Below are 115343 nucleotides of genomic sequence, written 5' to 3' on the forward strand. Positions count from 1 at the left end.
GCACTCTGCACTCCACTGAGGAATTCATTGTCCCAAGATCGACCCGTGGCAGTGCATCAGCTTCTAAATGATAAAAGCCGAAGAGCCGGATTGCGTCGCCTAAATTCCCTCCAGCAGACATGAATGTTTCAATTTTATGTTTGCGGTCCTGAAAACTTGAATCACTTATATTTTTCCAGATTTGATCATCCAGCCTTAAAAGATTTTTGGTGGTAGCCGATTTCATCCAATGGTCAAACTGTTTTATTGAATCCGAATGCAGCCAATCATAGCTCCCGAATATTTCATCGCTGCCTGTTCCTGTAATAACAGTCTTCAGGCCCCTTTTTTCTGCCGCTTCGCCCAAGGCATAGTAGGCGACTATCGTCGGATCCATCGATAATCCGTCTTGGTTGGCTAACGCTTGGGGCAACAAGTCAATAAAATCTTGTTCCTTTAGAATCACTTCATGCAAAGGAACATTCAAAAATCCGCAGACATACTTACTAAAGGGCACTTCGGAATAAGAAAATGCACCTGTTTTTTCATATCTTAAAGTAATTGCCTCGACATTGGCTCCTTGCGATACCAATTCTGATAAAACGGTACTGGAATCGACACCTCCTGAAAGAAACATCCCCATTTTCTGTTTCGGTTCAATTACACTTGTAATGGCTTTGGTAAAAAGCCTTTCTAAATCCATGGGCTCTTTTTTTTCATAAACATTTGACACCTTACTTGAAATGACCCCTTTATCCAGACTTAATTCGAGGATTTCCCCCGGTGAGACCTTTTTTATGGAATCGATCAGAGTATTGGGCTCAAGCAGTGTATCCCGGTACATGAGATATTCATACACTTGGTCTTTCGTCATTTCACAATCTTCATTCAAGGCTTTCAATGTATTAAGGAGAGCAGGGAATTCCGAAGCATAGATATATGCGCCTGTTTTCGTTTTCATCCAATATAGCGGCTTGATCCCCGGAAAATCCCGTGCTAAGAAAAGTTTGTCCGTATGCGTGTCGAAAGCGGCAATGGCATACATCCCTTTTAATTTTTGCAGCCCTTCTTTCCCGAACGCTTCAAAAAGCTCTGCCAAAACTTCTGTATCGCATTCCGTTGCCCAACAACGCTTCAACTCATGTCGCAGTTGTTGAAAATTATTTATTTCCCCGTTGAAGGTGATGATCCACCGTCCAGATGAACTTACGAATGGCTGATTGGCTTTTTCACTTGAATCCCTAATGGACAATCTAACTGTTCCCATGGCGATTTCATCAAATTCCGCAATGCTGCAATCATCAGGTCCCCGGTGCTTCATTTCATTTAAACAAGACTTCACATATAGAGGTTTATTATCGTCCCTTCCAAAAAATCCCGATATCCCGCACATGTTATACCTCCAAATTGTAATAAGCAAAATGCATACATGGATATGATATGACGCACCAACATAATAAATTTACATACTAGTTTTCATACTTTTTAATTATCTACACGCGGTCCAAGCAGCTGACCTAATACGGCATCCGTCAAGCCACCGTTCGGATTGGCTTCAAGAAAACCAGGAGCAACAAGTTCTTGCAATTCATTCAATGAAAGTTCTTTATTATCTTTATTAAGTCCAGGATTCTTCTTTGTATCTTCCATATGATCCTCGCCTCCTTTTGAATTAGTTGTCCGTACGTGGTCCAAGCAACTGGCCTAGCACGGCATCCGTTAAGCCGCCATTCGGGTTCGCTTCAAGAAAACCGGGAGCAACAAGCTCTTGCAGCTCATTTAAGGAAAGTTCTTTTTTTTCAGCTTGTACATCTTGGTTTTTGATTGATTTATCCATATATATTCCTCCCTCCTCACTATGTAGTAACATTTATTATTGAATTGGTGCGCCATATCATATCCATGTACGAAATAATTGATCGCTAGCGTTTATGGGTAATCAGCTGTTCTTCTATATCCATTGGGTTCGAGCAGAGTATTCTGAGTGTTAATGCGGAAGCTATTATATTCCGTTCAGAATCAGTAAGATCATCCGTTGCATGACCTTCCTCAAAAGAAGTTAAAAGATGATAGTAATCCGAATTTATTCTATAGGTCTTATTCAATGGCGAAACGATATAAAAAGATTCGTATGGTAATAGTCCATGAAAGTCGCCACTACCCTCAATTACACTTAAAACATCATAATTCGTGTTCATGATTGTCGCTGAAGTATTCTTATAGAGCATCCCATCCATTGAGGAAGTATTTTTGCTAGGCAATTTATAAGAAGCTTTGAATATGGCATACTCCAATTCAAAAAGCTCCATAAGTTTTACCGGAAGCATTTCCTTGTAAGATCTAAGAAAATAAATGAAAGCAGTCGCTTTTTCTATTCCTTTTCCATAACCCAGTGGGTGGGGAATGCTGAATTCGATGTTCCATAAAAAAGGAGATGAAAAGAATTCGTTGAATGCGCTTGTTTCCATCAATTCATTATCACTGGAAATGCTTAATTCTTCCTTTAACAATGGAATGCCCATGGAAAACATCGGTGTCAGCTGGGCTAAAATTTGTAACCATCTTCCTTTTCTTTCTGAATGGAATGCACTTATATTTATTTGAAGAAGTTCTTCCATGTTCATTTTTTTTACTGTTTGTTGGAATTTCCCATTCTTGAGATCCGGGCCCCACTTTGGATCGATGCTCATTTTCACAAGCAAATCCTGTAGCGCCATCTCATGCTTAACCGATGTACTCATGTTTTAGGCACAGCTCCCTTTACATTCATTAGTTTTCTTACATCCGAGGTGATTTGCACTTCACTGGACAGTCTGTCGGTCATTAAGATCAGTGAGGCATCATCCCCTAACAATAGATCAAGCATTTCCCATATTTGATCATCGACACTCTCACAAGCACACGGGATGAAAGCATCTCCAGCTTTCCTGACAGCGCTTAACCAAAACATTGATATGGAAGGGTTACTCAGCAGCAAAGCAATCATTTCTTTTTTATATGCCGGCCCCCAATTTTTACAATCTGACAATACCAAGCCTAAATCGATTGATAAGGGAACCTGTAAGTCACTCAACTCAGTGATGACCTTTTCATAAAAGGATGGGGGATGCAATGATAATTGCCGAATTGGATGTAAATAAATCGGAATGTCATATTTTTTTTTGAAATCTGAAATCCATGATTGTAAATCTTCGATTGACTTTTGATTTTGATGCTGGAATCCACCAGGATCCATGAAGGAATGATTGATCCCCCAGCTACCAAACTTCAGGACTACTTGATCGATATTCAATTCCGTTATCAAGCTTACATAATCGTTTAATAAAATCGAATCTTTCCCTGTATACGGCATTGCTAAAGTAGTTTTGATACCATACCGGGAATAAATCATTTTCGAAGCATTCATCGTCCTATCAGACATCATGTTACTGAATATCACAGAGTCAATGGGGAATTCTCCTATAAGCTCCCCCTGATCCAGCGCAACACCCGAATCTTCAATATGCACGATTTTTTTAATTATTTCCCTCACCTCGTTTTCGGAAAATTGACTTTTCATATACATGATATTATTACAAACATTTGTCAAAATCTACATATTTATGGAAAATGAGGAATTTGGAGTGTTACGATGAAAATATAAAAAAAGATGAGGAATATCGTAACCAATGGGATTGCTGGCTATATACATAGAGATGCTTGAGGGCAAATGAGATGGACATCGATCTGTTATTAGGTTCGTTTTTAACAAAAAAAGATGACCCGGTTAAAGGTCATCTTCTCCATATCTTATTGCTGATAAGCTGACTGGCCTCGCCTTAGCGAATGCCTTTCATGAAGCCTTGAATTTTTGGTGATAGAGCCAGAAGGGCCAGTCCAAGGATGATTGAAGCTGCACCAATCACGCCAAAGTAGGCCATTTCGGTTTGCGGCGTGTAGAATCTGACGATTTGCGCGTTCAATGCTTGCGCTGCTGCACTTGCCAGGAACCACAGGCTCATCGTTTGTGCCGAGAAGGCAGCCGGAGCCAATTTCGTCGTGGCAGAAAGTCCGACCGGCGATAAACAAAGCTCGCCAAGCACGACCAGGAAGTAGCTAAGTACAAGCCATAATGGATTAACTAATGACTGTGAACCCCCAAAGTAAACGGGAAGCAGGATCACCAGGAACGATAAACCGGCAAACAGCAAGCCTAAAGAGAATTTTTGCGGGATGGTCGGCTGACGCTTGCCTAGCTTAATCCATAACCAGGCGAATACTGGTGCAAGGGTAATGATGAACAACGGATTCAATGATTGGAACCAGGCCGGTTTTATTTCAATTCCGGCAAAGTTCAACTGTGTCCGTTTGTCTGCATAGTTTGCCAAGATGGTAGCTCCTTGCTCTTGAATCGCCCAGAACATGACTGCTGCGATGAACAAAGGAATATAGGCGATCAAGCGGGAACGCTCGACGGAAGTCGTTTTCGGGCTGCGATACATGAATATGAAATAAAGCGTCGGGATGACGATCCCTAGAATACCTACAAGATTAATAAAGGTCTTGATTGTCAAGATACCTGTAACGGCACTGATGACGATGATGACAGCTACAATCAGTGCAGCGATTCCAATTTTAGTGAGTGTCGCTTTCCTTTCATCTTGTGATAAAGGATTGGCCGGAATCGTTCCAGCAAGTCCAAGGTACTTTTTCTTTGTGGCAACAAAAACGATTAGACCAATTAACATACCAACTGCAGCTAAACCAAAACCAAGATGGAAGCTATAGCCCGTAACTGAACCAACAACCAGCGGTGCAATAAATGCCCCTGCGTTGATACCCATATAGAATATGCTGAAACCGGAATCCCGGCGTTCGTCATTTTCCGCGTATATTTCTCCGACGATGCTGGAGACGTTTGGTTTTAAGAGACCTGTACCCAGAACGATGAGTACCATGGAAACAAAGAACATGGAGAGACTACCTGGCATGGCAAGGACGATATGTCCGAGCATGATCAAGATTCCCCCGTAGAATACGGCCTTCGAAGTCCCGAAAATCCTATCGGCGAGCCAGCCGCCAATGATTCCGGACATGTAAACCAAAGATCCATAAATGGATACTAAGGCAAGGGCCGTCGTTTCATCAAGGCCTAATCCCCCTTTTGAAACTTCATAATACATATAGTAAACAAGAATGGCCCTCATGCCATAATAGGAGAATCGCTCCCAGAACTCAGTAAAGAAAAGTGTGAATAATCCTTTAGGATTACCAAAAAAACCTTTTTGAGGTACACTATCCACAATTTTCTGTTTATTAATCGTTGCCATACCTAGCCCCCCTTATATTATTGTATAATAACTTTATTTTTCATCTTTGTAAACAAATATTTAGTATATTTAAATAATTAATTTCAAACTAATTATGTAGTGCCTTTCCTTTACATTCAAACTTCCTAAAAAATGTAAACCTTTTCAATAAAGGCACTTCTCCCATTAATGATATATTGCCCTAACTTCCCCCCTCTATTACCATATATATATCTGTTTATAGTTACTGCAATAAAAAAATGAAATGGCCTGTTCAAAAAAAATCTGAACCAAAATCGGTAGTTACCCCGTATAATGGTAGTAATCAAAACAAGGAGGCAAAAAAATGACCGGGACCATATCCGTTGTGATGATCTTTTCCATTCCCATAATCGCCATCATTACAAGCCACTTCCAAAAACAAACCCAAATGAAGCAATCTATGCTCAAGGACCAATTGGAGCTCGAAAAACTTAAACATGAAAACTTCCTTTTGGAGACGGAAAAGATGAGGCTGGAACTGGATCAGATGAACTTAACCTCAAAAAAAGACGAGCCAAGGTTACTGTAGTCAGGTAACGTTGGTTCGTCTTTTTTTGAGTATAGTAACATTCAGCTCGGTCTAATGAATGTATTGATCACCGACAAGCAGTCCTGATATGACCTTGGTCGGAATGATGAACTCGACCGCCCCCATATATCCTGGGGCAACATCAAAGCTATCGAAAGCGATGACAAGCTTGCCGTCCTTGTTTATATAGAAGCTTTGCTTTTCATCAATGCCTTTGAAGACCGGAATATCATCTCCTTCTTCAATCCAATAGATCTTATCCGGATCGGCTGCCATTTGCTGCTTCATCTGTTCCTTGAGGTTATCACTTATAACCTGAAGATAGCGATCGTCCTTGAATAAGCTGTTCAACGTCAACAGCACCTCGTTTTTCTTATCCACTGTATCGAATCGACTTTCCGTAGAGCTGGAAGCGGAGATTGTATCGATATATCGCTCTACGGATAAGATCGTTTCATTATTGGTCAAAATTTCATATCCGCTTTCAACGGAAAGATTTCCTTTTTCCCCTTCTTTCAGCTTTGCCATGGAATCGGTGAACTCCTTGTAGAGCTGCTTGCTTTCGGATAAGTACTTATCATTCAAGCTTTGTTCAAGCCGTTTATTCTCCAGACCGGAAATGGCTGGCGTCCTGATGATGGCCGAGGAATTATTGATTTGTTCCTTCCATTCGACGAATGTAATCACTTTGATGATTTTTTCCATATACGGAATATCACTCATCGCTTTCGCCACTGCCGGACTTATATTCACGGATGCCGTCACAATCAGAAGGGCAGCTGCCGCTGAGAGCAAGATGTTCCTGCCAACCTTCGGCTTCTTCCTTGGCTTTTCATTAAGGGCAGCTTGAACGACATCTTTCAATTCCTTGGGTATAGGTGTCTGAAGGTACTCGTCACGCAGTTCCTTTAATTCTTTTTCCATCTTTTCGTTTCCCCCTGTTCAGTCATGTTGGCCCGCAATAGCTGCAGTGCTTTATACAGCCTTGTTTTAACCGTGCTTACGTTCTCTTCCAGAACCTCCGCTATTTCCTCCAATTTCAGGTCTTCGAAAAAACGAAGGATGATAATCGTTCGATACTTGAGCGAAAGCCCTTCGAGCGCCCTTTGCAAATCAAGATCAGGGTAGTGATCTTCCTCGCCGCTGCGCAAGTATTCGATTGTTTCATCATCTGTGACGGTCAGCTTCTTTTTTTTCCGTATAACATCAAGTGACGTCCTGACGATGATTTTGTAAAGCCAACTATCTATGGATGCTGCATCTTTGATTTTATTGCTTGAGGTCAGGGCCTTCCTGATTGATTCCTGGACGATATCGAGGGCATCCTCCTGGTTCTTGATATAGTAAAAGGCAAGTCTGTACAAATTATCTTGCCGTTCGGTTATTCTAGCTGCTAGTAATTGATTCATATCTAGATTCTTCATTGCTAAAAAGAGCTCCTTACCTTTAAATTACGTATCCTAGGTACAAAGGATAGACGCATGAAAAGCAGGAAAAGTTTGAAATTTCATAAGGAAATATTTTCATATGGATTAATGAAATTTTTTACAAACTTTTAAGGCTTTTGGCGCGTCTATATAGTAGAATGATAAACGAGGTGGAGTGCATCATGAGGAGATTAAATTATAAAAAAGTCTTTATTTTTCTATTTTGTCTAATAGCGGCAGCAGGTACGATGGGGTTAGCCTTCAAAAGCCTTGCTTTCAATAAGAAGGAAACCGTTTCGGCGTATACCAACGATAAAAATTACCCGGAAGCCGATATCCAAACGTATGTAAAGGACGATACTAAAGGTGGATATTCCGTAAGCAGGCCCGTTATTCATGTGGATAATATTGACAAAGAACTAGAAGCTTACATTAAGAAAGAAATAAAGGACTATGAAATGAAATGGAAGTCCTCCGACGCTAAGGCATCCGAGCTTAACCTCACTTATACGATCCTCCATTTCAGTAAGCAAACCTTTACCGTTTCCTTCGATAAATATGAACAGGTAGAAGGAAAGGAGCTTAGCGAATCGCGAATCTTCACTTATGATATCCCCTCCGGGCAGAAACTCTCCATAGAAGACATTTTTGCCAAGGATAGTGATTATTTATCCGTGCTATCCGAAATTGTTTTTGAAGAGTTAACCGCCAGGGAAAAAAATGAAAATTCACAGGGTCTCACTAAAAAGGAAAACCAACTGACGGCAGCCAACTTTGATTCTTTTTCAATTTTGAAAGATACGCTCGTTTTCTATGTTAAGACAGACGATTCAACTAAGGTTCATACGATTGCCATCAATAAGGGGCTTTTTAAAGATAGTTTGCTAGATTCCTATCAAAGTAAGGAATTGAATGAGGATCGTGTAAAGGAATGGCAGCCGAAGAATATCGTCGCCAAGCTGCCTGTGAAAAACGAATGGATCGACCCGGCCAAGAAGGTCATTGCCTTAACCTTCGATGACGGCCCGCACCCCAGTCATACCATGTCCATCTTAAATGATTTGGACAAATATGATGCACATGCAACCTTTTTCGTGCTGGGAAACCGTGTACAGCATTATCCAGAGGTTCTGCAAAAGATGCTCGAACAAGGTAACGAAATCGGCAACCATTCCTGGGATCACCCACAGCTGACCCGCTTGGACAAGGGGAAGATCAAGGATCAAATCAAAAGCACCCAGGAAGCTGTGGATAAAGCCACTGGCATGGAGCCAAGCTTGATCCGCCCGCCATATGGAGCGATTAACGCCAACGTACGTGAATATATGGATGATTTGAAGGTCGTACTATGGGATGTCGATCCAGAGGATTGGAAATACCGCGATGAAAAGAAAATCGTGAACAATGTAATGAACAAAGCCAAAGATGGCAGGGTCATTTTGATGCATGATATTTACCAAACCAGCGCTGAGGCTGCCGGAAAAATCATTAAGCAGCTTCATGACAAAGGCTATCAAATGGTCACCATTTCGGAGTTGGAGAAGGTACAGAAGGACCGTGAGCTTTCCGGAATCGTCATAGATGAATAAAAGTAAAGAGCCTGTCCATTCGGAACAGGCTCTTTGCTTGCAGGCAAATGGGGCAAACCTTTGATCATATGCATGGGTTTGCCCTTTTTTTTTCATTAACCAAGATCGACATTGTGATAAACTTGTTGAACATCTTCCAAATCTTCCAATGCATCGATCATTTTTTCGAATTGAGCTTGTGCATCCTCCGGAAGCGCTAGATCATTTTGTGCAAGCATCGTCAGCTCCGCCACTGTAAAATCGATGATGCCGTTTTCCTTGAATGCTTGTTGCACAGCATGGAATTGTTCAGGCTCGGCATAAACGATGACCGCTTCTTCTTCTTCGATGATATCGCGCACATCAACATCCGCCTCCATCAATAGCTCCAGGACATCATCAGCCGTTTTCCCTTCAACGCCAATTACGGCCGTTGCATCGAACATATAAGCGACAGATCCGCTGACACCCATATTCCCGCCGTTTTTCCCGAATGCGGCACGTACATCGGATGCCGTCCGGTTCACGTTATTTGTCAATGCGTCCACGATGACCATCGATCCATTTGGACCGAAGCCTTCATAACGAAGTTCATCATAGCTCTCTTCCGAACCGCCTTTTGCCTTTTCGATTGCACGGTCGATGATCGCCCTCGGTACATTGTATGTTTTGGCACGCTCAAGCACGACCCTCAATGCCTGATTGGATTCCGGATCAGGTTCCCCTTGTTTAGCCACTACATAAATTTCCCGACCGAATTTAGCATAAATCCTGCTTGTATTTGCATCTTTTGACGCCTTTTTTTCTTTAATATTATTCCATTTACGACCCATTATATTTCACTCTCTTTCATCATTGAATAGATACGAATAGCTTATGATGATATCTGGCCTACTAGGGAATCCCCATGAGCATTCCGTTCGAGGTCGACCATACATTTACTAGATTATATTATACATCAATTGTATAAATTTGAAAAAGTCCTGGCTGACATCCCTTTTTATAAAATACTATGGAAAACATCAAGAGTGGTATAGTATGAAGTGATTGGAAAGGAGAAATATTCATGTTGGAAAACAAAATCATCATCGGGATTCCAGGAAAATGGAAGAACCGGACAGAATTGATTCAAACGGTCGCTGCAAAAAGCGAAGGATACCTGTTAGCCGGGAATATTTTTCATAACAAAGAAAAGAACATGACATTCCAGGCCGAGATCCAGGATCATGAGCCAACTTTGAAAGAGACCTTTTCCTACGCAAGTAAAGGAAATTTCCCCGAGAGCCTGCTGGAGGAAATCAACAAGCATACCTTTACCGTTTATATACTAGCCGATATATCCGAGACCGGAACTGTTGCGGATTTGATCGATGCCGGAGCTGCCATCCTGAGGGCAGGCGGAATGGCCGTGAAAATCGAAACAACAGGCCTTGCCCATTCGAAGGAAGATTGGCTAAAACTTCACCAAAGCCCGGACATTCTCTCGGTTTATGCCCATTTCGTCACCATCATCGGTGAAGAAGATTATTACTGTTCATTCGGAATGAAATCCTTTGGACTTCCTGATGCCGTCACACTCAACACAATGAGTCCGAAAGAAGCCGCCGCCCTGCTCAACACATTCAATTACTACCATGTCGGCGAACGGCCCATCTTCACGAACGGTGAAACCTTCAGCATCCAACAGGATGCACCGGACTTCACCTTAACGAGCCTTCAGGATTTCAGGTACGAAGAGGATCACCCCTTCTACAACCCATTCGGATTATGGAATTTGGGTGCCAGTAAATAGCTGCGCTGCAAAATGTGGTCAAACTCGAAAACGGCTGAGTTTGACCACATTTTTTTAAGACTATGCTGTGGATGGAAGCAACTTCGGCGGAATTTCAAAACAGGATTGATCGAGATTGAAACACTGTATTGGCTAGGCTGCTCGGATCCCCCGCAGGCGCATACTTCTGCGGGAAAAGCGTGTCAAGTGAGACCATTATTCATTCGGTTGGACGGATTATTACCGGGTTGGACGGATTATCCTCTGGATGGGACGGATTATCACCGGGTTGGACGGATTATCCTCTGGGTGGGACGAATTATTACCGGGTTGGACGGATTATCCTCTAGATTGGTCGGATTATCACCGGGATGGACGGATTATCCTCTAGATTGGTCGGATTATTACCGGGATGGACGGATTATCCTCTGGATGGGACGGATTATTACTGGGTTGGACGGATTATCACCGGGTTGGACGGATTATCACCGGGATGGACGAATTATCCTCTGGGTTGGTCGGATTATCACCGGGATGGGACGAATTATCACCGGGATGGACGGATTATCCTCTAGGTTGGTCGGATTATTACCGGGTTGGACGAATTATCCTCTGGGTTGGACGGATTATCCTCTAGGTGGGACGGATTATCCTCTAGGTGGGACGGATTATCCTCTAGGTGGGACGGATTATCCTCTAGATTGGTCAGATTATTACCGGGTTGGACGGATTATCACCGGGTTGGATAATAAAAAGCTAAAAAAAACGGGTCGATCACTCAATTCGCGAGTAAAACAGCCAGATTGGCGAGTAAAGTGCCCAAATTCGCGAGTAAACCTCTCAAACTCTCGAGCAACCCCACTTGCAATGCAATAATGGAACGGTCGTAGTACTGAATCAAAACGATGGAGTGATAGATTTCGTTTTCGTTCTATAGAGGACAACGGAAGTCCGATTTTCAATTCACTCAACTGCCCTTTTCTTCTTCATCACTTCGATTTCCTTTGAAAATGTCTCTTCGATTTCTTTTTTATTTCCATATAAAAACAGATTATCGCCCAATTTAACTTTATACTCACATAGCTCTTTTCTGAGCTTGACATCTCCACTTTCAATAAATAAGACGTTGATATCTGCATCTTCCGATAAAATATCAGTCACTTTAACATCGATGAACTCAGATTTTTCATAAATATCGATTTCGATGACCACATCATCTTCTTCTAAAAATAGGATTTCCTCTATCGGGTGCTCCCACAATTCATAATGATTGAACATTTCACCTTTCATTTTCGCGGAAATTCTTTTATTCATGAACGGGGACTTGATGAGAACAGTCAAAACGACCAATATTCCAATGATGATCGTCAACTCCGTCAAGCGCAGATCATCACTAAGTAATGTACTGATTGATGAAATAATCACCGCAAGGGAGAAAACACCAAATAAAATCAAAAACATGCTTATTTTCCTTCGCACAGGGTGATCGATGATCGATTTCGATTCGTCGGTTGTGAACCCAGTGCCTGTCAGCATGGAAATCACCTGGAATCTGGCTACATTTGACTTTAATCCAGTCAATTTCAGCAGCGTAACCGATATTTCAATAACCAGAGCAATAATGATTATATATAGCAGCATGAACAATATATTCGTCAAAATAATCACTTCCTCTCCTTTGGTTTACCCTAACCAAGCTAAAAGAAATCACCTGCGTTTTTTGATATTCCCCATCAATATATTCGTTTGTTGCCAACAACTTTACTCAACACAAAAAAACACAGTTTAAGTCATACTGTGTTTTCTTGCGGTCTTTCGATCAAATGGTCTTCAGTAATAATTTTTTCAGCAGCGGTGTAAATTGTTCGGGCAGCTCAGCTACGCTAGGGACCATCAGCCGCTCTTTGCCGTAGATGTTTTTCATCGTTTTTTCTTCACTTTCTTCAATCATTCCATCAGCTAAAAACAGGCCAATGACCTCTATTCCTTTTTTTCTGGCTTCAGAAACGGCAAGATGTGTATCGACAATTCCATTTTGGTCATAATCGCTCGCCGCTGGCTCACCATCGGAAAACACGAGCAGAAATCGGTTTTTTTCTCGTCTTTTTTCCAATTCCATTGCCGCAACCCGGATACTGTATCCATCACGGTTGTCTTCCTCCGGTTCAAGCTGCATGATCTTGGCTCCCGAGTTTAGATACAAGGAATCGGAATGAGACTGGATCACGTGGAAGTAATTCGGCTGATATCCTTCCCTCACCTCATTTGCATCTTCCCAAAACCCCACGATCGAGTGGGGGATCCTGAGCTTTTTCAGCACTTCATGAAACAAGGCGACGCCCCGTTTCGTTTCATCCATTTTGTTGTGCATCGAAGCCGAGCAATCGATAAGTAATGTAAATACGGCATCCAATTCATTCGAATCCTGGTTCTTTTTATAAAAGACCCTTGGATTTTCATCGAGTACAAGCGGCAGTAATTTCTGCGATAACCGGCCAAAAAGCAAATCTTTTCTAGGTGCATTCTTTTTATTTTCCAGCGTCTTTTCAATCGTGCTCGACAGTTTTCGCTTGAATGGCTCAATTTCCGCGACAAACTCACGATACCGTTTTTCTTCGGCAGGGGTAGGCACTTTTGCTTCTTTGATGACTTGAACGACGTCTTTATTGTCTTCACCAAATGGGTGCTCACCGCTTTTTCCGATGTTCGTTTGCTTCTTCTCCAGCGTTTCCTGCTGATTGTACTCCTTTTGCTGACTTTCCCCGGACGAACCTTGGATCGATGCCAATGCTTGATCGGCATCTTCCGCTTCACGGGCACCTCCGCCCATCAGGCTTGTTTTCGTTCCTTGCTCCAATTCAAATTGCAGGAAGGTCGAGTTACTTTCTCCATTCTTATTTTCCCGATGCCATGTCGAGAACTTTTCATCAATGAACTCGCTCTTCTCTTCATCCACATCTTCCGCATCATCATTGAGCAATTCATCATTCCTGGTCAATTCGTCAAATAGCGTATTGCCTTTGTACTTATGGACATTAGCGATTGGGAAGATGAAGTATTCATTCATCGTATCCTGATAATCATCGTTCATCCGAAAAATGATTTGCTCACAAATTTTAGTGATATCATCCGTTTTCCTCGCTTCAAATACGGAATGGATGTACGGTTTGATTTTCTCCAGCTCTTCCAGCTGACGTGTGTTGGCTCTAGGAAAAATCGGATCTGGCCGGTCTGATTGAAGCAGTAAGTAGATGAGGCAGTATAATTCATCCAGGGCAAAGCTTCTTGTGACATTCGTGGCCAATTGGCTTTCGAAATACTGTTTAAGGTAAGCGCCTCTTACCGAAAACCAGTTTTTCGTGCCTGGTCTTTCTTTCTTCACCAGCTCTTCCAACCGCATATCTTCCAATAAGGCGAACAATTGGGCAGCAAACTTCGGAAGCGAGGTTTCTGCCATGATGTCCTGATATTCCTTCATGCTTTTGATTGCTGAATAGTGCAGCGTACCAATCGTTCTAAGCAGCACGTCCGTTTTCAGGCCGGCTTCCTTCACTTCCTTATTGCCATTTTCCCAAAAATGGCTGGCTGTGACCTTATTCTCGATCAAGTCGATGAAGGAGCCATAATTGTATTCGAATTCCAGATCAGGAATACCGGATAAGACAGTCGAAAGATCCTGCAGCTGCAAAAAAAGAGCCGTATCAATTATTGAATCATTGAACCGGATATACTTCATGAGGCATTCTCCTAGTTAGAATAATGTGTCAGCCAGATTCTTCACAAACTCCCGCTCCCGCTCCTCGTCCAATTTATCGACAATCGAACGAAGAATCGCCCGTTTCGGCGGGACCAGGACACTCAGATCACATGCATCAAGCAAGGCCCTGATCGACGCGGCATCTTCGGCAACCTTTCCTTGATTGACAGCGTTAATCAAATCACCCGACAGCTTAACGAACAAGCCGATATTTTTTGAATCCTTCAACTTTGTATTGGTCTCGATCAATTGCTTTAGCTGCTCCCCTTCAATATAGGGCACCTCTATGACGACAAACCTGTTTTTCAGCGCTTCATTCAACGGCACCGTGCCAACATATCCTTCATTGATCGCGGCAATCACATTAAAACCAGCTTTTGCCGTGATGACTTCGTTCGTGAACGGGTTCGTTATTGTCCTTCTATAATCGAGTACCCCATTGATCAGCGGCAGTGTTTCAGGTTTAGCCATGTTAATTTCATCTATGTATAAGAAATGACCGTAATTCATGGAATTGATCACAGGTCCAGGCACGAATTCAATCACCTGTTTTTCCTCTTTGTAAGATAATGTCTTGAAGCCCAATAAGCTTTCAGCATCCAAATCGACCGAGCAATTGACACTGAACATCGGCTGGTTGAATAGATGTGATAATGTCTCGGCAAACTTGGTTTTCCCAGCTCCCGTTGGCCCCTTCAAGAGAATGTTCTTCCCCATGCTCAAGGCAGAGATGGCATCCACCATCAAGTCCATCTCCGGAGGCAGATAACCGCCCGGACGAATCATTTCCTCAAATTGAACAGGATCTTTCTTGGTTGATTGTAATATAGTTGCGATTTCTTTTGGTAATTCATTGATCATTATGTCCCTACACCCCTTTTTGTACATTTTAAGGCTCTTTCCCACTAAAGACAAACGCGAAGAAAAAGAGCAGTCACACTAAGCTCATAAAAGTAAAAAAACCGATTCTCCACATGCTATGGAAATCGGTTTTAGTTCTTTTACTAACGCTGGTAACTCCTATTGCCGTGCAATGATTGGCAATCATTCAGGCATCCTTAAATTTTCCTCAACGCAGCAGAAATCGCAGTATCCCCTGCAACCAAGTCAAAAGAGCGCCTGTAGGTATTTTCTTCGGCCAAGGCAGCCAGAATCGTCCGGGCGACATCTTCCCGTGAAATCGAACCGCGATCCACCCCTTCAGCCGCGGTCACTTTGCCCGTTCCCGGTTCGTTCACAAGGCCGCCCGGACGAATGATCGTATATAATAAATCGCTTTGCAGCAAGGCTCTATCCGCATAATGCTTCGCCACATAATACGGTTTGATGGCTTCATTCCAATTATCCCGATTATTCGCCTGAAAAGCACTTACCATGATGAATCGGTCGATGCCCAGATTTTCTGCCGCCTCTATCGTTTTAACGGCACCATCCAGATCGATCAGCAGCGTTTGATCTGCGCCTGTGCGTCCACCGGACCCTGCTGTAAAGACGATGGCATCACAGCCTTTTGCCGCATTCGCAATCTCTTCCACCGATCCGGTCAAACTGACCACGACCGATTCAATTCCATTTTTCTCAAAGTGCTGTCTTTGTTCTTCCTTCCGGATCATTGCCCGGACACGATGTTCCTGGCTATCATTCAACAGGTCCACCAAGTGTTTACCGATCTGCCCATTTGCCCCAACTACGAATACCTTCATTGAAAGTCAGCTCCCATAATGGTTAGTTTGGTTTCATACAAATTATTTCATGGACGAAGCCCATTATCAAACAATCAGCCCATTACACAATGGAAAAAGTTTGGCAATAATCTATATCTACCTTATAATAATGACAACAAAACAACGAGGAGGTGTAAAGATTGGCAATACGTACCTTAATGCCACCTTCTGCAACATCTCATGCAAAGCCTAGTATTGGAGGCGATACTTTGCATGGGGTTCAATCTTTTTAAATTAAATCGCCCAACCTATCATTTCCGATATTTGGCTTTGCACCTTATTTCATTCTTAAAAAAGAATAAGGGGCTGGCAGAAATGAAATATGTAAAAGCAACGGCCGTTTTGCCGGAAAGGCTGCTCGTTGAAATACAAAAGTACGTACAAGGGGAAACCTTATATATACCCAAACCTGAAAAGACTCATCGCAAATGGGGAACGTGTTCGGGCTCAAGGGAGCTGATCGATGACCGAAATGCAGCCATAAGATCTGCATTCAAAGGCGGCCGTACCATCCTTCAATTGGCTGAAGAACATTTTCTCTCCGTGGAGACCATTAAGAAAATCGTTTATTCCAAATAAGAACACAAGCTAGCACTGATGATGATATCAGTGCTTTTTCATATGCATAGTATATTTCTTAGCCGTTTTCCCCCTTTTAATGCGATTGCGATTTCTGTAAAGTAAAAACAGGAGAGTGAAAACAATGGAACCTTTTATCAGAAGCGAGCAATATAACTTCATTAAATTACAAACACAGATTCTCATAAATGGCCACGCCACTGCAAACGACAGAGATGTGATCAATACCCTGAAAACTGTTTCCAAAGAACGTGTACTACAGTTGTTCAGCGACCTGAATGAAGATCAAAAACAGCTTTTGGACCCGGTTGACACGATTAAAGATCCCGCACAGGCCGAGAACTTTCTCTTGCAGATCAAGCCATATGTCATACCGTTTAAGGAAATAACCGAAAAAACGATAAAGAAGCTATTTCCAAAGGCAAAGAAATTAAAGGCACCATCGCTGGAAACCGTCGATTTAAGGGAAATATCATACTTGGGCTGGGATGATCACGGATCAGGAAGGAAATTCATTATCGCACCTCATCATGATACCTTCACTGGCCTGCACGGCACGATTAAACCGGCCAACAAAAAAGGGATCTGCGCCATCTGCAGCCGCTTTGAAGAAATAGGGATGTTCATGTCCGAAACAAAGGGAAAGGTTCAAGGAACATTCATAAAAAAAGGCAACTACATTTGTCTAGACAGCATGAAATGCAACCAAAACATCACCACTTTAGAAAAAATGACCGATCTCATCGAGAGGCTGAAATAAAATGAAAAAGCAATCCTTCAGCACCGAAGGATTGCTTGCTGTGCAAAAATTTGCGCCCCCAACAAAGTTCAAGACGCCATGACATTTTCAAAATTTACCGTTGCGATAATCATCAAAGGCCTGAATGATTTCTGCCTCCGTATTCATGACAAAAGGCCCTCTCGCCACCACAGGCTCCCCGATTGGTTCACCTGCATACAACATGACGCGCATCCTGCTGTGTGCTTCAATTTTCATCTCGCTCACCTCAGCATCCTGTGCCCCAGCCATCCAGAGAACCTGCCCTTGCCTTCCAGCGATTTGATTGGCGCCAAACTCGCCTTCTCCTTCCAATATATACAAAAAACCATTATATGATCCCGGAAGCTTAGGACTGACCACTGCGCCCTCCTCCATATTTATCTCCAACATCGTGATCGGCGCTACATTTTTCGTTTCAGCGGTTTTGTTTCCGTAAGATCCTGAAAATAATCGGATGTGAGCACCTTCGCCTTCGAAGGTCAACATATCTTTTTTCCGTAAGTCTTGATATCGCGAAGGCATCATTTTTGATTTTGCCGGTAGATTCACCCACAATTGCAGCAGGCTGACCATTTCCCCTTCTGCCGCATCCTCATTATGTTGGACACCTTGACCTGCCGTCATCCATTGAGCGTCCCCAGGATAAAGTACCCCCTCTCCATGTTTACTGTCATAATGATTAAGGTGGCCATCTATTAGGAAGGTGACCGTTTCAATTCCCCGATGAGGGTGAATGCCGAAAACACCGCTGCGCATATGATCGTGAGCCATAAGCAAAAAGGGATCATGCTCTTTCCAATCACCAGGCTCAACCACCCAAGCCATCGTGTGAATATCACTATTTTTTTGAAACCCTAGGGTCCGAACATTTTTTATATCACGGCTAAAAACACCTTTTTTGTCCATTTTGCATTCCTCCTTGAAATTACTATCCATGAGCTCATTATGTGCCTTTACCCGGCATAAATGAAGTAGGCACTTAATAGAGACATAGTTTCCTTGAAGAAACCTTTAACTCATGCATGCGTTTTGCAGTTTTTCGGTCAATCGAGTTAAAAAAGACATGAACAAGAAGCGCATAAAGTGCTCGAAAAACCGTATAATTGTAAAGTTGTCACAACGATGGATAAGATTGTAGGTAAGTGAAAAATCGCCATTTTACTCAATTTGCTTCATAATGGAACAATGAGATTCAATGAACTTCAAAAATGATGTCAGGTGTCACTAAAAAAGTGCTCACCTCACATTTTCGGGAAATGGAGGAAGAAGGGGTGACCTACCCGCAAGTCCCATTCTCCATGAACGAATACGGCAAAAAACTCCAAACCGAGGGGTGCTTCCCTTATTGCCCAAAAGCAGCAAATCGACATCAGAAAGAAGGAATGAATTTTGACACATAAAAAGAACCTTCATGTTCTATATCCTTATAACGATATGGAAAAGTATATCGAACAAGTTTTGAAGTATATCCAAGACGGTATCGCGGCTGGAGAGTACACCATCATTGTCGAAAATGACCGCCTATACCCCCTTATTCATAAAGAGCTGTGCAAACGATTGACGGACGATCAGCTCAAATTCATTCACTTTGTGAACAACTTCGATTTCTATTGTTCAAGCGGGAGTTATCATCCTCCTGCAATCGAACAATACTTTAATAAAATGGTCCAGCCTTATGTCGAAAACAAGATTTCTTTCCGATCATGGGCACATGTCGAGTGGGCCACCATCGATGAGCCCCTGGACATCATAGAAGAATTTGAGAGAATAGTGGACGAAGCCGTAAACCAGCTTCCATTTCCATTAATTTGCGCATACGCAGCACACAAAATGCCACCCTACCTCGAGAAAATCTTGCTCGAAACACATCCATATATTCTTATTGAAGATGATATCATCATCTCTGATCGATACACGCCTGCTCCAAGCATAAAATAGACAACACGCCTAGGAAAACTCCTAGGCGTATTTTTCTCTTGTTTCTCCTCGCATTCAGTGTGCTACTCGCCAATTCTGATTTCAGCCTGAAAATGGTGATTTTTCGCGCGAGTTTCTGCTATTTTTTCAGTTCCATTTTCGATTTCTCCTCGCATTTTGTGCGTTACTCGCCAGTTTGGGCACTTTACTCGCCAATTTGGCGCTTTTACTCGCCAATTTGAGCACTTTACTCGCCAATTCTGATTTCAGCCTGAAAATGGTGATTTTTCGCGCGAGTTTCTGCTATTTTTCAGCTCAATTTTCGATTTCTCCTCGCATTTTGTGCGTTACTCGCCAATTTGAGCGGTTTTACTCGCCAGTTTGGCGCTTTTACTCGCCTATTCTGATTTCAGCTTGAAAATGGTGATTTTTCGCGGGAGTTTCTGCTATTTTTTCAGCTCAATATTCGATTTCTCCTCGCATTTTGTGCGTTACTCGCCAATTTGGCGCTTTTACTCGCCAATTTGAGCACTTTACTCGCCTATTCTGATTTCAGCTTGAAAATGGTGATTTTTCGCGCGAGTTTCTGCTATTTTTTCAGTTCCATTTTCGATTTCTCCTCGCATTTAGCGCTTTTACTCGCCAGTTTCAGCACTTTACTCGCGAATTCCGAAAAAGCAAAAGAAGCACCATACGATTATGGCGCTTCCTTTTACTGTCAGGGCAGGACGGATGCGCCCATCAAGTAGCGGTCGACTTCACGTGCTGCTTCACGGCCTTCATTGATTGCCCAAACGATGAGGCTTTGGCCCCTTCTTGCGTCTCCGGCAGCGAAGACTCCTTCGACATTCGTTTTGTAGTCGCCGTAGACGGCGTCGATTTTTTGATTGACCGTTTCTACGCCGAATTGGTTCAGTAGTGGCTGTTCCGTTCCTTCGAATCCGATTGCGATGAAAACGAATTGTGCCGGCCATACTTTTTCCGTTCCCGGGATTTCCTTGAAGATGTAGATGCCATTTTCGTCTTTGATTTTTTCCATGGAGATTGTATGGAGTTCCTTAACGTTTCCATTTTCATCGGCTACGATTTTCGTTGTTTGGATTGAATATTGACGCGGATCTGCTCCAAATTTCGCTTCTGCTTCTTCATAAGCATATTCAAGCGAAAAGACATTTGGATATGCCGGCCACATATTATCGGTGGTACGATTTGCCGGCAAGATCGGATGCTTCCCGAACTGGACGACACTTCTGCATTCCTGGCGAAGGGCCGTTGCAACACAGTCAGCTCCAGTATCCCCTCCGCCGATGACGATAACATCCTTCCCCTTTGTATCCAAAAATTGACCGTCTTCTAAATTGGAGTCGAGCAAGCTTTTGGTCGACGTCGTCAAATAATCCATTGCGAGGTGGATGCCGGCTGCCCCGCGGCCTTCGATTTCCAGATCTCGTTGTTTTTGGGCACCTGTGCAGAGGATGACTGCATCGTATTGCTCCTGCAGTTCCTCGGCCGAAATGTCTTTTCCGATTTCTGTGTTCGTAACGAAATCGATGCCTTCCTGAGTCAATAATTTGATTCTGCGGGCTACGACATCCTTTTCCAGCTTCATGTTCGGGATGCCGTATGTCAAAAGGCCGCCTGCCCGGTCAGCACGTTCATAAACCGTGACGGAATGACCGGCTTGATTCAACTGATCGGCGCTTGCCAATCCTGCTGGGCCCGAACCGATGATGGCAATTTTCTTGCCGGTCCTGCTTTCAGGGATGCGAGGCGTGATCCAGCCATTTTCAAATCCTTTATCGATGATCGTCCGTTCAATGTTTTTGATTGAAACCGCAGGATCACTGATCGCCACCGTACAAGAACCTTCACAGGGGGCAGGGCATACGCGCCCGGTGAATTCAGGGAAATTATTCGTTTTCGTTAAACGGTCCAGCGCTTCTTTCCATCTGCCGCGGTATACCAAATCATTCCATTCAGGGATCAGATTATTGATCGGGCAGCCTGTCGTGACCCGGTTCAATTCCATGCCCATATGGCAAAATGGGGTAGCGCAGTCCATACACCGCGCTCCCTGTATGCTTAATTTTTCATCAGAGAAAGGAGTTGAATATTCTCTCCAATCGCTTAAACGAGTGAGAGGATTCCGGTCTTTTGGTTTTTCTCGCGGATAATCCATAAATCCTGTTGCTTTTCCCATCTTTCTCTCCCCTTTCTTACAGCATCACTGCTTGTTTTGTGTTTTTTTTATCTTGAACGGCATTGGCTTGAAAGGCGCTCATCGCCGCTTCCTCATCCGTTAAGCCTGCTTGCTTCTGCTCTTCGATGCTTCTCATCATCCGTTTGTAATCCTTTGGTATGACCTTCACGAATTTCTTGGAAAAATCATCCCAGTTCTCCAGTACATAAGAAGCTTTGGCACTTTTCGTATAATGAAGGTGACTGTGAATCATCTTTTTAACCTCGCTTGCATCTTCGTCAAGCGTCTCGAACTCTATCATTTCAGGGTTGCACAATGCCTTGAATTCTTCCGCATCATCAGCGAGGACGTACGCGATGCCGCCTGACATGCCCGCCGCAAAGTTTTTGCCGACATTGCCGAGAATCACCACGCGACCGCCAGTCATATACTCACAACCATGGTCCCCGATTCCTTCAACGACGACATTGACTCCACTGTTCCGTACCGCGAATCGTTCTCCGGCACGTCCATTAATGTATGCCTCGCCGCTTGTTGCACCGTATAAGGCGATATTCCCGGCAATGACATTGTCCCCGGCATCGATTCTATTGCCCGCTGGTGCCGAAACAACGATTTTACCGCCGGATAAACCTTTCCCGACATAATCATTGGCATCACCCGTCAAATACAGAGACATCCCGTTTGGAATGAAGGCACCGAAGCTCTGGCCCGCAGATCCGGTAAAACGTAGTGTGATCGTATCTTCAGGCAGGCCGATTTCTCCATAACGCTTGGATACTTCACTGCCGACAATCGTACCGACAACACGGTTCACGTTTGTAATCGGGAAGCAGACATCGACCGGAGCTTGATCATTCAATGCAGGCTGAATCATTGGTAAAATTTTTCGGATATCCAATGCTTCTTCAATTTTATGGTTTTGAGGGAGTTGATACGTACGGATTCCCTCCGGTTGGTAAAGCAGTGTCGTCAAGTCGAGGTGCTTCGCTTTCCAATGGTTTTGTGCCCGCTCGCTCACTTGCAAAACATCCGTGCGGCCGACCATCTCCTCCAGCGTTCTAAATCCTAGCTCCGCCATCGTTTCCCGCACTTCCTCAGCGATGAAGCGCATGAAATTCACGACGTGATCAGGATCGCCAGTGAACTTGCTGCGAAGCTCAGGGTTTTGGGTAGCTACCCCTACCGGGCATGTATCCAGATGACAGGCACGCATCATGACACACCCAAGGACTACAAGCGGGGCCGTAGCAAATCCGAACTCCTCCGCGCCGAGGATTGCCGCCATGACTACATCGCGCCCCGTCATCAGCTTTCCGTCCGTTTCAAGGACCACCCTGCTGCGCAGTCCATTCAGCATCAAGGTTTGGTGCGCTTCAGCAAGGCCCAGCTCCCAAGGAAGCCCAGTATGCTTTATGCTTGTTTTAGGCGATGCGCCCGTACCGCCATCATAGCCACTGATGACGATGACATCTGCGGCACCTTTCGCAACACCGGCTGCAATCGTCCCCACACCTGCTTTTGACACAAGCTTGACGCTGATCCTTGCATCACGATTCGCGTTTTTCAAATCGTGTATCAGCTGTGCCAAATCTTCAATCGAATAGATATCGTGATGCGGAGGCGGTGAAATCAAGCCTACACCAGGTGTGGAACCACGCACCTCTGCGACCCACGGATATACTTTGTTTCCGGGAAGCTGCCCGCCTTCTCCCGGCTTTGCTCCTTGTGCCATCTTGATTTGGAGCTCATCAGCATTGATGAGGTAATGACTTTTCACCCCAAAACGCCCTGAGGCAATTTGCTTGATCCCACTGCGGCGATTATCACCGTTTTGATCCAAATGGTAACGGCTTGGATGTTCCCCGCCTTCACCGCTATTGCTTTTTCCGCCGAGACGGTTCATCGCAATCGCTAATGTTTCATGTGCTTCCTGGCTCAAAGAACCGAATGACATTGCGCCCGTTTTAAAACGGGTGACAATCGATTCGACGGATTCGACTTCATCGATGGAAATGCTTTGGCGAGTTTGATCGAACGAGAATAAATTACGTAAAAACCCGAGTCTTTCTTCATTCGCCAAGTTTGAATATTGTTTAAATAATTGATAATCGCCTTTGCGGCAGGCCCATTGCAAGGTATGGATCGTTTTGGGATTGAAGGCATGATGTTCGCCCGTTTTTCTCCATTGAAAATCGCTTCCGCTTTCAAGCGACTGGTCATAGGACCCAGCAGCGGCTTTTCTATGGCGTATCAACGCTTCATTCGCGATCGTTTCCAAATCGATCCCGCTAAGCTGCGAGGCAGTACCGCTGAAATAACGTTCGATGACATCCGCGCCGATTCCGACCGCTTCGAAGATTTGTGCGCCGCGATAGCTTTGGATCGTGGAAATCCCCATCTTCGACATCACTTTTACGATGCCCTCCGTCACCGAGCGTACATATTTCCTTACCGTTTCTTCGTAGCTGACGGCCAAACTTCCTTCCAATACAGCCTGTTTATACGTTTCATAGGCAAGATACGGGTGAATCGCATCCACTCCATACCCGATCAGTGATGCAAAATGATGGACCTCCCTTGCTTCCCCCGATTCAACGATGATGCTCACCTTCGTCCGATTCCCATGGCGGATAAGCTCCTGATGAAGGGCACTCGCAGCCAAAAGGGAAGGAATGGCAGCATTTTTTTCGGTCAAACCGTGATCGGATAAGATCAATACGCTGATGCCTTCGGAAATAGCCTGCTCCGCTTCACGGCAGATGCGGTCGAGCTCGCTCTCCAAATCTTCTGAAAATAAAGTCTGGATCACCCTGCTTCTGAATTCCGGAAACGTATTCTCTTTTATTTGCTGCACCTGACCTGGCGTCAATACAGGTGTATCCAATTGAATGCGGCGGCTGTTCGTTTTATCCGGTTTCAGCAAATCCCCTTCCGCACCAAGGAATGTCATCGTGGACGTGACGATTTGTTCACGCAGCGAATCGATTGGCGGATTGGTCACCTGGGCGAAGGATTGCTTGAAATAGTTGAATAGTGATTGGGGGCGATCCGATAAGACAGCCAACGGAATATCATTCCCCATGCTTCCAAGTGGATCCTTCCCCTCGTTGATGACTGGCAATAAATATTTTTGAACATCTTCATATGTGTATCCGAACGCTTTTTGCCTGAAGAGCAAGTCAACGATCGGTTCCCCTTGTGGCGGTTCTTCGTCGCTTAATTGAACAAGCTGTTCGTCCAGCCATTGCTGATAAGGATTTTCCTGAGCCATTTCCGTCTTGATTTCTTCATCGGAGACGATGCGGCCTTCCTCTAAATCTATCAACAGCATTCTTCCTGGGCTTAAACGATCTTTATATAGTACATTTTCAGGCTCTACATCGATAACGCCGACCTCAGAGGAAAAAATGATATAATCATCTTTTGTCACATAATACCGTGCCGGCCTAAGACCATTACGATCCAGGATGGCCCCGATTTGCTTGCCGTTCGTAAAGGAAATGGCGGTCGGTCCATCCCAAGGCTCCATTAGCATGCTATGATATTCGTAAAATGCCTTCTTTTCTTTCGTCATATGCGGATTCTCCGTCCACGGCTCAGGAATGAGCATCATGGCCGCATGAGCCGGTTTACGTCCGGCCAGCACGAAGAATTCAAGTGCATTATCAAGTATCGAGGAATCACTTCCGTCTATATCCAAAATTGGCAGCACCTTTTTCAGGTCCTCTCCGAATGCTTCCGACACAAACTGCTGTTCACGCGCCTTCATCCAATTCACATTACCTCTAAGCGTATTGATTTCGCCATTATGAATCAGATAACGGTTCGGATGCGCCCTCTCCCAACTCGGAAAGGTATTCGTACTGAAGCGGGAATGTACTAAAGCAAAAGCCGAAACAAAATCTTCCTGTTGAAGGTCAAGATAAAAGGCATCCACCTGCTCCGGAGTCAACAATCCTTTGTAAACGATCGTCGCACTTGAAAGACTGGCAAAATAAAAACGGTTTCCACGTTCACGGGCCCATTTTTCCGCTTGCTTCCTTATAATGAACAATTTACGCTCAAACGCTAAATCATCGGATATCGTTTCACTGGCCCCGATGAAAACTTGGCGGATCGTCGGACATGTCTCCTTGCCGACCTCCCCGATTTTCCCTGCATCCACAGGAACCGTTCTCCAGCCTAATAGCGTTTGGCCCTCTTGCTCGATAAATGCATTCAAGCGAGCTTCGATTTCATTCCGTTCATCATCATCGTTTGAGAAAAAGAGCATACCTACACCATAGCGCCCTTTTGCTGGCAAATTCATTTCCGGGCATGCCAGCCTAAAATAGTTATCAGGGATTTGCACCATCAGTCCTGCGCCATCTCCCGTCAGGGGATCACTGCCTTGTCCGCCGCGATGATCCAATTGGCACAGCATCTTCAGTCCTTGTTTGACGATGTCATGTGTAGCAAGCCCTTTTAAATGAGCGTATAAACCGATCCCACATGCATCATGTTCAAATTCAGGATGGTAGAGCCCTTGTGCTTTTGGTATTTGATTGTATGTCATAATAATCGCCCCCATCGTATTCTTACACCGTTATGTCACTTACATTTTATTCTAGGTTTTCAAATCGATATAAACAATATATAATTCTTGTATAAACTATCTCATTTTGAGATGAATGGTCGGAGGATGAATAAATGGAACTACGTCAATTACGTTATTTTGTTGAAGTGGCCGAAAGAGAACATGTCTCTGAGGCCGCAGAGCACCTGCATATCGCCCAATCAGCCATCAGCCGGCAAATCTCCAGACTGGAGGATGAGCTGGGCGTTCATTTATTTGAAAAAATCGGCCGAAATATTCAGTTAACCCCAATTGGTAAAATATTTCTGATTCATGCAAAAACGGCAATAGCCGCGATTGAATACGCCAAAGATCAAATCGAAGAATTTTTGGACCCTGAACACGGAACCATTAAGATCGGGTTCCCATCCAGCCTCTCGACCCATTTGCTGCCTACCGTCATTTCGGCCTTTAAGGATGAGCAGCCCAATATCGCGTTCCATTTAAGGCAGGGCTCTTATTCCTCATTAAAGGAAGCAGTCAAAAACCGTGAAATCGGCTTAGCCTTTCTTGGCCCAATCCCGACGAACGATCCCGATATCGAAGGTCATATCTTATTCACCGAAAATATTTCCGCATTACTGCCAATCACACACCCACTCGCTGAACGGAAAACCCTGCGTCTGAGTGATTTAAGAAATGATCCATTCGTCTTATACCCAAAAGGATACATCCTTCATAGCATCGCGATCGAAGCATGCAAGGCCGCTGGTTTCACACCGAACATTGCCTCGGAAGGTGAAGACATGGATTCGATTAAAGGACTTGTTTCAGCCGGGATTGGGGTCAGCTTGCTGCCTGACAGCACCTTTTATGAAGTCATCCCACGACTGACCGTCAAGATTCCCATCGATACACCCGAGGTCAAACGGACTGTCGGCATCATCACGCCCAAAAACCGGGAATTGGCCCCTTCCGAAAAGGTTTTTTACCAATTTGCCAAGAAATTCTTCTCTGTTCTCGAGCAATATCAATGATCACGTCCATTAGCAATATTGCCCCCCTAAGCCGGGATGGCGCTAAATCGGGATGAGCTACGTTTATACGGGATAACTCGCCAATTTTTCCCCACGTAATTGGCGCCGTTTTTCTCGATTTCCTTGCGTTACTCGCCAATTCAGCACTTTTACTCGCCAATTCGGCACTTTTACTCGCCAATTCAGCACTTTTACTCGCCAATTTCGTGCTTTTACTCGCGAGTTTCAAGCTTTGCATCATATTTGAGGCGCATTCTCCTGCAGTGGAATGGAGCGTCCATCAGAAAAACCATAGGTCGCTGCCTTCTAATCCTATTGATAATGTTATAATATATAAGAATTGGATTTAATTAGGATGATAGTCTTCGGAGGTGAACAACATTAAGAAAATCCTTTTATCGCTCGCCTTATGCCTAGTCTCCTTAACTCTCGTTGCATGCAAGGAGGACCAGCCAAAAGCGGACAATGCTCTTTCCGTCCCTAAGCTGACAGCAAGGGAGCAGGCCATACTCGCCAATACGAGTGAAAACGCCATGCTTATCGATTTCAATGTGGATGATACATACAAGGAATTGTCTGTCTGGGTCGAAAAATATGAAGCTGGTAACCTTGTCGAAGCTGAAAAAGGCCGTATGAAGGCAGAGATCAAAAAGAATGGGACAATCATTTTTACGACATCAAAAACGGATGACGATCAGAAGCTTTCTATGTTCAATGTCACCATTCAAAATGACGGCGGCACGACTACAGCCACTTACCCTGAAAAAATGGACAAGAAGGATCCCAGCGTATCGGGCAGTCCAGATAAAATCGATTTAAAAAAGACTAACAAGCCCGTATTGTGGAGCATTTGTTATTCGAGCAGTCAAGAAGGCATACGTTCTCTTTCCGCTGATTTTTATCATGATATGGATAGTCATATCGACGAATTAAAGTCATATGATGTCGTCTACCTGCTGAGAAGTGAGTTTACAAAATAAGCTATCAATGATAGTCCAGACCATAAACTGAAAACTACAGCATATTGGAGGATATCCTAAAAAGCAGCCATCGCACGAATGGCTGCTTTTCCTCAATAATGGCACCAACTGGAAGGGTTTAAAAATCCTTCACTTCTAAATTGATACCCTCCACTTGATCTTCATAGATAAAGAATGAAAGTAAAATATCCTGATCACGATCAACGTATTCAATTAATTTGTCCGTTTGATCACTCGAACGTTCTCTATAATTTTTTCCATAAATACGGATTAAATCTGTTACAGATGTACCTATTGATACATTTCGAGAAGTTTTGGAGCTAGAATCAAAAGCTTCGATTCTATGTATCGTTCTATTTTTTGTCTTATCAACAGTGATGCGTTTATTGATATTTTCATCAATATTGTAGATTTCATAGCCTGGGTGGCTAACATCCTTAGAGATTGAAAAAGAATGACCCTTTCGATACTTCTCCAAACTGTCCAATAAATATATATGATTAATATTTTCATTGGATAAATCTGTCGTTTTCGTTTGATATTCATAAATTGTACATCCTATAAAAATCATGATCGCTACCACTAATATGATTATCGTAAATTTTAATTTCAAGTCTTAAAACCCCTCAGCATTATCATTTTTTACCTTTAATCAATCTACCCATTATACGTGCTCATCCGTACAATTTCGACGGGTCTTTATTTTTAAAATTAATCTGGCATGATGAAGATGTATAGTTGATGCTTTAAGATGGAAGCGGGCCAATTGGCGGAGTAAGTGTTCGTTTTAATGAAGTAGCGGCCATCACTTTTGCAGGTACATTAAATAGATGAAGAAATCATTTTATTTTGCTTCTGAAAAAATAAAGGAGATACTACTATTGTTGTAGTATCCCCTTTTAAAGTTCAAATTCAGCCCAGCCCTCATTACTTATTTATTTCACGCCATTCGTTTTCTAAAATACCCATTTCAATCAAGTTCCAGTATTCATCACCATTTTTACGAGCATCCCTTAAAAATCCTTCTCTAACAAATCCAGCGTTTTCATAACAACGAATTGCAGAAGCATTAAAATCAAATACACCTAAGGTTACCTTGTGTAGTTTCAGTTCTTCAAAAGCAATTGTCAGAACAGCTTTCATCATTTCAGAACCAATCCCTTTGCCTCTTACTTCCGATGAGCCGACTAACACCTTCCCTACTCTCGCTGATTTATGCACACGGTCTACTCTCCCTAAAGAAATGTGTCCAATCACTTTTTGCGATTCCTGGTCTATTACTTTGTAAATATATGTATCAGAATCTTCTTTGTTCGCTTCTTCAAGGTATTTTTCAAGTTGTTCTGACGTTAACGGGTATTGGAATGCAGGACCGCCCCATTGCAATGTAAATTCAGCTGAAGGTATCCAGTTTATTAATTGTTCTATATTAGAACGCTCAAAATATTGTAGTTCAATCATCATTCTTCCTCCTTTATTTTTATATTTCGCCCTTTAGTTGAATGAAAATCCTTACCTTTATTGTACATGTATTGGAAATAGTCAGCACTCTATTTAAAATCGTATCGACCTTCACACTTAAAGAGCTTATGAATCGTGAACAACTGAAACGCATTAAGGGACCCAATTAGGGTCCCTTATATTATGATTGGCTTTCGATCATTCCTGCTCTTTCACCTCCAATATCAAATCACCTTCATTGGATATAAATTCATCTTTTCCTGTCTTATCGATATAGACGTTATAGCCCTTTTTCAGGTTAAGCACGATTGGCTTTTTCACTTTTTCACCGATTTCCCATTGAATCGTCTGCAAGCTTTCGGTTTGCGTTTCATCTTTTATATCGACAAACACTCGGACCGTATCGGTTGTCCTTGATAGTACATAATTCCCCGCTGGAATTTCTGTACCGACCACATAATATCCAGGATCTTTCATGATGAGTTTTTGATTTTTTTTCACGACTTTTTTAAATTCAGATGGCTTGAATTCAAATTCGCCTTTAATTGAAAATTTTTCATTCATATATGAGGGATCTGCATGCAGTACAGCATTTTTGTGCATTTTTTCACCGGCAAATACCGCTTCATTATCAAGGGCTTTCACATCATAATAACCCTGATCAATATCCTTCCCGACAACGATGTTTTGTGATTCCAACACCATATAGGAAGCTGCATTATTTTCTGTATTTCTTTTAGCGGCACTCATCTCTGATGGAACAAAGAATACTTTATAAATAAGATAGCCACCTATTAATAATAGTAAAGTTAATGCGGCTATGGTTTTATTTAGAGTCAAGGACGATTCCTCCATTATCCATCTTAATATATATATCGGCCAATGCTTCCAGGTCTTGTTTATGATGGCTTGTCAACAGAATGACATCAAGCGGGTTATCGTATCGGATATTCAAGAGATTATATACCGAACCGCTTTGAATATAAATGTCATTCCCAACCTCGGTAAACAAGTTATCCTTTTCAATCAGGGTGTTGTTCATGGTCAAAGGCACGGTTGTGTAGTCATTATTAACGTTCCCGTTATTATGAGACCCGCGTATGCCAATACCAGCTTGGATGAAGCTATCTTCTGATTTTTCTATATGATGAATGTTGTTTCTTTGAATTTTTGTGAATTTGTTGGAGCTAAGAAACACAATCCCGTTGTTGAAACTGTTTTCAATCGTGTTGTCCTCAAGGGTCGCATTTTTTGTCACATGAATGCTAATGCCCCCGCGGGTCTCGACAACGGCTTTGACATTGCTTACATAATTGTCCTTGATCACGACCGTTTCCAGGAATCCCATTTCCCTTTTTGTCAGATCCATAAATTGTGCTCCGGTAACGGCGATGCCTCGTTCTGTAATCGTGTCAGTCTTTTCTATATCATAAACAGCATAATCATCTTGGATGTCCACTCTTTGGCTGTTAATCCGATTCCCTGAAATCATAATGTCTCGAGGCGGATAAGCAGACACTTTCCCCGCATCATACTCCATTCCTCCAACTACTATCGGAAAACGTGTATTTAAAATGACATTGTTCGTGAAGGATACGTTATGTCCCGAGTGGGTGTCGATTCCCTCCCATGTCGGATTGTTGGCAACCACGTTCTGATCGACCACAATGTTGGCGCTTGGCGGGAACTTGGCTTGTGCATCGGTATCCGTAGTATTGATTTTCCGGTGGCTAAAGGCAATGCCGTAGCTTTGTTGGGAACTTCCCACAGTTTCTCCCGGCCAAAGATCACTCACGGTCGTATGTTTTACTGTCACATTATTAGCTGAAGAGCCGCCGATGCCCGCATAGCCAATATCCGTAATGTTCATGCTTTTTTTATGAACGGTATCGGATCCTTTGATGGTCACCCCATCCACATGCTCTAAATAGATGCCATTCCCTTCATAGCCGGTAATTTGAACATCTTCAATCGTGATATGTTTCAGTCTTTTCGCGTCACCTTCTTTATCATTTGTCGGGTACGTACTGACTAGATCATCCGTTGATTTCGTTTGATCGATAGCGGTAACCTGGATGCCTCTATGACGCGAAACATGATACTTCCTTGGTTCCCCTGTTACCATATCTTCGGTTTTTCGTTTTCCATCCAGAATGACATTTTTAATTCCTGCATAACTTTCCATTATTTTTATGGTAACAGGGTCACTTTTTGATTCGGTACAGATTGTCGTGACCGGCTTTCCATTCTTCATGGTTCCTTCCAATGTAACTCCAGATCTCATCAAAATAAAGGCACTCGCCGTGAAATTACCTTCTGATAAGAGAACGGTCCCTCGTTTTCCAGTTGCTCCATCCTTCGAAAATTTTGAAACGCTAAGAATGGCACTATTCATTGTAGATCTAACAGATGACGTTGTAGAGTCAGGTGCTAATGTTGTCGTTTCAATAAGGGTATTGTTGTTGTCAAGTAGTTGAATTGTCGTTCCTGTTGTTGGTTCACAAACCGGATTGGCTGCCGATGTCATGGATGGGAGCGAAAAGAAAACGGCCGTAAACAGAATGAATAATACGATACTTCCCCACATTTTCATCTACACACACCTAATTTCCATATTTTTCTATTACATAACGATGAAGACTTGCCCATAAGGCAAGTGAAATATATTTTCCTCGTTCATATTAGCTCGTGAATATGTTGATTTTTAATTAAATAGGAAACACACCAATGTCATTCCCTATAAAAATCGTTGTCGTTTCATGTTCGTTCTCCTCTCTACTTTTTTAAATCAAATTTAATATTACAAGATAGGAGGGTACGTGAAGTCCCAATATTAAAACAGGAAATACCATATTTGAAATACTGCATGGAAAATGCTTCATCACTCTTTTTCCAATCCATTCTCAACGCACACTTTTTTCCACAATAAAAAGGCCGTTTAACTGTTATGTTAAACGGCCTTTTCGTTTTGCTATTTGGATTTTTTCACGGTTGCTTTTGTTGCTTTTCCTGTATTGCCCGCTTTGTCTTTTGCTGAGACATATAAGGTGGATCCTGCTTTTTGCTTGCTGATTTTGACGGAGTAGTTCCCCTTCTTATCAGCGGTTGCCGTGCCGATGTTTTTATTGTTGTGCTTCACCGTAACGGTTGATCCCGCTTCGGCTTTGCCGGTTACTTTTGTTGCTTTGTCGTTCACTTCATTCACTTTTGGTGCGGATGGTGCGGTTTTATCTTTAACCGTTGCTTTTGTTGCTTTTCCTATATTGCCCGCTTTGTCTTTTGCTGAGACATATAAGGCGGATCCTGCTTTTTGCTTGCTGATTTTAATGGAATAGTTCCCTTTAGTATCAGCGGTTGCCGTGCCGATGTTTTTATTGTTGTACTTCACCGTAACGGTTGAGCTCGCTTCCGCCTTACCGGTTACTTTGGTGGCACTGTCGCTTACTTCATTTACCTTAGGTGCATCCGGGGCTGTTTTATCTAGAACCGTCACGGTAGTTGCCTTGCTTTCCCGTTTTGCTAGATCAGTTGCTGTGACGGACAGCTTGGAGCCAGCCTTTTGTTTACTGATTTTCACGTTGAAATTCCCTTTGCTGTCCGTGTTTGCTGAACCGATCACTTTTTTCGCACTGTTTTTGACCGTGACTTTCACCTCGGCTTGCGATTGCCCCGCAACATACACGTCCTTGTCACTGACAGACTTAACGGTTGGGTTTTTAGGGGTTGCACCCTTGTTCACGAATACTTTAATTGAAGATACTGCTAGTTTGGCAGAATCGGAGATATGCACAGTCAGCATCTGCTCCGCCTTTTGGGCTGGAATCTTGATTGTGAACGTTCCATTAGCTGCCGCCGTTGCTTTACCTAACGATTTATTTCCGCTTTTCACTTCTATTGCCGAACCTTTTTTAGCCGTTCCAGTCAAGGTTGTTTTGTTATCGAATACAGGATTGACTTTCGCTTGTAGATCCACTGCACTTAGTGCACTGTACGCATTCAATCTTCCATATCCTGATACTAAATCTTTGCCTACAGGCAGTTCTTCTTGAGGTATGATGATTTCTCCATCCTCAGGTTCATAGCCCTCATAAGGGTCTACATTATCTTCTTCTTCAAATTTCACATATTCAGATGTATCATGAAGGATTTTCCTTACATCATTGATTTTCAACCCAGGGTTTGCGGATAGTAACAGAGCTGTAGCTGCCGCAACATGGGGTGCTGCCATGGATGTACCATCCATGTACGTAACATTTCCATTAGGCACAAGGCTCGGAATGGCTGTCCCAGGGGCGACCATGTCCAATTGGAAGCCATAATTGGAATAATCCGATACTAAATCCAGGGCATTGGTTGCACCGACGGAAATCGCATATTTGGATGATGCCGGATAAGATAGAGCTTCCATCCCATCATTCCCGCTCGCCACGATAACCATTACATTCTTCGCCGCTGCATCCTTCAAGGCATATTCGATCGTCCTGCTGTACTCTCCGCCCAGGCTAAGGTTTATTACCTTGGCACCCTTATCGACGGCATATTTAATGCCTAGTGCAATTTTCTCGTTATCGCCATAGCCTGAAGAATCAAGGACCTTAACAGGCATGATTTTCGCTAATGGATTGATTCCTTGCATCGAATATCCATTATCCGCTTTGGCAGCGATGATTCCGGATACATGTGTTCCATGGCCATTGTCATCGATGGCATTACCTTTTTTATCGATGAAATTCTTGCCTAAGTCCATGCGGACACGATCTTGCAAATCAGCCAGTGAATCATCGACACCCGTGTCGACGACCGCGACTAATGTTTCCTTCAGATTACGTTTTTTAATCAAGGCTTGCAGTTTTTCGTTATCGATGTCTGCGCCCTTGATCCCTTCGTCTCCACCGGCATTATTCAATGACCATTGATATGGTGACTGAATATCGGCTGAAAGAGCTTTATATGTTTTGACCGGCTCGATATATTCCACTTCTGAATATTTTCCGATGGCCGATAGAGCTGACGTGCTCATCTTGGCTTGGTTCGTTAACTCGACAACATACATATCATCATACATGGGCTCTTGCTTCTGAGATGTCGACAATTTTCCAAATCCATTTCCGTTAACCTTGGCTTGGAAGGAGCTTAATGACTTACCAGGTTTAAGTTTGACGATGTATTTGTTTTTTGTATTTTTTGAAGCAGGAAGCTCGATTCCGGCTTTGCTGGCGATATCGACTACCTTCTCACCTGCAAGCTTATCCAGATTGATTTTGCTTGCAAAGCCGTTCATATCCTTCTTCAATAATGCTGGAGCGACTTCTTCCGACTTGGTGAATAATGCTTTGATTGCGACTTGCTGTTGGTTGCTAATGACTGCGGTGCTGCTTGCACCATTTTCATTAAGATCATCAATCAGCGGTTTAATGACGACTAAATGATCATAAACGGCTTCCCTGGCTTTTTTATTGCTAGCCAGATGGTAAGCAAGGAATGGGGAGGCCTTATAGTATAAAGAGGACAGGCTGCGCCCCTCAGACGACTTCGTGAGAACTTCATCCCTGAATACACGGAGTGATTTCAACAAGGCTTCACCCGTTTTCTTGTCGTTCGCGCTCACTTCGACCGGACATTCTTCAAGTCCCATCCCTTCATCACCAGCGGATGGCGGCAATGTCACCGAATGGGCATTGATGGAGTATTCAGCTTCGTTTTTGGCATCTGGGATGGGCTTTCCTTCATCATCCGTTTCGCCAAAATATTCAACTTTTACATAATACGTTCCTTCCCAAGCATAGGGGAAATCAATGACGGCATTTTCATCAGGATTGGAAGAATACCAATAATCGCTCTCATCCTTTTCGGCTTTTTCCTTATTTTGATAGACGGATACATTCAAGATTTTATCCGATTTGACCTCGAACTCGACATGGGAGAATTTCTGGATTTCTTCTGCTGTCGGATCGATTTGGTACCATTGAACATCAGGTTTATCGAACTTCCCGTCCAATGTGTCGCCATTTTTGATCGTTTTCACATTTTCAATGGATGCAGATGCAGCCTGTGAATTTTGCGGGATCATCAAACTGAAAATCAAGGCAAAAATAAGTACAAACGCTGTCAATCTGCTAACTTGGTTAAGTTTCACGCTTTTACCTCCAGTATTTGGTTAAAAAAATATAGTACTATACCAAATTATCACACTATAAGATTTTATCAACCAATTTTTTCCCTTTTCTTTGGAAAATGCCGAAATAAGTGAACATCTCAATGAAAAATGATTCCCATGTACCAAGCAAGCAAAGAAATTGGAAACTGTTGGATAACTCCTGATGATTTCACCTGAAACCGGACGATACCAAACAAGACTTTAGACCTGTTTCGTCCACGCAAAAAGCTGCCCCGGCATGAATTCATGCGGGGCAGCTTTGCTTCAGTTATTTTAATTCGCAACGATATTAACTAATTTGCCTGGCACGGCAATGACTTTACGAATCGTTTTGCCATCGATTTGTTCTTTGATGGAATCATCGCCCATCGCGATTTCTTCCAGTTTTTCTTTCGTGGTGTCAGTCGGAACCATTAGTTTCGTTTTGACTTTCCCGTTGATCTGGATGACGATTTCGACTTCATTATCGACTAGCTTCGCTTCATCGAAGGCAGGCCATGTTCCGTATGTGATGCTCTCGGAGTGACCCAGTTTGGACCAAAGCTCTTCGGCAATATGCGGTGCAACCGGTGCAAGCAGTTTGACGAAGCCCTCTACATATACGTTAGGAAGCGAATCCGCTTTATACGCGTCATTGATGAATACCATCAATTGTGAAATCGCCGTATTGAATTTCAATTCTTCATAGTTCTCGGTCACCTTTTTAACCGTTTGATGATAGACCTTCTCAAGCTTGCCCGTGTCATCCGCTTCAGTCAGCTTATCCGTCAATGTTCCATCCTCGTTGACCAATAACCGCCAAATACGGTCGAGGAACCTGCGCGAGCCATCCAGCCCGTTTGTCGACCAGGCAATCGATGCATCCAATGGGCCCATGAACATTTCATACATACGAAGTGTATCGGCACCGTGGCTTTCAACGATATCATCCGGGTTCACGACATTCCCTTTTGATTTACTCATTTTTTCATTATTCTCGCCAAGGATCATACCTTGGTTAAATAAGTTTTGGAATGGCTCCTTCGTCGGTACGACACCGATATCATACAAGAATTTATGCCAGAAGCGCGCGTATAGCAAGTGAAGCACCGCATGCTCGGCACCGCCAATATAAATGTCGACCGGCATCCATTCTTTCAATTTTTCCGGATCTGCCAGAGCCTGCTTGTTATGCGGATCGATATAGCGTAGGAAATACCAGCTGCTGCCTGCCCATTGCGGCATCGTGTTGGTCTCGCGGCGCCCTTTCCGTCCGTTTTCATCGGTTACGTTCACCCAATCCGCAATATTTGCAAGCGGAGATTCCCCCGTACCTGAAGGCTTGATGTCAGTCGCTGTCGGTAAAATTAGCGGAAGCTCATCTTCCTTCAATGCTGACATCGTCCCATCTTCCCAATGGATGATCGGAATCGGTTCACCCCAGTAGCGTTGACGGCTGAATAACCAATCGCGAAGGCGGTAGGTAATTTTCTTCGTACCGATTTCTTTTTCCTCCAGCCATTTGATCATCGTTGAAATGCCATCTTCTTTATTCATTCCATCAAGGAATTCCGAATTCACATGAAGGCCATCGCCTGTATACGCCTCACTTGTCACATCTCCGCCAGCGACGACTTCCTTGATCGGCAAGTCGAACTTGACGGCAAACTCATAATCACGCTCATCATGGGCAGGGACCGCCATGATCGCTCCCGTTCCGTAACTGATCAGCACGTAGTCGGCAATCCAAATCGGCATTTTTTCGCCGTTTACCGGGTTAATCGCATAAGCCCCCGTGAACACGCCCGATTTATCCTTTGCCAAGTCGGTTCTTTCCAAATCGCTTTTATGCTTCACTTCATCCAAATAGGCGTCAACTGCATCTCTTTGTTCGGCTGTCGTGATTTTATCGACAAAGTGATGTTCAGGAGCCAATACGGCATAAGTCGCTCCGAATAATGTATCAGGGCGGGTCGTGAACACCGTGAAGGTATCTTGGTGACCATCGATATGGAAAGTAACCTCAGCCCCCTCGGAACGGCCAATCCAGTTACGCTGCATATCCTTGATGTTTTCCGGCCAATCCACATCATTCAAATCGTCGATCAAGCGGTCTGCATAAGCTGTGATCCGAAGCATCCATTGCTTCATCGGACGGCGCTCGACCGGATGGCCTCCGCGCTCACTTTTTCCATCGATGACTTCTTCGTTCGCCAGGACCGTTCCAAGTGCCGGACACCAGTTAACGGCCACTTCATCAATATAAGCCAATCCTTTTTCATACAACTTCAAGAAAATCCATTGTGTCCATTTGTAATAATCAGGATCCGTCGTATTGATTTCACGATCCCAGTCATAAGAAAAACCAAGCGCCTTGATTTGGCGACGGAACGTGTTGATGTTGTGCTCGGTGAATTCAGCCGGATCATTTCCCGTATCGATCGCATATTGCTCTGCCGGAAGTCCAAAAGCATCCCAGCCGATCGGATGCAAGACATTATATCCTTGTGCCCGCTTCATCCTTGCCAAAATATCGCTAGCCGTGTAGCCTTCCGGGTGTCCTACGTGAAGACCTGCCCCTGATGGATATGGAAACATATCAAGTGCGTAGAATTTACGCTTGCCGCTTTCTTCACCCGTCTTGAACGTCTTGTTGCCTTCCCAATACTTTTGCCATTTCGTTTCTATGCTTCTATGGTCAAAACTCATTTGATTTCCTCCTAATTTCCGTATGAAAAACAATAAAAAACCCCTCATCCCAAAATAGGGACGAGAGGATTATGTATATCTTCCCGCGGTACCACCCACATTGGCGATAGCTAAAATCCGCCCAGCTTAAATCATCCGTAACGCGGATTCGTTCGTCAGGCATTACTTTTACCCTTCACACCTGAAACTCCAAGGCGAGTTCACGATCATTCCAGGTTGACTTGCACCACCCGTCAACTCTCTTTACAGGAATAAAATCGCTACTGTTCCTCATCATAGTCTTTATGAGAATATTGGATTTTATTTCATTCTAGTCAATTTCACCGATAATTGCAATAGCCGGATATAAACATTATCGACAGGTTTTTCATTATATATGCGAATTCCAGAAAAATCGTGCAGAAAGGGAGCCATGAAACCACGGCCCCCATGCACCCTTAATGTCGAAGTACGATCATTTCATTCTTCAATTCGTTCAGCTGCTGCTTCATCCGCGAAAGCATTTCCCGTTGCTGGTCATTCGAACTGGCATACAATCGTTCCATATCCGTCAATGCCTCTTCGATATACCTTTGTGAGTTTTGAAATTGTTCATCATCATAATGCTCTTGCCGTGAAGCCTCATTATACTCATACTCTGCAAAATGGAGAGCTCCTTCACATTGCTCTAAAAAATGATCGACGGATTGTCTGGTTGCCATTTCAAACCCTCTCCTTCGCGTATCATTTGGATGATTTCTAATCATCCTGATTAGTTTGAGCAAATAACGAGAGGATTATCATCATTTTTTTGGATCATCGCTTATCCCAAAACTTCTCCCCTTGATCGGATATGAAACGCCCGATCCATTCGGCGAAGCCCATATTCAGTTTTTCGCCTTCTTCAAAATCATCGAGATGACCTTTCACCATGATATACTCGCTATCGCCCTTGGCGACGGCATCCCCATCGATGACGATATTATCTTGATATATGCAAGCAACCTTAAAGCGTCCTTCAAAAGGAATTTCATAGGTGTAATTCATGATATCATCCAGGCTGTATAAATCATTTTCCCCGCCTGACTCGCATGTTTCGAATAGCTTGCAGCCATTCGTTATTTTCAAAAACTCTTTATAATCCTCGGGCAGATGCAATCCGGTTTTCTTTTCAAAGGAATCAATTTCCTCATCCGAAGCAGGTGAATTGAAGGTACAAGTCGCTTGGTATATAAATCCATCTTCCTTTGCTTCGAATATGTGATTATTTTCGGCTAATCGTTTTTTCATATGATTAATCGCTTCTTCAACTTGACCGGTCATGTCCATCAGCTCCCGATTGGATATAGTCTTTCACTAGATATTGTTGAATTAGCAGCCAAAAGTTCAGCCCTCAAGTATACATTATACGCCTGTTCTTCAAAAAAAGACCTAGCTTCCAGAATGTTGTATAATATATGGTGCGCTTTATTTATACCAAGGAGGTTGCTGATTTGAATCAAGCAAACCCGTTTATATACGCAACGGATAACAAACGATACCACACATGGAATTACCACCTGAGAAATCATTTTGGACATAAGGTTTTTAAAGTTGCCCTGGATGGCGGCTTTGACTGCCCGAACCGTGACGGCACCGTCGCACATGGAGGCTGTACCTTCTGCAGTGCCTCTGGCTCGGGTGACTTTGCCGGGAGCCGGGTGGAGCCGCTCGACATCCAGTTCAAAAAAATCAGTGAAAAGATGCATCATAAATGGAAAGATGGAAAGTATATGGCCTATTTCCAGGCATTCACGAATACGCATGCGCCCGTGGCAGAGCTTCGCGAGAAATACGAGAGTGTTCTGACCCAAGAGGGTGTCGTCGGGCTCTCGATCGCGACACGCCCTGACTGTCTGCCCGATGATGTGGTGGAGTATTTGGCAGAATTGAACGAACGCACATACCTATGGGTCGAGCTCGGTCTTCAGACGGTTCACGAAAAAACCGCGACGATGATCAATCGCGCCCATGACTTCGACTGTTATAAAGAAGGCGTCGATAAACTGCGTAAACATGGCATCCGTGTCTGCTCCCATATCATCAACGGTCTTCCAGAGGAGGATTACGGGATGATGATGGAAACGGCCAGGGAAGTCGCCCAGCTCGATGTGCAGGGGATAAAAATCCATCTACTTCACCTTTTGAAAGGGACGCCGATGGTCAAGCAATATGAAAAAGGCCTGCTTGAATTTCTTGACCGTGATGAATACGTCAGCCTCGTATGCGATCAGCTGGAAATCATCCCTCCTGAAATGATCGTTCATCGAATAACCGGTGACGGTCCGATCGATTTAATGATCGGTCCGATGTGGAGCGTCAATAAATGGGATGTCTTGAATGCCATTGATGCCGAATTGAAGCGACGCAACAGCTGGCAAGGGAAAAAATATCAACTGGAGGAACAAACAGATGAAGCTTGACCGCATCTTGCCCTTCGCAAGAATTTTGCTTGAAAAAACGGTGCAACCCGGAGATATAGCCGTTGACGGCACGATGGGGAACGGCTTTGATACGGCCTTTCTTGCCGGACTTACAGGTGAAACGGGACATGTCTATAGTTTTGATATTCAAAACGAAGCCATCCAGAACACAAGGGCTAAACTGGAAAACGAGGGCCTGCACAATCGATGCACGCTCATCCATGATGGGCATGAACAATTGAATAAATACCTCAGAAAAGAACATGCCGGAAAAATTACTGGAGCCATATTCAACTTGGGCTACCTTCCGGGCGGGGATAAATCGATCATCACCCAAGCCGATACGACGAAAGCCGCCATTGAACAACTGTTCGAGCTGCTGGCTCCTGAAGGCATCATCATACTCGTCATCTACCATGGCCATCCCGGCGGCTCGCAGGAACGGGATGCACTGATGGATTATGTGCAAAACTTTCCGCAGCAAAGAGCCCATATCCTGAAATACGGCTTCATCAACCAAGCCAACAATCCTCCCTTCATCGTCGCCATTGAAAAAAAGTGAAATCACCCCTGACAGCCGGATTCGGAGGATTTTTTCCGATGATGGACGGATTATCAACGGATTTGGACGATTTCTTCCGACGATGGACGGATTATCGCTGGATTTGGACGAATTATTTCGACGTCGGACGGATTATCGACGGATTTGGACGAATTATTTCGACGTCGGACGGATTTTCGATGGATTTGAACCATTTTTCCGACGTCGGACGGATTATCGACGGATTTGGACGAATTATTTCGACGTCGGACGGATTTTCGATGGATTTGAACCATTTTTCCGACGACGGACGGATTATCACTGGATTTGGACGATTTTTTTCGATGACGGACGGATTATCGACGGATTTGGACGAATTATTCCGATGTCGGACGGATTATCACTGGATTTGGACGAATTTTTCCGACGTCGGACTGATTATTAACGGTTCAGGACGAATTATCCCGACGATGAACGATTTTTCACCGGATCAGGAAAATTTTTTCCGATGTCGGACGGATTATCACTGGATTTGGACGAATTTTTCCGACGTCGGACTGATTATTAACGGTTCAGGACGAATTATCCCGACGATGAACGATTTTCACCGGATCAGGAAAATTTTTTCCGATGACGGACGGATTATCACTGGATTTGGACGATTTCTTCCGACGATGGACGAATTATCACCGCCACAGGACGATTTATCCCGACGTTGGACGATTTTTCACCGCCACAGGACGATTTATCACCGCCACAGGACGATTTTTTCCGACGACGGACGATTTTTCACCGGATTAGGACGAATAATCACTCAATTTGGACGAATAAGTTGTATCTTCAACCTATTCGCGAATATTCCATCCCATTAAGAAATAAAAAGCTGCCGATCAACTTAATTCGGCAGCTTTTTCACGTATTCGGCACAGCAGTATTTCCCGTTCAAATGACATATCCTAATATTTTCAAGCGATTTTCAACAAAGCTGAGCGCATATTGGAATACATCATCACGTTCAGGCTCGTTGAAGATCTCATGATACAGCTTTGGCCATTCTTTGTATTGCTTCTCACTAGCCAAGTTATAGTTAAACCACTCACGAACTGCCTTCTTATTCACGATCCGGTCGTCTCCGCCCTGCATGACCAAAAGCGGGACATCCTGGAAGTCGGGAATCTCTTCAAAAGCATCCTTCATGGCCTGGGAGAGCTCCCGATACCAGCGAACGGAAACCTTCGTGATATATAATGTATCATTCCTGTCACATTCACGGACCTCGGAACTCCTCGTTGCCATTTCGGGAGTTAATCCAGAGTCGACCCTGAACTGGGGCATCACGAGATTCAAGCCATGTGAGATGCTTGCCAGGAATTTCGGAGGCTTTGTTACGAGCCCTAAACAAGGTGAAGATAAAATCACGCCTGCGATATCCCATTCCTCTTCTTGAAGAAGGCGTATCGAAATCAGGCCGCCCATGCTATGCCCAAGCAAAAAGACCGGCAGCGAGTATTCGTATGCTTCCTCTATCCAGCTTTTCACTTCATCCAAATATTCATCAAAGGAATCGATATGTCCCCGGTAGGCACGAGTCGTCATGCCCTGCCCAGGAAGGTCGCCCATGACGACATGGTATCCGGCTGAAAGCCACATTTGTGTAACCCATTTATAACGGCCGTGATGTTCCATTGCCCCATGAATGATGACAATGACGCCTTTGGCGTCCCCATCTGTCTCCCATTTCCACATTCGAAATCCCCCTTTCACTTTTCACTTGTTGTATACGATCCATGATAGTTAAAATATATATATAAATTATAACCATATTCGCGTTTTTCGACAAAAAAGAAAACTAACAAGTTGTACCTTCGTATTATAAATAGCCAACGGTATTTGCATACGGTATATTAAAATAATACATAAAAACATTCACTTCGGAAAGGAAATGATTGAAAATGATTATTTATCCGTTCAAGGGCAAGGAACCGGAAATTGCCGAAAGTGCTTATATTGCGGAGAATGCAGTCGTGACAGGCGATGTGAAAATTGGTGACCAATCATCCATCTGGTTCAATTCCGTCATCCGCGGTGATGTAGCCCCAACCATCATAGGAAAAAAAGTAAGTATCCAAGATAATAGCGTCCTTCACCAAAGCCCCAATAATCCATTGATCATTGAAGATGAAGTGACCATTGGCCATCAGGTCATTTTACATAGCTGCAAAATCCGTAAAGGTGCCCTGATCGGCATGGGATCGATCATACTTGACGCAGCCGAAATCGGCGAAGGGGCTTTCATCGGTGCCGGCAGTCTCGTTCCCCAGGGCAAGGTCATCCCGCCCAATATGCTCGCCTTCGGACGTCCAGCCAAAGTGATTCGGGAAATCAATGAGGAAGACCGTCAAGACATGGAACGAATCGTACGCGAATATGCCGAAAAAGGACAATACTACAAAAGCGCAGACCGCATAAAATAAATTAGGTTAACCGCGGCATTTCAAGTCTTGAACCAAACCGAAGCCTCTTTTTAGCTCGAAATATACCACTCAGCGGGTTTATTGAATTATTCCCTCTGCAGGCAAAATTAATCCTACAAAAAAGGTGCGCCGCAATTAGCGGCGCACCTTTTCCATATGGATCATGCTTGTGCTTTTAGTGTTTCTGCTTTATCTGTACGTTCCCATGGAAGATCGACATCGGTACGGCCAAAGTGTCCGTATGCAGCTGTCTGTTTGTAGATTGGGCGACGAAGATCAAGCATTTTGATGATGCCTGCCGGGCGAAGGTCGAAGTTAGCGCGAACCAGGTCAACAAGGACGTCTTCGCTAACTGTGCCGGTTCCGAATGTATCAACCGAGATCGATACAGGCTCTGCCACACCGATTGCATATGCCAATTGGACTTCGGCTTTGTCAGCCAGGCCGGCTGCCACGATGTTTTTGGCAACGTAACGAGCAGCGTATGCCGCAGAACGGTCAACTTTCGTAGCATCCTTACCAGAGAATGCACCGCCGCCGTGACGAGCGTATCCGCCGTACGTATCAACGATGATTTTACGGCCAGTAAGACCTGCATCCCCTTGAGGTCCGCCGATTACGAAACGGCCAGTCGGGTTGATGAAGTATTTAGTTTCGGCATCGATCAATTCAGCAGGAACGACCGCTTTGATCACATGCTCTTTTAAATCGGCTTGAATTTGCTCAAGCGTGACCTCTGCATCATGCTGTGTCGAGATGACGATTGTATCTACACGTACAGGACGGTTATTTTCATCATACTCCACAGTTACCTGTGTTTTACCATCTGGGCGAAGGTAAGCAAGTGTTTCATCTTTACGAACTTGAGTCAAGCGGAATGAAAGCTTGTGTGCCAATGAGATCGGAAGCGGCATAAGCTCTTCTGTTTCATTACAAGCAAATCCGAACATAAGACCTTGGTCCCCTGCACCGATTGCATCGATTTCTTCTTCTGACATGCTACCTTCACGTGCTTCCAAAGCTTTATCGACGCCAGCTGCGATATCGGCAGACTGCTCATCGATCGAGCTCAATACAGCACACGTTTCAGCATCAAAGCCGTATTTCGCGCGAGTATAGCCAATTCCTGCAATCGTATCACGAACGATACGCGGAATATCCACGTAAGCGGATGTTGTAATTTCACCAGCAACAAGCACAAGACCTGTCGTAACACTTGTTTCACACGCAACACGCGCATTTGCATCCTTAGCAAGGATAGCATCTAAAATGGAATCTGAAATCTGATCACAAATCTTGTCCGGATGGCCCTCTGTAACAGATTCAGAAGTAAATAGACGTTTCTTTGACATCATATTTCCTCCTTGGAAGTTAGTATGTGGTAGGCATTAGCCTGATTTTTTTTACGGAACTCGTTTCCCTTATTAGCTTCAACTATAGACACAGAATTACTTAAAAAACACAAAAACCTTCCCTGGAAAATGAGGAAAGGTTTAACATTCTGTCTTCTATCCTTTCACTCTTATCGTTCAAGGGTTTTTTACCTTGCTCAGGTTAGCACCATCACCACTTTTCCTTGAAGAACATCGCTTTATTTTCGGCGATTACTCTTGGAGTCAAGTTCAATATGGCAGGTTGCTGGGTTTCAAAGGGCCTGTCCCTCCACCAACTCGGGATAAGAGAATCCGTACAATTTAAGATATTATCGTATTGGGTCGGAATTTGTCAATGTTTTTCTATCAAGAACATTTATCATCCGAGGCCAACATGGATACAATAAACTCCGATTCCCCGTCATGGAAGGGATTCCGGATGCCTAACGATCAAAACACCATTTTTAACCAATGATGAAAAAGCTTAATCACTTCCTATTAAAATAAAGGAGAGCGACTTACATTAAAGCATATGCAGGAATCTTCACATGGTTCCTGCCCACTTAAAATGAGGAATTCAACCAATTGAAAATTATCACAAATCAGACGGAATAGTATAGACTATTTAAATAAATGTGTTATACTAATTGTAATATAAAACTTAAACAAAGGAAGGTACCTCATATATGAATTCTGTAGACGTTTCTAATGAGTTACACCAATTATTAACAGGACACAACGTGCAAACTCAGCTTTCGGTTCCCAAATTGGTCGAAAAGGTATTAAGCAGGAATGAAGGCGTTTTAACATCAACTGGCGCAGTCAAGGCCGAAACAGGCAAATACACGGGTCGTTCACCTAAAGATAAATATATCGTCGAGGAAGCATCCGTTAAAGATAAAGTCGATTGGGGCCCAGTGAACCAGCCAATTTCCGAAGATGTGTTCAATAAGCTATATAATAAAGTAATTGACTACTTAAAAGCAAAAGAAGAGATTTTCGTTTTCAAAGGTTTCGCTGGTGCAGAAGAATCATCACGCCTTCCTATCCGTGTCGTTAATGAATATGCTTGGCATAATCTTTTCGCCCATACTTTATTCATCCGTCCGAACGAAGAGGAGCTGAGAGGCCACGAAGCAGAATTCACGATCCTTTCAGCACCCAACTTCAAAGCTGATCCTGCAGTGGACGGAACGAAATCCGAAACGTTCATCATCGTTTCGTTTGAACGCCGTACCATCCTGATCGGCGGAACGGAATATGCAGGTGAAATGAAAAAATCGATCTTCTCGATCATGAACTACTTACTTCCAGAGGCTGGAATCCTTCCTATGCATTGCTCTGCTAACGTAGGACGTGAAGGGGACGTCGCTTTATTCTTCGGACTGTCCGGTACAGGCAAAACCACTTTATCTGCTGACACGAATCGCAAACTGATCGGTGATGATGAGCATGGCTGGGCTTCTAACGGTGTTTTCAACATTGAGGGCGGCTGTTATGCGAAAACGATCAACCTATCACGCGAAAAAGAACCACAAATCTTCGATGCCATCCGTTTTGGAGCCGTCCTGGAAAATGTAGTTGTCGATCCGGATACTCGCGAAGCGGATTATGATGATAGTTCATTGACTGAAAATACCCGTGCTGCATACCAAATGCAAGCGATCGATAACATCGTGAACCCAAGTATTGCCGGGCACCCAAATACGATCATTTTCCTGACTGCTGATGCTTCAGGCGTACTGCCTCCAATCAGCAAGCTGTCCAAGGAACAAGCCATGTTCCATTTCCTAAGTGGATACACGAGCAAGTTAGCTGGAACGGAAAGAGGCGTAACTTCACCAGAAGCGACATTCTCCACTTGCTTCGGTTCACCATTCTTACCGTTACCTGCTACACGCTATGCTGAAATGCTTGGTGATAAAATTGACGAGCACAACGCAAAAGTATACCTTGTCAACACGGGATGGACAGGCGGAGCGTACGGAACTGGAAGCCGCATGAAACTTGCTTACACCCGTGCCATGGTCCAGGCTGCACTCGAAGGGGAATTGGCAAACATCGAAACGGTCAAGGATGAAATCTTCGGCTTGAACATTCCGCTACATGTTCCAGGTGTACCGGATGAAGTGCTTCAGCCAATCAAGACTTGGGCAGATCCTGAAGCTTATAAACAATCCGCAACAGACCTTGCCGCTCAATTCCGGGCAAACTTCAAGAAATTCGGAAGCGTTCCAAACGAAATCGAAGATCTTGGCGGACCGATCGCTTAAAAAGCATATACACAAAGGGACCAGGCTCCATGCTTGGTCCCTTTTTCCATCTATAAATTGATTGCGGCTAGGATACACGAGTCTTTCTTCCAATAGCCCAAAAAACGGCACTGACACATAGTCAGCACCGTTATCCGTCCACTATCATTCCCAATGTTTGTTTTAGCTGATCGCTTTATTTCTGGCTTTTTCCCTTGACACCTTTTTATATTGATAGATATTGCCCAAGTTCGCGACCGAAACTCCGGTCTTCGTTACATCAATGCAATTACGCGTATCGAGGATCATTTTATTGGCCATCAGCTTGGAGAGATCATCATAATCCATCACCTTGAATTCATCATGGTCCGTCAAGACAAGAATCAGGTCGGCATCGTTGACGGCATCTTCCACTGAAACGATGGGCAGCATGCCAGACTGGACATGCGGGTCATGCAGGGCTACCTCCATCTGCTCCATTCCCATCAAAATATTGACGACATCGATGGCAGGACTTTCACGGATGTCATCGACATTCCCTTTGTATGAAAGCCCGAAGACCGCCACCTTTGGCCGCTCGATGCCCTCAAGCATCATCCTCACGCAATTGACAATATGATAAGGCATCGATACGTTGGTATCACGGGCGAGCTTAATGATCCTTGCAGTCTCTGGGGACTTTGCGACGACGAAATAGGGATCGACCGCTAAGCAATGACCACCGACTCCCGGCCCTGGCTGGTGAAGGTTGACACGCGGGTGCTTGTTTGCCATCGATATGACATCCAAGACATTGATGTCCAGCTCGAAGCAAACCTTTGCCAGCTCATTTGCCAGGGCGATATTCACATCCCGGAAGGTGTTTTCCATCAGCTTGGACATTTCCGCCGTTTTCGCATCCGTTTGGATGATCTCCCCTTTAACGAAGGTTTGATAAACCAGGCTCCCTTTATATGAGCATGTCTCCGTGATTCCGCCGACGATACGGTTGTTATGAACCAACTCTTCCAAAATCCTTCCAGGTAAAACACGTTCTGGACAATGAACTAGAAAAATGTCTTTTCCGATGGTAAGTCCCGTCATCTCAATCATCGGTCTGATATGATCATCCATGCTCCTCGGAGCGATCGTCGATTCGATGATGATGATATTCCCTTTGCGGATGAAAGGGAGGATGCTTGCGGTAGCTTCAGCCACATGGGTCAAATCACAGGATTTTTGCATGTCATTATTATTCGGCGTAGGAACTGCGACAATGAAGACATCTGCATACTCCGGTCTTAATGACGCTTGGAATTTTCCGGAATCCAGCACTTCATGCAATACCTCTTCCAGTCCAGGTTCCTCGAGATGGAGCCTGCCAAGATTCAGATTGGAAATGATGTTTGGATGGATATCCACTCCGACGACGTCGACACCGTGTTTCGCAAACATTAAAGAAGTTGGAAGTCCTATATAACCTAGTCCTAATGTACAAATTTTCATATAAACCACTCCTATTCATTATTATCTGCGATCCTTGCCAGCTCAGGCAGTTTGATATATCTCGATAAAGATATCCTTCTCTTGCTTCCAATTATATGTTTGGCGTGCATTCAGGCAATTCCGGCTCATTTCCGCCCTTTTTTCAGGATGCTTCAATAAGTAATTGACTCCGTCGGCAATGGCTTTAGGATCATGTGAATCGACACAAACACCGATTTGTTCCGCATCGACCACCTTTTGGATTTCTGGAAAGCTGCAGGCAACGACTGGCACACCGCTCATCATGTATTCGAACAATTTATTAGAAGAAGCGGAATAGTGATTAAAGCAAACATTATTCAACACTTGAAAACCTAAGTAGGCATTTTTCGTATAGTGAAGCAATTCGTCGACCGGGACTTTCGGCAAAAACTTCACCCGATGCTCCAAATCCATTTCCTTCACCTTCTCCATTAATGCCGCCTTGATTTTCCCATCTCCGATAAATACCACCGTCCCTGTCTCGATCAGCGGTACGGCATCGACCAATTGCTCCAAACCTCTGCCCATCTGGACGCCGCCTTGATACAACAATATCCGTTCATCCGGCGGCAAATTCAGCAGCTCATGCAAATTCACGGACGTGCTTTCCTCCGGGTTTGTCGGGATCGGATAGTTATGGACAACTTTTGGATAGAGACCATATAAGTCTTCATTATATTTAGCTCTCGTATGATTTTCGGCAATCATTTCATCGACGAACATTAATAGGAATTTCTCCATCCTCCCGTAGAGTGGGCTATTATATCCCGTTCTGCTCGTTTGCACTTCATGCGAGTCATAAATCAGCTTCTTCCTTCTGAACCATTTACTGCTGATCGCCCCCTGCATGAGTGTATTCAAGTCATTCGAATGGTAAAAATCATAATTCCGTTTCCGCCCATGATAGATCATTTGACCAAAAATGTAGCTCCTGGTTAATAACGTCGGGAGCTTCGTTTTAGTGATTAAAAGGGTGCCCATCGCAAGAAGCGCAAGGGAACCGAACAGTATACCCGATCCCACCCAACCGTTGATCAAATTCAAATTCCATAACGTATTCCAGACCAATATGGCCAATAGTACGATTTCAAACTTCTTCTTCTTCACCTTGCCTGCCATTCTGAGAATTCGATGAAGCGCCTCCCATCGATTGTTGACCCTTGTGACAGTGAAGCCGTTTTGATGCTGCTCCCTTTTGGGCAAATCCTTGATCTTCCAGTTATGAATGGCAATTAAATCCACTTCATATCCCACTTCAGTAAGTGCTGTACATTCTCTCAGAACCCTTGCATCGTTCGTAAAGTGATTCCACACAAACATGCATACCTTCTTGGTCATGTTGTCCTCCACTTCCGGATTTTTTCTTCCCTACGCTTCCAAAACATTGATGAGACCCTCAATATTTTTCGACCATTGAAAATTCCGCTTCGCATATACATAACCGTTTTCCCCGAGCTCTTCACGCAGGGCTTGATCGCTGGCCATGGTCAAAATAAGCCGACTGATTTCAGCAACACCCCGGCTATCTGCCACCAACCCGCATTTTGCCTCTTCAATGACCTTTTTGGCCCTTCCCGCCACATCACCGACAATCGGCTTTCCGACACACATATAATCGATGATTTTTCCAGGCAGCACCTTATCGAATACCTCTTTCTCCACCAAGCTTACATATGCAATATGGGAGGATGAGACTTCATGAAGGGTCACCCTCCTATTCATCGCATTGATGACCTTTATATTTGCCAGTCCTTTCGCGCTGATCTCCCTCTCCACTTCCCCTACCCGATAGCCATATCCGATCATCGTGAACTCGATTTGCTTATGTTCCCTTAACCTTTCAGCTATCGCGATCAATTTCTTTAGGTCTTGGGCAAGTCCGATATTTCCTGTATAAACGACCTTGATCTTCTCATCGGCGATGGGAGTAAATACATTCTTTAACGCCAGCTCGTCTCCAGTAAGTGAGTTGGGGATGAAGTGAATCATTTCCCCCTTGACTCCCTTGGACATGATATAATCCCTGAATCCAGGGCTATTGATGATAATATGATCTGAATGCCGATACAGCTCCTTCTCCAGGAAGTATGCGAACTTCAAAATCCACTTATTTGCAAATACCCCCACTCCTATCAAGGATTCTGGCCATAAGTCCCTGACATCGGTAATGAGTTTAGCCTTCATTTTCCTCTTGGCAATCAAGGCCGCCATTGTCGGGAAAATAGGCGGCGTCGTAACAAATACATAATCATATGTTTTTTCGAGACGGATGATCGTATAAACGAAAAGCCACATCGCTTCAAGATAATGCAGCAAGCGTCTTCCCATATTGCTTGTATACCGCTTCACTTTATTCGGTTTTATCCTGATGACATCTTCCTCAATGTTTTCCTCATCCCAAAACCTTGTATCTTGATACAAGCTTTGATTAGGATAACTCGGTTTCAACGTGATGACCGTCACTTCATATCCGCTTCTTTTCAAATGAAGATACACATTTTTCATTCGGTTACCTGCACTTCCGATTTCCGGATAAAAGTTTTGCACGATCATCAGGACGCTTTTCATATTCACCTATCACCTCTATTCTTGGGTCGGTCATGCTTCCTGCTTTATATTGTAATGGGCCGTTATTAATGGAAGGTTAAGGGAATATAAAGTCCTCATTAATATTGTAAATATTCCGTTAATTATTATTGCGTTTGCATTTTTCCTATGAATCTCTCGCTATAATGGGGGAGACAGATAGCAGAAGGAGGAATGGAGCATGCCTAAACAACGTTTGAAGGTCATGACCGTCTTTGGCACACGACCTGAGGCAATTAAAATGGCACCAGTCGTTTTGGAACTGAAAAAACATCAGGAAGAAATAGAAACCATCGTGGTGGTCACTGCCCAGCATCGGGAAATGCTCGATCAAGTTTTGCATTGTTTTCAAATAAAGGCCGATCACGATTTGGATATGATGAGAGACAGACAGACGTTAGAGGATATCACATCGAGGGGTATCGAGGGACTAAGTTCGCTCATGAAGCAAATAAAACCGGATATCGTCCTTGTTCACGGGGATACAACGACCACATTCATTGCCAGCTTGGCTGCTTTTTATAATAAAGTTCAGATTGGTCACGTTGAAGCAGGCCTACGCACCTGGAATAAGCATTCACCATTCCCTGAGGAGATGAACCGGCAATTGACCGGCGTACTGGCTGACATCCATTTCGCCCCGACCAAGCAGGCCGCTGAAAACCTATTATTGGAAAATAAGCGGGCCGACAGCATCCACATCACTGGAAATACGGTGATTGATGCCTTGAAAACAACGATACATAAGGACTTTTCGCATCCGATCCTCTCAGGCTTGAATGGCGATAGGATGCTGCTGATGACCGTACATCGTCGGGAAAATATCGGAAAACCGATGCAAGGGATATTCCGTTCGGTGAAACGGCTACTTGATGAACATGGAGATATCCAGGTTGTTTTCCCGATTCATAAAAATCCAGTCGTTCGGGAAATCGCCCACGAGGTTTTCCATGAAACAAAGAAGCTACATATCATCGAGCCCCTGGAAGTGATTGACTTCCATAACTTCGCGGCGCGATCTTATTTAATCCTGACAGATTCCGGAGGGGTGCAGGAGGAAGCCCCATCACTTGGCGTCCCGGTTGTCGTGTTGCGGGATACGACGGAACGGCCGGAAGGAATCAAGGCTGGTACACTTTTATTGGCGGGAATTGAAGAAGACCGCATTTACGAGGCAACCAATAACCTGCTTACGAACGAAGGGGCTTATGAAAAAATGGCAACAGCCTCCAATCCATATGGAGATGGCTTTGCTGCGAAACGGATTGTCGAAATTCTCATGAAGCATTGTAAAGTGAGCTTCGCCCTTCCATCGTGAAAAAACTGCATTCGAAAAAGCCTGCCGCCTCGCATGGGCGGTCAGGCTTTTTTCCATTCTCATTCTGTTAAAATTTAAACCGGCTCACTTCCATTTTCAAGGTCTCAGCCAAGGCTGCCAGTGCTTGGGCGCCTTCAGAAATCTGTTCCGTCACGGTGTGCTGTTCTTCGGTAGCCGCACTTGTCTCATTTGCCCTTGCCGCCGAGATGACCGCTATTTCCTTAATGGAATGCGCGCCGGCAGTAACATCCCCGGTCATCACTTGAAGATCATCGACGGCCGATGAAGCAGAAGCGATTTGCTCACTCACCTCTCCCACCGCTGATTTAATGTTATTGAATACTTGAAGTGAGCTTGCCGAAGCCGCAAGTCCATCTTCCGCTTTCTTACTTCCACTATTAATCGACTCAACTCCTTTTCCGGTGGCTTCTTGAATGACCCGAACCATTTTTTCAATTTCCGCTGCAGATATTTTCGACTGCTCGGCAAGCTTCCGGACTTCATCAGCCACCACTGCGAACCCTTTCCCATGTTCTCCGGCTCGTGCCGCTTCAATCGCGGCATTTAATGCCAATAAATTCGTTTGTTCGGAAATGTTAGTAATGAATGTCGTCACCCGCTGGATTTCATTGGAGTGATCCGACATGATTTCCATAATATCCGCTGACTCGCGAATCGTCGCATTTATATTTTTCATCTGTGCCGTGACATCATTCATGCTCTCGGACCCTTGCTGCACAAGTCCATTGACGGTTTCTGCCGAATGAAGCATTTCGACGTTGCTCAGCGTGATCCGTTTGATGGCAGCAGCTATTTCAATCATCGAATCGACTGATTTTTCCACAATATCAACCTGAAGGGAGGTGCCTTTCCTATTTTCCTCTGCAGTCGCAGAGACCATCTCCGAGGAGGCCAGGCTTTCCTCTGAACTTGCCGACATCTGTTCAGCTTGAACAGCAAGCTGTGACGCGGAATCCCTCATATTCAGGACAATCGATTTAAGCCCTCCTACCATTGAATTGAAGGCCGCCGCCATTTCCCCAATTTCATCTTTGTTCCTGATTTGAATTTCTTCAATATGTAAATCACCGGCAGCGACCTGCCCGAGCGCTTCCGTCAGCTTGCGGACCGGACGGGAAATGCTGCGGCTGAGGATGATTGGTAACATGATACTGAGGATGAATCCGCCGATGATCAGCAAAACGATGAATTCCTTCATATCACCTACCTTGTCATTCAATTCCTTCCTTGTCTCCTGCATATAGGCATTCTGTCTGTCACCAAGTTTCTCTGCATTACCCATGATCGCTTTATCCAACTCAATCGCATTATCAGCTATTTCCATCGCTCTCTTACTATTTCCTTGCTGCATGCTTTCAGTTATCTCTTCAGCCATTCCCATATATTCATTCTGCGTGCGATGAATCTCTTCAAGCAATTCACGGTCTTCCTTGGATGTCATGCTTTTCTCGAGACTGCCGTACGCTTTCTCGAATTGATCTTGGGCCGCCTCCCTATTTTCCAGATAAATGGAATCTTTATAGATGATATATCCGCGAACATCATTAGAAATCCCTTGCTGCCTGTTGATCATCTCTTCAACAAGGCTGATTTTTTTCACACGATCATCCAATAAAAACGTATATTTGCCATTTAAATCGATGATGATCCATAAATACAGAACTCCTATGGCCACCAAAAATAAAAGGATGGACAAAAAACTTGCCCATAATTTTTTTGATACGGATAATTTCAAGATTAACAGCCCCCATATGTTCAAAATTTCAAATTTTCAATCTCTATCGGTAATATCGGCTGAATAGTACTTTTTTTCCAGTACAATATACACATATCAAAAAAATTCGAAAGAAGCACGGACGGCTACGACCAGCCAATCACCATTAAACCGCTCATGCTTGCGAGTGAACTGCTCATTATAAATAGAACTGTTTATCTCCCATCCCCCCCCAAAAAAAGACCACCAACTGGTGATCTTTCCGGTTAACCATCAATTTCTTTTTTCCCAAGCTCAAACCCTTCCCGCTTCAAGTAAAGCAGGATGGTCAGGAATATGACCACCTCGGATAAAGGAATGGCCATCCACGCTGCATTCGTCCCAAATATGAACGGCAATGTAAGCAGGAAAATCAGCATGAAAATGAATTCACGGCCAACAGTGATCCAAGCTGCCATTTTCACTTGCCCGATCGATTGGAAATAGGTCATCATGACGAAGTTGACCCCCATCAGGATGTAGCCGCTAAAGAAAATCCTGATTCCGATTGTCGCAAGCTCCTTAACCTCGCTTGAGAAATTCCCGAATAAATTGACGATGAATGGCGCCGCGACCTGTCCTAGGAGCGTAATCGCTATTCCTGCGCCCACTGCGGTAAAAATGGCAATGCGAACCGTCTCGCGCTTCCGCTTTACATCCTGTGCACCATGATAATAGCTTACTAGTGGCTGTATTGCCGAACCTATGCCAAGAAACATCAAGAGCATGACACTATGGGCATAATTCACAATGGAAAACGCAGCTAGACCGTCGGTGCCTGCCAGGCGGGAGAATGCATTATTATGGGCAATCGTAAAGACGGATACCCCGATTTCCGCTAAGAAGCTCGGAAAGCCGATCATCATCGTCATCACGAAGAGGGGCTTTTCAAACCGGAATTTAACGAGACGAAGGGTGTTCTTCTTCGTGAAGAAGTGCATGCTGAGAACCAGGATGCCCAGCGCGGCCGCAATGATCGTTCCATAGGCGGTTTCACGTACTCCTAACTCAAGGACATAAAGGATGATGAAGTTCAAGACGAAGTTGGAAATGGCCGTAACGATCAGGGAGATCATGGCCAAATTCGGATTGCCGTTGTTCCTGACGAATATGCTTAGAGTATTCTCAAGCGTGAAGACAAAACCAAGCATCAAGAATACATTCATGTAGTCCGTTGCAAAAGGAGCGGTAGCCTCATTGGCTCCTAATGCATATACAAGCTGATTATGGAAAGCATAGGCTACCACACCTATGATTACGGTGAATATCGTGATCAAAATGATCGAATGGGTGAAAATGAAGCGGGCCCGATCAAAATCCCTAGCGCCCATGCTTTGCGAATATAGCGTTGCTCCTCCTACCCCGATCCAAATGGACATCGCTACAAAGATCGTATAAATGGGACCGGCGATATTGACGCCTGCCAGGGCAACAGATCCAAGCTTATTGCCGACCATCACTCCATCGACGACAAAGTTCAAGGCCATCAATACCATTCCGATCATCGAAGGAATCAAATAGCGCAAAAAGACCCTTCCCGTCGATTCCAGCTCCAGTAGATTTTGTTGTTGCTGTTCCCTTAATGACATTCATATCCTCTCCTGCTGTGTGACCTTACCAAAACCGGCCATGATGCCGGTATGAATCTCGCATCTCTTCAAGAACAGTTTCTGCATACCGTCCTTAACCATGTAAGAAATTCTGATAGAACCATCATAACTTAACGAACGTTCGTCAGGCAAGTAAAATCAACAAAAACCTGTCTCCTCTTATTTCCAGGAAGAAGGATGATGAGGATTCAATTGAAACAGGCTACCCCTTATTTAATGTTCGATAGACAGGCAAAGGAAGCATTGGCATTTTATGAAGATGTATTCCGAGCGGAAATTACTGACCTGCAAACATACGGAGAAGCGAATGATCTTGTTTTGCATGCAAAAATCAAAAAAGGCAATCTGTTACTCATGGTTTCCGATACGTTTCCAGGAAATCCGCTTGAAGCCGAAAATCCGGCGTTTATATGATTCCTTGTGTGCAAAGGGTTGAATTATCGGTGTGTTAGGACGAATTATTGGTGTGTTGGGTCGAATTATCGACCTGTTAGGACGAATTATCAACCTGTTGGGTCGAATTATCGACCTGTTAGGACGAATTATCGACCTGTTGTGTCGAATTACCAGCGTGGGAAGTCGGCTAAGATGATGCGGCAGGTCAAATCAGGAACCATTTAGTCAAAACCAATCAAAAAAAAACGCCTGCAGCGAAAAAACATTCGGCAAGCGCTTCCCTTTCGTTTAGTTAGTGGAGTTCAAGGATAGTAATTCGTATGTGATGATGGTTTTTTCACTGGTCCATTCGACTTTTTGGATAACGGCGGTTCCGCTTGTATCGGATTGTATCGTTTTGCGTACATCGATTGGAATATCGATCGGGTATAGACGGTAGCCATCTTTAGCGAGCCGAAAAATATTTTCTTCTTCGCGGGTTTCATTTCCCTTTGTAACGATCATCGTGTTAAGTTCGATAGGCATGCCCATGTGTATCTCTCCTTTTGCCAATATGCTTGGATTATACCTTCATTCTATCATTTTTCCGTTGTGTTTTTCATCCAAGATGTTAAATCCTCCACTACTTTGCGGTTGACGGCAGGCGGGAAGTAATGTGTGAATTGAGGGAAGTACCAGCTTTCGACCGGTTTGTCATGGATCTTCAATCTCTTCTCCAGCCGGTACGCGTGTTCAATGGCGACATTGTGATCTTTTTCACCATGAATGATCAGGACGGGAACATTCAAATCCTCAATCGCAAACAATGGTGTACGGTATTCATATTGATCGGGGCATTTTGTCGGCGTGCCTCCGATGACCCGCTTCATCATCCGACGCATATCGACTCGTTCGACATATGTTAAGAACATGTCCGACACGCCTCCCCATGTGACGATCGACGCCGCATTCCGGCAGTGGATCCCAGTCCAAAGCGCCATGATGCCGCCGCGTGAAAATCCGAGGATATGGATATGATCCTTGTTTACCCGAGGATGCCGTTCAAGAAGCTTGAATCCCGATATGGCATCGAACCGATCTTCTCCTGCAAAATCCTCGTCGCCCTCACCGCCCTGGTTACCACGGTAAAAAGGGGCAAATACGATGAAGCCCTCTGCGGCATATTGAACAATCCTTGCAGGCCTCACCTTTCCGACATTTTTTATCCCGCCACGTAAATATAAGAAGGCATCATGAACTTGGCCATCGACCGGTTCAGCAAGCAACCCCTTTACCTTCAACCCCTGTGATATGTAAGTAACTGAATAAAGATGGATGTGTGGGTGCGGTGAAGGAAACCGCCGTTTTGAAATGATCGTTCCGTTTTCCAAGCTCCCCCTCCTTTCTCGTTACTCTTATTGTAAAACATCCGCTTGTTTTTATCCCCTGATAGGCATTCACATTTTTCACTGCCCTTCATACGATACTGTAGGCAAAATACCTATTTATCAAGGAGGAAGCTATTTTGAAAAAATGGTGTAAAGCAGGTGTCATATGTTTGCTTCTGTGCATGCTGATCATCCCGCTCGGGGCGTGTGGCAAAAAAGACAAGGTCAGGGTGGCCGAAGTGACCCGCTCCCTTTTCTATACACCACAATACGTAGCGATGGAAAAGGGATTTTTTGAGGATGAGGGGTTAAGCATTGATTTGAAAACGACGGCCGGCGGCGACAAAACCATGACCGCGCTCCTGACCAACGGGGCGGACATCGCTCTCGTCGGCTCGGAAACATCGATCTATGTGCAGTCACAAGAACCGAAAGACCCCGTCATCAACTTCGCTCACCCAATTTTCAACAAAATGCCGGAAATTCACATGTCTATGCTCAAGCTTAAGACGGCTTTTCCTCCCCGCCTTCCCCTTCTGCAGCCAGCATCTCCAGATAAACCTTCAAGAAATGTTCCAATGCTTGTTTTGAAGGCTTGGTATCACCTAAACATTCGATCGTGACCTTTTGTTCTTTTTGCATCATGTTGCATCCCTCCTTGTATAGAGAGACTGTATGCAAATTGGACAGAAGGACTGCCTATCGAATTAGCGTGGATGCGGATGCACCAAAGGGACACGCATTACAATATGACTTAGACACATAAGTGATCTTCCATTGTTGAAAAGGACGATTTAAAAATATAACACTAATTAGATGCCTTTATGTATCCCCTCTGTTACTATTTGGGAAGCTATAGCTACTGTTCCGCTTTTTTTCTAAGCGAACAAGGGTGAACGGCCATCATTAAGATTCACTGAAATCGAATGGTCCATTGCCTTTTCCTAATCTTCACTTGAATTTTATAAAGGACTCAAACTGTTACAGGAGGTATTTAAAAAATGGAAAGTCGCGCTACAATGTTTTGCGTTTTGAATTCACTGGATATTAATAGGGGCGGTATGACAAAGGCCGCACTTTTGCAGGCAAATTTATTTGCAAATTCAGGTTATGAAACCTTTATCATCACCTTCAATTTCGATCCCCGTTATAACACGATTATTCAACAATTGATAAAAGAGGGGAAGATCGACAAACGGATCAAGCTTTTAAACATGTTTGAATCACTGAGTCACACAAACAGAAGCTCCTTAAAGCATAAGGAAAATGAAACGCTCCAACGAATTGAAGAGTGTAAGGCAGTCTTGGATAAACGAGCCGGGCACAATGCGTATCGAGCATATGAAAATGGTTTATATACAACTTATATCAATTATGACAAAGGTAATAAATTAAGCTTCCTTGATTACTTCAATGAACAGCGTTACCGGACGAAACGCGAAGAATATGACGAATTTGGCTATCTGAGGAAAGTTGCCTACATGGATTTTGAATTGAATAAAGCGAGACAAATCATCTATTATGATGACAATGGCCAAGCTTACTTGTCGGTATGGTACAATCCTAAAAATGGAAATGCAAACCGATTAAACCACTTCGATTCGAACGGTGCACTGCAATCCGTCCATACGAAGGAAGTCGATTTAAAAACAGAATGGCTGGAAAGCATCATACAAGATTATGATTACCCTGTGTTAGTTTGTGATGCCAGAACTTCAGATCCCGTAATGATGAATGTGAAATTGGAAAAAGCGATAAAGATATGGAGACTACATAGCAATCATGTTAAGCCGCCATATGATGTGAATGGTGAAATCGGCGGGAAAATCGCCCCTACATTGGAGGCCATTGATGAATTGGATGTTGCTTTGCTATTGACCGAGTCCCAAAAGGCCCACTTTGAGCAACGTTTTGGCAACAAGGATAATATTCGGGTCATTCCTCATTATATGAAGAAATTCGCCGACACTGGCTGGTTCAGTTCCTTTAAGAGGAAGGAAAACCTGGCTGTCATCATCAGCCGTTTCTCCTCTTTGAAAAGAATCGACCATGCGATAAAGGCCTTCAAAAAGGTAAGCGATCGTGTACCTGAAGCCAAGTTGGAAATATGGGGGCTCGGTGATGAAGAACCGAATCTAAAAAAACTGGTCAAGGAACTGGATTTACAAGATCATGTCTTCCTTAAAGGGTATACGAATGATCCGGACAAGCTTTATCAAAAAGCCTTGTTCTCTGTATTGACGAGTAAAAGTGAGGGCTTCTCCCTAGGCATCCTGGAAAGCATGTCCAATGGTGCCCCAATGATCAGCTATGATATTAATTATGGGCCACGGGATCTTATCATTGATGGAAAAACCGGCTTTATCATTGAAAATGACAATATCGAGCAACTGGCGGAAAAAATGATTTGGATGTTTGAAAACAAGAATTCCGCTACGAAAATGGGCGAAGCGGCTGTCCGTGATATGAAGGAGCGCTTCAATGAACAACAGTATAAAGACAAATGGGTGGATACCATTGAAACGGCTGTGAAAAATAAAAAAGCCAAGCTTGGCGTGTCCTCACGATAGTTGACCAAAAAAAACCTGCAGGACTGGGGTTTTTTTTGTTGATGAATTTTCCCTAAATAGGAAACCTGCCCCTCTCATATACTCCAGTAAAGGGATTTTTTGATAATATTCTGGCGGAGGTCGTTATTTATGAGAGTCGCTGTTTATGCCCGGGTCAGCACCCATGAACAGGCTGAAGAGGGATTTTCGATTCATGCCCAGCGTGAAAGGCTTCAAGCCTTTTGCGTCAGCCAAGGGTGGGAAATCGTTGAGGAATATATTGAAGAAGGAAGGTCCGCGAAGGATCTTGATCGACCTAAAATGAAAAAACTGCTAAATGACATAAGGAAAGACCATATCGATATCATTTTAGTCTATCGATTGGATCGCCTAACACGATCTGTATTAGATCTTTATCAATTATTACAGATATTTGAACGGCATGATGTTTCATTCAAGTCTGCAACTGAGGTCTATGATACTTCAACGGCGATGGGAAGGCTTTTCATTACCCTTGTTGCGGCATTGGCTCAATGGGAGCGTGAAAACCTCGCAGAACGTGTGGTGTTCGGGATGGAGCAGATGGTCCATGAAGGAATGAAGCCAGGCGGCCATTCTCCTTTCGGCTATCATTTCGATAAGCACTTCCATTGTACGATCCTCGAAAACGAAGCAAAAACAGTTCAACGAATATTTGACTGGTATGCTAATGGTTTAGGCTATAGGGCCATCGCCGGGCGGTTGAACCAACTCAAAATCAAACCGAAAATAGCCAAACATTGGAACCCCAATTCCATCCGGGATATCTTGCTTAATGATATGTATATCGGAATATACCGCTGGGGGGAGATCATTAAGCACCAAAATCACCCTCCGCTCATTCCTGAACAGCTCTACCACCTCGTCCAAAAAAGAATCGCAAGCAAAACAACCAGCAGAGAAGGAACCGGAAAGTATCCTCTTACTGGAATACTGAGATGCGGCAGTTGTAATGAGCATTCCATGCAAGGCTATCATGATAAACGAGAGGGAAAATCCTATTACAGATGCACAATTTGCAAAAAAATAACCTGGGATAAACGAATCCTGGACCCTATATTAGAGGAAATCGAGCGGCTGATTCCTGCACTTGATTTAATGGGCAGATCAAAGCAGACTGCCACCGGAAACAAAGAACAGGAGCTTAAAGATAAAATCAAGAAAATACATGCCCAAAAGGAAAGGTGGTATGACCTATTTACTGCTGATAATAATCCGATTCCAAAGGAAGTGCTGTTTTCGAAAATAAATCAATTGACTGAAAAGGAAGATGCTCTCTCCCTGCAATTGGAGCGTGCCTCGAATGCGCATGATATAAACGATCCCACGCTCCCGACCAAAACGACCATCAGGGAGAACTACTGCAAAGCGGATGCCTTCCGCCAAAAGGAACTCCTGCACAGCATATTCGAAAAAATCATCATCACCCGGGAACGCGGAAAAAATCAGCCGCTATCGATTGCTTACAGCCTCAAATGACTGGATTTCCCAGCTTCTTGTTCAACCTCGCTCAATTAACCCAGACGGACGGGACTTTTCTTGTTTCACGTGAAAAAATCGATAACTTCGACTGGGAGATGCTGAAAGGTTCCACATTCCTAGGACAGCGAAAAGGCGGAATGCCCCAGATGGCTGGCGAGTTTGTATTGAAAAAGCATAACATCGACCCGAAATCAGATTTGACCTTAATACAGAACATTGACTTTGCTAATGTCGCGACAGCCTTCGCTTCCGGAACAGGCGATTTCGTTCAGCTGTTCGAACCAACGGCCAGTGTGTTCGAAAAAGAAGGAAAAGGCCACATCGTCGCTTCTTTCGGCACCGAGTCCGGCCATCTTCCCTATACGGTTTACATGGCTAAAGCAAGCTATTTGAAAAAGGATAAAGAAACTGTCGCCAAATTCACAAGAGCATTGCAGAAAGCTCAAAATTGGGTCCAGGAAAATGATGCCGCTGAAATCGCCAAAGTCATTCAGCCTTACTTCGAAGATACCAATGCCGAAACGATGGAAACAGTGATCAAACGCTACAAAGAACAAGGCTCCTTTGCCACCGATCCCATTCTCGATGAAGAGGAATGGAACAATCTACAGGACATCATGGATGAAGCAGGCGAACTTCCTTCACGAATCAGCCATGATGAATTGGTCAATACCGATTTTGCCGAAAAGGCCGCAAAATAGCATAGCTACAAGTAAGGAGGATGTCCATGAGCTTTTTAAAAATCCAAGACATTCACCATACTTATTTTTCAAAACAGACGGCAGCGACCGCACTCGCGGACATTTCCCTCGACATTGAAAAAGGTGAATTCGTCTCTTTTCTAGGTCCGAGCGGCTGCGGAAAGACCACCCTGCTTTCCATAATCGCCGGGCTATTTCCACCCACCTCAGGAAAAATTTTGCTCGAAAATGAACCACTGAACGCTGACAGTGACACGTCCATCGGCTATATGCTGCAGCAGGATTATCTCTTTCCATGGAAAACGATAGAAGAAAATATCTTATTGGGATTGAAACTGATTAAAAAGGATGAAGGCCTTGAGAGGATTAAAACGCTTAAGCTATTAAGCGACGTAGGATTGGGAGGCACCGGAAAACTATATCCCAGAGAACTTTCAGGAGGAATGAGACAACGAGCCGCACTGGCACGAACACTAGCGGTCGACCCAAAGATCCTGTTGCTTGATGAACCCTTCTCGGCCCTTGATTACCAAACGAAGCTCAAGCTGGAGGACCTTGTTTTTGAAACCTTGAAATCCTTCGGAAAAACAGCCGTGCTCGTCACCCATGACATCGGTGAAGCGATAGCCATGAGCGACCGCATTCATCTATTTTCCCCGAACCCTGGTAGAGTGCACAAAACATTCGAAGTACCTGATGAACTGCGCGAACTGATGCCCTTCCATGCACGCAACCATCCACAGTACTCGATCCTTTTCCAAACAATCTGGAAGGAGCTTGAGAGCCTTGAATATTGAACAACTCCATAACCAATATAAAACCTCTCTGAAAAAGGAAAACAGGCTCATTCGGCTTTATCAGATCTTGATTTTCCTTGTTTTTTTCAGCAGCTGGGAACTATTCTCCCGAAAGGAATGGATCGACCCGCTCATCTTCAGCTCCCCATCAAAAGTCTGGCAGCTTTTCATCCAGAAGTTGGGCGACGGCTCACTGCTTTCCCATTCCGGCGTCACCCTCTTCGAAACCGTTCTTGGCTTCATCATCGGGACACTGCTAGGAACAATCCTGGCCTCACTCCTATGGTGGTCGCCGCGATTATCAAAAACATTGGACCCGTATCTTGTCATCTTGAATGCCATGCCGAAAGTGGCACTCGGGCCCATCATCATCGTCGCATTCGGACCTGGCTTTCCATCCATCATCTCGATGGGTGCGATCATCTCCATCATCATCACGACCATCGTCGTCTACACCGCATTTCGCGAAGTGGACCCAAACTACCTGAAGGTGCTCCAAACTTTTGGAGCTACAAGAACACAAGCATTTCGTGAAGCCATATTGCCGGCCTCCTTCCCAACCATCATCTCCACCCTGAAAGTCAATGTCGGCCTCTCCTGGGTGGGTGTCGTCGTCGGGGAATTCCTCGTCTCGGCGAAAGGACTCGGTTACCTCATCATTTATGGCTTTCAAGTCTTCAACTTCACCCTCGTCATGCTCGCCTTGATGATCATCGCCGTCTTTGCCACCATCATGTACCAACTGGTCGAACTGCTCGAACGAAAATTAATCAAGGATTAACCCAACTGCCGATAACCCTCGGCAGTTTTCATTTATGGAAGACGGACTTTCACTCGCCGAATTTGAGCTGTTTACTCGCGAGTTTGAGCTGTTTACTCGCCAATTTACTGCTTTTACTCGCGAATTTGGACGATTTACTCGCCAATTTGCCCGATTTACTCGCCAATTTGGATTTCGCACACCAATTTTAGCGCATTCTCTGAAATTTTGGAGTTTACTCGCCAATTGAGATCTCGCACTCCCATTTTAGCGCTGGTCCATCGATATTGGGGCATAATCATCGGTTCCACGCTTTTACCCGCCAATTGCTCCCATCCAGGCTGCTAGCCCGCCAGTTTCGCTCTTACCTCTTCAGTCACTTCTTTCTAAAGCAGGTTACCGTCGTTAAGCCTCGATATGCTCAAGGGGACGATTTCATCTTTCATGATGAAGCTGAATTCTTCGCCTGGTTCGTCGGGCAAGCTTTCCAAAAAGATGGGCCCGTCCGTTTCCAGGTAGGTATCTTTCTTTTCCAGCTCATGTAATTGGGCAAAATATATTGTTTTGACAAATGATTTGACGGGGTCATGGACTTTGTATTGCCCTAGGAATTGCAGCTGCCCAACGATTCCGCCGGTTTCTTCATACACTTCCCTGATGGCTGCTTGTTCAATCGTTTCTCCTGCTTCCCGCTTTCCCCCTGGAAACTCCAAGCCGCGATTTTTATGCTTGGTCAAAACCCATCTTCGCTTAAACCTGCAGAGCACGAAAACATGCCAGGATTCGCCGAAGACGGGATTTCCGGAGAATTCCACCATGTATCCGTTTTTGTCGAAAAAGCGTTGCATATTTCCCCTTCTCTCCATATTGAACTCTTCCTTCATTATATGGATAAAAAAACGGACTATCCAGCTTGAATTTTCCTTCCATCAATAAAACGATGGCCCCTCAATATTCGAGGCCATCGTCCGTTGTCTTTGCTTGTAAAATTCCCATGCTTTCAATATGTCTTCTTCCTTCTTCCGTTCCAAGTTGATGGATCATTTCATAAATCTTTTGGAGCGTGATATCCTGCTTATCATTTTCCCGGTCGAAATGATATTGCAGGTACGGGACATGTGCTCGGTAAAAGTTTTCTTCGCCTACAGAATAATTATAATCAAATAATTCACGTAACTGGATGATTTCATTATCTGTAGCCTCGATCTCGAAATTCCACGGGGAGCTTTCCCTATCTTGTGTGATCTCCCCAGTCGGAAGCCAAATATAATACTTTTTCCTGTTCTCGGACACATTCATCCACCCTTTCCAAATATCCTATGCTTATTTTTCACGGAATTCCCTACATCATACAATGGAAAATTTTGTTTACAGAAGTGCAAAGATGTTAAAAAATAGATTAAAGTATCTTTCAGAGGGTAAAACATATAATAAGCCCAAGCATCCATTCAGATTTTTATATGCACCCAGAGTTTTTTTTGATAACCTACATATAAAGAGATAACGGATTTCAAACTAAGGTGAGGTGAAACGTTTTGAAGTTAATTGAAGAATTATACAATATGTACCGTAATAAGCTTACTGGTGATGAAGAAGATATCGATATGCTTACTTTTGCGGTTTTGGAGCAGTTGGACCGTAAGGAAATTTTCGAATTACTTCAAGAAATGGATGATCAAGAGCTAACCAACCTAATGGGACTTTACATTATCGAAACATTAAAAGGGAAGTTTGCTCAAAATAGCATGGACGATACGAAACCTACACATTTTCCGCCACGGAATATCCATTAATACATACCTTGTCAGGTGTCCCTCCATCGATGGATGCCTTTTTTGTTTTTTCGCCTAAAAAAAAAAGCCCTGCCGAAGCAGGCGCTTTCTACCGATATTAGTGCCCTAGGTATGCACGAAGCATCCAAGCATGTTTGTTGAAGCTTTTCTTCATGCTTGTCAGCATATCAGCGGTAACTGGGTCTTCCTCTTCTGCAGCCTCGATGATTTCAAGGAACTCTTCAGAAAGCTTTTCAAAGTCGTTGATGACGCTTTGAACCATATCTTCTGTATTTTCGTTACCTGTCGCTTCTTCCAATGTTGTTAATTCCAGATACTCTTTAAGTGTAGCAACTGGTTTCTCGCCAATGGCCAGCAAGCGTTCTGCCAATTCGTCATAATTAGCTGTGATTTCCACATATAACTCTTCCAATTTTTGGTGAAGTTCAAAGAAGTGCGGTCCATTTACGAACCAGTGGTAATTATGGATTTTTGTATAAAGGACACTGAAATTCGCAATTTCCTTATTCACTAATTTTCCTAATTTTTTCTGAGCCATAAATATCTACCTCCGTAAGTTGGTTATAACTCTATGATTCCCTCCATTACAAAAATTGAAACATATTTTGTCAGTTCTTATGCTAAAATGTATGTAAATTGTGAACGTAAGGAGAGTGAGCCATGATCACGGTTTTAGTCATCTCCATTATTGTGATTTTGATTGTCCTGGCTTTATCCATCCTGACTATCGGAAAAGGGTACAGCTACAAGCATACCGTCGATCCGATCGACCCGAAGACCGAGGATGAGGCAAAGGATGAAAAACCGCAAAAATAAAAAAAATCTCCTGTCACGAAAGGACAGGAGATTTTTTTTTATTAACCGAAAACCTTATGAAGATCTGCTTTATCTTGTGAAAGCCAGAAATTCATTAATTTCTTGGCTCCTTCAAGGTCATGAAGCTTTGCTTGGCCGCATTGTTTTTCGTTTGCAGCAGGGATTTCCGTGATTTCCACAGCATCCTTGAAAGTGTCTTCAAGAACATCGATTATTTCCGTTACCGTCGGCTCACCGCTGACAACAAGGTAATACCCTGTTTGACAGCCCATAGGAGAAATGTCGATAATATCGAAATGGTCGTAGCGTTCGGAATGCTTACGAATATTGAATGCAAGCAAGTGTTCCAAAGTGTGGATCGTATCCGGCTTCATCGCTTGCTTATTCGGCTGGCAAAAACGGATATCGAATTTATTGACAACACCATCTGTTCCGACCTTATGGACACCGCAATGTCTGACATATGGGGCTTTAACAGCATTATGATCTAATTCAAAGCTTTCAACTGAAGGCATTCCATTCACTCCTTAATTGTATTTCCTCTCTATTTTACCTTGAATGACGATTTATTTCATCCTTTTAAAACAATTCTTATTATTTCCATCGGATTTATTTATACTTATTCCTGCTTCACCATTATTGGCACAATTGAAAATATGCTATAATGAAGAGCAGTGAATTTACGTGAAAAGAGCTGAAGCACTTTGTTAAAAAAAATATTAATGGGAATCATTCGTTTTTATCAAATCGCCATTTCCCCATTAAAACCGCCTACCTGCCGTTTTTATCCGACTTGTTCCCATTATGGACTGGAAGCGATCAATCGGTTTGGCCCAATCAAAGGAAGCTGGTTAGCCATCGTCCGGATTCTCAAATGTCATCCGTTCCATCCAGGCGGCATCGACCCCGTTCCGGAAAAAAAGAAAAAAGACGAAGGCCATTAGAAAAAAAGCCTTGCTTTCTGTCGTGATCTTTTGTATTATACAGAAGTCAAATCGTAATGATTTCGTTTTTACACATACATTCCAAATCGTAATCAATCCGAATTATAAAGGAGCAAATCACATGAAGAATCGAGCATGGCTTCCGCTATTCCTGGTTACAGTGCTACTGTTATCAGCCTGCGGAAACACAAAGGAAAAAAATACTGATGATGCAAAAAAGGATACGTTAAATATATATACGACGGTTTACCCTTTACAATACTTCACGGAAGCGATTGGCGGGGAATATGTTAACGTCGATACCGTTTATCCTCCAGGTACCGATGAACATTCCTTTGACCCTTCACAAAAGGATATCGTTAAAATGGCGGAGTCAGACCTATTTTTCTATATTGGCTATAACCTTGAAGGATTCGTAACGAAGGCCGAACCGATTTTAAGCAAAGAAGGCGTCAAGACGGTCGCTGTAGGCGAAACGGTCCATCTGGATGCAGCTGAGCATGCCCACGAAGATGAACACGCACATGAGGAAGAGCATGCACATGATGAGGACGGTCATGATCACGGCGGGGTCAATCCCCATTTATGGTTGGATCCCATCTATTCCATTGAGATGGCAAAAAGCATCCGGGATGAATTGACGAAGCAAATGCCTGAGCAGAAGGAGTATTTCAACAGCCACTTCAACGAGCTTGCTAAAAAGCTGAACGCACTTGATGAAAAATTAGCAACGACAATCGAGGCTGGCCGGACAAAAAAAATCATCGTTTCCCATTCCGCTTACGGATATTGGGAAGAACGCTACGGACTTGAGCAGATTGGTGTCACAGGATTAACATCTTCAAATGAGCCTTCCCAAAAGGAACTGGCAAAAATCGTGACCATGGCTGATGAAGAGAATTTGAATTACGTCATCTTCGAGCAGAATATCAGCTCTAAACTAACCGAGATCATCCAAAAGGAAATGGGAGCTAAATCGCTGACGCTGCATAACCTTTCCGTGCTGACGGATAATGATATTAAAGCTGGTGAAGATTACTTCAGTTTAATGGAAAAAAATATTAAAACTTTGCAAACGGCATTGCAATAAGCAAAAGAAGCGGCTCCTTATCGGACCGCTTCTTTTTCGCATGCTTGTACAAGTCATTCGTCTATATACTTCTCCCGGATGACTTCCATTTTCCTCATCAAGTCCGGTCCAATCATCGATTCGAATTCCGGATAGATGACGGTCATCTCGTTCATCCACTTTTTCTTTTCTTCATCAGATAATTGATAGATGTCGATATTGGATTTTTGCTTGATTTCCCGGAGCTGTTCCTGATTCAATTCATTCGATTTGATCCACAGCCATTTCAAAGTATCATCCATTGCCCGTTGTATTTGCTTACGGATATCCGGAGGAAGTTTGTCCCAAAACGGCTTGTTCATCAAGACGACATACCCTAAATATCCATGATCACTGATTGTTAAGTAATTTTGAACCTCATATAATTTCTTGGAATAAATATTCGAAATCGTATTTTCCTGGCTGTCCGTTTTATTGATTTCAAGGCTCTTGAACGTATCATTGAATTCCAGCTCCGATGTTGTTGCCCCAAAGTGCTGGAATTGGCTTTGCAGGACTACACTTGGCATGATCCTGAAATTCTTTCCAGAAAGGTCACGTGGATGCCGGATCGGTTTATTGCTTGTCATTTGCTTGTAATTATTCGACCAAAAAGCAAGACCTTCGATACCTGTCACATTCAAAGATGTTAGCAGCTCTTCCCCCACTTCCCCATTCAAGGCTTCCTGCAGGGCCGCGTCCGTTGGAAAGACATATGGAAGGTCCAAAAGCAGCCATTTTTTTGATAGATTCGTAACTTTGGATGTAGTAGGCGCAATCATCTGCACCTTGTTTTTTTGTAACGCGTCGATTTCTTCATGATCGCTATATAATGATTGATTGGGATAGACCTCTATCTTGACACGATGGTTGGTATATTCATCAACAAGGTTGGCAAACCTGTTCGCAGCAAGCCCCTTTGGCGTATTCTCGGCTACGACATGGCTGAACTTAATGACGATTTGGTCCTCCATCCCCACCTGCTCTTCATCGCTCGGCAGATTGAAGCCCAAGCTTGCAAAGAACGATTGAAACGAGATATACACCGCTATCAGCAGGCCCATGACAATTAACAGGAAATACCCCCATAAGTCTCGCATATCGACAGCTCCTTACCGCTCACTTCTCATTATATCTATTCTATCACAGCCTTTTCCTGTCGTACTACAATGCTCGAAAAATAGCGAAAAGAGGCAAAAATTCTGTTACTATTAATGATAGAAGTAATGGAGGAACGATAATGGATAAATCCTTTCATATGCCCATTCAAGTTAAAATCACCCTGCTGTCATTCTTAATCGTCGCTTTTTCGATACTTATAGGCGGGATTTTTATATTTGGCAATATCGTATCCGTCAGGGAAGATGAAATCGGCAAACGGTCGATGATCACTGCCCACACGATCGCCGAGCTCCCTGATGTCCAAAAGTTGGTCCGGGAACCTGAAGGCTGGCTGCAGCTGAACCCGATGATTGAAAACCTGCGGAAAATCCATCAAGCAGATTATATCGTTGTCCTCAATAGCCAGCATATACGCTATTCCCATCCTCTGTTCAGCCAATTGGGGACCACATCTAACAGCACCGATGAAAGCGCAGCATTCGCTGAACATGAATATCTTTCAAAGGCAGCCGGGGACCTTGGCATCGCCATCCGTGCCTTCGTTCCGATTCTGGATCGCGATAACGAGCAGATCGGTGTCGTACTTGTAGGGAACATTTTGCCGACGATACCGGAATTGATCAATGACCTAAAAGGGGAAATCGCCATGATTCTCTTCCTTACACTCTTGTTCGGTGTTTGCGGCTCATGGCTTTTGGCAAGAAGGATCAAAAAAGAAACCTTCCAACTCGAACCCCATGAAATTTCACGGATGTTAGTCGAAAGGACCGCTGCCTTCAATGCCATGCATGAAGGAGTCATCGCCATTGATAACAATCAGATCATCACGATCTTCAATGAAAAGGCGAAGCAGATGCTCCATATCAGCGGCGATGTCATCGGCAGGAATATCAATGACATCATCCACGATACCCGGCTTCCGGAAGTGCTCGACCGGACTTCTCCCATCTTCAATCAGGAAATCTCCGTGCAAAACAGAAATATAGTCAGCAACCGGGTACCCATCAAGATTGCCGGTAAGACCATCGGGGCCGTCGCCATATTCCAGGATCGGACCGATGTCACGAAGCTTGCTGAAGAGCTGACGAGCGTCAAGGCATTCGTTGAAGCCCTGCGTGTTCAAAATCATGAACATATGAACAAACTCCATACGATTGCAGGATTGATCCAGCTGGGAAACCTGGACGATGCCCTGCATTACATTTTTCAAATCACCGAAGAGCAAGAGGAGTTGACCAGGTTTTTAACGAAGCACATTCACGATGATAATTTAGTGGGGCTCATCTTGAGCAAAATCTCCTTGGGCCGTGAGCTGGGAATCGAACTCACCATGGATAAGCACACGAAATTGGACCGCTTCCCTGCTGATATGGATCATCATGACTTTGTTTTGATCATTGGAAATTTAATTGAAAATTCCTTTGCTGCCCTAAAATACTGCGCTGAGGAAACAAAGCAGGTTTATCTATCGCTCTACCAGGATGAACGGCATTGCCAAATCGTACTGGAGGATAACGGCCCAGGCATCGCCGAGGACATTCACAGGGACATATTTGATTATGGATTTACGACAAAAGGTGCGGAAGGATCAGGGATTGGTCTTTATCTAATAGATCAAATCGTAAAAAAAGCGAAGGGCGAACTGAAATTCACGACACGTCCCAATGAGGGTACGAGCTTTTTTCTTTCTTTTCCGATGCACGATACAGAGGAGAACCAGGATGACTAATACAATTCGTGTACTTTTAATAGAAGATGACCCAATGGTCCAAGAGGTCAACAAACAATTCATCGAGCGGCTGCCTGCCTTTACCGTCATCGATACAGCCAGCAATGGACTTGCAGGACTGGAAAAAATCAGGACATCTGCACCAGATCTAGTCATTTTGGACATCTTCATGCCTTCTTTAAACGGGATCGACACACTTTATCAGATTAGAAAAGAACAATTCGATGTCGATGTCATCATCATTTCGGCGGCGAATGATCAGAAAACGATCAGAAAAATGATTCAGAACGGGGCATTTGATTATTTAATCAAGCCATTTAAGTTCGAAAGGCTGAAACATACGCTGGAACAATATTTTGCTTTTCGGATGGAGGTTGAACCGAACCATCACATCTCTCAAACTCAGCTCGATCGAATTCTCTTTCAAAATGAAACACCTCCTCGGTCCGTTCAAAAATGCGTTGTTCCGAAAGGCTTGAATGGTGCAACACTTGAGCAAGTGACGAAATTCATAAAAATGACGCCTGGGTCTTTATCGGCGGAAGAAGTCGCTGATGGGATTGGAATCGCCAGGGTGACAGCCCGGCGTTATCTGGAATACTTACATAACGAAGACGTGCTTTTGCTTGACGTTCAATATGGCAGCATTGGCCGTCCCGTCAATCGATATCGCCTAAAAAAACCTTAACTTGCATCGGGGACCGGACAAAAGGTAAGCGGTTCCCTTTCAATCAATCACGCTCCTGTCTTACGATCATACAGTCCCCACTTTCTCTTCAACAGAAACAGTTCGCATTCCGCCAGCGCCGTCACTTCTATGATGACGTAGTCGGGCAGGCCCCTTCTTAATAGAATTTCCGCAATCATGTACGGTTTTTTCATTTTCTTCCTTCCCTTCCCATCTTTCTCTATTTTATTATATTATACAAAATAATCCATTAAAGAAAAAATAGACAAAGCCCCATTTTTTGAAAAAAAAGGTAGCTCGGTCCATGAAAAAGCGGATATGAAATTTCGGGAAAGAAGTGTTGGGGAGCTTCACTATTGATGCAAAAGAGGCACGGACTGCACCTCCTTTGCTGTTTTACCTGTAAATTTGACGATACGTCGTCAAAGCCTTTAGCCGCTTTTCATTAATCGAAAAACCGATTCCGGCCTTTTCAGGGACTTGGATCGTTCCATTCTTGACAACGACTTCCGGCTCGATGATATCTTCTTCCCAATAACGGGAAGAAGAGGAAATATCCCCAGGAACCGTGAACCCCTTCAATGTGGCAAGCGCAATATTATGGGCACGTGATATGCCAAATTCGATCATTCCGCCACACCATACCGGTACGTCATTTTCCACACAAAGATCATGGATCTTGACAGCCTCCGTCCAGCCGCCCACTTTTGCCATCTTGATGTTGATCACCCCACAACTCCCAAGTGAAAGGGCACTATGGGCATCATGGTAGGAATTGATGCTTTCATCCAGGCAAATCGGAGTCTGAAGCCGTTTTTGCAATCGGGCATGTTCTACGATGTCGTCATGTCCCAGTGGTTGCTCGATCATCATCAGCTTATATTCATCAAGCTTTTGCAGACGGGGAATGTCATCAAGGGTGTATGCTGAATTGGCGTCTGCCATTAGCGGAATATCGGGATACTCGCCGCGAATTTCCGCTAATAACTCGATATCATGACGAGGATCGATTTTTATCTTATACCTTTGGTAACCCGATCGGGAAAAGCCTTCAATCTGGCGTATCGCATCTTCCGCATCATTGGAAGCAATGACCACGCCTGCGGCGACCTCGCTTCGTTCGCCGCCAAACAACCGCCCGAGATAGATTTCCTTCTGCTTCGCATATAAATCGATGATGGCCTGTTCCAAGGCTGACTTTGCCATCGCATTCCGCCTGATCCCGCTCCATAAGCTCTGCAGTTCAACCGGATGCCGAGGCTTACTTGCCAATGTCAACGGGATCAAGAAATCCTCGAGCATATGCAAGCAGGTTTTGATCGTTTCCTCGGTGTACCAAGGACTCGAAAAGGGCACGGCTTCCCCGTATCCAATCAGCCCATCTTCATCTTGGGCTTCGATAATGATGACTTCCCTATCATTCACCGTCCCAAGATGCGTCTTGAACGGCTGCTTCAAAGGGGCCATGATGACCTTTAGCGTAATGGACGATAACTTCATTGCTTTTCCTCCATTCCCTTCTTCAGTTCCCTTCTCAACAGCTTGCTGGCACCATTTCGCGGTAGCCCCTCGCAAAAGATCACGTTCCTGGGAATTTTATAGGAAGCCAAAGATTTCCGGCAATAATCAAGCAGGTCTCTCTCACTTAGCTCCGCACCTTGATGCAAGGCGACAAAAGCGAGCGGCACCTGTCCCCATTTTTCATCTTCGGTCCCCGTCACTCCCGCTTCGAAAACATCAGGATGGCCAATTAGGACATTTTCAATTTCGGCCGGATAGACATTTTCACCTCCGGAGATGATCAAATCCGATCGCCGGTCCAGAACATATAAAAAGCCTTCCTCATCCAGATATCCAAGATCTCCTGTATAAAGCCAGCCATCCATAATCGCCTGCTGTGTAGCATCCAGCCGATTGTAATAGCCCTTAGTCACATTCGGACCCGAAACAACGATTTCACCCGCCATACCCGGACCACACGGATTGCCGTCCTGCTCGATCCGTAACTGCGAAGGAAATAGGGGCTTTCCGGCAGATCCGATTTTCGTCATGCTGTACTCCGGTGCCAGCGTCACGATTTGAGAAGATGTTTCCGTCATTCCATACGATTGATACACGGGTATCCTTTTTTCCTTACAGACTTCCAGTAAATGAACAGGTGCAGGTCCACCGCCCAACAGGATGCAACGAAAGGCATCCGGATAGCTTTCTCCCTTCAAGTCATGCACCATCCTATTCAGCATCGTCGTCACGACCGAAATGATCGTCACGCCCTGTTCCTGAATGGCCCTGTTCGCCTGCCGTTCATCGAACCGCTCGGCCAAGACGACCTTCATCCCATAAATCACGCTTTTCATCAGGATGGATAGGCCGCTTATATGAAAGATAGGAACCGCACAGTACCAGCAATCCCCCTCGTGCAACCCAAGGTTCAGCACCGAACCGACGGCACTCCACCAATGGTTGCCGAATGATTGGATCACACCCTTTGGATTTCCTGTCGTACCTGATGTATACATGATCGTAGCGGTATCCTCCAGATAAAACTCCTGAAGGATCTCTGCCATTCCTTCAACCGGCAATCGTTCAATTAATAGTAGGGGCAATTCAGAAAGATTACTGCCAATATCATCAAGCTTGCTTGCGAAGGAGCCTTCAGAGACCAAATGGGAAGCACCACTGTCCCCGATCTGCCACGACAATTCTTTTGCCGTTAATTTATTATTCAGCATCACGATCTTCACACCAAGATAAAATAGTGCGTGGATGGCGACGACACCGTCAATATGATTACGGAGCAGCACCGCGCATGAATCGCCAGCCTTCAAACCAGCGCTTGCCAGCCTGCCAGCCATTTTCTCCGTTAACGTATGCAGCTCAAGAAAGCTATACGTCTGACCTTCAAACTCGATAGCTGGGCGATTTGGTGAAAGATGCGCCCGGTTCTTGAGCCAGTTTGGCAACTTTTCTTCTGCCATGATCGACTTTCCTCCTCAACTTGAATATAGAAAACAGCCCGGCGAACATTCGCCAAGCTGTCAGTCTTATCGATTCATGCATTTCATTAAGGGAAACGCGGGAATTGCCCAAAGTCCGGACTGCGTTTTTCCTTGAACGCATCGCGGCCTTCTTTTGCTTCTTCCGTTGTATAGTATAACAATGTAGCATCACCAGCCAATTGTTGAAGACCTGCAAGACCATCCGTGTCAGCATTCATTGCCGCTTTCAGGAAGCGAAGTGCAGTCGGGCTCTTCTCAAGCATTTCTTCACACCATTTCACTGTTTCCGCTTCTAATTGGTCCAAAGGTACGACCGTATTGACCAATCCCATATCCAATGCTTCCTGTGCATTGTATTGACGGCAGAGGTACCAAATTTCACGTGCTTTTTTGTGCCCAACGATACGAGCCAGGTAGCCAGAGCCATAGCCAGCATCGAAGCTGCCCACATTCGGTCCGGTTTGTCCGAAGATGGCATTGTCCGCGGCAATCGTTAAGTCACAAACCACATTCAAGACATTGCCGCCGCCGATTGCATAACCTGCCACCATCGCGACGACCGGTTTTGGAATCACGCGGATCAAGCGCTGCAAATCAAGCACGTTTAGGCGTGGAATGTTATCTTCACCAACATATCCGCCATTCCCGCGCACTTTTTGGTCCCCGCCTGAACAGAAGGCTTTTCCGCCGACACCGGTTAAAATGATGACGCCGATGCTGGAATCATCACGTGCCCTTGCGAATGCATCGATCATTTCAGCAGTCGTTTTTGGCGTGAATGCATTATGTACATGTGGCCGGTTAATCGAAACTTTCGCAATCCCATTATATTTTTCATATAAAATTTCATCATACTCGCGTATTGTTTCCCATTGTATCGTCATTTAAATTCCTCCTTCAATTTCGCTTTAAAAACTCACTTATTATTTTACCAAACTTTTCTCCATCTTCCACATGAATCGCATGTCCGGCACCATTTATTATTTTCCATTCGGCCTTCCTCAGCTTCTTTTCCATCGAGCTGGCAATGTCACAAAACTTAGGATCGAATTCACCGGTCAGCAGTAGGACGGGAAAATCAAGCGTTTGCAGATTCCCCCAGTAGGAAGCCTGACTGCCTGTCCCCATGCCGAGGAGGCTATTGGCAAGACCGGCAGGTTCATTTGCCAGCCGCTGCTCCCGGATGGACTCCCTCGTTTTGGCCGGTAAATGTTTTTGGCTTTCAAAAAGCGGGATGCTTTCCCAATGGTCCACGAATGCTTCCATGCCAAATTCAAGGATCCGCCCGGCGAGTTTCTTATCATTTTGCTTGCGGATTCCTCTCTCCTGTTCGGTTGCAAGGCCGGGAGATGCGCTCTCCAATATCAATGTTTCAACATATTCAGGGTACAAACTGGCAAACGCCAGCGCAAGCCTGCCTCCCATCGAATATCCTAGCATATGCGCTTTCGGGAAATGGAGCTCATCGAGGATATGCGCGATATCTTCAGCCACATGATTCATCTCATACCGTTCTGGCTCGGCGGGTGAAGTCGACATGCCATGTCCGATGATGTCGATCATGATCATCGCATACCTCTCACTCAATATTGGAATGAGGAATTTCCACGTATCCCGATTTCCCGTAAATCCATGCAAGAGTACGAGAGGCTCCCCATTTCCCGTAATTTCAACAGCATAAGTGACATCCTTGCTGACAATATTCATGATATTTCCCTGTTTAACACCCATTTTATTTCCTGGGAAACAAAACTCCACAAATTTCGATGCTTATGCAAGTTGGACTCCCTTTCGGTCGGTACCTCGATGATTTTCAAGCCTTGAATGCCAAAAGACTCCGTAAATACACTCTTCAGCTCATCCCAGGTCTGCACTTTGCTGTATTTACCGCCATAAAGCTTGGCTGTATGGGAAAAATCAAGGCCATGGGGCGTTCCGAAAAGCATTTCGAAATGTTCCTTCTCATTTGCTTGCGGCAAGAAAGAGAATATGCCGCCCCCATCATTATTAATCAATAAGATCGTGATATCCTGCTTTTGCAGCTTGGCCGCAAGCAAGCCATTCATATCATGGAAAAAGCTCAAATCGCCGATTGCCAGTACGGTATTCTTTGCGACCGTACTTACCCCCAGCGCAGTGGACACGACGCCGTCAATGCCATTTGCACCCCGATTCGCCAAGATTTTGATTCCTTTCTCATTATTCATGAAAAAAGTATCCAAATCCCGTATCGGCATACTATTTCCGACAAACAGTGTCGATTTCGGCGGCAGCATATCGGCCAGCAGGGCGAACAGCTTGCCTTCACTTAACTCCGCTTCATCGTGAACGGATGCCAAGGCATTCTTCGTCGCTCCGTTGACGTCCTGCCATAAGCGCAGCCATTCATCGCCAGCGGAACTGGTGATTTTTTCACCTACCCGCTGACAGAAATCCCTCTCCTCACAGTAAATCATGTTCGTTGCCAAACCAGCTGGTTCGCGCCAGCCTGCACCGCCATCAACGACAAGCGTGATCGCCTGTTTTTGCTTTTTCATGAATAGCAATAACGGTTTTGAAACGGGCATGGCACCGAAGCGTATGATCACATCCGGGCTGAAGGCCGCTTTTGCCGCTTCATCGCGCAGAAAGGTATCGTACGCATCAATTATGACATCCTTGTTATTGCTTCCGCTTCTAAGCTGGGAAAGTGGATCAGCCACTAGCGGGAAAGCAAGCGTTTCCGCTAGTGCGACGATTGCCTCCTTCATCTCTTGGTCCGGCAATTCCCCACATACGATCAGTCCTTGCTTCGATTGTGACAAAGTCGCTGCGACCGATTCAATTTGTGATCCGGAGAGTGTGCGCATTCCGCTCTCGATCAATACTGCAGGAGCCGGTTGCTTTTGCCTGAATTCCTTCGCTTGCTCAAGATTCGGTATCAGTGGTTCGCGAAGCGGGAAATTCAAATGCACAGGCCCGGCAGGTTGAGCCGCAGCTGTAGCCACTGCCCTTGCACCGACCGTTCTTGCATACCGCATCATCTCATCGGTACTTTCCGGAAGAGCCATTTCGACAAACCATTTCACCTGCCTTCCGTACAGATGTATCTGATCGATGGCCTGTGGGGCACCTACATCACGCAGCTCATGCGGTCGATCGGCCGTAAGTACAATAAGCGGCACCCTTGAATGGAAAGCCTCGATGACGGCCGGGTAAAAATTCGCAGCCGCTGTACCGGACGTACAAAGAAGTCCGACAGGTTCTTTTAAGGCCTTAGCCATCCCTAGGGCAAAAAAAGCGGCCGAACGTTCATCCACATTAATGTGAATCTCGATATCAGGATGTTCCACCAGCAATAAAGCAAGCGGGGTGGAACGTGAACCTGGGCTCACCACTACGTGCTTCACCCCGTTTTCAGCCAGCTCATCGACAAATGAAGCAGCATACGCTGTCAATGCATCTCGGTCATTCATTAAGATTTCCTCCTAAAGCACTTAACATCGGATTGAATTTAATCCCCGTTTCCCGGAACTCTGCGCTGGCAGTTGAATCCTCCACTACCCCGCAGCCCGCAAATAGCGAAGCCTCATTGTCTTGTATCAAGGCAGAGCGTATTCCTACAGCGAATTCCCCGTTTCCATACGTATCCATCCAGCCTAGAGGTCCCGCGTAAAAGCCGCGCTCAAGACCTTCCATTTCCCGAATTCGCACAACGGCCTTTCCTTTAGGAAGCCCGCCCATCGCTGGTGTCGGATGGAGGTTCTCAACAAACTGTAAAATCGTAACACCTTCCTTTGCAACACCGCGAACCGGTGTATACAAATGCTGGATATGACGGTTTTTCATGAGCTCCGGTCCGTCCGGAATCACTACCTTTTCACATACAGCATCAAAGGCATTGGAAATCATCGACACGACATATTGGTGCTCTTGTAAATTCTTTTGGTCATGAAGCAATTCATTTCCTAGGCTAACATCTTCTCGCTGATCTTTCCCACGTCCCATCGAACCGGCAAGACAGGTAGAAAAAACAGCATCCCCCTGCTTTTTGATCAAGCGTTCGGGAGTCGCACCGACAAAGCAATCACCACCCGCTTCCAAACTGAAAATATAGCTTAATGGCTGCTCTGCAATCAATTGCTCGAGCACCTTCCCTGAATCGATGGAGTGTTCGAATGTAAGTCGAAGCTCCCTAGCCAATACTATCTTATCAAGATCTGTCGTCTTGATTTCCTCTACCGCTTCGGTGACCGTGCGCTTCCATTCCGCAGACTGCACCTCCCTCTGCTTAACAAGGGAGTTAGGTCCGCATGGCACACCATCCAAGCCTTCGGAAAGGAAGGCTTCCCGTTCATTTATCATATCTCTGAAGAGTTTTTCTGAATCATCAGGCGAACAAAGTAAGTTTGTCGTTAAGTAAGCTTGTTTCCCCACTATTGATAGCATGAAGGCAGGTATATAAAACAGGTTGTCCCCAAAATGGTTCCAAAGGATTGTACTGTTAGATTCATAATCAAAAGAAAAGCCCCCAAACAGTAGAGGACCTGTCGCCTCTACATCGGTCACTCCCGTTTTGACAGCAGTTTCCTGCAGTTTGATCCAGCTCTTTTCGACTTCTCTATAACGTTCGGCATTCGCTGCCGCTTTGAGTTTCTTAACATTGCCTAAACCAGTGATGGTTATTTCCTTTGCAGGGTCCTCCCAAAAAAAACGTTCACCCGCATACCGTTCTCTTCCAGCTTGATAAAATGAAAGGGGGTTGGTGCATTGAATTTTCTTAATATGACTGAATAGAACTTGATCATTCAAGTCCTTCGCCTTTTGTATAGCTGAAGCCAGCCCCTGAAACTGTTCAGTTTCTTCCGAGATAGCCAAAAAAATCCCCCCAAATGTACATTTTAAAAGCTTTTTAACCTATTTAAAGATACACCTCCCGTCAACCTGATGTCAATAAAACGCCCCTTTTCCCAACGATACATGCCCGCTTTTTTCCTTATTATATGAATCTTGGCGAATGCAGCGTGATATCCTTGAATTTGGAAGTGGAACACCGCTTCATTCAATTGACACACATCCCCAATTTCCCTACACTTAATAGGGTAACTTTTGTGCAACATTTCAATATTTGATATACTTTCGAGAGTACCAATACTGATTTTGAGGAGAGAAACAATGCAAACAGAATACGACGGACTTCCCATGAAACGGACCTGGAAGATTTGGTGGGAGTTAATTCGTCCACATACACTAACCGCAGCCTTTGTCCCGGTCTTGCTTGGAACGGTGATCGCGCTTTTGGAAGATGGCGTCAATTGGCTGCTATTTGCCGCCATGATGCTTGCCAGTATCCTGATCCAGGCTGCAACGAACTTATTCAATGAATACTATGATTTCAAAAGGGGCTTGGATACCGAGGAATCGGTCGGCATCGGCGGCGGTATCGTACGCCATGGAATGACCCCGAAACTCATCATGACCTTGGCACTTGGCATGTATGCCATCGCCTTGTTAATTGGAATCTACATTTGTGCCGCATCGTCTTGGTGGCTTGCTGCGGTAGGACTGGTTTGCATGCTTGTCGGCTATCTGTATACAGGAGGCCCGCTCCCTATCTCTTATACTCCTTTCGGGGAACTATTTTCAGGGTTGTTCATGGGCTTTTTGATCATTTTGATCGCCTTTTACATTCAAGCCGGATATGTTTCCACCACCGCCATTTTAATTGCGATACCAAGCGGAATATTAGTCGGATTGATCAACTTGTCGAATAATCTCCGTGACCATGATGGAGATAAGGAACATGGACGGAAAACGATGCCTGTCGTGATGGGCAGGAAAAACGCATTGACCTTCATGGCCATCATGTTTGCCTTTTCCTACCTATGGCTGATTGGCTTAGTCGTTACCGGAAGCGTAACAGCATGGATTCTCCTTGCCTTCCTAAGCATCCCGAAAGCCATGAAAGCAATCAAGGGCTTCGTCGGAAAGACACAGCCGATCACGATGGTGCCGGCAATGAAAGCCACTGCCCAAACCAACACCTTCTTCGGTCTGCTCATGGCGATCGGTTTATTCATAAGCTATTTCATTTAACCTGAAAGGACTGAGTTTTCGACTCAGTCCTTTTTTCTATCTTCCGTTTCATTTTGTTTTCCTATGCACCAATTCGGGTAATAGATAATACAACCATCTTACAAGCGGGAAAATAGATAGGTACTTTAGAAGGAGTGAATTGGATATGCCAACCAAACAGCAAATACAAACATTCAAAAAGGAGCTGCTTCAAGAAAAAAGCGAGCTTGAAACTAGGATACAAAATGATGAAGGAACTGTACTGAATAAAAGCCAGACGGAATCAGTAGGGGAATTATCATCCTATGATAATCATCCAGCTGACCTGGGCACCGAATTATTCGAGATGGAGCGCAATCAAGCACTTGATGAACATGCCCAATCTGAAATGGAGAAAATCGAAGAAGCATTGACTGCGATTGAGGACGGCTCGTATGGCCACTGTAAAACCTGCCAGAAGGAAATCCCTACGGAAAGGCTTGAAGCCATCCCGAGCACGCTCTACTGTGTCGAGCATACGCCGGAACGGACCAATGCTCAAGATCGCCCAGTTGAAGAAGACATATTGATCCCATCCAAGGGGGATGATTTTGAAAACCGTCATCAAAATGAAATAGTCGATAAAGAAGATAGCTTTGGTGAAGTCGCCAAATTCGGGACATCCGAAACGCCATCCGATTACACAGGCGACCATGACAATTACAATGACCTTTATCAAAACGAAGATGAAACGAACGGATTTCCAGAAGACTATGAAGGCTTTGCCGCAAATGATATTGAAGGTAAAAATAGAGTGGATATACCGAATAAAAGACAAAAGGAATACGAGGATACATTGGAAGCTGAACATATCGATTCCAACATTGGGGATATCCCTTATAAGCAAAGAGATCGTTATATCAATGAAAAGAAATGAACGAAAAAAAGAAGCATACATGATGTATGCTTCCTTTTTTGTTATGACCCGTACGGGATTCGAACCCGTGTTACCGCCGTGAAAGGGCGGTGTCTTAACCGCTTGACCAACGGGCCAAATGGCGGAGAAGGAGGGATTTGAACCCTCGCGCCGCTCGCGCGACCTACACCCTTAGCAGGGGCGCCTCTTCAGCCTCTTGAGTACTTCCCCATGGCTCCGCAGGTAGGACTCGAACCTACGACCGTTCGGTTAACAGCCGAATGCTCTACCACTGAGCTACTGCGGAACAATATGAATATGGTGGGCCTAAATGGACTCGAACCATCGACCTCACGCTTATCAGGCGTGCGCTCTAACCAGCTGAGCTATAGGCCCATATTTGGAGCGGGTGAAGGGAATCGAACCCTCATCATCAGCTTGGAAGGCTGAGGTTTTACCACTAAACTACACCCGCGAAATGGGGCGACTGATGGGAATCGAACCCACGAATGCCTGAACCACAATCAGGTGCGTTAACCACTTCGCCACAACCGCCGTAATATATTGCAAGGAATTTTGCAATAAAGGTGGCTCAGGACGGAATCGAACCGCCGACACAAGGATTTTCAGTCCTTTGCTCTACCGACTGAGCTACTGAGCCACAAATGTATTAAATTTTAAAAATGGCGGTCCCGACGGGAATCGAACCCGCGATCTCCTGCGTGACAGGCAGGCATGTTAACCGCTACACCACGGGACCTAATAATTGCGGGGACAGGATTTGAACCTGCGACCTTCGGGTTATGAGCCCGACGAGCTACCGGACTGCTCCACCCCGCGACGGTAATAATGGAACGATTAGCATCAAGTTTTCGTGTATATCGTTTCTTCGCTTCCTCTATGTAAGGTTGTTTCAAAACAACTTGCTGCTATTAAAAAAATGGAGGAGGTAGAGGGATTCGAACCCCCGCGGGATTTGACTCCCCTGTCGGTTTTCAAGACCGATCCCTTCAGCCGAACTTGGGTATACCTCCATGGCTTTGAAAAAAATGCATATGGTGGACCTTGTAGGACTCGAACCTACGACCGGACGGTTATGAGCCGTCTGCTCTAACCAGCTGAGCTAAAGGTCCTTATATTTATTGGTAGCGGCGGAGGGGATCGAACCCCCGACCTCACGGGTATGAACCGTACGCTCTAGCCAGCTGAGCTACACCGCCAATATAATATAAGTTTCTGATTGAAAAATGGTGGAGCCTAGCGGGATCGAACCGCTGACCTCCTGCGTGCAAGGCAGGCGCTCTCCCAGCTGAGCTAAGGCCCCATTCTTTTAAAAATCACGTGGTCGGGAAGACAGGATTCGAACCTGCGACCCCTTGGTCCCAAACCAAGTGCTCTACCAAGCTGAGCTACTTCCCGCAAAAAAAATGGTGCGCCCGGCGGGAGTCGAACCTACAACCTTCTGATTCGTAGTCAGATGCTCTATCCAATTGAGCTACGGGCGCATATATAAGATGGTGCCGAGGACCGGAATCGAACCGGTACGGTAGTCACCTACCGCAGGATTTTAAGTCCTGTGCGTCTGCCAGTTCCGCCACCCCGGCACATAAGAAAAGTGGAGCGGAAGACGGGATTCGAACCCGCGACCCCAACCTTGGCAAGGTTGTATTCTACCACTGAACTACTTCCGCATGAAAGATGCGGGTGAAGGGACTTGAACCCCCACGCCTTGCGGCGCCAGATCCTAAGTCTGGTGCGTCTGCCAATTCCGCCACACCCGCATGATAAAATGGTGAGCCATGAAGGATTCGAACCTTCGACCCTCTGATTAAAAGTCAGATGCTCTACCAACTGAGCTAATGGCTCGTGCTTGTACTGCTAGAATGAATGGTGCCGGCAAGAGGACTTGAACCCCCAACCTACTGATTACAAGTCAGTTGCTCTACCAGTTGAGCTACACCGGCAGGTGTAAAATGGTGGAGGATGACGGGATCGAACCGCCGACCCTCTGCTTGTAAGGCAGATGCTCTCCCAGCTGAGCTAATCCTCCATATGTAACTGCTTGGCGACGTCCTACTCTCACAGGGGGAGACCCCCAACTACCATCGGCGCTGAAGAGCTTAACTGCCGTGTTCGGAATGGGAACGGGTGTGACCTCTTCGCTATCGTCACCAAACATTGTTTACATTTTTTCAAGACATATATTATTATAACGTCTTTTTGAGAAAACGCAAGAAGAAATTTTCATTCCTTCAAAACTAGATAATAAGAAGGTATTTCATTTTTTAAAGCGTTGGTTAAGTCCTCGATCTATTAGTATCAGTCAGCTCCACATGTCGCCACGCTTCCACCTCTGACCTATCAACCTGATCATCTTTCAGGGATCTTACTAGCTTGCGCCATGGGAAATCTCATCTTGAGGGGGGCTTCATGCTTAGATGCTTTCAGCACTTATCCCGTCCGCACGTAGCTACCCAGCTATGCCTTTGGCAAGACAACTGGTACACCAGCGGTGCGTCCATCCCGGTCCTCTCGTACTAAGGACAGCTCCTCTCAAATTTCCTGCGCCCGCGACGGATAGGGACCGAACTGTCTCACGACGTTCTGAACCCAGCTCGCGTACCGCTTTAATGGGCGAACAGCCCAACCCTTGGGACCGACTACAGCCCCAGGATGCGATGAGCCGACATCGAGGTGCCAAACCTCCCCGTCGATGTGGACTCTTGGGGGAGATAAGCCTGTTATCCCCGGGGTAGCTTTTATCCGTTGAGCGATGGCCCTTCCATGCGGAACCACCGGATCACTAAGCCCGACTTTCGTCCCTGCTCGACTTGTAGGTCTCGCAGTCAAGCTCCCTTGTGCCTTTACACTCTACGAATGATTTCCAACCATTCTGAGGGAACCTTTGGGCGCCTCCGTTACTCTTTAGGAGGCGACCGCCCCAGTCAAACTGCCCACCTGACACTGTCTCCCACCCCGATAAGGGGCGCGGGTTAGAATTTCAATACAGCCAGGGTAGTATCCCACCAACGCCTCCACCGAAGCTAGCGCTCCGGCTTCTCAGGCTCCTACCTATCCTGTACAAGCTGTACCAAAATTCAATATCAGGCTGCAGTAAAGCTCCACGGGGTCTTTCCGTCCTGTCGCGGGTAACCTGCATCTTCACAGGTACTATAATTTCACCGAGTCTCTCGTTGAGACAGTGCCCAGATCGTTACACCTTTCGTGCGGGTCGGAACTTACCCGACAAGGAATTTCGCTACCTTAGGACCGTTATAGTTACGGCCGCCGTTTACTGGGGCTTCGGTTCAAAGCTTCGCTTGCGCTAACCTCTCCCCTTAACCTTCCAGCACCGGGCAGGTGTCAGCCCCTATACTTCGCCTTGCGGCTTCGCAGAGACCTGTGTTTTTGCTAAACAGTCGCCTGGGCCTATTCACTGCGGCTTTTCTGGGCTATTCACCCTAAAAAGCACCCCTTCTCCCGAAGTTACGGGGTCATTTTGCCGAGTTCCTTAACGAGAGTTCTCTCGCACACCTTAGGATTCTCTCCTCGCCTACCTGTGTCGGTTTGCGGTACGGGCACCTTACATCTCACTAGAGGCTTTTCTTGGCAGCGTGGAATCAGGAACTTCGGTACTATATTTCCCTCGCCATCACAGCTCCGCCTTGATGGAAACGGGATTTGCCTCGTTTCCGGCCTAACTGCTTGGACGCGCATATCCAACAGCGCGCTTACCCTATCCTTCTGCGTCCCCCCATCGTTCAAACGATGTATAGGTGGTACAGGAATATCAACCTGTTGTCCATCGCCTACGCCTTTCGGCCTCGGCTTAGGTCCCGACTAACCCTGAGCGGACGAGCCTTCCTCAGGAAACCTTAGGCATTCGGTGGAAGGGATTCTCACCCTTCTTTCGCTACTCATACCGGCATTCTCACTTCTAAGCGCTCCACCAGTCCTTCCGGTCTGACTTCAACGCCCTTAGAACGCTCTCCTACCATCGACACCTAATGGTGTCAATCCACAGCTTCGGTGATACGTTTAGCCCCGGTACATTTTCGGCGCGGAGTCACTCGACCAGTGAGCTATTACGCACTCTTTAAATGGTGGCTGCTTCTAAGCCAACATCCTGGTTGTCTAAGCAACTCCACATCCTTTTCCACTTAACGTATACTTTGGGACCTTAGCTGGTGGTCTGGGCTGTTTCCCTTTCGACTACGGATCTTATCACTCGCAGTCTGACTCCCAAGAATAAGTATTTGGCATTCGGAGTTTGACTGAATTCGGTAACCCGTTGGGGGCCCCTAGTCCAATCAGTGCTCTACCTCCAATACTCTCATCTTGAGGCTAGCCCTAAAGCTATTTCGGAGAGAACCAGCTATCTCCAGGTTCGATTGGAATTTCTCCGCTACCCACACCTCATCCCCGCACTTTTCAACGTGCGTGGGTTCGGGCCTCCATTCAGTGTTACCTGAACTTCACCCTGGACATGGGTAGATCACCTGGTTTCGGGTCTACGACCTCATACTCATTCGCCCTATTCAGACTCGCTTTCGCTGCGGCTCCGTCTCATCAACTTAACCTCGCATGAAATCGTAACTCGCCGGTTCATTCTACAAAAGGCACGCCATTACCCATTAACGGGCTCTGACTACTTGTAGGCACACGGTTTCAGGATCTATTTCACTCCCCTTCCGGGGTGCTTTTCACCTTTCCCTCACGGTACTGGTTCACTATCGGTCACTAGGGAGTATTTAGCCTTGGGAGATGGTCCTCCCTGCTTCCGACGGGATTTCTCGTGTCCCGCCGTACTCAGGATCCACTCAGGAGGGAACGAAGTTTCAACTACAGGGTTTTTACCTTCTTTGACGGACCTTTCCAGATCGCTTCATTTACCCCGTTCCTTTGTAACTCCATGTTGAGTGTCCTACAACCCCAAGAGGCAAGCCTCTTGGTTTGGGCTAATTCCGTTTCGCTCGCCGCTACTCAGGAAATCGCATTTGCTTTCTCTTCCTCCGGGTACTTAGATGTTTCAGTTCCCCGGGTCTGCCTTCAGTACCCTATGTATTCAGGTAAAGATACTGTTCCATTACGAACAGTGGGTTTCCCCATTCGGAAATCTCCGGATCAAAGCTTACTTACAGCTCCCCGAAGCATATCGGTGTTAGTCCCGTCCTTCATCGGCTCCTAGTGCCAAGGCATCCACCGTGCGCCCTTTCTAACTTAACCGTTAAAAAAGTCTTACAGATGCTTTGAAAAAATTAATTGCCTTCTATCTATTATCTAGTTTTCAAGGAACAAAGTGGAGAGAACCCATCACAACGTGATGCTTCTTCCGTGATTGAATGAATTACTCATTCAAAACTGAACAAAACAAAAGCGCACTCGTATTATCCTTAGAAAGGAGGTGATCCAGCCGCACCTTCCGATACGGCTACCTTGTTACGACTTCACCCCAATCATCTGTCCCACCTTAGGCGGCTGGCTCCATGAAGGTTACCTCACCGACTTCGGGTGTTACAAACTCTCGTGGTGTGACGGGCGGTGTGTACAAGGCCCGGGAACGTATTCACCGCGGCATGCTGATCCGCGATTACTAGCGATTCCGGCTTCATGCAGGCGAGTTGCAGCCTGCAATCCGAACTGAGAATGGCTTTATGGGATTCGCTTACCTTCGCAGGTTCGCAGCCCTTTGTACCATCCATTGTAGCACGTGTGTAGCCCAGGTCATAAGGGGCATGATGATTTGACGTCATCCCCACCTTCCTCCGGTTTGTCACCGGCAGTCACCTTAGAGTGCCCAACTGAATGCTGGCAACTAAGATCAAGGGTTGCGCTCGTTGCGGGACTTAACCCAACATCTCACGACACGAGCTGACGACAACCATGCACCACCTGTCACTCTGTCCCCCGAAGGGGAACGCCCTATCTCTAGGGTTGTCAGAGGATGTCAAGACCTGGTAAGGTTCTTCGCGTTGCTTCGAATTAAACCACATGCTCCACCGCTTGTGCGGGCCCCCGTCAATTCCTTTGAGTTTCAGCCTTGCGGCCGTACTCCCCAGGCGGAGTGCTTAATGCGTTAGCTGCAGCACTAAAGGGCGGAAACCCTCTAACACTTAGCACTCATCGTTTACGGCGTGGACTACCAGGGTATCTAATCCTGTTTGCTCCCCACGCTTTCGCGCCTCAGTGTCAGTTACAGACCAGAAAGTCGCCTTCGCCACTGGTGTTCCTCCAAATCTCTACGCATTTCACCGCTACACTTGGAATTCCACTTTCCTCTTCTGCACTCAAGTCCCCCAGTTTCCAATGACCCTCCACGGTTGAGCCGTGGGCTTTCACATCAGACTTAAGGAACCACCTGCGCGCGCTTTACGCCCAATAATTCCGGACAACGCTTGCCACCTACGTATTACCGCGGCTGCTGGCACGTAGTTAGCCGTGGCTTTCTGGTTAGGTACCGTCAAGGTACCAGCAGTTACTCTGGTACTTGTTCTTCCCTAACAACAGAACTTTACGACCCGAAGGCCTTCTTCGTTCACGCGGCGTTGCTCCGTCAGACTTTCGTCCATTGCGGAAGATTCCCTACTGCTGCCTCCCGTAGGAGTCTGGGCCGTGTCTCAGTCCCAGTGTGGCCGATCACCCTCTCAGGTCGGCTACGCATCGTCGCCTTGGTGAGCCATTACCTCACCAACTAGCTAATGCGCCGCGGGCCCATCTATAAGTGACAGCGTAAACCGTCTTTCCATCTTCCCTCATGCGAGAAAAGAACGTATCCGGTATTAGCTCCGGTTTCCCGAAGTTATCCCAGTCTTATAGGCAGGTTGCCCACGTGTTACTCACCCGTCCGCCGCTAACTTCAGGGAGCAAGCTCCCATCCATTCGCTCGACTTGCATGTATTAGGCACGCCGCCAGCGTTCGTCCTGAGCCAGGATCAAACTCTCCGAAGAAATGTTTGACTTGCTCATTTGCTTTTTTGATAGTGTGTGCTCACTTAAAATTTAACGTTGGCGCTTTGTTTTGTTCAGTTTTCAAAGAGCAATTTGTTGTCGTTTCTTCCAGAAGCGACCTCTATAAAGTAACATATTGTGTCACGTTTCGTCAACAACTTTTTTGAAGTTTTTTTCAAAAGCTTGTTAGCCGTTTGTGTTGCTGTCTTAGCGACAAGAAATAATATACCATGTACAAATAAGCTTTGCAATACGTTTTTAAAACTTTTTTTCAAAAATGATAATTTCCTGTCCACCTTCCTTTTTTCATTAATGATAGGCAAGTATGACTTGAAGCATATTACCATCCAAACGCTCATATGCATAGAAAGATATCTTTTTCCCATGAGGTGAAGCAATGAATCTATCATTAATCGGATTACTCATTTCCTACAGTATGGCCCTTTACTTATTCAGTACTGCTTTTTATGAAGCCATCAGGTTCAGCAGAGAAAAGGGCAAGGTGAATGGTTCGACTTTCTTATTCAGTTTTACTTTCGCTATGATTTTCACCAGAATCACCTATCTGTTTCACCCTTATTGAATAAGGCAGTAAGTCAGAACGACTTACTGCCTTCATACGGAGACTGCGGATTCTTTAAGCACCTTGCTTTTCCGTTCATCCCTTAGGAATATCATCAAACCGGCCAATATGACCGTACCCCCGATAACCTGCGTCCATAGAATAGGTTCATCTAATATGAAGTAAGCCAAAATCGTTGCTCCGACCGGCTCCAGTAATATCCCCATTGAAATGGTGGAAGTGCTCAACCATTTTAATGACCAATTGAATAATGAATGACCTAATAAAGTAGGGAAAATGGCAAGGAGAATGAAATACATCCAATCGGCAGCCGGATATGGTGCCAGCGGCTCTCCCTTGAAGATCACATATAGAAACAAAGTGGCGGCACTGATTGCATAAACGACAAATGTATACGTTATAGAAGATATGCGTTTTCTAACATTTTGTCCAAATAGTAAATAACCGGTTACCAGTGCACATGCAATAAGCGAAAGAATGTCACCCCAAAATGCCATGCCGCTTATTCTCAAATCTCCCCAGCTGATGACAAGACTGCCGGCAATCGCAATGATGCCGCTCAATATCGCCTTCATAGAAAATCTTTCTTTAAAGAAGAAGTACGCCCCAACAAAGGCGAATAAAGGCTGTAGAGTGACAAGCACAGTGGAACTTGCGACCGATGTGTAATTCAGTGATTCAAACCATAAAATAAAATGAAATGCCAGAAACACTCCTGACGCAACCGAATACAGCCAGTCCCTTTTTTCGATGAATGCCAGCTCATGGCGGTATTTCAACAAGAAAACAGGCAGCATGAAAAGAACGGTAAACAATAAACGGTAAAATGCTATAACACCTGACGGAGCAGTCGCCAATTTCACCAGGATGGCGGAAAACGAAACAGATGCCACCCCAATTGCCAACGCTGCATAAGGATTGATTTTTGGCATTTGCATGCACGTTCCTCCTTTCGAAATGGATTATCTCTCGATGAAGTCTATTCTACTATGTTAAAATCATTGAAGTAAGCTTTTTTGAAAAAAGGATATATGTAAATAGATGAAACATTTGCTCTTATTCTTCGATAATAGTTCGGAAGTGGTGAAACAACATGGAATGGACATTCGATCCTCAATCTGAACTGCAAATCCTGATCAAATTGGGGATTTCAGCTCTCCTTGGACTCATTATCGGACTTGAGCGGGAAATGAAACGGAAGCCTGTTGGCTTAAAAACAAGCCTGGTCATTTCCATCGTCAGCTGTTTACTGACGATCGTTTCAATGGAATCCGCTTATAAATTCCCAGGGAGTGACCACGTAAACATTACGATGGACCCTTTGCGGCTAGCCGCTCAAATTGTGTCTGGAGTCGGCTTCATCGGGGCAGGCGTCATTCTCCGCCGTGACAATAACAGCATATCCGGTTTAACGACCGCAGCCATCATTTGGGGAGCGGCCGGAATTGGAATTGCCGTTGGAGCAGGATTCTTTCTCGAAGCGATAGCCGGTGTCATCCTATTGATCATAAGTGTTGAATTGGTTCCCGCAATCGTCACATGGCTCGGACCGATGAAATTACGGCAAAAGGAAATCTTCCTGCAGCTGGTCGTGCAAAATAAAGAAGACATCGCAATCGTCCTAAAAAAAATTAAAGATGAAAAGATCTTCATAAAAAACCTAAGAATCAAGGATGTTGCAGAAGGTCACCACCTATTGACACTCAAAGTATTGGTCGACAATAAAGTCCGGACCTCGGATGTATATTATACCGTCTCGACCCTTAAGGAAATCGCGCGGGTAGAGATCGAAAATGCGTAATGAAAAAAACCGTCCAGCTCCCCTCAAACGGTTTTTTTCATCTTTTTTTAAAATATCTTTTTTTTATATTGACTTTTCCTGAAAATCCGCTAAAATAATTATTGTACCTTAACCCGGGGCATTAGCTCAGCTGGGAGAGCGCTACGCTGGCAGCGTAGAGGTCAGCGGTTCGATCCCGCTATGCTCCATACTTAAAAAAACCCTTGATATTCAAGGGTTTTTTTCCTGTTTATATACCACCGAAAAAAGTCGCGGCGGGAACTTGAAACAATACCGGTGCTACATATCCAATTGCCGCACCATCGTAGAATATTCAGGCAGAAAGATGGCCGGATTTAAAGTTGAATTTGCTCATAATCATTAAGCTCATTTAATCTTGAAATTCATTTTTTGTTTGGACAAGGAACGTACGCCCTCATCGGGGTATCTTGTGGGTTTGCGCTGAGAGACAGAGGTAATCTAGAGTCTACCCATACTATAGCTGGATAATGCATGACAAATTTCGGGTCACTATCCATTAATTTATTGTAGGCGATCCTCTGCTTCCCTCTCCGGAATGTTCAACCTTTTTTGTACCTCTTGTACAACTCGGGACGTATATCTAAGCTTCAACATGTCCTGGTTTACCTTCATTTTTCAACACCACCTGGTTATTATGAATATACTTTAAAGCTTTTGGCCGTATGAACGAAAGCTGGTAGCGATTCATTGATTATTGTCTCATGGTATTCTGTTAATTCCATAAGACCATTTGAAATCGTGAGTAACTTCTTCTTTTAAAGTATTACAACCAAGTACAACTTTCCGCTCAATTTCAATGAACAAACAACCTACCCTGTTTAAGGAGTAGGCGTATCCGTATTAAAAAGGGGCAATAACCTTCCCCAACCTTTGAATTCCCTCCATTATTTCTTTCTCATTGGCATAACTGAAGGAGAGCCTCAGAAACTCGGTTCCATCCTTTTGATTCAAGAAGAAGTATTTACCCGGAACATATGAAACCCCCTCAGCCAGAGACTGCGATAATAATTCAGACGTATCAACGCCGGGAATCCTCACCCATACAAAATAACCGCCAGCTGGCACATACCAGGAAACGGAGTCAGGAAGAAATTGTTCCAGCGCACGGAGTAACACGGCACATTTGGCACGATACACATCCTTTAGAAGGTGCAGCCGTTTCTCGAAATTCGTATTTTCCAAGTATACAGCCATTGTACTTTGTGAAAAAGGATGATCTAAATCTTTTTTAAACCACTCTAACGCCTTAATGAACGCACTGTCTCCCGTTATCCATCCAATTCGCATTCCAGGTGCCACCACTTTGGATAATGAGCCAACGTGGAGGACTCGTCCACTTTTATCCAAGGATTTAATGGGCGGTGGGTTTTTATCAAAGGATAATTCCCCGTACGCATCATCCTCTAAAATGAGGAAATCAAACTCGGCGGAAAGCTCCAATAAATGCTCCCGGCGTTCAGTGATCATCGTCGTTCCTGTCGGATTCTGAAAGGTCGGTATGGTATATAAAAAGCGGGGGAGAGTCAGACCTTTTCGTTTCCTTTCATCCAGCATTTCTTTTAACCTGTCCGTTTGAATTCCTTTTTCATCTATAGGTATACTAACGATCTGCTTCGTATAGTTTTGAAAAATCTCCAAAGCCTCCATATAGGTAGGCGATTCTACAGCTACGACCGCTTCCTCATCGAGGAGGATGCGGGCAATCAGATCGATCGCCTGACAGGCACCTGAAGTGATCAAAAGCTGCTCCTCTACCACGCAAATCCCGCGTTCTGCCAGCCTTCTCTGGATTTGCTGCTTTAATCTTGCCATTCTCGGGCTTCCGAGATAATGGAGAGGCAAATCGTGCTCTTCATCGAGAAGTCTGGCTACAGCTGCTTTAATCCCCTCAGCAGGAATCAAGGCTGGATCTGGATAGCCTGAACTCAAGCGAATACAACCATCTGGCAAATTTGGCATCCAAGCACCGGGCGGTTCATTCTTTAGTGCCGTTTTACTATTTTCCGAAAAATAAGATCCAACATTCACTTCAACCATACACCCCTCCGTCAAACCTTGATTTTAGTCATTTTCATGGATTGTCATTAGCCGTTTTCAACTCAAATTCACTTATGGAGACAGTTTAAGCAAAAAAATAAAAAAAGGCAGTTCATCCGCCTTTCTCCACCTTTAATGCAACGAATCTATTTTGCATTCACATCGGGTTGATGTATCCCGAATACATTGCCTTCGGTATCCGTATAGTATCCTTGCCAGGCCATTCCTGGCAGGGCGTATTTAGGCATGGAAACCTTGCCGCCATGCTCAATGATTTTCGCTTCCGTTACATCGTAATTCCCCACTCCCATTGTACATGCAAATGCATTTAACGCTTGGTTTGTTTCCGGTGGTGCACTTTGACGCTGCATCAAGGCTCCATTGACCCCTGGTTCATTGTCATCGCCCGTTACGGCTCCAAAGTAAGGCATTCCGGCATAATCGCTCCAATCTTGAAATGACCATCCGAATACCTCTCCATAAAACTTCTTTGCGCGTTCCATATCATTCACATGAATTTCGAAATGAACTAATCTTCCCATGTTTCCCTCCTGTTTTCACACAATTAATAGGGTAGTAACGATATCTTATTTATCATTATAAATGATAGGTTAATAAATTCAATAATCAGATAAATATTAATCAAACGTTTAATTAACACTCTTTTATATACACGCTCATAGCTTTAGAGCAACTCCGATTTCAACTTCTGCCTTTTCGCTGACGTGGTCCCATCCTTTAACACGGAATACCAACAATTTGTGAAACTATGCGTATATTTTTGTGAAAGTTGGACGAGACTGCTAGTAAATAAAATCCAGGAGGTTATCGATATGTTCAGATTCTTGAAGGGAAAGCCTCGCAGCAAGATTGGAAAATTCATTGATAAGCATGGGTATTCACAAGAGGAATTTGTAGTGGCGTCCGGAATATCACGCAATACGATAAGCAGGGTTTGCAGCGACCCGAAGTATGTACCATCAGCGGGAGTATTAAAGAAAATCATGAAGGCGATTCGGAGTATTGAGCCCCATGCAAAGTCAGACGATTATTTCGATATATAATACGCCATGCTCCATAACGGAAAAAACCCTGAAATCCATTCTAGGGTTTTTTTTGCGCTTTCATTACTTTAATAAAGCAGCACATCTTCAAGCAGGAATTCCATTGTCACTTAAGGACAAGTGCTTATGCATTAGCTGCAACTATTTTCGACCCATCACTTTCTTTATGAACTTAACAATGGGTGACACTATGGTTTCACGTACATTGTTGAGCGCATAGCCGATCAGCCCCATTGCTATCAAAACCAATATTAACCCGATGATCAATCCCGTCGTTTCTCTAAGTTCCTCTAATACAGCACCCATTCCTTGTCCTCCCCCGCTTGCCGATGCGATTTATTTTACATCCCCCAGTAACCACAACATGCCTGCTTATTAAATAAATAAGGTTCATTATAACGTATTGGATGAATATGGTCGAGCTTCCACCTCGGTCTCCCCCGCCATTTTGGATTACCTATTCTAGCGTTTCACTTTATCTGAAAATATAAACCTTCCCTTCCCTCCCATACGATATAATCACGTCACTTGAAAACCCTTTCATTTGTCCAAAACCAACAAACAGGAGACAGAATTATTGGTTTTTTCAAACATTGTGAATATTATCAAAAAAACGTAAGCTTAATTCATGAATACATCTTCTTAGGGGGTGCGCTTTATATGGAAGCCATTACAAGGGACTTTTTCTTATTTTTATCTAAAAATAACATGCTGAATAATATTGCCAAGAAACGCGGAGGAAGTTTCGCTGCCGGTAAGATCATCGGGGGAACCGATTTCCAAAGCTCGATTAAATTCATTAAACAGCTTAACGATAGTGGCCTATCGGTTACCGTCGACCATCTTGGGGAGTTCGTTGATTCAAAGAAGGTGACTCAGGAGCGGACGGCCGAATGCATCGAAACGATTGAAATGATCAGCAGGGAAAAGCTCGATTCACAGGTTTCCTTGAAGATGACTTCGCTCGGACTCGATATCGATCATGCACTGGTCATCGAGAACATGACAAAAATTCTCGACACAGCTGAAAAGCATGGTGTCATGGTCACGATTGATATGGAGGATGAAGTCCGCTGTCAGGCAACCATCGATATTTTTAGGCAGTTCAAAGAAAAATACAGCTGCATAAGTACTGTTCTGCAAGCATATCTATTCCGCACAGAGAAGGATTTGGATGATCTTGGTCAATTTAAGCCATTCCTGCGTCTCGTTAAGGGTGCTTACAAGGAATCTCCCGAAGTGGCATTTCCCGAAAAGAAAGATGTGGATGAAAACTATAAAAAGCTGATTAAGCAAAGTCTGCTTAACGGCAATTACACAGCCATCGCTTCACATGATGACAAAATCATCGAATTTACGAAAGAGCTGGCCAAAAAGCACAATATCCCAAATACGCAATTTGAATTTCAAATGCTTTATGGCATGAGAAGCAAAACCCAGCATGAACTGGTCAAGCAAGGGTACAAAATGCGCGTCTATGTTCCTTATGGCCTCGACTGGTATGGGTATTTCATGAGAAGGCTTGCTGAGAGACCATCGAACATTTCCTTTGCTTTCAAAGGGATGGTCAGAAGCTGACGTTAATCCAAACTTTTTAAAAAATCCATGAAAAGGTGTGATCATCAATGATTTCATATAAACACGAACCATTTGTCGATTTTACAAACGAGGAAAACAAAAAAGCCTATGAGGCAGCACTGCAAACAGTTGAAGGCTACCTAGGCCAAGACTATCCCCTATACATCGGTGCCGAAAAAGTGACGACTGACGAGAAAATCGTTTCCTATAACCCTGCGGATAAAGAAGAAGTCATCGGCCGCGTATCAAAAGCGAACAAAGACCTTGCTGAAAAGGCGATGCAGGAAGCCGTCACCGCTTTTGAAAGCTGGAAAAAAGTGAAGCCGGAAATCCGTGCTGACGTTTTATTCAAAGCCGCAGCCATCATTCGCAGACGCAAGCATGAATTCTCGGCATTATTGACAAAAGAAGCAGGCAAACCTTGGAATGAAGCGGATGCAGATACTGCGGAAGCGATCGATTTCCTTGAATTCTATGCCCGCCAAATGCTGACACTCAAAGATGGCGTACCTGTCCAAAGCCGTCCTGGCGAATATAACCGTTATGATTACATTCCATTAGGGGTAGGCATCATCATTTCTCCTTGGAACTTCCCATTTGCCATCATGGCAGGTACAGCCGTTGCAGCTATCGTCACCGGGAACACCATTCTTTTGAAACCAGCTTCGACCACCCCTATCGTAGCAGCGAAATTCGTTGAAGTGATGCATGAAGCAGGGCTTCCAGCAGGTGTATTGAATTTCGTGCCAGGAAACGGAGCAGAAGTCGGGGACTATCTAGTGGATCATCCAAAAACACGTTTCATTTCCTTCACAGGTTCACGTGATGTAGGTCTGCGCATTTACAAGCGTGCTTCAGAAGTGAACGAAGGCCAAATTTGGCTGAAGCGTGTCATTGCTGAAATGGGCGGCAAAGATACAATTGTCGTCGACAAAGAGGCGGATCTTGAATTGGCTGCACAATCGATCGTCAAATCGGCATTTGGCTTCGCCGGCCAGAAGTGCTCTGCATGCTCCCGTGCCGTTATCGTGGAAGATGTCTACGATCAGGTTTTGGATCGTGCCGTCGAGTTAACTAAGCAGCTGACTGTCGGGAATCCTACCGAGAATCATTTCATGGGACCGGTCATCGACCAAGCGGCATTCGACAAAATCATGAGCTATGTTGAAATAGGTAAAGAAGAAGGACGCGTTCTAACTGGCGGTGAAGGAGATAGTTCAAAAGGCTACTTCGTTCAGCCGACGATCGTTGCGGATGTCGCCCCTAAAGCAAGGTTGATGCAAGAGGAAATCTTTGGACCTGTCGTCGCTTTTGCAAGGGCGAAGGACTTTACCGAAGCTCTTGAAATTGCCAATAACACGGAATACGGTTTAACTGGTGCCGTCATTACGACAAATCGCCTGAACATGGAAAAAGCACGTGAAGAATTCCATGTAGGGAACCTGTATTTCAACCGTGGCTGTACGGGCGCAATCGTAGGCTACCAGCCGTTCGGCGGATTCAATATGTCAGGAACCGATTCTAAAGCAGGCGGCCCGGACTACTTGCAGCTTCATATGCAAGCCAAAACAACATCAGAAACGTTCTGATCGATATTTCAAGAAGCAATTGAAAAGGAAATGCCCTCGTATTGCTGATGTATCTTCAACTATATGATACAATACAAAACGATGTAAATTGGAGGAAGTGACAAATAGGTTGCTTCCTCTTTTTAAACAAAAAATTAACTATTTCATCCTGAAGGGAGTCTTCCTATGATCGATATTTCATTATTACTTTCCATTAGCATTTATATGGCGGGCATGCTGTTAATCGGATATTTTGCCTACAAAAGAACGTCCAATCTAAATGACTACATGCTGGGAGACAGGGGCCTTGGACCTGCTGTCACTAGCATTGAGCGCCGGTGCCGCCGATATGAGCGGCTGGCTTCTAATGGGGATGCCAGGCGCCATGTTCGCAACGGGACTTAGCTCAATATGGATTGTCATCGGCCTGACGCTAGGTGCCTATGCAAACTGGTTATACGTAGCACCTAGATTGAGAACCTACACGGAAGTGGCCAATAATTCCATAACGATTCCTGCTTTCCTGGAAAATCGTTTTGGCGAAGGCTCACGGATCCTAAGGCTCATCTCGGCTTTAGTTATCCTGATATTCTTTACGTTTTACGTTTCTTCCGGTATGGTATCCGGCGGAGTCTTATTCCAGAGTACATTTGGCCTTGATTACCATGCTGGCCTATGGATCTTGACAGGCGTGGTCGTGGCCTACACGTTATTCGGCGGATTCCTGGCGGTAAGCTGGACAGACTTCGTTCAAGGAATCATCATGGTCGTCGCCCTTGTTCTTGTACCGATCGTTACCCTTTTCCATGTTGGCGGCTTTGGCCCTGTCATAGAAACACCGCGTTCCATTGATCCTGCCCTTTTAAATATTTTTACCGGAACGAGTCTTTTGGGGATCATCTCCTTATTTGCATGGGGATTAGGTTATTTCGGACAACCCCATATCATTGTCCGCTTTATGGCGATCAGTTCCGTCAAGGAAATAAAGAAAGCCCGTACGATCGGCATGAGCTGGATGATCTTTTCCACAATAGGTGCGATGCTGACGGGATTCATCGGAATAACGTATTATTCCCAGAACGGTCTCAAATTAGCTGATCCTGAAACGATATTCATAGAGTTAGGGGAAATCCTTTTCCATCCCTTCATTACCGGCTTCTTGATCTCAGCGATACTGGCTGCCGTCATGAGCACGATTTCTTCACAGCTTTTGGTCACTGCCAGCTCTTTAACGGAAGATATATACAAAACCTTCTTCCGTCGCTCCGCTTCTGATAAAGAGCTCGTCTTCCTTGGGAGGCTTTCCGTCCTGATCATATCCATCGTCGCGCTCTTTCTCTCTTGGGAGAAAAATGACACCATTCTTGGACTTGTCGGTTATGCTTGGGCTGGTTTCGGATCTTCATTCGGTCCGCTAGTGTTACTCAGTCTCTGCTGGAAGCGCATGACAAAATGGGGTGCTTTAGCTGGGATGGTCGTTGGTGCCGCGACTGTGATTTTCTGGTCGATGGCAGGCCTTTCCGATACGCTTTACGAAATGATCCCAGGCTTTGCCGCTAGCTTGATTGCCATCATCGTGGTCAGTCTTCTAACAGCTAAGCCATCTAAAGAAGTAGAACAGCAATTCGAACAGTTTGAGAGAACATTGAAAGAAAAATAATCTCCTATAAAGAACGGTCTACGAAAATATTTTCGTAGACCGTTCTTTCTTTCCACTTGCCCCTATACACATCATTCGTTTATCAGTATTATTAAGTTGTCATTCACTTCAAAAAACTGGGGGCCATATATGTCATTAGAAAAAATCCTTACTCTAACAAACATCAACGATATAACCGATATGGTCAGCACCTATTTAAAAAAACCAGTCGTCATCGAAAATGAACAATTTTTATTGCTGGCATATAGTTCGTATTATATCGAGCACTTCGACCAAGCCAACCGACAAACGATCTTCACGAAGCATTGGCCGATCCCGATTTTGGAAAAATTCATGGATGAGGGCATTGTCGAGCAGCTTAAAACGATGCAGCACCCATTCCGGGTGAAACAAATCGAGGATATCGGCTTGAATCAAAGGGTCGTTGTAAGCGCTGTCCATAAAGGGCAGGTTTTCGGGTTCATCTGGGTCCAGGAAACGGAGATGATTGCTGATGCCGATTTGGAATTTTTACATGAGGTTTCCCATCATATCGGCAAGCTCCTCTACCAAAAAAAACAACTGAATATGAAAAAGGACGAAGAAAAAAACGAGTTCTACCAAAAGGTCATTGACGAAGTCTATCAAACTGAAAATCAAATTAAATGGGAAGCCGCCAACATGAGTATCCTCATTCCGGAAACGTTCATCGTGAACGTCTTTACCGTCGCTCAATCCGATGCGGAGCTTTTCGATGAATTGACGGATACAGTCAGCTTGTTTGCCCATGCATTGAATCATTTCGCACATGTCTTCACAAACCAGATGAAGATCGTCGTCATCATTGGCAGCAACGGGAAAGGAAAAGGCATGCTTGCGGATAGCGCCCATGATTTCACGAATACGGTGCTCTCCCAGTTCCATGACCATAGGATTTTCCCTGGAATCGGCAATGAATATTCCTCGATCCTTCAATTGAGGAAATCCTATCTCGAAGCATTGGAAGTGATCAACGCAGCCAAATTCATCGGTCACCCTGAACAGCTTCCTTTTGAATATAGCAAACTTGGGATTTTTCGTTACCTCGAAATGATCTCCAATCATCATACAAAAACGAATTATATCAATAATGATTTGCTGATTTTACAAAAGAAGGACCAAGAAAGCCAAACGAAGCTCCTTCAGACACTGGAGATCTATTTGCTGAACAATTGCCGGATCAAGCCGACGGCTGAGCGGTTATACATTCATACAAACACCTTGAAATATAGATTGAATCAAATAGCCGAACTCACATCAATCGATTTTGACGACTTACATTCGCGAATACAGGTCTACATCGACTTACAGCTCATGAAGCAGAAGACTTAGGGGAGACATGCCCTGTAACATCCCAAAACCCTTGCGACCAAGGGTTTTTTTTCATTCTCTCTCTTATATTAGCGCTTTGGATGATAACCATATGTATCGCCAGGCTTTGCCAGTTTTAATTACTGAAGCTTCAATTCCGCTTCAACTATAGCCTTGCTCATCGAAGCTTCGGGTTGTTCCAGCATCCTCCCATGACCTACAGCAAGCAAACTCGGTTTAAAGCTTAATAGTTTCTTAACACTTTCAAGAGCCATGCGTTTATTCCAGGTGGCAAAGGCCGGGAACGGAAATAACGGCTTAAAGGTGCCGGACACAGCTGTTCCCCCTCTCGTTACCATGGCATCGCCAGCAATCAAGCTATGATTCCGCGTGTCGATCAGCGAAATCGAGCCAGGGGTATGCCCGGGCGAAAGAATAACTTCCAAAGAACCAATCCGATCACCCTCTATAAGTAATGAGTCCGGATGAGTTTCAATATGTTTAGGGACTCCCCCGCGGATCGGAGAGTGTGCTTCACTTTCCAGGAGTGTAGAATCGCCAGCAAGTAATGCTGCATCCCGAACCGAAATGCTCACGTGCATATCGGGAAGCAACTCTTTTAGCCCGTCCAGTGCACCAACATGGTCACCATGCGCGTGAGTGATGATGATCCTTTTGATCGGTTTTCCAATCACCCTTGCTGCCTTCACTATACTTTTTGTACTGTAAGGCAAAGCTGCATCTATTAGCGTTAAGCTATCCTCCTCTTCAACAAAATAACAGTTCACAGGAAAAACACGTGGCATGAAGGATAATTGATATACTGTACCCATTTTAGTCATTTTCATCTTTGAACAAAGCTCCTCCCGTAAAACCAATTGGACATTTAACTAATACGATAAGTTCATCGATAATATTCCATTAGTAAATAATAAGATGTCTACCTACCCGAAAAGCAAGGCGCCAGCAATATCGCTGGCGCCCTGTTTTTCATATAAGTCACGATACTTTGGTCGCACCAAGTATTTCCTGTTCCAATTGTTTTGCCCGATCCAATTTCGTTGACTCGGACCATTCGAAATAGCCAGCCATATAGTCGATCACGGCACTTTTATGCGTCTGGACTAAATCGATATCGAATAACAGGGTCCCGGTCCTGCGGAAGAAGAAGTCGACCGGCGTCGCGGCCATTTCATGATCCAGGGCATATTTCAGCTGAACGTACAATTTTTTCGGCAGGCTTGTTTCCCCGTCCCGATTGCTTTTTGCGATATCGAATAATACAGGTGCATTAGACCCGTACATGGCCAATAGCTCCTCGGAATCCTTGACAGCGAGACCCGAGTCCACACCAGCTTGAACATGCTGCTTAATATAACTCGAGAAGTTTCTCGATCCCCCAACATCGCCCCCGGAAATCGGCATGCCCTTCGTATTGCTGGCAGGGTATGACTTATTGAGCTTCCCTGCCACAAGGTCAACCGTCGTTTTCGCCATTTTGCGGTAGCCAGTCAATTTTCCACCCGCTATCGTGATCAGTCCCGAATCGGACTCCCAAATTTCATCTTTACGGGATATTTCGGAAGGGTCCTTCCCTTCTTCAAGAATCAGCGGCCTTACTCCGGCCCAGCTCGATTCGATATCATCCTCGGAAATCTTCACCTGCGGAAACATATAATCAATCGCCTTCAATAAGTAAGCACGATCTGCCGACGTAATCGTCGGGACGGCAGGATTGCCATCATAAAAGGTATCCGTCGTGCCCACATAAGCCTTACCTGCTCTTGGGATGGCAAAGATCATCCGTCCATCGGGCGTATCAAAGTAAATCGCCTGCTTCAAGGGGAATTTCGATTGATCGATGACCACATGAACACCCTTTGATAACTTAAGCGTTTTCCCTTTTTTCGATTGATCTTTTTCGCGAATGGAATCCACCCATGGCCCTGCTGCATTAATGACCTTGTCTGCATTTATTTCATAAGAGGTCCCTGATAGTAAATCGGCAACCTGGACGCCAGACACCCTTCCGTTTTCATACAACAATTTATCCACGCGCGTATAATTGATCGGTGTCGCCCCTTTATTAACAGCAGCCTTCATGACCTCAATCGTCAGCCGGGCATCATCGGTCCGGTATTCAACATAGTACCCTCCGCCCTTCAAACCCTCTTTCTTCACTAACGGCTCACGAGCTAGCGTCTCATCTATCGAAAGCATTTTCCTGCGCTCGGCTTTTTTAACCCCTGCCAGAAAATCATATACCCGTAATCCAATGGAGGTACTGAATTTCCCAAAGGTGCCACCTTTGTGCATCGGCAGCAGCATCCATTCCGGCGTGGTCACATGCGGCCCATTCTCGTAAACGATTTCCCGCTCTTTGCCGACCTCGGCCACCATTTTTATTTCGAATTGCTTCAAATACCGCAAACCGCCATGAACAAGCTTAGTCGAACGGCTCGAAGTACCTGCCGCAAAGTCCTGCATCTCCACCAACGCCACCTTCATGCCTCGAGTCGCCGCATCCAAGGCAATGCCTGCACCGGTAATCCCCCCACCAATCACGAGCACATCATATTTTTCCTTATTCAGCAGCCCGATCGTTTCTTCCCGATATTTATTTGAAAACTTCATGCCTGACTCCTCCTTTAAGCTTGTTTATTAGTATATTTAGACGTTCACACGTCAGTTTGTGCTTATTCTTGTCAATTTGCGTCTTTTACTCGCCAATTTGCGCCTTTTACTCGCCAATTTGCTCCTTTTACTCGCCATTTCGCGCCTTTTACTCGCCATTTCGATACAGTTGGTTCATTTGTTCGGATAGTGGGTCTCTGTTATGGATATCAATACCCATAATCTGGCTTTTTGGAACAAAAAAGAGACCATAAATGCACATTATCGTCTACACGATAACGCATTCATGGTCTCTCCTGTTCTCCGGCCGAGTTATTAACTTGATTTCAGTATACCATACTGTATTGCATTTTAGAAAGGAATTGCTTCGTTTTTTATTTAAAGGCCATCGCCGCATGTACGGCTTTTTTCCAGCCTGTGTATAATTCTTCGCTTGTCTGCTCTTTCATAGCTGGTTTAAAGGTTTTGTCCACCGCCCATTGCCGGGAGATTTCTTCTTGATCCTTCCAGTATCCCACAGCAAGTCCAGCTAGATAGGCAGCTCCCAGTGCCGTCGTTTCGTTGATTGTCGGTCTTTCGACAGGCACTTGCAATAAGTCGCTTTGGAATTGCATCAGGAAATCATTCTTGACCGCCCCGCCATCGACTCTCAATGTCTGAAGCTCGATGCCTGAATCGGCTTCCATCGCGTCAAGGACATCTTTCGTTTGGTAGGCCAATGATTCAAGCGTGGCACGGATGAAATGTTCCTTGGAGGTACCGCGCGTCAATCCGAAAACGGCTCCCCGAACCTCACTGTCCCAATATGGAGTGCCGAGTCCTACAAAAGCGGGCACTACATATACCCCATCCGTACTTTCGACTCGTTTTGCATAGTCTTCGCTGTCCTTGGCATCATTCAGCATGCGCAGGCCATCACGCAGCCATTGGATGGCTGAGCCGGCTACGAATATGCTTCCTTCAAGGGCATATTCGACCTTCCCGTTCAATCCCCAAGCAAGCGTCGTCAATAGACCGTGCTCGGAGCTGACAGCCTTGGTTCCTGTATTCATGAGCATGAAGCAGCCTGTACCGTACGTGTTTTTGGCCATTCCTTCACTGAAGCAGGCTTGACCAAACATCGCTGCCTGCTGGTCACCGGCTGCTCCTGCAATCGGAATCGATTGACCGAAGAAGTGATACTCGATTGTACGTGCGTACTCTTCGGAAGAAGGCCTGACCTCCGGCAGCATTGATTTTGGAACGGTCAATATTTCCAATAATTCTTCATCCCATTTCAATTCATGGATATTGTACATCAATGTCCGTGAGGCATTGGAATAGTCCGTTACGTGAGCCTTGCCCCCTGAAAGCTTCCATATCAGCCAAGTATCGATGGTGCCGAATAATAGCTTGCCTTCTTCCGCACTTTGGCGTGCACCTTCCACATTATCGAGGATCCACTTCACTTTTGTACCGGAAAAATAGGCATCGATCAGCAATCCCGTCTTATCCCGGAATAGATCATTCAATCCCTTTTCCTTCAATTCGTCACAGATTTCGCTTGTTTGCCTTGACTGCCAGACAATCGCATTATAAACAGGCACTCCCGTTTCCTTATCCCAAACGACTGTCGTTTCACGCTGATTCGTGATCCCGATGCCGGCCACTTGCTCCGGCTTGACACCCGATTCCGACAGCACCCCGGCGATTACCGCTAGAATCGATCCCCAAATTTCATTGGCATTATGCTCGACCCAGCCTGGCTTAGGAAAATGCTGCGTGAATTCCTTTTGCGAAGAATGGACGATTTCTCCCTTTTGGTTAAATAAAATCGCCCGTGAACTTGTCGTTCCTTGATCTAAAGATAAAATATAGGTTTCCATAGTGAATGCCCTCCTTTAAATTAACTAGCGATATTCCTGCTTTCCATTTCATGCGCTTGTTTTTTTCCAAAAACATATGCTAGTGCCAATAGTATCACGCTTACTCCCAAAACTGACCAAAATCCTACTGTTATTTCCCCCAAGAAGAAGGCTTTATAACAAACGGCACCAAGGGAGCCTCCAACAATCGGACCAACGACCGGGATCCACGAGTAGCCCCAATTCGAGTTTCCTTTACCCGGTATCGGCAGCAAAAAGTGCGCGATGCGCGGTCCCAAATCCCGGGCCGGATTTATCGCATATCCTGTCGTGCCCCCAAGGGACATCCCGATCACGACGATCAATAGACCGACAGCGAATGGGTTCAGGCCTTCCGTGAAATTATTGGCCCCGATGAATAATAAGCCAAGGATAAGGATGAATGTCCCGATCATTTCACTTAATAGATTTGAAAAGGTATGAGGGATGGCAGGTGCCGTTGCAAACACACCGAGCTTCGCACCTGGATCTTCAGTAGCCTTCCAGTGTGGTAAATAATGAAAGAATACTAGTGCCGCTCCCAGGATCGCTCCAATCAGTTGAGCGGCGATATAAATCGGCACATCACTCCAAGGGAATTCCCCAATGATGGCAAACCCTATTGTGACCGCTGGGTTTAGATGAGCACCGCTTATCGAGCCGACAGCAAAAACGCCCATCGTAACCGCCAATCCCCAGGCAATGGTAGTAACGATCCAACCCGCGTCCTTAGCATACGAACCCTTCAAGGTTGACCCTGCACCGATACCTGCACCGAATAAAATCAAAATCATGGTGCCTACTAATTCTCCCCAAAATGGTGTCATGAAAAAAACCTCTCCCTCAATGAATTGTAAAACTTTGTAAACAAATAAAAGGAGATCCACAGCAGAACTACCATCATAATGAATCATGATTAGCTCTGTTGTGAATCTCCCAGTCTCCGTCACATATATTAACTTGTAATTTACAATATACTAGGTTATGAAAACGCTGTCAAACAATATATGAAAAATCATTCTATTAATTTTATATTTTTTTCGTGTCCGTACGAATCAAACGATATCCCATAACTCGGTTTTGGAAGTCGTAATGGCCGAGGCGCCTGCCTCAAGGGCATTCAAGACTTCCTCCGAAGTCCGGATAAGTCCTCCTGCAAAAATCGGTGTTTGTAACCGCTCCTTCACTTCCTTTATCATCCATGGCATCGCGCCCGGCAGCACCTCAATGAAATCCGGCTTGGTTTTCTGCACAAGCTTATAGCTTTTCTCCAGCGCATGTGAGTCTATTAAAAAAATCCGCTGGATGGCAATGACACCCTTTTGCTTCGCTTTCAAGATAACACTTGTTTTGGTGGAAATCAGCCCATAAGGATTATACTCCTGACAAATGAATTCCGTCGCGTATTCATCACTTCTTATGCCATGAATCAAATCGACATGGTAAATCATTTTCTTATTATGCTGCTTTGCCATCATACTTACATTCTTCAATTGCGAGATATGCAGATCCAGAAAAACCCCTATTTCATATGGACTTTCCAGGAATCTTTCGAAATCCTTCATGCTTGCCGAGGCAGGCAAAATCTTCTGATCCACTCATTTCCCCCCTTATCTTCGGAAAAAATTCCTAACTTTTAGTAATTTAGTATATTTTATAGAACTTGATTTATCAAACACATTTTCCCTATCAAGGTGTCCTTGCACCACCATACCCGAAGGTCGATTTTATAGCGAGGGTAACCGTCATAAGGAAAGGTTCATTTTCAGGCCGCCATCGACCAACTCACATGATTTGATCGTACCTACCGGGATTTTCCTGACAATGCTCCAGGCATTCATATTCATCTTGATCCTTCTTTGATCATATTCGAATAAGGGCGGTCTGTTAAAAAGCTTTTGATTGATGAAGCTTTTATCGATCGGCTTCAATTCCAGCAATTCAAATGTTATCGTCCTTTTTTCCACTATGATCGGCTTTAATGCCAGCCGGAAGGATACCTTTTTCTTGAACATCATTTTCTTCAGCTCGGTCGTTCCCCAAAGGGCAATATGCTCTGGCGTAATCTCGACTTGGATATCTTGCTCATTCATATGCTTTTTTATCATTTTCTCCAGCATGGCTGCCGTCAGCATGATCGGTATGCCCTTCCCAAAAATAGTGGATATATCGAATCCATTCACTTCGGTTTCCCCCTCTAGACGCTTCCGAGCATCGGTAATAGCATATGCCCGTTCGGATTTCATGTTCATCCCCCGCCCCTCTCAATAATCGGTATATTCTAAATTTTTAAGCTTCAGCTCTTGACCTTTAGAACAACTGCCTGTATAGTCATACTTAATTTAATAGACAACTCTTATCCAGAGAGGTGGAGGGACTGGCCCTTTGATACCTCAGCAACAGACTTTCTATGTACTGTGCTAATTCCAGAAGTGTAAAGCTTGAAGATAAGAAGAGTACATGAACTTGTTGCCAAAACCTCTTCTTATCTTCAAGAAGAGGTTTTTTATTTTATAAAGGGAAAGAAGGAATGCAGCATGTCAATCACCTTAACAAAAGCACCATTCAGGGCGGATCACGTCGGAAGTTTATTAAGACCCGATCGCATACATCTGGCCCGAAAGCAATATAAGGATGGGGACCTCTCGGCTGGGGGACTCCGTGAAATTGAAACCGAAGAAATCAAACGGATCGTCGATAAGCAAATCGAAGTTGGCTTGGAGGTCGTCACCGACGGGGAATTCAGACGCACCTGGTGGCACTTTGACTTCCTTGAGAATTTGACTGGCATTGAGGGATACGTAACTGAAAAAGGACTGACATTCGATGGTGTCGAAACGGAGAGATACAACGTTCGCAACATCGGGAAGATTTCATTCAACCCTGACCATCCCTTCCTAAACGATTTTATCGAATTGAACAAAATCGTCGACGGACGTGCCGTCGCCAAACAGACGATTCCCAGTCCCAATCAATTATTTGCTGCCGGGGTACATAATGAAGAAATCTACCCTGATATCGAGGATTATGCAAATGATATCATCAAAGCCTACCAGGATGCTTTAAAAGCCTTTTATGAGGCAGGTGTGCGTTATCTTCAGCTGGATGATGTGTATATTGCCAGACTTTCCGCTCCTGATTTCCAGTTCAAGGATGGAAAATATACACGGGAGCAGTTGATCGATTTGGCTCTGCGTGTCATCAATGGCTCCTTGGAGGGTAAACCAGACGATTTGATCATCACGACACATCTATGTCGCGGGAACTATCAGTCAGCCTGGGCCTTCGAAGGCAGCTATGCCCGCATTGCCCCGACATTATTGGCAAAAGAAAAAGTGGATGGGTTTTTCCTCGAATATGACGATAACCGCTCCGGTGATTTCAAACCATTGGAACATATCCCAGCTGGCGGGGCGAAGGTCGTGCTTGGCGTCGTCACGTCCAAAAATGGAGAGATCGAAGACAAGGAAGCCATCAAGGCGCGCATTAAAGAAGCCTCGCATATCGTTCCGCTCGAACAATTATGCCTAAGCCCGCAATGCGGATTCGCTTCCACCCATCATGGCAATAAGCTCACCGAAGAACAACAATGGGAAAAGTTGAAATTCATTGTCGAGGTAGCAAAAGAAGTCTGGGCATGATTCTTTCAAAAAGGCCAGTCGCCCATAAGGGACTGGCCTCTGTTTGTAGTCGAAAGTGCGAATGAATTACAGGCTGGTTCCCAGCGAGTGTTCCTTACCCGACAGGCCGGAGAGATCATAAGGCGACCCGCCGCAATCTCAATTCGCAACATATCATGAAAACGCGATCTGGCTTTCTATATAGGCATCAGTTATTCCATTGTTATTTAGGTTTAAGAGGGCTGCACAAAATCAACACCACTACAATTTATCCTTTCCACTCTCGCATAGCTTCTCGGGAAACCGCGACCCATATGGCCATCGGCACTAGCGTTGAAATAAAAACCATGTTTCATACACCTCCCAGCCTCAAGCTGCATTACCTCCATTTTAAAACAAAGAAGATGGAAGCGGGCGTTCGTGACTGCCGCGGGAAAGCGCGTCTATAGGACCCGCCCGTGGATAAGGGAGGTAACGTCCAAATAATACAAGCATAAAAAAATGTAGACAATCTCGATTTTCATCGGGTTCGTCTACATTCTAAGGTCAGTCCCTTTTCGCTGCATTGCTATTGCGAAACATTTTCTCTTATACGTGAAACAAGCTCCTCGAGCCATTCGGCTGTATGCTGTGCTCGGCTGTATGAATGCTCTTTAATGAAATTATATCCCAAATATTTATCGGAATCCTCATCAACCGTCTGGTCAAAGCTTAAATACGTTTCCCATGCCAACCGATGCTCTTCGATTTTACGCTCTAGGATTGCAAGCACTTTTCGGCTATCCACATGCTTGATATACGTGAGTGCAATATACATATCCGTGATTTGCGAGGCTTTTTCGAACGTTTGATAAATCCTTTTTACTAATTCTTCCCTTCCCTTTTCCGTAATTTGATACACATGCTTATCTGGACGGTTCTCTTCCTTTATCGTTTCAACCGGCTCGATAAACCGATTGGCAGCAAGCTTGTCAAAATGATAATACAATTTACTTTCGGTAATGCCGGTAAATTTATCAATTGGAATCGGTTCGGATAATTTTTTTTTCAACATATACGGATAGCTTTTTTCTTCAGCTAAAATACCCAGGATATAAATTTGAATTGACACGGTTAAAACTCCCTTCAATCGTCACCTGTCCATATTTTATCAAACTAAAGCCTTCATTTCAGCTGCAAGTCGGTCGGTCTCTTCCATCTTTAGCGGTGACTCCTTATGGCGCACTGCCACGATCGTGATATTGATGAGCAACGCAGCTGCCCCCACCAACAACATCATTACATGCGCATGGGAGGCGTCTCCACCCCCATACATGATCGCGAAGTCTGCTTGTATCGAATAATACATGGGTGAAATATAGCTTAGCCACTGATATGGTGCATACATCATTTCCCGTGTGATTGCAGCCCCATTGGCAATGGTTTGCATAAGCAGGATTGGCATATTCAAGATCATCCCGCCTTCACCGACCAACAGGATGAAGATGGATGTAAATTGCCAGCATGCATAATAGCCAAGTGCATGATGTCCCCATAATATAAAGAAGGTTTCAAGTCCATGCCCTTGTACGGCATAGGTGATACCAAGACCGACTGCCGGTGCTACGACCGCAATCAAAAGCGCCGCAAGCTGCATGTAGCCAAACAGCCTCCACTTGCCTGCCTTCCCTTTGCTTTCATTGAACGCAGCCCCTAATTGCATCGCCCCAATCATCGCTCCTACATATGCCGCCATCGTTAAAAACATCGGCGCCATCCCATTATGCATTCCTGCTGGGATTTTGTTGATTTTCACCGTATTTGCACTAAATTGATGCTGCATCGCTGAAGCCATTTCTCCCGCTTTTTCTTCTGGCACATTAAAATTCATTAATACGCCTTTGGCATATTGAGCTGAAAACTGTTCGTTTAGCGTTGACTCGATTTGCGCTACAACAGAATCCATTGTAGACGTGACGATTGTCGGCCCCGCTTCATTGATTGTAAAATCGATGCTTGATACTCCTTTGCCACTCTCGACATTCCCGGAAAAAGATTCCGGAATACGAACAACTAACTTCACATCATTTTTATCCAATTGCTTTAATGCCTGTTTATTTGTTAAATCCGTTTTTATTTCATCAAAAGGAAGATTCTTTCCTAATTGGGCTGCAATCGTCGCACCTATTTCACCTGCATCCTCATTAACGATCGCGACTGGCATTTGATCGATATTGGCTGGCATTGCCGAATAGCCAGGCATAAATGAGCCCAGCATGGCGATCTGATAAAAAATCCCCATAAAGATGGCTCCGATAGCTCCCTTTGTTTTCAAAAAATCTATAAATTTCATATTTCTCATCCTATACTTTTATTTTAGCACTTTAATTAAAGTACTTTTTTTATTATACATTTTTCCTTTTGAAATACAAGCTTTAATCATCAGCTTTGCACGTAGTTCACATGAATGACCAAGGTTTCAAGAGGAAATTAGCGGATGATAAAGTAAGGAAAATCAAAAAAAGAACGAGCATCATGCACGTTCCTTTACTTGCAGTTATCTTCATCTTCAATTTTCTTCATGAATAGGTCATCCGTCACTTTGTCTTCCAGCTTATTCCGCAAGGCCAATTCGGCCGCCTTCCCATCACTGGGCGACCCGTCAGAGAAATACATCGGAAATAAAGAGAAAAACATGATATAGAAGGAGAAATAGATGAATTGGTACCATATTACCGAACTTTCTAAAATCTTCTGGTAGACGAGGCTATATACGATAAGCATCGTGACCAAATTAAAGATCGATCCACCCAAATAAATGAACATATTCGTCAATCGATTATCATGCTTCAGTCCCTTGAACTCACATGCTCCATTCCAAAAATAATATTTCCGTACCTCCATATTCCAAAAGGAGAAAAGCTTATTGCCACAGCCTATCACGATTTTCTTTTCCACCCCTCCGAAAATCGTAACGAAGAAGATGTGCCCGCTCAAATGAATTAGCGTAACGATGGGCATGATCAAGAAAAAGGAAAAAAGAAATTTCACGATATCATATAGACCAAAAATAAATTATCCCCCCCAGCATCCCCTTTACAGGTACAGGAATGATTACTTTGATACCCGTACGAGATTCATGATTAACTAGAAATTTTTCACAGCAAAAAAAAAGCGATCACGCTCCAAGGAGATTGATCGCCCCAATAATCTTGGACTACCGGGATTCTTGTCGGGAGGTACGCAGGATCTCTTCGTTGTTATGCCCTGGTTTAAGACCTGCATGCTTATATTCAGGGGTGAAAACGGAGGTTTTGATCGGGCAGGCCATTTGTTTTTGTAGGTTCCCTTGATCGTCAGGTACTTCGACGATCATCTCCCGCTGCTGTAATTGGGGGTGCTCGGCGGCCTCGGCAAAGGTCAGCACCGGTTCCGCGCAGGCGTCGGAATCAGCGAATATGTGCTGCCATTGCTGAAAATCCTTTGTCAGGAAAACTTGCTGGACGGCTTTTTTAAAGGCGATACCGCTCTCTTTGCTGCTGTCCATGCTCATTTCATACAATTCCGGTTTCCCGATTGCATCGCATAATGCTCGTTTAAATGGAGGTTCCAAGCTTCCTATCGAAAAATAACGTCCATCCTTCGTTTCATAAAAGTCATAAAAAGATCCGCCGTTTAACATCATTTCTTCCGGTTCAAGCTCAAGCCCCTGTTGTAAATGAAGGGGGGCGGATATAGCATTCAATGCAAAGCTGCAATCGGTCATGCTAATGTCGATGGCCTGGCCGAATCCGGTTCTATCCCTGTAAGTGACAGCAGACAATATGCCGATCACTGCATGCAGTGATCCTCCCGCAAGGTCGGCAATCTGCGTTCCGTTTTTTGCCGGACCTTCCTTTTTCGTACCGGAATAGCTTGCTAAACCAGCAATCGAAATATAATTGATGTCATGGCCCGCACGGTCTTTATAAGGACCAGTCTGTCCATATCCCGTAATTGAACAGTAAATCACCTTTGGGTTGATTCGTTTTAAAGCCTCATACCCAAGTCCTAATCGTTCCATGACACCTGGCCGGAATTGCTCGACGACGATATCGTACTCCTTGACTAGGTTTTTTACGGATTCGATGGACTCAGGCTGTTTTAAATCAAGGGTGATCGATTTCTTCGACCTGTTCAAGTATTGTTCGACTCCCCATAAGTCCCTCGCTCCCGGTCTCTCCACCTTCAAAACGTCCGCTCCCAAATCCGCCAGCATCAAAGTGGCAAAGGGACCTGGCAGCAACGTGGAAAAATCCAATACTTTCAAATGAGTCAATAAGGTCATCAGCCGTGCACATCCTTTTCTATCGGTTGGATACCTTCAATCGATTAAAATTTGGATCACCCTGCTCTTTCCCACTGCTGCCCTGTTCGTATCTATAAAGTGTATGCTTATCATATATTACATTTGAATATATATCCATAAATTCACATAAAAAGCCGGACATCCTATCAGGATTGTCCGGCAAGTTTCCTATATGCTTGTTCAATCGTATTTTTTGTCAAAATCAAACTTGACTTCATCAAGTTTAACGAATTTCGTTTTCCTTATCAGTTTATATCCAAACCACAAACCAAGGAAAAGCGGGATTCCCAGGTATGCAGCGACAACACTGCCCCAATCGATATGGTCTGAAAAAAAGGCTTGGATATTTTGCGACAGAATGACGATCAAGCCAATCAGGATGGCAAAAATGGGGCCAATCGGGAACCACAGGGCTCTATATGGCAACTTATCCAATGAGTGCCCTTGTGAGATGTAAGCTTTTCGGAAACGGTAATGGCTGATGGAAATACCAAGCCAAAAGATGAACCCGGTTATTCCAATCGCATTCATCAACCAGATGTACACCTTGCCGTCTCCGAATATGGAAGCTAAAAAGGCAAGCATACCAATCGCACACGTCAAAACCATTCCTGCAACCGGAACTCCGCGTTTATTCAGTTTTGCAAAAATGCGCGGTGCCTGTCCATCCTTAGCCATTGAATATAACATCCTCGTCGATGCATACAAGCTGGAGTTACCCGCTGACAAAACAGCCGTCAATATGACTGCATTCATCAGTGAAGCGGCAAAGGCGATTCCAGCCTTTTCAAATATGAGCGTGAATGGACTTACCATAACGTTGTCCCCTTGCAAACTCGGGTTCGTATAAGGAATGAGCAGTCCTATCACAAAGATTGCCAAGACGTAGAAGAGAAGGATCCTCCAAAAAACACTTTTAATCGCCTTCGGTATATTCCGTGCTGGATCCTCACTTTCACCGGCAGCCACACCGACGATTTCGGTACCTTGAAAAGAAAAGCCAGCTGCAATGAATACGATGAAAACGCCCATGAAACCACCAGGGAAAGGTGCGTCATCGATCGTGAAGTTCTTGAAACCTACTGCTTCTCCACCCATGATGCCGACAATCATCAGAATTCCCACGACGATAAAAATGACGATGGCCGTTACTTTTATGAACGAAAACCAGTATTCCCCTTCGCCATATCCCTTAACGGATAAATAGTTCAATAGGAATATGAGCACCAGGAATGATGAGCTCCACAACAATGATGGACTATTCGGAAACCAAAATTTCATGATCATCGTCGAAGCTGCCAGCTCGGCGGCTATCGTCATGGACCAGTTAAACCAGTACGTCCATCCTAATGCAAAACCGAACGCCGGATCGACGAATTTCGATCCATAGGTGCTGAATGAGCCGCTTGTCGGCATGAAGGCCGCAAGTTCTCCCAAGCTTGTCATCACGAAGTACACCATCGCCCCGACCAACGCATAAGCAAGCAATGCGCCGCCAGGTCCAGCCGTATGGATGGCTGCACCGCTGCTAAGAAATAACCCGGTACCGATTGCCCCTCCAATGGAAATCATCGTCAAATGCCTGGATTTCAAACCGCGCTTCAATCCCGGTTCTTCTTCGTGCTGTGGAGGATGTTGCAAGATGTCATTTTCATGTTTTGGTAGCATAAGCTTTCATCCCTTTCTATACAAGCGCTTACATATATGGGGAAATCCATTTAATAAATTTTCCT

96 protein-coding genes, 22 tRNA genes, 3 rRNA genes, 3 pseudogenes, 2 riboswitches and 1 other annotated feature (1 of these 127 running past the window's edge) are annotated in these 115343 nt (G+C 44.8%); of the genes and pseudogenes, 39 read left to right on the forward strand and 85 right to left on the reverse strand.

Annotated elements, in window-relative coordinates; genetic code table 11:
* The 6 genes from asnB to ABE28_RS20485 all read right to left on the reverse strand — a co-directional run.
* A protein-coding gene (gene asnB / locus ABE28_RS20470; protein ID WP_064462687.1) for an asparagine synthase (glutamine-hydrolyzing) crosses the window boundary here: on the reverse strand, nucleotides 1–1372 show its 5' portion. The gene continues 404 nt to the left of window position 1, outside the view; only the first 1372 of its 1776 coding nucleotides appear in the window; its start codon is at nucleotides 1370–1372; its stop codon lies off the left edge, out of view.
* A 92-nt stretch (nucleotides 1373–1464) separates the two neighbouring features.
* Nucleotides 1465–1629, reverse strand: coding sequence for a hypothetical protein (locus tag ABE28_RS25285; protein WP_156775855.1), 165 nt, complete (start codon nucleotides 1627–1629; stop codon nucleotides 1465–1467).
* Nucleotides 1630–1651: 22 nt separating this feature from the next.
* On the reverse strand, nucleotides 1652–1816 hold the full coding sequence (locus ABE28_RS25290) for a hypothetical protein (protein WP_156775856.1): 165 nt from the start codon (nucleotides 1814–1816) through the stop codon (nucleotides 1652–1654).
* A gap of 85 nt (nucleotides 1817–1901) precedes the next feature.
* Complete coding sequence (locus tag ABE28_RS20475) at nucleotides 1902–2720, reverse strand: hypothetical protein (protein ID WP_064462686.1); 819 nt, start codon at nucleotides 2718–2720, stop codon at nucleotides 1902–1904.
* A complete protein-coding gene (locus ABE28_RS20480; RefSeq protein WP_064462685.1) occupies nucleotides 2717–3544 on the reverse strand; it encodes a hypothetical protein in 828 nt (275 codons plus the stop codon). The genes ABE28_RS20475 and ABE28_RS20480 overlap by 4 nt, the downstream gene beginning before the upstream one ends.
* A gap of 253 nt (nucleotides 3545–3797) precedes the next feature.
* Nucleotides 3798–5288 (reverse strand): peptide MFS transporter, encoded by a 1491-nt coding sequence (locus ABE28_RS20485; protein WP_064462684.1) that lies wholly within the window; start codon nucleotides 5286–5288, stop codon nucleotides 3798–3800.
* Between the two features lie 325 nt (nucleotides 5289–5613).
* On the opposite strand from ABE28_RS20485, the gene ABE28_RS20490 reads away from it, so the two are divergent.
* Nucleotides 5614–5838: a hypothetical protein gene (locus tag ABE28_RS20490; protein ID WP_064462683.1), complete on the forward strand. Its 225-nt coding sequence runs from the start codon at nucleotides 5614–5616 to the stop codon at nucleotides 5836–5838.
* A 51-nt stretch (nucleotides 5839–5889) separates the two neighbouring features.
* Here the strand turns inward: ABE28_RS20490 and ABE28_RS20495 are convergent, their stop codons facing one another.
* Complete coding sequence (locus ABE28_RS20495; RefSeq protein WP_064462682.1) at nucleotides 5890–6762, reverse strand: anti-sigma-V factor RsiV; 873 nt, start codon at nucleotides 6760–6762, stop codon at nucleotides 5890–5892.
* Nucleotides 6747–7262, reverse strand: a complete 516-nt coding sequence (locus tag ABE28_RS20500) for an RNA polymerase sigma factor SigV (protein WP_064462681.1) — start codon at nucleotides 7260–7262, stop codon at nucleotides 6747–6749. Before ABE28_RS20500 ends, ABE28_RS20495 begins: the two co-directional genes overlap by 16 nt.
* Before the next feature lie 185 nt (nucleotides 7263–7447).
* On the opposite strand from ABE28_RS20500, the gene ABE28_RS20505 reads away from it, so the two are divergent.
* The gene (locus tag ABE28_RS20505; protein ID WP_064462680.1) at nucleotides 7448–8854 is read left to right on the forward strand and encodes a polysaccharide deacetylase family protein; all 1407 of its coding nucleotides are present in this window, start codon (nucleotides 7448–7450) and stop codon (nucleotides 8852–8854) included.
* 95 nt (nucleotides 8855–8949) lie between these two features.
* Here the strand turns inward: ABE28_RS20505 and ABE28_RS20510 are convergent, their stop codons facing one another.
* Entirely contained in the window at nucleotides 8950–9666 is a 717-nt protein-coding gene (locus tag ABE28_RS20510) for a YebC/PmpR family DNA-binding transcriptional regulator (protein ID WP_064462679.1), read from the reverse strand.
* Nucleotides 9667–9899: 233 nt separating this feature from the next.
* Here ABE28_RS20510 and ABE28_RS20515 point away from each other — a divergent pair, with 233 nt between their 5' ends.
* Together ABE28_RS20515 and ABE28_RS25295 are read left to right on the forward strand one after the other, a co-directional pair.
* Nucleotides 9900–10625 (forward strand): DUF4261 domain-containing protein, encoded by a 726-nt coding sequence (locus tag ABE28_RS20515; RefSeq protein WP_083232177.1) that lies wholly within the window; start codon nucleotides 9900–9902, stop codon nucleotides 10623–10625.
* A gap of 350 nt (nucleotides 10626–10975) precedes the next feature.
* The gene (locus ABE28_RS25295; RefSeq protein ID WP_156775858.1) at nucleotides 10976–11179 is read left to right on the forward strand and encodes a hypothetical protein; all 204 of its coding nucleotides are present in this window, start codon (nucleotides 10976–10978) and stop codon (nucleotides 11177–11179) included.
* A 388-nt stretch (nucleotides 11180–11567) separates the two neighbouring features.
* On the opposite strand, the gene ABE28_RS20525 is transcribed toward ABE28_RS25295, so the two are convergent.
* The 4 genes from ABE28_RS20525 to ABE28_RS20540 form a co-directional block, all read right to left on the reverse strand.
* A complete protein-coding gene (locus ABE28_RS20525) occupies nucleotides 11568–12263 on the reverse strand; it encodes a hypothetical protein (protein ID WP_257390644.1) in 696 nt (231 codons plus the stop codon).
* 160 nt (nucleotides 12264–12423) lie between these two features.
* A complete protein-coding gene (locus tag ABE28_RS20530) occupies nucleotides 12424–14340 on the reverse strand; it encodes a vWA domain-containing protein (protein WP_064462677.1) in 1917 nt (638 codons plus the stop codon).
* 15 nt (nucleotides 14341–14355) lie between these two features.
* Entirely contained in the window at nucleotides 14356–15222 is an 867-nt protein-coding gene (locus ABE28_RS20535; protein WP_064462676.1) for an ATP-binding protein, read from the reverse strand.
* 197 nt (nucleotides 15223–15419) lie between these two features.
* The gene (locus ABE28_RS20540; RefSeq protein WP_064462675.1) at nucleotides 15420–16064 is read right to left on the reverse strand and encodes an SDR family oxidoreductase; all 645 of its coding nucleotides are present in this window, start codon (nucleotides 16062–16064) and stop codon (nucleotides 15420–15422) included.
* A gap of 336 nt (nucleotides 16065–16400) precedes the next feature.
* Here ABE28_RS20540 and ABE28_RS20545 point away from each other — a divergent pair, with 336 nt between their 5' ends.
* Together ABE28_RS20545 and ABE28_RS20550 are read left to right on the forward strand one after the other, a co-directional pair.
* Nucleotides 16401–16664 (forward strand): CD3324 family protein, encoded by a 264-nt coding sequence (locus ABE28_RS20545; RefSeq protein WP_064462794.1) that lies wholly within the window; start codon nucleotides 16401–16403, stop codon nucleotides 16662–16664.
* 124 nt (nucleotides 16665–16788) lie between these two features.
* Nucleotides 16789–17424, forward strand: a complete 636-nt coding sequence (locus tag ABE28_RS20550) for a FusB/FusC family EF-G-binding protein (protein WP_064462674.1) — start codon at nucleotides 16789–16791, stop codon at nucleotides 17422–17424.
* Nucleotides 17425–17511: 87 nt separating this feature from the next.
* Here ABE28_RS20550 and ABE28_RS20555 read toward each other — a convergent pair whose 3' ends face one another.
* The gene (locus tag ABE28_RS20555) at nucleotides 17512–18351 is read right to left on the reverse strand and encodes a pirin family protein (RefSeq protein WP_064462673.1); all 840 of its coding nucleotides are present in this window, start codon (nucleotides 18349–18351) and stop codon (nucleotides 17512–17514) included.
* 483 nt (nucleotides 18352–18834) lie between these two features.
* On the opposite strand from ABE28_RS20555, the gene ABE28_RS20565 reads away from it, so the two are divergent.
* The gene (locus ABE28_RS20565) at nucleotides 18835–19383 is read left to right on the forward strand and encodes an MEDS domain-containing protein (RefSeq protein ID WP_257390646.1); all 549 of its coding nucleotides are present in this window, start codon (nucleotides 18835–18837) and stop codon (nucleotides 19381–19383) included.
* A gap of 697 nt (nucleotides 19384–20080) precedes the next feature.
* On the opposite strand, the gene gltD is transcribed toward ABE28_RS20565, so the two are convergent.
* Entirely contained in the window at nucleotides 20081–21562 is a 1482-nt protein-coding gene (gene gltD, locus ABE28_RS20570; RefSeq protein ID WP_064462671.1) for a glutamate synthase small subunit, read from the reverse strand.
* Between the two features lie 16 nt (nucleotides 21563–21578).
* On the reverse strand, nucleotides 21579–26120 hold the full coding sequence (gltB, locus tag ABE28_RS20575; RefSeq protein ID WP_064462670.1) for a glutamate synthase large subunit: 4542 nt from the start codon (nucleotides 26118–26120) through the stop codon (nucleotides 21579–21581).
* A gap of 134 nt (nucleotides 26121–26254) precedes the next feature.
* Here gltB and ABE28_RS20580 point away from each other — a divergent pair, with 134 nt between their 5' ends.
* Complete coding sequence (locus ABE28_RS20580; RefSeq protein ID WP_064462669.1) at nucleotides 26255–27157, forward strand: glutamate biosynthesis transcriptional regulator GltC; 903 nt, start codon at nucleotides 26255–26257, stop codon at nucleotides 27155–27157.
* On the opposite strand, the gene ABE28_RS26150 is transcribed toward ABE28_RS20580, so the two are convergent.
* Nucleotides 27066–27398, reverse strand: a complete 333-nt coding sequence (locus tag ABE28_RS26150; RefSeq protein ID WP_156775859.1) for a hypothetical protein — start codon at nucleotides 27396–27398, stop codon at nucleotides 27066–27068. The two genes, ABE28_RS20580 and ABE28_RS26150, sit on opposite strands and share 92 nt — an antisense overlap.
* Before the next feature lie 130 nt (nucleotides 27399–27528).
* On the opposite strand from ABE28_RS26150, the gene ABE28_RS20585 reads away from it, so the two are divergent.
* Complete coding sequence (locus ABE28_RS20585; protein WP_064462668.1) at nucleotides 27529–28137, forward strand: hypothetical protein; 609 nt, start codon at nucleotides 27529–27531, stop codon at nucleotides 28135–28137.
* Between the two features lie 118 nt (nucleotides 28138–28255).
* Here ABE28_RS20585 and ABE28_RS20590 read toward each other — a convergent pair whose 3' ends face one another.
* The 8 genes from ABE28_RS20590 to ABE28_RS20625 all read right to left on the reverse strand — a co-directional run bounded on the left by ABE28_RS20590 (nucleotide 28256) and on the right by ABE28_RS20625 (nucleotide 39745).
* Nucleotides 28256–28750, reverse strand: a complete 495-nt coding sequence (locus ABE28_RS20590; RefSeq protein ID WP_064462667.1) for a hypothetical protein — start codon at nucleotides 28748–28750, stop codon at nucleotides 28256–28258.
* A gap of 314 nt (nucleotides 28751–29064) precedes the next feature.
* Nucleotides 29065–29598 (reverse strand): GNAT family N-acetyltransferase, encoded by a 534-nt coding sequence (locus ABE28_RS20595; RefSeq protein WP_064462666.1) that lies wholly within the window; start codon nucleotides 29596–29598, stop codon nucleotides 29065–29067.
* 198 nt (nucleotides 29599–29796) lie between these two features.
* Nucleotides 29797–30438: a hypothetical protein gene (locus tag ABE28_RS20600; RefSeq protein ID WP_064462665.1), complete on the reverse strand. Its 642-nt coding sequence runs from the start codon at nucleotides 30436–30438 to the stop codon at nucleotides 29797–29799.
* Nucleotides 30425–32191 carry a right-handed parallel beta-helix repeat-containing protein gene (locus ABE28_RS20605; RefSeq protein WP_064462664.1) on the reverse strand — a complete coding sequence of 589 codons (1767 nt, stop codon included), beginning with the start codon at nucleotides 32189–32191 and terminating at the stop codon, nucleotides 30425–30427. The genes ABE28_RS20600 and ABE28_RS20605 overlap by 14 nt, the downstream gene beginning before the upstream one ends.
* A 378-nt stretch (nucleotides 32192–32569) precedes the next feature.
* Entirely contained in the window at nucleotides 32570–35734 is a 3165-nt protein-coding gene (locus tag ABE28_RS20610; protein WP_064462663.1) for an Ig-like domain-containing protein, read from the reverse strand.
* 294 nt (nucleotides 35735–36028) lie between these two features.
* Nucleotides 36029–38443, reverse strand: coding sequence for a leucine--tRNA ligase (gene leuS / locus ABE28_RS20615; protein ID WP_064462662.1), 2415 nt, complete (start codon nucleotides 38441–38443; stop codon nucleotides 36029–36031).
* Nucleotides 38444–38496: 53 nt separating this feature from the next.
* Nucleotides 38497–38729: a binding site (T-box leader), on the reverse strand.
* 151 nt (nucleotides 38730–38880) lie between these two features.
* Entirely contained in the window at nucleotides 38881–39144 is a 264-nt protein-coding gene (locus ABE28_RS20620; RefSeq protein ID WP_064462661.1) for a DUF2524 family protein, read from the reverse strand.
* Between the two features lie 94 nt (nucleotides 39145–39238).
* The gene (locus ABE28_RS20625) at nucleotides 39239–39745 is read right to left on the reverse strand and encodes an SMI1/KNR4 family protein (protein ID WP_167353417.1); all 507 of its coding nucleotides are present in this window, start codon (nucleotides 39743–39745) and stop codon (nucleotides 39239–39241) included.
* Between the two features lie 170 nt (nucleotides 39746–39915).
* On the opposite strand from ABE28_RS20625, the gene ABE28_RS20630 reads away from it, so the two are divergent.
* Genes ABE28_RS20630 through ABE28_RS20640 form a run of 3 tightly spaced genes read left to right on the forward strand, consistent with a single transcriptional unit; the run spans nucleotide 39916 to nucleotide 42297 of the window.
* Complete coding sequence (locus tag ABE28_RS20630; protein ID WP_064462659.1) at nucleotides 39916–40884, forward strand: tRNA modification radical SAM protein MnmL/YtqA; 969 nt, start codon at nucleotides 39916–39918, stop codon at nucleotides 40882–40884.
* Nucleotides 40874–41446, forward strand: a complete 573-nt coding sequence (locus tag ABE28_RS20635) for a tRNA 5-(aminomethyl)-2-thiouridylate-methyltransferase MnmM (protein ID WP_064462658.1) — start codon at nucleotides 40874–40876, stop codon at nucleotides 41444–41446. Before ABE28_RS20630 ends, ABE28_RS20635 begins: the two co-directional genes overlap by 11 nt.
* A gap of 38 nt (nucleotides 41447–41484) precedes the next feature.
* Nucleotides 41485–42297, forward strand: coding sequence for a hypothetical protein (locus tag ABE28_RS20640; protein ID WP_064462657.1), 813 nt, complete (start codon nucleotides 41485–41487; stop codon nucleotides 42295–42297).
* Between the two features lie 70 nt (nucleotides 42298–42367).
* Here the strand turns inward: ABE28_RS20640 and ABE28_RS20645 are convergent, their stop codons facing one another.
* The gene (locus tag ABE28_RS20645; RefSeq protein WP_064462656.1) at nucleotides 42368–43171 is read right to left on the reverse strand and encodes an alpha/beta hydrolase; all 804 of its coding nucleotides are present in this window, start codon (nucleotides 43169–43171) and stop codon (nucleotides 42368–42370) included.
* A 209-nt stretch (nucleotides 43172–43380) separates the two neighbouring features.
* Here ABE28_RS20645 and ABE28_RS20650 point away from each other — a divergent pair, with 209 nt between their 5' ends.
* Nucleotides 43381–43899 carry a gamma carbonic anhydrase gene (locus tag ABE28_RS20650; RefSeq protein ID WP_064462793.1) on the forward strand — a complete coding sequence of 173 codons (519 nt, stop codon included), beginning with the start codon at nucleotides 43381–43383 and terminating at the stop codon, nucleotides 43897–43899.
* A 161-nt stretch (nucleotides 43900–44060) separates the two neighbouring features.
* Here ABE28_RS20650 and metK read toward each other — a convergent pair whose 3' ends face one another.
* Entirely contained in the window at nucleotides 44061–45254 is a 1194-nt protein-coding gene (gene metK, locus ABE28_RS20655; protein WP_064462655.1) for a methionine adenosyltransferase, read from the reverse strand.
* A gap of 164 nt (nucleotides 45255–45418) precedes the next feature.
* Nucleotides 45419–45581: riboswitch (SAM riboswitch) on the reverse strand.
* A gap of 377 nt (nucleotides 45582–45958) precedes the next feature.
* On the opposite strand from metK, the gene pckA reads away from it, so the two are divergent.
* The gene (gene pckA, locus ABE28_RS20660; RefSeq protein WP_064462654.1) at nucleotides 45959–47545 is read left to right on the forward strand and encodes a phosphoenolpyruvate carboxykinase (ATP); all 1587 of its coding nucleotides are present in this window, start codon (nucleotides 45959–45961) and stop codon (nucleotides 47543–47545) included.
* Nucleotides 47546–47707: 162 nt separating this feature from the next.
* Here the strand turns inward: pckA and ABE28_RS20665 are convergent, their stop codons facing one another.
* The 3 genes from ABE28_RS20665 to ABE28_RS20675 are packed head-to-tail and all read right to left on the reverse strand — an operon-like array spanning nucleotide 47708 to nucleotide 51598.
* A complete protein-coding gene (locus ABE28_RS20665) occupies nucleotides 47708–49009 on the reverse strand; it encodes a nucleotide sugar dehydrogenase (protein WP_064462653.1) in 1302 nt (433 codons plus the stop codon).
* A gap of 42 nt (nucleotides 49010–49051) precedes the next feature.
* A complete protein-coding gene (locus ABE28_RS20670) occupies nucleotides 49052–50368 on the reverse strand; it encodes a glycosyltransferase (protein WP_064462652.1) in 1317 nt (438 codons plus the stop codon).
* Nucleotides 50369–50398: 30 nt separating this feature from the next.
* Nucleotides 50399–51598: a glycosyltransferase family 4 protein gene (locus ABE28_RS20675; RefSeq protein ID WP_064462651.1), complete on the reverse strand. Its 1200-nt coding sequence runs from the start codon at nucleotides 51596–51598 to the stop codon at nucleotides 50399–50401.
* A 199-nt stretch (nucleotides 51599–51797) separates the two neighbouring features.
* On the opposite strand from ABE28_RS20675, the gene wecB reads away from it, so the two are divergent.
* The gene (wecB, locus tag ABE28_RS20680) at nucleotides 51798–52934 is read left to right on the forward strand and encodes a non-hydrolyzing UDP-N-acetylglucosamine 2-epimerase (RefSeq protein WP_064462650.1); all 1137 of its coding nucleotides are present in this window, start codon (nucleotides 51798–51800) and stop codon (nucleotides 52932–52934) included.
* A gap of 67 nt (nucleotides 52935–53001) precedes the next feature.
* On the opposite strand, the gene ABE28_RS20685 is transcribed toward wecB, so the two are convergent.
* Together ABE28_RS20685 and ABE28_RS20690 are read right to left on the reverse strand one after the other, a co-directional pair.
* Complete coding sequence (locus tag ABE28_RS20685; RefSeq protein WP_064462649.1) at nucleotides 53002–54690, reverse strand: methyl-accepting chemotaxis protein; 1689 nt, start codon at nucleotides 54688–54690, stop codon at nucleotides 53002–53004.
* A gap of 245 nt (nucleotides 54691–54935) precedes the next feature.
* Nucleotides 54936–56297: an MATE family efflux transporter gene (locus ABE28_RS20690; protein WP_064462648.1), complete on the reverse strand. Its 1362-nt coding sequence runs from the start codon at nucleotides 56295–56297 to the stop codon at nucleotides 54936–54938.
* 198 nt (nucleotides 56298–56495) lie between these two features.
* On the opposite strand from ABE28_RS20690, the gene ABE28_RS20695 reads away from it, so the two are divergent.
* A complete protein-coding gene (locus tag ABE28_RS20695; RefSeq protein WP_257390647.1) occupies nucleotides 56496–56732 on the forward strand; it encodes a VOC family protein in 237 nt (78 codons plus the stop codon).
* A 270-nt stretch (nucleotides 56733–57002) separates the two neighbouring features.
* Here the strand turns inward: ABE28_RS20695 and ABE28_RS20700 are convergent, their stop codons facing one another.
* Together ABE28_RS20700 and ABE28_RS20705 are read right to left on the reverse strand one after the other, a co-directional pair.
* On the reverse strand, nucleotides 57003–57245 hold the full coding sequence (locus tag ABE28_RS20700; RefSeq protein ID WP_064462646.1) for a DUF2584 domain-containing protein: 243 nt from the start codon (nucleotides 57243–57245) through the stop codon (nucleotides 57003–57005).
* A gap of 47 nt (nucleotides 57246–57292) precedes the next feature.
* Nucleotides 57293–58084: an alpha/beta hydrolase family protein gene (locus ABE28_RS20705; protein WP_064462645.1), complete on the reverse strand. Its 792-nt coding sequence runs from the start codon at nucleotides 58082–58084 to the stop codon at nucleotides 57293–57295.
* A 134-nt stretch (nucleotides 58085–58218) separates the two neighbouring features.
* Between ABE28_RS20705 and ABE28_RS25880 the strand changes: the two are divergent.
* The 6 genes and pseudogenes from ABE28_RS25880 to ABE28_RS20735 form a co-directional block, all read left to right on the forward strand.
* Nucleotides 58219–58536 (forward strand): annotated as a pseudogene (locus ABE28_RS25880) (ABC transporter substrate-binding protein); the annotation flags it as partial.
* A 546-nt stretch (nucleotides 58537–59082) separates the two neighbouring features.
* The gene (locus ABE28_RS20715) at nucleotides 59083–60651 is read left to right on the forward strand and encodes a glycosyltransferase (RefSeq protein ID WP_064462643.1); all 1569 of its coding nucleotides are present in this window, start codon (nucleotides 59083–59085) and stop codon (nucleotides 60649–60651) included.
* Between the two features lie 129 nt (nucleotides 60652–60780).
* Nucleotides 60781–62148, forward strand: a complete 1368-nt coding sequence (locus ABE28_RS20720) for a recombinase family protein (protein ID WP_064462642.1) — start codon at nucleotides 60781–60783, stop codon at nucleotides 62146–62148.
* 17 nt (nucleotides 62149–62165) lie between these two features.
* A pseudogene (locus tag ABE28_RS20725) lies at nucleotides 62166–62852 on the forward strand (ABC transporter substrate-binding protein); the annotation flags it as partial.
* Nucleotides 62853–62878: 26 nt separating this feature from the next.
* Nucleotides 62879–63649 (forward strand): ABC transporter ATP-binding protein, encoded by a 771-nt coding sequence (locus ABE28_RS20730; RefSeq protein ID WP_064462641.1) that lies wholly within the window; start codon nucleotides 62879–62881, stop codon nucleotides 63647–63649.
* A complete protein-coding gene (locus ABE28_RS20735; protein ID WP_257390649.1) occupies nucleotides 63639–64430 on the forward strand; it encodes an ABC transporter permease in 792 nt (263 codons plus the stop codon). Before ABE28_RS20730 ends, ABE28_RS20735 begins: the two co-directional genes overlap by 11 nt.
* Before the next feature lie 365 nt (nucleotides 64431–64795).
* Here ABE28_RS20735 and ytkD read toward each other — a convergent pair whose 3' ends face one another.
* Nucleotides 64796–65275, reverse strand: a complete 480-nt coding sequence (gene ytkD / locus ABE28_RS20740) for an RNA deprotection pyrophosphohydrolase (RefSeq protein ID WP_257390650.1) — start codon at nucleotides 65273–65275, stop codon at nucleotides 64796–64798.
* An 82-nt stretch (nucleotides 65276–65357) separates the two neighbouring features.
* On the reverse strand, nucleotides 65358–65708 hold the full coding sequence (locus ABE28_RS20745; protein ID WP_064462639.1) for a hypothetical protein: 351 nt from the start codon (nucleotides 65706–65708) through the stop codon (nucleotides 65358–65360).
* 236 nt (nucleotides 65709–65944) lie between these two features.
* On the opposite strand from ABE28_RS20745, the gene ABE28_RS20750 reads away from it, so the two are divergent.
* Nucleotides 65945–66202 carry a DUF6154 family protein gene (locus ABE28_RS20750; protein ID WP_057915644.1) on the forward strand — a complete coding sequence of 86 codons (258 nt, stop codon included), beginning with the start codon at nucleotides 65945–65947 and terminating at the stop codon, nucleotides 66200–66202.
* A 97-nt stretch (nucleotides 66203–66299) separates the two neighbouring features.
* Here the strand turns inward: ABE28_RS20750 and ABE28_RS20755 are convergent, their stop codons facing one another.
* Nucleotides 66300–66740, reverse strand: coding sequence for a Dps family protein (locus tag ABE28_RS20755; protein ID WP_061142082.1), 441 nt, complete (start codon nucleotides 66738–66740; stop codon nucleotides 66300–66302).
* Nucleotides 66741–66862: 122 nt separating this feature from the next.
* On the opposite strand from ABE28_RS20755, the gene ytzI reads away from it, so the two are divergent.
* Entirely contained in the window at nucleotides 66863–67018 is a 156-nt protein-coding gene (gene ytzI / locus ABE28_RS24705) for a YtzI protein (protein ID WP_083232182.1), read from the forward strand.
* 41 nt (nucleotides 67019–67059) lie between these two features.
* Here the strand turns inward: ytzI and ABE28_RS20760 are convergent, their stop codons facing one another.
* A complete protein-coding gene (locus ABE28_RS20760; RefSeq protein ID WP_064462638.1) occupies nucleotides 67060–67533 on the reverse strand; it encodes an S-ribosylhomocysteine lyase in 474 nt (157 codons plus the stop codon).
* Nucleotides 67534–67722: 189 nt separating this feature from the next.
* On the opposite strand from ABE28_RS20760, the gene yidD reads away from it, so the two are divergent.
* On the forward strand, nucleotides 67723–67962 hold the full coding sequence (gene yidD / locus ABE28_RS20765) for a membrane protein insertion efficiency factor YidD (protein ID WP_064462637.1): 240 nt from the start codon (nucleotides 67723–67725) through the stop codon (nucleotides 67960–67962).
* A 121-nt stretch (nucleotides 67963–68083) separates the two neighbouring features.
* On the forward strand, nucleotides 68084–69052 hold the full coding sequence (locus ABE28_RS20770; protein WP_064462636.1) for a metal ABC transporter solute-binding protein, Zn/Mn family: 969 nt from the start codon (nucleotides 68084–68086) through the stop codon (nucleotides 69050–69052).
* Nucleotides 69053–69105: 53 nt separating this feature from the next.
* Here ABE28_RS20770 and ABE28_RS20775 read toward each other — a convergent pair whose 3' ends face one another.
* On the reverse strand, nucleotides 69106–70170 hold the full coding sequence (locus tag ABE28_RS20775; RefSeq protein ID WP_064462635.1) for a DctP family TRAP transporter solute-binding subunit: 1065 nt from the start codon (nucleotides 70168–70170) through the stop codon (nucleotides 69106–69108).
* A 140-nt stretch (nucleotides 70171–70310) separates the two neighbouring features.
* On the opposite strand from ABE28_RS20775, the gene ABE28_RS20780 reads away from it, so the two are divergent.
* Both ABE28_RS20780 and ABE28_RS20785 read left to right on the forward strand, forming a co-directional pair.
* A complete protein-coding gene (locus ABE28_RS20780; protein WP_064462634.1) occupies nucleotides 70311–71921 on the forward strand; it encodes an ATP-binding protein in 1611 nt (536 codons plus the stop codon).
* Nucleotides 71914–72609 (forward strand): response regulator, encoded by a 696-nt coding sequence (locus ABE28_RS20785; RefSeq protein WP_064462633.1) that lies wholly within the window; start codon nucleotides 71914–71916, stop codon nucleotides 72607–72609. Before ABE28_RS20780 ends, ABE28_RS20785 begins: the two co-directional genes overlap by 8 nt.
* A 47-nt stretch (nucleotides 72610–72656) precedes the next feature.
* Here the strand turns inward: ABE28_RS20785 and ABE28_RS25305 are convergent, their stop codons facing one another.
* The 7 genes from ABE28_RS25305 to ABE28_RS20815 form a co-directional block, all read right to left on the reverse strand.
* Nucleotides 72657–72803 (reverse strand): hypothetical protein, encoded by a 147-nt coding sequence (locus ABE28_RS25305; RefSeq protein WP_156775862.1) that lies wholly within the window; start codon nucleotides 72801–72803, stop codon nucleotides 72657–72659.
* A 202-nt stretch (nucleotides 72804–73005) separates the two neighbouring features.
* Nucleotides 73006–74109 (reverse strand): o-succinylbenzoate synthase, encoded by a 1104-nt coding sequence (gene menC, locus ABE28_RS20790; protein ID WP_064462632.1) that lies wholly within the window; start codon nucleotides 74107–74109, stop codon nucleotides 73006–73008.
* Nucleotides 74106–75587 (reverse strand): o-succinylbenzoate--CoA ligase, encoded by a 1482-nt coding sequence (locus ABE28_RS20795; protein WP_064462631.1) that lies wholly within the window; start codon nucleotides 75585–75587, stop codon nucleotides 74106–74108. Before ABE28_RS20795 ends, menC begins: the two co-directional genes overlap by 4 nt.
* Before the next feature lie 86 nt (nucleotides 75588–75673).
* Nucleotides 75674–76492 carry a 1,4-dihydroxy-2-naphthoyl-CoA synthase gene (menB, locus tag ABE28_RS20800; protein ID WP_061142091.1) on the reverse strand — a complete coding sequence of 273 codons (819 nt, stop codon included), beginning with the start codon at nucleotides 76490–76492 and terminating at the stop codon, nucleotides 75674–75676.
* 13 nt (nucleotides 76493–76505) lie between these two features.
* Nucleotides 76506–77339, reverse strand: a complete 834-nt coding sequence (menH, locus tag ABE28_RS20805; protein WP_257390652.1) for a 2-succinyl-6-hydroxy-2,4-cyclohexadiene-1-carboxylate synthase — start codon at nucleotides 77337–77339, stop codon at nucleotides 76506–76508.
* Complete coding sequence (gene menD, locus ABE28_RS20810; protein ID WP_064462630.1) at nucleotides 77312–79063, reverse strand: 2-succinyl-5-enolpyruvyl-6-hydroxy-3-cyclohexene-1-carboxylic-acid synthase; 1752 nt, start codon at nucleotides 79061–79063, stop codon at nucleotides 77312–77314. Before menD ends, menH begins: the two co-directional genes overlap by 28 nt.
* A complete protein-coding gene (locus ABE28_RS20815) occupies nucleotides 79056–80465 on the reverse strand; it encodes an isochorismate synthase (RefSeq protein ID WP_064462629.1) in 1410 nt (469 codons plus the stop codon). The genes menD and ABE28_RS20815 overlap by 8 nt, the downstream gene beginning before the upstream one ends.
* 297 nt (nucleotides 80466–80762) lie before the next feature.
* Between ABE28_RS20815 and ABE28_RS20820 the strand changes: the two genes are divergently transcribed.
* Nucleotides 80763–81683, forward strand: a complete 921-nt coding sequence (locus tag ABE28_RS20820) for a 1,4-dihydroxy-2-naphthoate polyprenyltransferase (RefSeq protein ID WP_064462628.1) — start codon at nucleotides 80763–80765, stop codon at nucleotides 81681–81683.
* A gap of 145 nt (nucleotides 81684–81828) precedes the next feature.
* Nucleotides 81829–82578: a TraR/DksA C4-type zinc finger protein gene (locus ABE28_RS20825; protein ID WP_064462627.1), complete on the forward strand. Its 750-nt coding sequence runs from the start codon at nucleotides 81829–81831 to the stop codon at nucleotides 82576–82578.
* Between the two features lie 44 nt (nucleotides 82579–82622).
* Here ABE28_RS20825 and ABE28_RS20830 read toward each other — a convergent pair.
* The 24 genes from ABE28_RS20830 to ABE28_RS20945 form a co-directional block, all read right to left on the reverse strand.
* Nucleotides 82623–82694: transfer RNA gene (locus tag ABE28_RS20830), tRNA-Glu, on the reverse strand.
* A gap of 3 nt (nucleotides 82695–82697) precedes the next feature.
* Nucleotides 82698–82788, reverse strand: a tRNA-Ser gene (locus ABE28_RS20835).
* A gap of 1 nt (nucleotide 82789) precedes the next feature.
* Nucleotides 82790–82864, reverse strand: a tRNA-Asn gene (locus ABE28_RS20840).
* Nucleotides 82865–82876: 12 nt separating this feature from the next.
* Nucleotides 82877–82953, reverse strand: a tRNA-Ile gene (locus ABE28_RS20845).
* A gap of 5 nt (nucleotides 82954–82958) precedes the next feature.
* A tRNA-Gly gene (locus tag ABE28_RS20850) sits at nucleotides 82959–83032 on the reverse strand.
* A gap of 4 nt (nucleotides 83033–83036) precedes the next feature.
* Nucleotides 83037–83112 (reverse strand) — tRNA-His (locus ABE28_RS20855).
* A 33-nt stretch (nucleotides 83113–83145) separates the two neighbouring features.
* A tRNA-Phe gene (locus ABE28_RS20860) sits at nucleotides 83146–83218 on the reverse strand.
* Between the two features lie 23 nt (nucleotides 83219–83241).
* A tRNA-Asp gene (locus ABE28_RS20865) sits at nucleotides 83242–83317 on the reverse strand.
* Between the two features lie 6 nt (nucleotides 83318–83323).
* A tRNA-Met gene (locus ABE28_RS20870) sits at nucleotides 83324–83397 on the reverse strand.
* Between the two features lie 101 nt (nucleotides 83398–83498).
* Nucleotides 83499–83591, reverse strand: a tRNA-Ser gene (locus ABE28_RS20875).
* 22 nt (nucleotides 83592–83613) lie between these two features.
* Nucleotides 83614–83690, reverse strand: a tRNA-Ile gene (locus tag ABE28_RS20880).
* 10 nt (nucleotides 83691–83700) lie between these two features.
* Nucleotides 83701–83777: transfer RNA gene (locus ABE28_RS20885), tRNA-Met, on the reverse strand.
* A gap of 28 nt (nucleotides 83778–83805) precedes the next feature.
* Nucleotides 83806–83881 (reverse strand) — tRNA-Ala (locus ABE28_RS20890).
* A gap of 18 nt (nucleotides 83882–83899) precedes the next feature.
* Nucleotides 83900–83976, reverse strand: a tRNA-Pro gene (locus ABE28_RS20895).
* A gap of 9 nt (nucleotides 83977–83985) precedes the next feature.
* A tRNA-Arg gene (locus ABE28_RS20900) sits at nucleotides 83986–84062 on the reverse strand.
* A 10-nt stretch (nucleotides 84063–84072) separates the two neighbouring features.
* Nucleotides 84073–84161, reverse strand: a tRNA-Leu gene (locus tag ABE28_RS20905).
* Nucleotides 84162–84173: 12 nt separating this feature from the next.
* A tRNA-Gly gene (locus tag ABE28_RS20910) sits at nucleotides 84174–84248 on the reverse strand.
* Between the two features lie 8 nt (nucleotides 84249–84256).
* Nucleotides 84257–84338, reverse strand: a tRNA-Leu gene (locus ABE28_RS20915).
* Between the two features lie 9 nt (nucleotides 84339–84347).
* Nucleotides 84348–84423: transfer RNA gene (locus tag ABE28_RS20920), tRNA-Lys, on the reverse strand.
* 22 nt (nucleotides 84424–84445) lie between these two features.
* Nucleotides 84446–84521 (reverse strand) — tRNA-Thr (locus ABE28_RS20925).
* Nucleotides 84522–84531: 10 nt separating this feature from the next.
* A tRNA-Val gene (locus ABE28_RS20930) sits at nucleotides 84532–84607 on the reverse strand.
* A 10-nt stretch (nucleotides 84608–84617) separates the two neighbouring features.
* Nucleotides 84618–84733, reverse strand: a 5S ribosomal RNA gene (gene rrf / locus ABE28_RS20935).
* Nucleotides 84734–84850: 117 nt separating this feature from the next.
* Nucleotides 84851–87783, reverse strand: a 23S ribosomal RNA gene (locus tag ABE28_RS20940).
* A 171-nt stretch (nucleotides 87784–87954) separates the two neighbouring features.
* Nucleotides 87955–89505 (reverse strand): 16S ribosomal RNA (locus ABE28_RS20945).
* Together the 16S, 23S and 5S rRNA genes with 21 tRNA genes alongside form the textbook arrangement of a ribosomal RNA operon.
* Nucleotides 89506–89902: 397 nt before the next feature.
* Here ABE28_RS20945 and ABE28_RS20955 point away from each other — a divergent pair.
* Complete coding sequence (locus ABE28_RS20955; RefSeq protein ID WP_064462508.1) at nucleotides 89903–90088, forward strand: hypothetical protein; 186 nt, start codon at nucleotides 89903–89905, stop codon at nucleotides 90086–90088.
* A 32-nt stretch (nucleotides 90089–90120) separates the two neighbouring features.
* Here ABE28_RS20955 and ABE28_RS20960 read toward each other — a convergent pair whose 3' ends face one another.
* Nucleotides 90121–91026 carry a DMT family transporter gene (locus ABE28_RS20960; RefSeq protein ID WP_064462507.1) on the reverse strand — a complete coding sequence of 302 codons (906 nt, stop codon included), beginning with the start codon at nucleotides 91024–91026 and terminating at the stop codon, nucleotides 90121–90123.
* A gap of 155 nt (nucleotides 91027–91181) precedes the next feature.
* Between ABE28_RS20960 and ABE28_RS20965 the strand changes: the two genes are divergently transcribed.
* Together ABE28_RS20965 and ABE28_RS20970 are read left to right on the forward strand one after the other, a co-directional pair.
* The gene (locus tag ABE28_RS20965) at nucleotides 91182–91889 is read left to right on the forward strand and encodes an MgtC/SapB family protein (RefSeq protein ID WP_064462506.1); all 708 of its coding nucleotides are present in this window, start codon (nucleotides 91182–91184) and stop codon (nucleotides 91887–91889) included.
* Nucleotides 91890–92004: 115 nt separating this feature from the next.
* Nucleotides 92005–92077 (forward strand) — tRNA-Ala (locus ABE28_RS20970).
* A gap of 673 nt (nucleotides 92078–92750) precedes the next feature.
* On the opposite strand, the gene ABE28_RS20975 is transcribed toward ABE28_RS20970, so the two are convergent.
* Together ABE28_RS20975 and ABE28_RS20980 are read right to left on the reverse strand one after the other, a co-directional pair.
* Nucleotides 92751–93947 carry an aminotransferase-like domain-containing protein gene (locus tag ABE28_RS20975; RefSeq protein ID WP_373921306.1) on the reverse strand — a complete coding sequence of 399 codons (1197 nt, stop codon included), beginning with the start codon at nucleotides 93945–93947 and terminating at the stop codon, nucleotides 92751–92753.
* 146 nt (nucleotides 93948–94093) lie between these two features.
* A complete protein-coding gene (locus ABE28_RS20980) occupies nucleotides 94094–94489 on the reverse strand; it encodes a VOC family protein (RefSeq protein WP_064462505.1) in 396 nt (131 codons plus the stop codon).
* A 291-nt stretch (nucleotides 94490–94780) separates the two neighbouring features.
* On the opposite strand from ABE28_RS20980, the gene ABE28_RS20985 reads away from it, so the two are divergent.
* Entirely contained in the window at nucleotides 94781–95011 is a 231-nt protein-coding gene (locus tag ABE28_RS20985) for a helix-turn-helix domain-containing protein (RefSeq protein WP_064462504.1), read from the forward strand.
* Nucleotides 95012–95152: 141 nt separating this feature from the next.
* Here the strand turns inward: ABE28_RS20985 and ABE28_RS25310 are convergent, their stop codons facing one another.
* Nucleotides 95153–95317 (reverse strand): hypothetical protein, encoded by a 165-nt coding sequence (locus tag ABE28_RS25310; protein WP_156775864.1) that lies wholly within the window; start codon nucleotides 95315–95317, stop codon nucleotides 95153–95155.
* A gap of 354 nt (nucleotides 95318–95671) precedes the next feature.
* On the opposite strand from ABE28_RS25310, the gene ABE28_RS20990 reads away from it, so the two are divergent.
* From ABE28_RS20990 to ABE28_RS21005, 4 genes and pseudogenes are all read left to right on the forward strand, one after another.
* The gene (locus tag ABE28_RS20990) at nucleotides 95672–96589 is read left to right on the forward strand and encodes a proline dehydrogenase family protein (RefSeq protein ID WP_064462503.1); all 918 of its coding nucleotides are present in this window, start codon (nucleotides 95672–95674) and stop codon (nucleotides 96587–96589) included.
* 47 nt (nucleotides 96590–96636) lie between these two features.
* Nucleotides 96637–98178, forward strand: a complete 1542-nt coding sequence (gene pruA / locus ABE28_RS20995) for an L-glutamate gamma-semialdehyde dehydrogenase (protein ID WP_064462502.1) — start codon at nucleotides 96637–96639, stop codon at nucleotides 98176–98178.
* A gap of 213 nt (nucleotides 98179–98391) precedes the next feature.
* Nucleotides 98392–99817: pseudogene (gene putP / locus ABE28_RS21000) on the forward strand (sodium/proline symporter PutP).
* A 129-nt stretch (nucleotides 99818–99946) separates the two neighbouring features.
* Nucleotides 99947–101167 (forward strand): PucR family transcriptional regulator, encoded by a 1221-nt coding sequence (locus ABE28_RS21005; protein ID WP_064462501.1) that lies wholly within the window; start codon nucleotides 99947–99949, stop codon nucleotides 101165–101167.
* 119 nt (nucleotides 101168–101286) lie between these two features.
* Here the strand turns inward: ABE28_RS21005 and ABE28_RS21010 are convergent, their stop codons facing one another.
* The 6 genes from ABE28_RS21010 to ABE28_RS21035 all read right to left on the reverse strand — a co-directional run bounded on the left by ABE28_RS21010 (nucleotide 101287) and on the right by ABE28_RS21035 (nucleotide 107915).
* Entirely contained in the window at nucleotides 101287–101994 is a 708-nt protein-coding gene (locus ABE28_RS21010) for an MBL fold metallo-hydrolase (RefSeq protein ID WP_064462500.1), read from the reverse strand.
* 151 nt (nucleotides 101995–102145) lie between these two features.
* Nucleotides 102146–103780, reverse strand: a complete 1635-nt coding sequence (locus tag ABE28_RS21015) for a glycerol-3-phosphate dehydrogenase/oxidase (protein ID WP_064462499.1) — start codon at nucleotides 103778–103780, stop codon at nucleotides 102146–102148.
* 374 nt (nucleotides 103781–104154) lie between these two features.
* Entirely contained in the window at nucleotides 104155–105645 is a 1491-nt protein-coding gene (glpK, locus tag ABE28_RS21020) for a glycerol kinase GlpK (RefSeq protein ID WP_064462498.1), read from the reverse strand.
* A 20-nt stretch (nucleotides 105646–105665) separates the two neighbouring features.
* Nucleotides 105666–106490 (reverse strand): MIP/aquaporin family protein, encoded by an 825-nt coding sequence (locus ABE28_RS21025; RefSeq protein ID WP_064462516.1) that lies wholly within the window; start codon nucleotides 106488–106490, stop codon nucleotides 105666–105668.
* Nucleotides 106491–106718: 228 nt separating this feature from the next.
* A complete protein-coding gene (locus ABE28_RS21030) occupies nucleotides 106719–107261 on the reverse strand; it encodes a glycerol-3-phosphate responsive antiterminator (protein ID WP_083232183.1) in 543 nt (180 codons plus the stop codon).
* Between the two features lie 147 nt (nucleotides 107262–107408).
* Complete coding sequence (locus ABE28_RS21035) at nucleotides 107409–107915, reverse strand: hypothetical protein (RefSeq protein WP_069191723.1); 507 nt, start codon at nucleotides 107913–107915, stop codon at nucleotides 107409–107411.
* A gap of 101 nt (nucleotides 107916–108016) precedes the next feature.
* Nucleotides 108017–108117: riboswitch (SAM riboswitch) on the forward strand.
* 83 nt (nucleotides 108118–108200) lie between these two features.
* Between ABE28_RS21035 and ABE28_RS21040 the strand changes: the two genes are divergently transcribed.
* Nucleotides 108201–109304, forward strand: a complete 1104-nt coding sequence (locus tag ABE28_RS21040) for a 5-methyltetrahydropteroyltriglutamate--homocysteine S-methyltransferase (RefSeq protein ID WP_064462514.1) — start codon at nucleotides 108201–108203, stop codon at nucleotides 109302–109304.
* Between the two features lie 547 nt (nucleotides 109305–109851).
* On the opposite strand, the gene ABE28_RS21045 is transcribed toward ABE28_RS21040, so the two are convergent.
* The 5 genes from ABE28_RS21045 to ABE28_RS21065 all read right to left on the reverse strand — a co-directional run bounded on the left by ABE28_RS21045 (nucleotide 109852) and on the right by ABE28_RS21065 (nucleotide 115182).
* Entirely contained in the window at nucleotides 109852–110394 is a 543-nt protein-coding gene (locus ABE28_RS21045; protein WP_064462496.1) for a PadR family transcriptional regulator, read from the reverse strand.
* A gap of 39 nt (nucleotides 110395–110433) precedes the next feature.
* Nucleotides 110434–111615, reverse strand: a complete 1182-nt coding sequence (locus ABE28_RS21050) for a YhgE/Pip domain-containing protein (protein ID WP_064462495.1) — start codon at nucleotides 111613–111615, stop codon at nucleotides 110434–110436.
* Between the two features lie 194 nt (nucleotides 111616–111809).
* The gene (locus tag ABE28_RS21055) at nucleotides 111810–112313 is read right to left on the reverse strand and encodes a hypothetical protein (protein WP_257390654.1); all 504 of its coding nucleotides are present in this window, start codon (nucleotides 112311–112313) and stop codon (nucleotides 111810–111812) included.
* A gap of 166 nt (nucleotides 112314–112479) precedes the next feature.
* The gene (locus ABE28_RS21060; RefSeq protein ID WP_064462493.1) at nucleotides 112480–113589 is read right to left on the reverse strand and encodes a CaiB/BaiF CoA transferase family protein; all 1110 of its coding nucleotides are present in this window, start codon (nucleotides 113587–113589) and stop codon (nucleotides 112480–112482) included.
* Nucleotides 113590–113790: 201 nt separating this feature from the next.
* Nucleotides 113791–115182 (reverse strand): amino acid permease, encoded by a 1392-nt coding sequence (locus tag ABE28_RS21065; protein ID WP_306807344.1) that lies wholly within the window; start codon nucleotides 115180–115182, stop codon nucleotides 113791–113793.
* Between the last annotated feature and the right edge of the window lie 161 nt (nucleotides 115183–115343).

Origin of the sequence: Peribacillus muralis (genome assembly GCF_001645685.2) — a bacterium.
Lineage (GTDB): Bacteria > Bacillota > Bacilli > Bacillales > DSM-1321 > Peribacillus > Peribacillus muralis_A.

Coding starts and splice junctions, on each gene's coding strand:
- ABE28_RS20670 (WP_064462652.1), bottom strand. CDS start 50,368: ATGACCAAGAAGGTATGCATGTTTGTGTGGAATCACTTTACGAACGAT.
- ABE28_RS20645 (WP_064462656.1), bottom strand. CDS start 43,171: ATGTGGAAATGGGAGACAGATGGGGACGCCAAAGGCGTCATTGTCATC.
- ABE28_RS20955 (WP_064462508.1), top strand. CDS start 89,903: ATGAATCTATCATTAATCGGATTACTCATTTCCTACAGTATGGCCCTT.
- ABE28_RS20695 (WP_257390647.1), top strand. CDS start 56,496: ATGATGAGGATTCAATTGAAACAGGCTACCCCTTATTTAATGTTCGAT.
- ABE28_RS20700 (WP_064462646.1), bottom strand. CDS start 57,245: ATGGGCATGCCTATCGAACTTAACACGATGATCGTTACAAAGGGAAAT.
- ABE28_RS21060 (WP_064462493.1), bottom strand. CDS start 113,589: ATGACCTTATTGACTCATTTGAAAGTATTGGATTTTTCCACGTTGCTG.
- leuS (WP_064462662.1), bottom strand. CDS start 38,443: ATGAGTTTTGACCATAGAAGCATAGAAACGAAATGGCAAAAGTATTGG.
- ABE28_RS20825 (WP_064462627.1), top strand. CDS start 81,829: ATGCCAACCAAACAGCAAATACAAACATTCAAAAAGGAGCTGCTTCAA.
- pckA (WP_064462654.1), top strand. CDS start 45,959: ATGAATTCTGTAGACGTTTCTAATGAGTTACACCAATTATTAACAGGA.
- ABE28_RS25285 (WP_156775855.1), bottom strand. CDS start 1,629: ATGGAAGATACAAAGAAGAATCCTGGACTTAATAAAGATAATAAAGAA.
- glpK (WP_064462498.1), bottom strand. CDS start 105,645: ATGGAAACCTATATTTTATCTTTAGATCAAGGAACGACAAGTTCACGG.
- ABE28_RS20605 (WP_064462664.1), bottom strand. CDS start 32,191: ATGAAAATGTGGGGAAGTATCGTATTATTCATTCTGTTTACGGCCGTT.
- gltD (WP_064462671.1), bottom strand. CDS start 21,562: ATGGGAAAAGCAACAGGATTTATGGATTATCCGCGAGAAAAACCAAAA.
- wecB (WP_064462650.1), top strand. CDS start 51,798: ATGCCTAAACAACGTTTGAAGGTCATGACCGTCTTTGGCACACGACCT.
- ABE28_RS25295 (WP_156775858.1), top strand. CDS start 10,976: ATGGACGGATTATCCTCTAGATTGGTCGGATTATTACCGGGATGGACG.
- ABE28_RS20975 (WP_373921306.1), bottom strand. CDS start 93,947: ATGGTTGAAGTGAATGTTGGATCTTATTTTTCGGAAAATAGTAAAACG.
- ABE28_RS21010 (WP_064462500.1), bottom strand. CDS start 101,994: ATGAAAATGACTAAAATGGGTACAGTATATCAATTATCCTTCATGCCA.
- ABE28_RS20475 (WP_064462686.1), bottom strand. CDS start 2,720: ATGAGTACATCGGTTAAGCATGAGATGGCGCTACAGGATTTGCTTGTG.
- ABE28_RS20665 (WP_064462653.1), bottom strand. CDS start 49,009: ATGAAAATTTGTACATTAGGACTAGGTTATATAGGACTTCCAACTTCT.
- ABE28_RS21005 (WP_064462501.1), top strand. CDS start 99,947: ATGTCATTAGAAAAAATCCTTACTCTAACAAACATCAACGATATAACC.
- ABE28_RS20720 (WP_064462642.1), top strand. CDS start 60,781: ATGAGAGTCGCTGTTTATGCCCGGGTCAGCACCCATGAACAGGCTGAA.
- ABE28_RS20675 (WP_064462651.1), bottom strand. CDS start 51,598: ATGAAAAGCGTCCTGATGATCGTGCAAAACTTTTATCCGGAAATCGGA.
- ytkD (WP_257390650.1), bottom strand. CDS start 65,275: ATGGAGAGAAGGGGAAATATGCAACGCTTTTTCGACAAAAACGGATAC.
- ABE28_RS20625 (WP_167353417.1), bottom strand. CDS start 39,745: ATGACCGGTCAAGTTGAAGAAGCGATTAATCATATGAAAAAACGATTA.
- ABE28_RS20640 (WP_064462657.1), top strand. CDS start 41,485: ATGATGGACGGATTATCAACGGATTTGGACGATTTCTTCCGACGATGG.
- ABE28_RS20580 (WP_064462669.1), top strand. CDS start 26,255: ATGGAACTACGTCAATTACGTTATTTTGTTGAAGTGGCCGAAAGAGAA.
- ABE28_RS25290 (WP_156775856.1), bottom strand. CDS start 1,816: ATGGATAAATCAATCAAAAACCAAGATGTACAAGCTGAAAAAAAAGAA.
- ABE28_RS20980 (WP_064462505.1), bottom strand. CDS start 94,489: ATGGGAAGATTAGTTCATTTCGAAATTCATGTGAATGATATGGAACGC.
- ABE28_RS21065 (WP_306807344.1), bottom strand. CDS start 115,182: ATGATTTCCATTGGAGGGGCAATCGGTACCGGGTTATTTCTTAGCAGC.
- ABE28_RS20770 (WP_064462636.1), top strand. CDS start 68,084: ATGAAGAATCGAGCATGGCTTCCGCTATTCCTGGTTACAGTGCTACTG.
- ABE28_RS20510 (WP_064462679.1), bottom strand. CDS start 9,666: ATGGGTCGTAAATGGAATAATATTAAAGAAAAAAAGGCGTCAAAAGAT.
- menD (WP_064462630.1), bottom strand. CDS start 79,063: ATGAATGACCGAGATGCATTGACAGCGTATGCTGCTTCATTTGTCGAT.
- ABE28_RS21015 (WP_064462499.1), bottom strand. CDS start 103,780: ATGAAGTTTTCAAATAAATATCGGGAAGAAACGATCGGGCTGCTGAAT.
- ABE28_RS20785 (WP_064462633.1), top strand. CDS start 71,914: ATGACTAATACAATTCGTGTACTTTTAATAGAAGATGACCCAATGGTC.
- ABE28_RS20960 (WP_064462507.1), bottom strand. CDS start 91,026: ATGCAAATGCCAAAAATCAATCCTTATGCAGCGTTGGCAATTGGGGTG.
- ABE28_RS21025 (WP_064462516.1), bottom strand. CDS start 106,490: ATGACACCATTTTGGGGAGAATTAGTAGGCACCATGATTTTGATTTTA.
- ABE28_RS25310 (WP_156775864.1), bottom strand. CDS start 95,317: ATGGGTGCTGTATTAGAGGAACTTAGAGAAACGACGGGATTGATCATC.
- ABE28_RS20780 (WP_064462634.1), top strand. CDS start 70,311: ATGGATAAATCCTTTCATATGCCCATTCAAGTTAAAATCACCCTGCTG.
- ABE28_RS20755 (WP_061142082.1), bottom strand. CDS start 66,740: ATGGCTCAGAAAAAATTAGGAAAATTAGTGAATAAGGAAATTGCGAAT.
- menH (WP_257390652.1), bottom strand. CDS start 77,339: ATGGGTGTTAAACAGGGAAATATCATGAATATTGTCAGCAAGGATGTC.
- ABE28_RS20545 (WP_064462794.1), top strand. CDS start 16,401: ATGAAATATGTAAAAGCAACGGCCGTTTTGCCGGAAAGGCTGCTCGTT.
- ABE28_RS20715 (WP_064462643.1), top strand. CDS start 59,083: ATGGAAAGTCGCGCTACAATGTTTTGCGTTTTGAATTCACTGGATATT.
- ABE28_RS20985 (WP_064462504.1), top strand. CDS start 94,781: ATGTTCAGATTCTTGAAGGGAAAGCCTCGCAGCAAGATTGGAAAATTC.
- ABE28_RS20745 (WP_064462639.1), bottom strand. CDS start 65,708: ATGAATGTGTCCGAGAACAGGAAAAAGTATTATATTTGGCTTCCGACT.
- ABE28_RS20595 (WP_064462666.1), bottom strand. CDS start 29,598: ATGATTGAACTACAATATTTTGAGCGTTCTAATATAGAACAATTAATA.
- ABE28_RS20990 (WP_064462503.1), top strand. CDS start 95,672: ATGGAAGCCATTACAAGGGACTTTTTCTTATTTTTATCTAAAAATAAC.
- ABE28_RS25305 (WP_156775862.1), bottom strand. CDS start 72,803: ATGAAAAAACCGTACATGATTGCGGAAATTCTATTAAGAAGGGGCCTG.
- ABE28_RS20635 (WP_064462658.1), top strand. CDS start 40,874: ATGAAGCTTGACCGCATCTTGCCCTTCGCAAGAATTTTGCTTGAAAAA.
- ABE28_RS26150 (WP_156775859.1), bottom strand. CDS start 27,398: ATGATGCAAAGCTTGAAACTCGCGAGTAAAAGCACGAAATTGGCGAGT.
- ABE28_RS20535 (WP_064462676.1), bottom strand. CDS start 15,222: ATGATCAATGAATTACCAAAAGAAATCGCAACTATATTACAATCAACC.
- ABE28_RS20515 (WP_083232177.1), top strand. CDS start 9,900: ATGTTGGAAAACAAAATCATCATCGGGATTCCAGGAAAATGGAAGAAC.
- menB (WP_061142091.1), bottom strand. CDS start 76,492: ATGACGATACAATGGGAAACAATACGCGAGTATGATGAAATTTTATAT.
- ytzI (WP_083232182.1), top strand. CDS start 66,863: ATGATCACGGTTTTAGTCATCTCCATTATTGTGATTTTGATTGTCCTG.
- ABE28_RS20495 (WP_064462682.1), bottom strand. CDS start 6,762: ATGGAAAAAGAATTAAAGGAACTGCGTGACGAGTACCTTCAGACACCT.
- pruA (WP_064462502.1), top strand. CDS start 96,637: ATGATTTCATATAAACACGAACCATTTGTCGATTTTACAAACGAGGAA.
- ABE28_RS20820 (WP_064462628.1), top strand. CDS start 80,763: ATGCAAACAGAATACGACGGACTTCCCATGAAACGGACCTGGAAGATT.
- metK (WP_064462655.1), bottom strand. CDS start 45,254: ATGATGTCAAAGAAACGTCTATTTACTTCTGAATCTGTTACAGAGGGC.
- ABE28_RS20690 (WP_064462648.1), bottom strand. CDS start 56,297: ATGTCATTAAGGGAACAGCAACAACAAAATCTACTGGAGCTGGAATCG.
- ABE28_RS20480 (WP_064462685.1), bottom strand. CDS start 3,544: ATGTATATGAAAAGTCAATTTTCCGAAAACGAGGTGAGGGAAATAATT.
- menC (WP_064462632.1), bottom strand. CDS start 74,109: ATGAAGTTATCGTCCATTACGCTAAAGGTCATCATGGCCCCTTTGAAG.
- ABE28_RS20965 (WP_064462506.1), top strand. CDS start 91,182: ATGGAATGGACATTCGATCCTCAATCTGAACTGCAAATCCTGATCAAA.
- ABE28_RS20550 (WP_064462674.1), top strand. CDS start 16,789: ATGGAACCTTTTATCAGAAGCGAGCAATATAACTTCATTAAATTACAA.
- ABE28_RS21050 (WP_064462495.1), bottom strand. CDS start 111,615: ATGAAATTTATAGATTTTTTGAAAACAAAGGGAGCTATCGGAGCCATC.
- ABE28_RS21035 (WP_069191723.1), bottom strand. CDS start 107,915: ATGAACATGAAATCCGAACGGGCATATGCTATTACCGATGCTCGGAAG.
- gltB (WP_064462670.1), bottom strand. CDS start 26,120: ATGACATACAATCAAATACCAAAAGCACAAGGGCTCTACCATCCTGAA.
- ABE28_RS20540 (WP_064462675.1), bottom strand. CDS start 16,064: ATGAAGGTATTCGTAGTTGGGGCAAATGGGCAGATCGGTAAACACTTG.
- ABE28_RS20620 (WP_064462661.1), bottom strand. CDS start 39,144: ATGGCAACCAGACAATCCGTCGATCATTTTTTAGAGCAATGTGAAGGA.
- ABE28_RS20505 (WP_064462680.1), top strand. CDS start 7,448: ATGAGGAGATTAAATTATAAAAAAGTCTTTATTTTTCTATTTTGTCTA.
- ABE28_RS20730 (WP_064462641.1), top strand. CDS start 62,879: ATGAGCTTTTTAAAAATCCAAGACATTCACCATACTTATTTTTCAAAA.
- ABE28_RS21040 (WP_064462514.1), top strand. CDS start 108,201: ATGTCAATCACCTTAACAAAAGCACCATTCAGGGCGGATCACGTCGGA.
- ABE28_RS20530 (WP_064462677.1), bottom strand. CDS start 14,340: ATGAAGTATATCCGGTTCAATGATTCAATAATTGATACGGCTCTTTTT.
- ABE28_RS20485 (WP_064462684.1), bottom strand. CDS start 5,288: ATGGCAACGATTAATAAACAGAAAATTGTGGATAGTGTACCTCAAAAA.
- ABE28_RS20795 (WP_064462631.1), bottom strand. CDS start 75,587: ATGGCAGAAGAAAAGTTGCCAAACTGGCTCAAGAACCGGGCGCATCTT.
- ABE28_RS20500 (WP_064462681.1), bottom strand. CDS start 7,262: ATGAAGAATCTAGATATGAATCAATTACTAGCAGCTAGAATAACCGAA.
- ABE28_RS20760 (WP_064462638.1), bottom strand. CDS start 67,533: ATGCCTTCAGTTGAAAGCTTTGAATTAGATCATAATGCTGTTAAAGCC.
- ABE28_RS20555 (WP_064462673.1), bottom strand. CDS start 18,351: ATGGACAAAAAAGGTGTTTTTAGCCGTGATATAAAAAATGTTCGGACC.
- ABE28_RS20490 (WP_064462683.1), top strand. CDS start 5,614: ATGACCGGGACCATATCCGTTGTGATGATCTTTTCCATTCCCATAATC.
- ABE28_RS20775 (WP_064462635.1), bottom strand. CDS start 70,170: ATGCGAGACTTATGGGGGTATTTCCTGTTAATTGTCATGGGCCTGCTG.